Consider the following 113,547-nt stretch of genomic DNA (forward strand, 5'->3'; position numbering starts at 1 on the left):
TTTGCCGCCGTCGCCGACCAAAAGCCCACCGGGCCCGCCGTTTTGACCGGTTCCGGGTGCCCCGTCCGCGCCGTTGCCGATCAGTGGACGCCCCAGCAGCGCGTTGGTCGGGGCGTTGATCACGCCCAGCACGTCGCGCTCCAGGCTCTGCACCGGTGCCGCGTTGGCCGCCTCGGTGCCCGCATACGAACTGCCCGCGCCGTTGAGCGCCTGCACGAATTGCTGGTGAAAGGTCGCGGCCCGCGCGTTGAGGGACTGGTAGGCCTTCGCGTAGGTGGAAAACAGCGACGCGATCACCGCCGACACCTCGTCGCCGGCGGCGGGCAGCAGTGCGGTGGTTCCCACCGCGGCGACCGCATTAGCCTCGCCGAGTGTCGAGCCGATGCCGGACAGCTCCGAGGCGGCCGCTGTCACCAGCGCCGGTGCTGCGACCAGAAACGTCATGGTGCCACCCGCCTCTCGGCGTATTACGAGATCGGGCCGATGCTACTGAGCGTGGACAAAACGCCAAAGTCGCCGCGAGATAAGCGTTATTCAACCGTTACAAAGGGCGTATATCTCGATGACAAAACTCGCGCCCGCGTCTACCGCGTTGACACTTGCGAACTATCGGATCGCCATTCCGGCGAAGTAGCAGGCCAGCAGGCTCACCGCGATCAGTATCACCCAGGCGTCCGTCAGGCGGCCCAGCAAGGCGGGCGCCTGCCTGACTTCCATGAACTCGCGAAAGATGATGCGCACCTTGATGACTGCGATCACGATGACGCTCGACGTGACCACCGCGCTGGGCCCGGCCGAACCATCCGCCGAGTGGTCGATCACCAGGTAACCCAAGGTGAGCGACGCCAGCACCAGCCAAACAACCAACAGCCGCTTATTGAAAGTGATCACCCGTCACCTCACCACGTACAGCAGCGCGAAGATCAACACCCAGAGAAAGTCGACGGTGTGCCAATAGGTGGCGCACGTTTCGATGTTTTCCTGGACCTTCCGCTCCCGCCGGCCCTGGCTTCGAAGTTGGTAGACGATGACACCGAGCACCACGAAGCCGATCAGCAGGTGCACGAAATGGATCCCGGTCAGGAAGAAGTAGTAGGTGAAGAAGTCGTTGCTGGCCAAGCCGTTTCCCATGCGGACCAACCGGAACCATTCGAACACCTTGAAAAAGAGGAACACGGCGGCGAATGCGGCCGTGATGAACACGTCGCGCAGCGCCGCTCGGTATGCGCCGGCCCGTGACGACTGGACACACCGCGCCACCGACCAGGAACTCAGCAATAGGACCAACGTATTGAAGACCCCGATACGCAGGTCGAGCTGCGCCTGGGAGTGCAGGAAGAGCTCCGGGCTTCGGCTGCGGTAAAACAGGTAGAAGCCGAAATACCCTGTGAAGACGAGCGTTTCGAACAGGACGAAGGCCCACATGTCGGGCTGACCCGGGACGAACCGGGCGCGTGCGCTCTTCTCGGCCGCCTCGGTCATCACGCGGCCGCCGTTTTCCGGGCGAGCTCGGGCTTGAGTTCCGGTAGAGGCCCGGTACCGAAGTCCTCGCGCTGGATCATGCGAAACAACATGACGATGAAAGTGACTTGATAGAAGCCGAATACGACCATGTCCAGCCACCAGGCGATCTGACCATTCCATGCCAGCACGCCGCGCCGGAAGATCCAGCACGGCGCCACGACTACCTCGGTGAGCGCATTGCACAGGTTGAGGTAGCCGAACCACTTGGGGAACACCCGATTCTTGTCGAGCAGGATCGCGACCATCCAGATCAGCGAGCCGATCAGGAAAACCCCCATGGTTCCGTCGAAGGACAAGAAGGCAAAGTCGTAGAGCCAACCGAGAACTTCCGGGTCTCGCTCGGGTCGCAGCGTCCCCACGATCAGCGCGATGTTGAGCAGCAGCATGCCGGGAACCGCGCTGAGCGAGTAGATGATCAGATACGAATACGCGAACGCCGGGCTGACCGACATTCGCCGCATCGAGTACGCGATGAGGGCGTTGTTGATCGCGATCATGCCGCTGACGGCGAAGATCACGCCGAAGCCGACGGGTATCCCGAGGTGGCGTTCGTGAAACCAGTGCACCTGCGTCGCGAGGTCCCAGGTGGGCTGCGGCGGCGGCTGGACTTGGGCCACCACGAAGAACACCGGGAAGAACAGGTTGTAGAAGACGACGAGCACCCCCCAGGCCAGCCACAGTTCGCGCTTGGGGCCGCGCCGCAGGTGCCAACCCATCCGGCGATGCAGCGGGCCCGACGGCGCCGTGGCCGCGGACGCGGATGGAGTCATCATCGCCGCGCTCATGCGACGACGAGTTCTTCCCCGCCCCGGCGATATTCGGCACGCTCCCGATAAACGGCCTGGCCCAAAGCGACGCCCATCACGACGATCCATACCGCGATGGCAACGTTTTTCACCCAGAAGGACAGCAAGCCGTCCCACGCCAGCGGGCCCGTCAGGGCCACGCCGACGAACGCCGCGGGCACCAGCGCGGTCGCCACGATAAGGTTGAAGTGGGCCACCCAGCGCTTGAAGACCGGGCGCGGTTGATCGTCGAAATAGATTGCGAGGGCGAGAATCACGCTCTGCCCGATCAGGAAGGGCACCAGAATCGTGAAGGTTACCCACGCGAAGTCGTTGAGCAACTGGGTCAGCTCCGGGCTGCGTTCGGTACGGAAGGCGGCCAGCAGCCAGCAGACGTTCGCGACGAGGAAAAGCGTGGGGCCGCCGGCCACGCAGCCCAGCATCGCGTAGGAGAAGATCGGTGTCCGGTGCGCCATCCTGCGGATCTGCAAGACGATCAGGGCCAGGATCGGCACCAGGCACACGCCGAACCAGTTGAACACGATCATGCTGTAGCGGATCTCCGGCAGGTGGGCCGGATCGCGGTAGAACGCGGCCACCTGCTCCGCCGACATCGTGGGCGACATCGGCGGCGTGAAGCCCGGGAAGAGCAGGAACGCGCCGATCCAGATCAGCACCGTCGCGGGCAACGTCCACAACAGGATTAGCTCACCATCGGTGCGCCGCAACGCCTTTCGCCCAGGGTCGGCAGTGTGGTTGGCGCCGATGTCGGTCATCGGTGACTCCTTCCAGTGCGCCGGGTCCGTTGGCGCACGCGGCTAGTCAGGGAAACTAGCCGATCGGCTACCCGCGGTCAATAGCCGATCGGCTACGCTTCGGAGTGTGGTTTCCCCGCAGACCAGGAGCCGGTTTCGCTTCATCACGCGCAGTCCCGCGCAGACGCGCATCCTCGACGCCGCGCTGCAGCTGATCGCCGAGCACGGTGTCGGCGGAACCTCGCTGCAGATGATCGCCGACGCCATCGGGGTTACCAAGGCCGCTGTCTACCACCAGTTCAAGACCAAGGAGCAAATCGTCATCGCGCTCACGGAGCGCGAGCTCGGGGGTCTCGAGGAGGCGCTGGAGGCCGCGGAGGCGGATGACCACCGAAGCAGGGCGCGGGAGGCGCTGCTCGATCGGGTCATCGACGTCGCCATCGAACGACGCGGCGCCGCAAGCACCCTGCAGTTCGATCCCGTGGTCGTGCGGTTGCTGGGCGAGCACGAACCGTTCCAACAATTCATCCAGCGGCTCTACGGCGTGCTGCTCGACGACGCCGCCGAGGACGCGCGGGTCGCGGCCGCAATGCTGTCGGGCGCCATCGCGGTCGGGGTGGTGTCCCCCCTCGTGGCAGACATCGACGACGACGCCCTGCGCGCCCAGGTCGGGCGCATCACGCGCCGGCTGATCGACGCGGCGGACTGACGCCTGTTCCAGCAATTTTCCTGGTCCGGTGCCGGCGCGCTCGGGTACGGTTCTCCCATGAGCAAAGTCGCGCGTTTCGCTGCCGCAGCGGTCATGGCCACCACCGGCTTGGCACTGGTCGGCGTGGGCACCGCAGCCGGCGCTCACGCCGACAACCCGCCCTGGCCGTTCGTCGGATACCACTGGTGCCCGGGCCAGCCGTTCGACCCGGCATGGGGTCCCCAATGGGATCCAACGACGTGTCACGACGCGCATCACCGGGACCAGGACGGCACGATTCACAACGGCGATTACTGGGGGCCCAGCCCTTTCCAGGACTGGCCGGAGATTCCGAACACCCGGCCGTAAGGCCGGCCGCGAATCGGGCTCAGGTGTCGCCGCGCTCCCAAACCTGTGTTCCGTCATGCGCATTGCAGACCAGGAACAGGCCATCCGGGGCCTGTGCCACGTAGTACTCCGGGAAGTCGACGCAGGACGAGCCCTCGACCTTGACGCCGGCCATCGGCGGCGACCGGAACCAGCGTGGCTCGTACCGCCTCGGCGAGCCGCAGAACATCAGGCGTCCCGGCTGCGTGGCGAAAGACACGTAGTAGTCGGCGGTCCCGAACACGTAGTACGTGGTGTTGTCGCACGGCGCACCGAGCACTTGGTGCGGCATGATGCCGGGCGTGCAGTCCGGATAATCGCAATTGACCGGTCCGGCGCTTGCCGGCGGCGCCGCCAGGACCCCGAGGCCTTGCAAAAGGCCTAAGCATGCGGCGGCCGCTGCCACGATGAATCGCACGGGATCACTTTAAATTACTTGGCCCACCTCTGTGAATAGAATTCTCCGGGTCCGAGAAGATATGCAGCCAATTACGCTGTCGCCGCCGCCGGCGTGCCCGTCTGGCAGTGATAATGTGGCTCTCCTGTAGGCGCGGACGAGGAGGTGATCCAGTGCCTCGGCGCAAGCTTCCCGCTGGGGCCACCGACGCCGGCGATCGACTCCTGGCGGCCCCGTCGGCGCCACCGCCCCCGTCGGTAACAGAGGTCCCCGAAGCCGCGGAAGTCGCCGAGGCGGAAGCCCGTGCCGAGGCCGCGCGCGCCCGCGCAATGCGATTGCGTCAACAGCTCGAGGCCTCTCCGGACGATCACAACGCGCCGGGCGCCGAGGAGACCGAGTCGGCGCCGTCGCGCCTGGGGCGGCTGCGCCGCCCCAGCCGGAAGGCCATGGCCGCGGTCGCGGCGGTCGGGGTCGTCTGCGCCTCGCTGGCGGGCAGCGGGTACCTGGTGTGGCATCACCGCGGCGTCGAGCGGGAAAGGCAGCGCAGCGCGGAGTTCGCTGCGGCCGCCCGCAATGCCATCGTCACGATGATGACGATCGACGCGAGTAAGGCAAGAGAGGATCTGCAGCGCTTCGTCGACGACACGACCGGAACCTTCAAACTCAGCATCCTGATGGGCGGTGAGGATGCCGTCAAGGCGGTCGAGCAGTCCAAGGTGAACTCCACGGGCTCGGTCCAAGCCGCCGCCGTGCAGTCCATGAGCCAGGATTCCGCGGTCGTCCTGATCGCGGCGAAATCCGAGATCACCAAGCCCGGTGAGGCCAAGCCGGAATCGCGGTCGATGCGGATCGTCGTTACCATCCAACGCGACGCCGGGCAGCTGAAGATTTCGCGACTCGAGTTCGTCCCGTGACGCTCGACAGCGCACCGCCCACAGAGGCTCGGCAGCCGGCGCCTGCCCTCCGAGCCGGCGCGATCGGGCGCTGGACGCGTCGTTTCCTGGCACGGTGGCGTCCAATCCTGTTGACGCTCGTGCTGATTGCCGCCCTGGGCAACGCAGCCCGGATCTTCTACTTCGACTACCGCCCGGATTTGCGGACGGATCGCGCCGCGGCGCACCAGGTCATCCGGGCGGCAAGCGATGGCGCGGTGGCGTTGCTGTCCTATTCGCCGGAGACTCTTGAAAGCGATTTCGCCAATGCCAAATCCCGGCTCACCGAAGACTATCTGGCGTACTACCAACGGTTCGTCGACCAGGTCGTGGGTCCATCGGCGCAGCGCGGCCAAGTCACGACGACGGCCACCGTGGTCAAGGCCGCCGTGTCGGAACTGCACCCGAATTCGGCTGTAGTGCTTGTCTTCATCAAACAGAAGACCACGAGCAAGGCGAAGCCGGAACCGGTGGTGACGTCGAGCAGCCTGAAGGTAGAGATGGCAAAGGTAAAAGGATCGTGGCTAATCGATAAATTCGATGTCCTGTGAGCCCCCACCCAGGCATCGGCCTAAACCATTCCATGACATGCGGGGGCGGTGTTAGTCTGTGAATTCGATTCGCTTGGAATTGGCGGTATTTAGGGCGTCAAGGAGCACACGATGCGTCCGATAAATCTGGCGATAAGCGCAACCCTGGTGGCGGTCGGCGTGGGCGTGGCGCCGTCGGCGTGGGCCTATGACCCCTCCATCAACGGCAAGTACACCGCCACCGTGGTCGGCGACTGGGCCCGGACCAACGAGATTTTTCACCAGGAGCCGGTGGTCCGAAGCACCTGGACGATCACCACGTCGTGTTCCACGGCCTACCGGTGCGACGGTACGGTCGTCAGCGATCAGGGCTGGACCGCACCGATATTTATGAACGAGGGGTCCACCTGGTTCGTCAAACGCGACATTCCGAATTGGACGACCTGCCCCGACGGCACCTCATTCGTCGGTCACGACGTCATACATTTCTATCCCGCGAACCCGGAGACCGGTGAGAAAGTCCTCGGGTCGACGGTCCTGGCCGGGCGGGAACAGACGTCCGGGCCCAGCGGCGCCTGCGGCACCAACAAGCCGCTCTACATCGACCAGCCGTTCAGGCTGGACAAAATCGGCTGACCCGCCGCTTGTAACCTAAAGGCGCGCCACGTGTTTCACGTGGCGAACATGTCCTTCCACGTCTTCGGCGCCTTGGGCGTGGTCGGCGCGGCCAGATCCGCCTGGCGATAAACCTGGCCGTCCGGCGTCACGTAGGTGCCGTTGCGCGGGTTGTATTGGGCGATCGCCACCGACGGACCCGTCTGAGACCCACTGTGGCCGAACGCACTTGGCGCCGCCGACGGCCCCGCGGGCGGTGCGGCCGGCGGCNGGAACCGCGCCCGGGGGAAGCGGCGTTCCCTCCACCGGCCCGAAGATTCTCTCCCGGTTCCAGTTGACCCGGTCATCGGGCGGGATCCCCTGCGCGATGAGGTTGGGGTCCAGCGGGTATGTGCCGAAGACGTGCTGTCTCATCGCCAGCGGCTGAAAAGGCTTGTCGCTCTCGCAGATTTCGACGGTCGGGGCGCGTTTCCCGGGCTGCCCCATGCAGGGATAGTTGCGGGCACCGCGCACCGCGATCGGTGAATCCTGGGGCAGCTTGCAGTACAGCCCGTCCGGCGTGTCAATGGTGCGGGTGTCGGCCGCTGAACGCCACTGACTCGGCGGCAGGAAGCCGACCGTGCACGCGGGCGGGTCGCTGATGATGAGGTTGAAGGCGCCGGTGGCCAACCCCGTCGGGGACTTCGTGCCGATGAACGACTGGATCGCCGCGGTGAACGGCGGCAGCAAGACCAAGATCTGTTCGAGGGAAGCGTGATAGGTCACGCCGATCTGGCCGATCGTGGTGAGGTTCGCAAGCAGCACCGGCAGCGTCGGTTTGATCTGATCGAGCAGCCGCGACGCCTCGTCCAAGGCTCCCGGCCCCCGTTGCAGCAGAGTGCGGAACTGCGGGTCGTCTTTCGCCAGCTGCCCACTGAATCCGGCCAGGCTGCGCGCCCACGTTCGGATCGAATCGGCCGTCTGGGCCTGCGCGTCCAAGAACGGCCCGGTGTCTTCGGTCAGGCTCCGTGTCCGGTCGGCGACGCCGTTGAGGTCACCCGAGAGCCGTGACGAACTGTCGAACAGCGAGCCGAAATCGTAACCGGCGCCGTTGAACGCACTGAACGACTCGTCGAGCAATTGACCGAGCTTGCCCTTGGGAATGCTGTTGATCAGCTTGCTGGACTGGTCGAGCACGGGGCCGATCGGCTGGGGGATCGTCGCGTCGTTCATGGCGATCACCGAGCCGTCGTGGAGGTAGGGCGGGGAGTCGTTTCGGGGCCGCAGATCGACGTAGTACTCACCGACCGCGGAGATGCTCAGCACCTCGGCTTTCAGGTCCGCCGGAATCTTCGGTGAAGTATCAAGGGACAGAGTGGCTTTCGCGCCGTCAGGGGTCAGCCCCACGGCGGTCACCTTGCCGATCTGCACCCCGCGGTAGGTCACATTGGCAAAGCGGTACAGGCCACCGGTGGCGGGCAGTTTCAACGTGACGGTCATCTTGCCGATGCCGAGCAGGGTCGGCGCCTGGATGTACCACAACACCATGACGACCACACCGACGATCCCGACGATCGTGAAGATCGCCAACTGGATACGGACAAAACGGGTCAGCATCTACGAGCCCCCGTCCGTCGGCTGGCTCGTGGTCGGCGCCGCACCCGGCACCGGGGCGCCCTGATCGGCCGCTGGCGCCGGCGCGGGGCCGGGCAACGACGATGGCCCCTTCTGCGCATCGGGACCGAGCCACGTCAAGCCCGCGATCAACGGTGACACCGGCGGCGGCGCCGCGGGTGGCGGTGCGTCTCCCGACTGCGGGTTGACCGGCGCCGGCGCCGCCGACGGCGGCGGTCCCGGCAGCGGCCGCCCCCAGGGTGGCGGTGGCCCGAACGGTGCCGGTTCCCCAACTGGTCCGGGTTTGCTGAGCGCGCCCGGCGCCCCGGGCGGAGCACCGTATCTGTATTGCAGGTATTCGGGATCCCCGGGCCCGGGTACGGCCTCGGCGCCGATCCGTTCCCAGTGGGTGCCGCGCAGGATGCCCTTGCGCAGACCGGCGTTCGTCAAATCGATGATGAAATACCCGTTGAGATAGTCGCCCCGGATGTATCGGTCGATGATGCTCTGGGTCCACGGGAACGTCGGCGCCAACGCGATAGCGGCGTCGAGATCCGGCCCGATGTCGGCGAGCGCACCAAGTGCCGGCGCGAGATTCTTCAGGTTCCTCACCAAGTCATCCCCCGCGTCGTTGACGAGCCGGGTCGCGGTGTTGCTGAACGTCCCGAGCTTGTTCAGCGCGGTCGTGATGCGCGGGCGCTCCTTGACGAGGACGTCCAGCGCCGGCGGAATCTTGTACAGCGCCTGGGTGATCACGTCCCGTTGGGCCGCGAACGTGCCGGACAGGCGGTTCAGCGCCCGTATCGACGCGACGAGGTTGTCGCGCTGCTGATCGAGCGTGCCCACGAACCTGTCGAGCCGCTCGAGGAGATCGCGGACCGCGCCTTCGTTTCCGGACAGGGCGGCGTTGAAGTTGTGGATGATGTCGCCGAACTGGCCCAGCCCCCCCGCGTTGAGGACCACCGACAGCGACGACAGCGTCTGCTCGGTCGACGGATAGGTGGAGGACCGGTTCAGCGGGATGGTGGCACCCGGTTGCAGCCGTCCGATGCCCTGCTGGCCCAGCGGCGGATTCAGGGCCAGGTGCATGGACCCCAGCAGGCTGGTCTGCCCTACGCTCGCGACCGCGTTGGCGGGGATCACCGTGCCGGGTTTCACCGAGATTTCGACATCGGCGTGCCACCCGCGCACCGTCATCTTGCTGATGCTGCCGACGATGACGTCGTCGACCATCACCGGCGAATTCGGTTCCATCGTCACGACGTTGGCGAGCTCCACGTGGTAGGTGGTGGCGCCCGGACCTCTTCCCACCGCGCCGGGCAGCGGCAGTGAGTTGAGGCCGTTGAATGCGCATCCGCTCACGGCGAGCATGACGGCGCAGCCGATGCCGAGCAGGCGCCGTACCGCGATCCGGGCGGTCATGGTTGCGCTCCTTCACCCGGGAGCAGCATGTCCTGAAGGTTCGCCGGGGCGGCGGGCGGCGGCGAGGCCGGCGGTGGTGCGGCCGGCGGCGGTTCNACGACGTTTTGCGGGGCAAACGACGGGGCCAGGATCGGGTTGACCGGAATCGGCAGATAGTTGAAGTTGACGATGAAGTTCGGGTTGAACACTTTCAACGCCGGGCTCAGATACAGGCCGCACAGCTTGCCCGTCTCGACGGCGGTGACGTTCTCGATGGCCCCGATGCCCGCACACCAGGCGAACGTGGGGTTGGTGAAGTTCTGCAGGCCGACCCCGCCGCGGATGTTGCCCGTGTCCGGGTCGTAGGCGTTGTAGGCGTTCGCCAGCGCGGTCGGCGAGATGTGCAGCACGTTTTTCAACGCCATCTTCTGGTCGACGAGTATCTGCGTCAGGTCGGCCAACCGCGAGACCTGTTCGGAGGTCGCATCGCGACTGCCCGCGATGAACCGCTGCACCTCACCGACCGCGCTCGACAGGTCCGTCAGCGCCGCGTCCAAATCGGACTTGTTGTCGTCGAGCACGCTGGTCAGCGTGGCCAGCCGGTTGTCGAACTGCACGATCTGTACGTTGCTGTCGCGCAGGGCCCCGATGAAGGACTGCAGGTTCTTGATGATGTCGACGAGGTTGCCGCTGCCCTCGGCGAAGACCCGGGCCACCCCGGACAGTTGGGCCAGCGTCTGGCGCAGCTTCTCGCCGTTGCCGCCGCCCAACGCGTCGGCCGCGCTGTCGATGAACCGCGCGACCGACGGGGTGGACACCTTGCTGTTGGGTCCCAATTCCGTTGCCAGACGCATCAATTGGTCCTTGACCTGGTCCCATTCGACGGGCACCGCCGTCCGTTCGATCGGGATCACCGCGCCGTCGTGCATGGTGGGGCCGCTCGTCCGGTATGCCGGGGTGAGCTGCACGTAGCGCGCCGCCACCAGGTTTTGGGCGACGATCACCGCTTTGGCGTCCGCCGGAATGGGCACGTTGCGATCGACGTGCATCACCAGTTTCGCCCGGGTCCCCTCCGGCTGAATGGATGCGATGGTGCCGACCTTCATGCCGGACACCCGCACGTCGTCGCCCGGATAGATCGCGGTGGCGGTGGGGAAGTACGCGGTGATCGTCGTCGGGCGAAAGAAGGTGTTACGGATGGCGATCGCCGCGCCGACAACGACCAGCCCCGCCAGTACGATCGCCAGTCCCGCCTTGAGCTTGTTGCGCGGAATCGCCCCGAGGCCCATCATGGCCGCCCTCCCGGGTCCTGGTTGAACGGGAACGGGAAGAAGGCCCGCGGCCCGGCGGTGTCGGGTGGCTGACCCGGGGCGCCGTAGGCGCGGAACCCGAAGGCGTAGTCGAACAGCCACTGGAAGAATTCCAGCTGGAAGAGGTTGGGGATGAACGGGTTGTAGTAGTAGCCGCTCGAGACGGTCTCTCCCTGCGTCAGCTCGTACTTCGCCAGTCCCGGAAGCGCTTTGGCGAGATTGTCGCGGTTCTTTTCCAGGACCGCCGTCACGGAGTTCAGCTTCTCCAGCGACGGCGCCAGCTTCGCCTCGTTGTCGTGCACCACACCGGACAGCTGCCTGGCCACCGCGGACGTGCTGGCCAGCAGCCGCACGATCGCCTGCCGCCGCGCCACCAGCATCGACAACAAATCATTGGCGTTGAGGATCAGCGTGTTGAGCTGCTGGCTGCGCTGCCCGAGGACGCCGGTGACGTCGGCGGCTCCCTTGAGCAGCTGCCCGAGTGTCTGGTTGCGGGCGTTGAGTGTCTGGGAAAGCCGGCTGATCCCGTCGAACGCGGGACCCAATTGCGGCGCAACCTGATTCAGCGTCGCCGACAAGGTGTCAAGGGACTGGTTGAGTGACTCGGTGTTGGTTCCCTGCAGGTCGGTCGTCAGATCATTCACGGCCTCGGACAACGAGTACGGCGAGGACGTGCGCGACACCGGGATGACGGCCATCGGACGCAAGTTGCCGGTGCCCGCGGAGTCGACCGTGAGCACCCGCTGGCCCAACAGCGAACCGGTCTTGATGTGCGCAGTGCTGGCCGAGCCGAGCAGGACATTGCCCTTGGCGGTGAACGTCACCAGGACGTCGCCGTGCTGCAGCGACATGCCCGTCACGCTGCCGACCTTGATTCCCGAGATCGTCACGTCGTTGCCCAGCGCGAGCCCGCCGGCATCGGCAAACAGCGCCTGGTAACGGACCGTGGTGGCCCGCTGCACCAGCTGTTCGGGGTTCAGCCCGACGGCGATGACCAGCGCGATCAGGACGGCGCCGATGAATCCGGCCTTGATGAGGCCCGCTCCGCGGTACTTATTCATCGGGATCCTTCGGTTCCGCGCAACGCCCGGTGGTCTGGTGTTTGATGCCCACTTCCACCGTGCGGTACTGCAGATCGGAGACACGGAGCGCCAGTCCGCACAGGTAGTAGGGGAACCAGGCGCCGTACGAACCGAGCCTGAGCAGTTTGCGGTAGTTGTGCGGCAACTTCTGCAGCGAGGTGTCGAGGAGGTTCTTGTCCTTGTCCAGCAGCGGGGCCAGCCGATTCGTCTGGTCCACCGTCGCCGCCAGCGGCGGGCGGGCGCGGGTGAGCAGATCCGCGATCGAGGCGGTCCCGTTGTCCAGGGCGGATATCGCGGTGCCGATGGTGTCACGGTCCTGGTCGAATCCACTGACCAGTTTCTCCAGCCGGTCGATGGCGCCCGAGAACTTGGTGCCGTCCTTGTCGACGGTGGCCACCACGGTGTTGAGGTTGTCGATCAGTTCCTGCACCGTCTGGTTGTTGTCGGCCAAGGTGTTGGAAAACGACGACGACTTCGACAGCAGCGACTGCAGCGTTCCGCCCTCGCCCTGAAAGACCTGAATGAGCGCTGCGCTGAGGGCGTTGACGTCTTGCGGATTGAGGCCCTGGGTAACGGGTTTCAGCCCGCCGAGCAGCAGATCGATGTCGAGGGCCGGCGCGGTGCGATCGATCGGGATCTCCGCCCCGGCCGGCAGCACCTTGGTGGATCCGGGGCCGTCGACGAGCTCGAGGTAGCGATCACCGACGAGGTTCAGGTAGCGAACTTGGGCGCGCGTGCCGGTGGTGAGCACCACGCTGCGGTCCGCGTCGAACTTCACCACGACCTTCTTGTCGGCGCGCAGGCTGACGCTGTTGACCGTGCCCACCCGAATCCCGGCCACTCGCACCGTCTGTCCGGGCTTCAGCCGCGACACGTCGGTGAAGAGCGCCGAGTACCCGTTCGTCGCACCCGTCGTGTACTGCCCGAAGATGAAGAACAAGAACACGGTCAGCAGGACCATCACGGTGGCGAACGTGCCGAACTTGAGGATCATCCCGCGCGAGCCCGTCATCCGGGCATTCCAATCTGCATGGTGTTGCGAGGGGGCCCGTCGATCGGCCCGTACAGCAGCTGCTTGAGCGCATCGGAGTTGAGCAGCAGTTGCTGGTTGCCGTACTGCGTCGGATTGGAGCCGTTGTCGGTCACCACGAACGGCGGCGCGACATCGAAGGGCACCACCGGAAGATCCATGCACTGCGGACCGCCGGTCGCCGCGACCTTGGGCAGGTTGGACGGGTAGCGGTAGCGCTCGGCGCCGAGGCCGAGAACGACCGTCACCTTGACCATCGGCTCGGGCAGGTCCGGCGCGTGCAGGTTCCCCAGCGACCCGGCGATGCCGCAGTACAGCGCCTGGTGGTACTGGTTGAGCAGGTCGGTGGTCGGCGCCAGCAGATGCAGGTCGTCGGTCAGCGCCTGCCTGTTCCCGCCCACCACGTCATTGCCCATGTCCGCCAAGCCGATCGAGCTGATCAGGAACGCGTCCAGGTTCTGTTGCTCGTCGACGATCGACTTGCTGATCCGGACGGCATTGTCGGCCGTGGCGAGCAGGTGCGGCGCCGCGTCGGCGTAGGCGTCGCTCACCGCGGGCAGGGCCTCGAGGTCGTGACTCAGTGCCGGAAGGCTGGGCTCCTGGGTGGCCAGGAAGGAATCCAGGTCGCGCAGCATCTGGCCGATCTTGTGGCCGCGGCCGTTGACCGCCGACGCGATCGCACCGAGGGTCTCGTTGAGCTTGGCCGGATCGATCGTCGACAACAGCGACGTGAGTTGCTGGAATACCGTGTTGATTTCGACCGTGACGTGCTTGCCCTCGAGGACCTGGCCGGCGCGCAGCGGCTGCGCCGACGGCTCGGCGGGCGGCACCAGCTCAACGAACTTGGCGCCGAACACCGTCGTCGATGCGATATCGACGAGCACATTGGCCGGAATGAGGTGCATCTGCGACGGTTGCATCGCAAGGTGCAGGACGGCTTCGCCGTTCGGCCGCACATCGATCGAGGCGACCTTGCCCACCTCGACGCCGCGCATCTTCACCTTGGCGTCCGGGTTCATCACCAGGCCGGCGCGCGGCGAGACGACGGTGACGGGCACGCTCGTCGTGAAGGAGCCCTGGAAGAGGCCTACCGCGACAGCGAAGATCAGGCCGATCAGGACGATGGTCGCCAGCCCCGCCAGGGGCCGCGCGTAGGACTGCGCGCCGAAATGACGGCCGGGTGCCGCGGCGACAGGTCGTGCGGCACTGGTGGTTTCGGAACGATGGATCGGGCCAGGCCCGAGGTCACGCGTCATTGCCCTTTCACCACCCTCCCTAGCCCGACAGGTTGAAGTTGCCGTTGGTGCCGTAGATGGACAGCGAGACGAGCAGCGTCACCGACACGACCACGATCAACGAGGTTCGCACCGCGTTACCGGTCGCTACGCCGACACCGGCCGGTCCGCCCGAAGCAAAGTAGCCGAAATACGTGTGAATCAACAAGATCGTGATCGCCATCAGGACGGCTTGCAAAAACGACCACAACAAGTCGATCGGGTTGAGGAACGTCGAAAAGTAATGCTGATACAGCCCGCTCGATTGGCCGAACAAGACCACGGTCGTGAATTGGCTGGCGAAAAACGACAGGATGACGGCGATGGAATACAGCGGCGTGATCGCGATCATCCCGGCCGCGATCCTGGTGCTGACCAGATACGAAATCGGCCGGATGGCCATGGATTCCAGCGCGTCGATCTCTTCGTTGATTCGCATGGCACCCAGCTGCGCGGTCACGCCCGCGCCGAAAGTGGCCGCCAAGCCGATTCCCGCGACGATCGGCGCCGCGATGCGAACATTGATGAAGGCCGCCAAAAACCCGGTCAGCGCCTCGATGCCGATGTTGCCCAGCGAGCTATAGCCCTGAACCGCCAGGGTGCCGCCGGCGGCCAGCGTCAAGAAGCCGACGATGACCAGCGTGCCGCCGATCATCGCCAAAGTCCCCGCGCCCATGCTGATTTCGGCGATGAGCCGGATGACTTCCCGCCGGTAGTGGCGGACGGCGAAAGGGACCCCGGCCAGCGCTTGGCCGTAAAACAGCGTGTGATCGCCGATTCGGCTCAGGGTGGCCACCGGCTTGTCGAGTTGTCGCGTCAGGCGCGGATAGGTGGCGCGTAGCGTGATCACGGTCTGTCCTTACACCTCCTCAGTGGCCCTTGGTCGACATTCGGATGCCGATGGCGGTGACAACCACATTCACGACGAATAGCGACATGAACGCGTACACCACCGTTTCGTTGACCGCGTTGCCGACGGCCTTGGCGCCGCCGGACACCGTCAACCCCCGGTAGCACGCGACCAACCCGGCGATCAGGCCGAAAAGCGCCGCCTTGACGCACGAAATGACCACCTCGGGCACGCCGGTCAACAGCGTGATCCCCGCGGCGAAAGCACCCGGATTGACGTCTTGGACGAACACCGAAAAGACATAACCGCCCACGATGCCGATGATGACCACCAGGCTGTTGAGCAGCAGCGCCACCAGGCCCGCGGCCAGCATGCGCGGGGTCACCAGGCGCTGCACCGGGTTGATGCCCAGCACCTCCATGGCGTCGATCTCCTCGCGGATGGTCCGCGAACCCAGGTCCGCGCACATCGCCGTGGAACCCGCACCCGCCACGATCAACACCGTCACCAGAGGACCGACCTGGGTCACCGCCCCGAAAGCGGCACCGGCCCCGGACAAATCCGCGGCACCCAGCTCGCGCAACAAGATGTTGAGCGTGAAGCTGACCAGGACGGTGAACGGAATGGCCACCAGCAACGTCGGCGCCAGCGCGACGCGCGCGATGAACCACGACTGCTCCAAAAACTCACGCCACTGCCACGGCCGGCGGAACGCGAACTTGATGGCGTCCGCCGACATCGCGAACAACCCACCCACAGCCTCCATCGGCTTGGAACCCCGGCCGAGCGAAATGCCACCGGTCCATCGCTCCGGGCCGGCCCGCTTAATCGCCATCGAACCGAAGCCCTTCCCACTTTTTGAGACGGATGGTCTTGTTCCTCGTCGTCGAGTGCTGTAAATTCGGCTGAACCGGCGACCAAGAATACGGGCTGGCGACGGCGAAATGCTTAGCGGCCAGCCACATTCCGGCGTCTGCCTCCGACGCGGCAACCGCTACCATCCTCACGCCACACCTCCGTTCTGTCGCGTGAGTTGGCGCTCCAAAACGAGGGGCCCCTTGCCTTGAAGCGTCCGGCGATTATGACTCATGCCGCGTCCCGGTGGAATGAAAAATCTAAAACCGTTATCGGACAGCCCATCGGGTGAAAAGCGCCGTTCGGCTCAAACGTTTGACAAAGCTCCGGTCGCATAGCACTCAAGTGACTGCACCTGCCGTCTTGAGTTCGATGATGCGGTCCCAATCGAGCCCGATCTCCATCAGGATCTCGTCGGTCTGCTCGGCGAATCCGGGCGCCGGCCCGGTGTGTGGCGCCGCGACGTCGAACTGGACCGGGTTGGCGACCAGGTCGAGTTCGCCTGCGTGAACCAGGTACTCGTTCGCCCGGATTTGCGCGTCGTCGACCGCCTGCAAGGTGTCCTGCACTGGCGCCCACGGACCGGCCAGCGTGGCAAAGCGTTCGCTCCACTCGGCAAGAGTGCGGGTTGCGATCACCTTGGTCAAGATCTCGACCGCATCCGGGGTATTGGCCGCGATCGTCTCGACGGTGGCAAAGCGCGGATCGTCGGCCAGCTCGGGCAGGTCGACATGCCGGCACACGTCAGCCCAGAACTTGGTGGGCTGCATCATCACGAAGGAGATGTAGCGGCCGTCGGACGTGGTGTAGAGCCCCACCAACGGATTGTTCGGCGCGCCGTGCACGCCGGGCGGCGGTGCCTCCATCCGCTGGCCCAGATGCTTTGTCAACGCGACCGTATGTCCCATCGACCACAGGCCGCTGCCCAGCAGCGACACGTCGACGACCGACGGTTGACCCGTGCGTTCGCGCTTGAGCAACGCCGCGGCGATGCCACCGGCGAGGTTGGTGCCGGAGATGGTGTCGCCGTAGGCCGGTCCGGGCGGCGCGATCATGCCGGGCATCCCGGCGGGAGTGATGGTGGCGGCGGTGCCGGCCCGGCACCAGAACGCGGTCATGTCGTAGCCGCCCTTTTCCGACTCGGCGCCGCGCGGCCCGAGTGCGCTGCCGCGGGCGTAGACGATGTTCGGGTTGACCGTACGAATGTCATCGACGTCGATGCCGAACTTCTTCCGATGAGCGGGAAGGAAGCTCGTGAGGAACACATCGGACCGGCGGGCCAGCTCGTAGAGCACCTCCCTGCCCTCGGGCACCGACATGTCCAGTCCGATGCTGCGCTTGCCCCGATTGGCGTGTTCGATGTTGGGGTTCGGGTCGCCTTCGACGCGCAACATGCCGGTCTGCCGCAGTCCGCGCTGCGGGTCACCCGTCACGGCGTGCTCGACCTTGACGACGTCGGCTCCCCATTCGGCCAGCACCGCACCCGCCGACGGGACGAAGCCGTACATGGCAACTTCCAGGACGCGGATGCCCTCCAGCGGCCTCACGCCTGGGCCCCCGCGGCCGGAACGGCGGGGACAGCGATGGTCTTTCGCTCCAGGAATTCCTCGAGCCCGGCGACGCCCATCTCGCGGCCAATGCCGGACTGCTTGAAGCCCCCGAACGGGCTGTCGGCCCCGAAGTAGTTGCCGCCGTTGACCGAAAACGATCCGGCCCGGATCCGGCGTGCGACCGCCAGCGCCCGGTCCTGGTCGCGGCTGAACACCGCGCCGGCCAGCCCGTAGATCGAGTTGTTGGCGATGCGCACCGCGTCGTCGTCATCGTCGAATCCGATGACGACCAGCACCGGCCCGAAGACCTCCTCCTGGGCGATCTCGCTGTCGGGATCGACGTTGGTGAGCAACGTTGGCGCATAGAAGTAGCCGGGATCCAACCGTTGGCCGCCGGTGACCAGAGTTGCCCCCGCGGCGACCGCCCGCTGCACCATGCCGTCGACCTTGTCGCGCTGGCCCTCGTTGATCAGCGGCCCCATTAACGTCTTCGGATCGGCCGGGTCCCCGTGGCGCACCTTGGCGAAGTTCTGCGCGATCAGCTCCACGATCTCGTCGTGGTGCGACTTGGGCACCAGCAGCCGGGACGTCAGCGCACACCCCTGGCCCGCGTGGGTCACCATGCTGAAGGCGGCGAACAAGGCGGCGTTGGAGAAGTCGGCGTCGTCGAGCATGATCACGGCCGACTTGCCACCCAACTCCAGGAAGACGCGTTTGACGGTCTCGCTGGCGGCGGCCATGATCCGCCGGCCGACCGCGGTCGACCCCGTGAAGGTGACCACGTCGACGTCGCGGCTCGTGGTCAACGCGACCCCGACGGCGGCGTTCGACGAAGTGAGCACGTTCACCACGCCCGGTGGGATGTCGGTGTGGTTGGCGATCAACTCGCCGAGGGCCAGCGTGATGAGCGGGGTGTCGGGCGCGCCCTTGAGCACCACCGTGCAGCCGGCGGCGAGCGCCGGGGCCAGCTTGGCCAGCGCGAGCTGGTTCGGATAGTTGTAGGCGATGATCGCGCCCACCACCCCGGCGGCTTCCTTCTCCACCCACCGGTGATGGCGCATCCCCCGCGACTCGACCTCGCCGAGGTCTTCTGAGAACTGATAGGCGGGGAGGAGGTCGGCATAGAAACGCACGATCTTGATCGGGTCGTCGAGCTGGGCACCCTGGGTGAGCGCCCGGGTGGCGCCGACCTCGGCGATGGTCAACTCGCGAAGCTCCTCGGCGTGGGCGACCAGCGCCCGGTGCAACTGGTCGAGGCAGCGCGTCCGCAGCGCGACGTCGGTGGACCAGCTGGTGGTGTCGAAGGCACGCCGGGCCGCCGCGATCGCCGCTTCCGCCTGCTCGGCGCCGGCGTCCGGGGCGTGCCCGACGACGGCACCGGTGGCGGGGTTGATCGAGGGGAATGTCTGCTCGGTGGTCACGAGCCGGCCGTCGATCAGCAGCCGGCGGTCGGCCGGTGACTCGGGCGCGGCACCCGCCATGGTCACTGAGGTGGTCCCCAAGGCGGTCTCAGCCGTGTCCTGCACTGGCATCCCTACTTCCCTGTGCGTCCGATGTATGTGGTGACGGTCACGATAATTTGATTCTCGTCTCCGGCGAATCTTACATTCGGGTCTCGATAATTCAAGAAACTCTCAGGAATGGGCAAGGGCCGCTCACCAGCGGCGTTCTCGCTCAGGCGCTGCCGCAACCGGCCTCTCGGCGCAGGCCGTACCCGGTTTTGGACCTATGTTGCACGGCTGTCGGCGGCGAGAGTAAGGTTCTCATAATTGCGAGGGAGATTCTTTGTGACTGAGACGGCCACATTTGGAGTCGAGGCAAGCTTGGTGTCGGGAACGTGAAGACCGCCGTTGTCACCGGTGGCGGGTCCGGCATCGGTCAAGCGGTCGCGCAACGCCTGCGCGCCGACGGTCTTGACGTCGCCACGATCGACCTCAGACCGTCGGAAACCGATTTCGCTTTTACCGCCGACGTCACCGATCGATCGCAGGTGGATGCCGCGCTGGGCGCGATCCGCGCCCAACTCGGGCCGGTGACCGTTCTGGTCAACGCGGCGGGCCTCGATGGCTTCAAGCGCTTCGCCAACATCAGCTTCGAGGACTGGCGGCGCGTCATCGACGTCAACCTCAACGGCGTCTTCCACACGATTCAGGCGGTGCTGCCCGACATGGTCGAGGCCGGATGGGGGCGGATCGTCAACATCTCGTCGTCGAGCACGCATTCGGGCGCTCCCTACATGAGCCACTACGTGGCGGCCAAGTCCGCGGTCAACGGCCTGACCAAGTCGCTGGCACTCGAATACGGGCCCAGCGGCATCACCGTCAACGCCGTGCCGCCGGGATTCATCGACACCCCGATGCTGCGCGCCGCCGAACAAAACGGGTTCCTCGGCAACATCGAGGAGACCATCGCCCGGACCCCGGTGCGCCGGATGGGCAAGCCGGAAGACATCGCGGCGGCGTGTGCCTTCCTGATTTCCGAGGAGGCCGGCTACATCACCGGTCAGATATTGGGCGTCAACGGCGGCCGCAACACCTGAGCACCGGCACCAGAGGAGAGACAGTGGCAGACGGCGCACCAGGGCGCGTCAAGGGCAAGGTCGCCTTCGTCACCGGCGCGGCGCGCGGCCAGGGCCGCAGTCACGCCGTGCGGCTGGCCGAGGAAGGCGCCGACATCATCGCCGTCGACCTGTGCCGTGACATCGACACCATCGGTTACCCCATGGCCGCGCCGGAAGACCTCGACGAAACCGCGCGGCTCATCGAGAAAACCGGGCAAGCCGCCGTCATCGCCCAGGCCGACGTGCGCGATGCCGCGCAACTGCGCGCCGCGCTGGACGACGGAATCGGGCAGTTGGGCGGGCTCGACATCGTCGTCGCGCAAGCCGGCGTCGCCGGCATGAAGGGCGAGCCGCCGCTGCAGGCGTGGTGCGACGTCATCAACACCAACCTGATCGGCACCATCAACGCCATCCAGGTCGCGCTGCCACACTTGCGTGCCGGCGCCTCGATCATCGCCACCGGCTCCACCGCCGCGCTGATGGACACCGCCAAGAAGGACAACCCGGGCAACGACCCGGGCGGCATGGCCTACATCCACTCCAAGCGGGCGCTGTCGCACTACGTCCATGACCTGGCGACCGAGCTCGCCCCGCTGGGGATCCGTGCCAACGTCATCCATCCGACCAACACCAACACCCCGATGCTGCAGAGCGAGCCGATGTACCGCTCGTTCCGCCCGGACCTGGAACACCCGACGCGGGCGGACGCCGAGCCGGTTTTCGGCGTGCAGCAGGCGATGAAAGTCCCCTATGTCGAACCCGAGGACATCAGTAACGCGGTCTTGTGGCTGGCCTCCGAGGAGGCCAGGTATGTGACGGGCATGCAGTTGCGCGTCGACGCCGGCGGCTACCTCAAGTGGTACGACCACGACAATTGAAAACGCGACAACTTCAGCCAAAGAGAATTTCGAAGGAGACACCGTGAAGGTCTGGGTTGATCCGGAACGATGCCAGGGCCACACCCTCTGCTCGATGATCGCTCCGGATTCCTTCCAGCTCAGCGACATCGACGGCAGTTCGTCGCCGATCGACGAGGTGGTGCCGGCCGACAAGCAGGACCAGGTGCGCGAGGCCGCCCACTCCTGTCCGGAGCAGGCGATCATCATCACGGATGAAACGTAAAGGGAGACAGTGCCTTGAGTGTCGACGACAGCGTTGATGACAAAGTCAGCGACAGCGACCGTAAACGGAACCGGTATCACTTCGATCGGCACTCCGCGGAGTACCGCGCGCAGTTCAAGGACATCACCGAGGAAATGCACGCCCGGTGCCCGATGGCCTGGAGCGACACCTACGGCGGGCACTGGGTGGCGGCCGGCAGCCACGAGGTCTTCGAGCTCGCCCGCTGCCCGGCGGTCTCCAACGATCACGACGTCAACAACGAACGCCGCGGCTACAAGGGCATTTCGATCCCGACGGCCAGCCGCATCAACGGTATCCGGGGCGGCATCCTGGAGATGGACAACCCCGAACACAAAACCTACCGCTCCGTGCTCAACCCCTACCTGTCGCCGGCCGCGGTCAAGCGCTGGGAGCCGTTCATCGACGACGTGACGCGCGCCTGCCTCGACGAGAAGATCGAGGAAGGCCGCATCGACTTCGTCGACGACCTGGCGAACATCGTGCCGGCCGTGCTGACGCTGGCCATGATGGGCATCCCGCTGCGGAACTGGCGGATGTACAGCGAGCCAACGCATGCCGCGGTGTACACCCCGGAGCACTCCCCGGACATCCAACGGGTCACCGAGATGCACCGGCAGATGGGGATCGACCTGATCAACAACATGATCGAGATCCGCAACAATCCGCGGCCCGGCCTGGTCAATGCCCTGCTCGAGATGCGGATCGACGGTGAGCCCGCGCCCGATCTGGAAATCATCGGAAACCTCGGATTGATCATCGGTGGCGGCTTCGACACCACCACGGCGCTGACCGCCCATTCGCTGGAATGGCTTTCGGAGAACCCCGACCAACGCGAACTTCTCAGCAAGCAACGCGAAACGCTGCTCGACCCCGCGACCGAAGAGTTTCTCCGCTACTTCACCCCGGCGCCCGGGGATGGCAGGACCTTCTCCGATGACGTCGAGCTCGACGGTATCAAGTTCAAAGAGGGTGAGCGGCTCTGGATTTCATGGGCGATGGCCAACCGCGACCCCGCGGTGTTCCACGATCCCGACGAGATCGTCCTCGACCGCAAAGGCAACCGGCACTTCAGCTTTGGGCTCGGCCTGCACCGATGCGCCGGATCGAATGTGGCGCGCACCGTGTTCAAGTCCATGCTCACGGCGGTTCTTGACCGGATGCCCGATTACCGGTGTGACCCCGAGGGCACCGTGCACTACGAGACCATTGGCGTCATCCAGGGCATGCGTAAGCTGCCGGCCACCTTCACGCCCGGCAACAGGCTCGGCGCGGGCCTCGACGAGACGCTCGACAAACTGCAACGCGTCTGCGACGAGCAAGAACTGGCCAGGCCGATCACCGAGCGCAAAGAAGCCGCGGTGATCGATTAGCGATGGCCGGTGACCCGGTGAGTATTCGTCGCCGTCAAGCCTGCGGCGGCCGGCCGGTCATGGTTGGAAAACGATGTTGACCAATCCGTTTCTGCCGGTGGCGGTCGCGTCGAGCATGGTGCCGATGGCGACGGCGGAGTCGAGATTGCTGGCAGTGGTGGCGCTGGCGCCGGCAACGGCGGTACTGCCGGGGCCACCGGCGATGGCGGTGTCCCAAATGCCACCCCCGGCGATGGCGGTGCCGCCAGTGCCCATGGCCTGGGCGATGTCAAGTGTGCCGTTGACGGCGTAGGCGCTGGTGTACGGGCCCAGGGCGTTGGCGGTTTGAAGGGTGCCGCCCTGGGCATACGCCGCGCTGTTTGCACCGAGGGCGCTGGCCTGGTTGAGGATGCCCTGGTTGGCGACGGCCACGCTGTTGGTGCCGGTGGCGGTGGCGAGGTTGAAGTTGCTGGCTTCGGCGAGGCTGCTGGTGCCGAAGGCGAGTGCGTCAGAAAAACCGGTGGCCCTCGCGGCGCTATTGGCACCGAAGGCCATCGCAATGCCCCACGTGAGGGGATCCGAGCTGGCGGTCGCGCTGCCTAATTGGAGCAAGCTGAACCCGCCGACAGAGACGGCCACATTCGGAATGGGCAGAGCCTGCGCCAGGGTCAGCAAAGTCCCAGCATTGGCGGCCTCGGCGCTCGCGTAGGCCCCGGCACCCGCATTCAGTACCTGCACCATCTGGGAATGAAACGCCGCCGCCTGCGCGCTCAGCGCCTGAAAGTCGGTGCCGTGACTGGAAAACACCGACGCGAGGGCCGCCGACACCTCGTCCCCACCGGCGGCGACGACCCTGGTGATCGAGGCCGCGGCCGCGGCGTTGGCCTCGCTGAGCGACGAGCCGACGCCCGCCACGTCTGCCGCCGCTGCCGCCAACATCTCCGGTGCTGCGATCACATACGACATATTGACCTCCGACCCGAGTCTTCGCCAACACGAAAGCGTACCCACGCTGCCGCCCGACATTTCGGCGTTTCCGCGGCCCGCGGCGGCTTCGCGCAGCGCTGCCCCCCGTCGGGCTCCAAGAATCCTTGGAGGCTTCGTAGAGGCCGGCGTTTGACCCTTCTCTCAGCACGCGGATCGCCAGCCGCCGGGAGGAGGAATCACAATGCAGCTCCTGAGTAACCACATCTCGTTGATGCACGGCTGGGTGCCGCTGACGGTCGATGTCGCCACCGCAGTCGCGCTGGCGCTTGCCGTCGGGCGGCGATCGCGCCGTTGGCTTCTGTTGTGGCTGCCGCTGGCCGCCCTCGTGGGCGGCCTGGCGGCCACCGGGGCTTACTGCTACATCGGCGGTGTAGCAACCGAACCGGCGCCGCGCGCGCTGTACATCTGGATCGGGTGGGGCGGCGCGGCCGCGGCCGTCCTGATCCTGGGCTGGCGCGGCGCGCGTTGGTGGCGGCGGGGACTGTCGATCCTGGCCGTGCCGCTGTGTCTGCTGTGCTCGCTGCTGGTGCTCAACCAATGGGTCGGATACTTCCAGACGGTGCAGAGCGCGTGGGACCAGCTCACCTCCCGCCCGCTGCCCGGCCAGACCGACAAGGCCACCGTCGTCTCGATGGCGGCAAAGGGAGCCAGGCCGGCGCGCGGCAGCCTGGTGCCGGTGCAGATCCCGTCCGACGCCTCGCAATTCAGGCACCGGGAGGAACTCGTGTACCTGCCGCCGGCATGGTTCGCGAGCTACCCGCCGCCGCAGCTGCCGACGGTGATGATGATCGGTGGCATGCTCAGTTCGCCCGCCGACTGGGTGCGGGCCGGCAACGCGGTGGACACTGTCGACGCGTTCGCGGCCGCACATGGCGGCAGCGCGCCGGTGCTGGTGTTCGTGGATGCGGGCGGGTCGTTCGACAATGACACCGAATGCGTCAACGGAAGCCGTGGCAACGCGGCCGACCATCTGACGAAAGACGTTGTGCCCTATGTGGTGTCGAATTTCGGGGTCAGCCCCGATCCCGCCCATTGGGGCGTCGTGGGCTGGTCGATGGGCGGGACCTGCGCCGTGGGCCTGACCGTCATGCACCCGACCCTGTTCAGCGCCTTCGTCGACATCGAAGGTGACCTGACCCCCAACACGGGAACCAAGGCGCAAACCATCGCGAGCCTGTTCGGCGGCGACGCCGAGGCGTGGGCGGCGTTCGACCCGACCACGGTGATCAACCGCCACGGCCGCTACACCGGAGTGTCCGGTTGGTTCGCGATCTCGTCGGGTGGTTCGCCGACACCGAGCCCCGAAGTCACGACGGTCGACAGCGCCGCCATGGCCCTCGCCGGGCGCGGTGCCGCCGCCGACCCGGGCAACCAGGCCGCGGCCGCCGGTTCGCTGTGCGCGCTCGGCCGGGCGAACGGCATCGACTGCGCCGTGCTCGCCCACCCCGGCAAACACGACTGGCCGACCGCGGGGATGGTCTTCAGCACTGCGCTGCCCTGGCTGGCCGGCCGGCTGGGCACCCCGGACGTGTCGCGAATTGCATTGCCGGGCACGGAGTCTGCCCCCACGCACCCACACCACACGGAGGCGGTGGCTCACGGGCAGGGGTAGCGCGTTTCCCCCGCCGAGTGTGAAGCCGGCCGCGCACTCGGCGACGAGTGTGCGGCTGGCCGCACCCTCAAGGAAGAAAAATCAGCCGCGCGGTAGGCCGAGCACGCGCTGCGCGATGATGTTGCGCTGAATCTCCGAGGTGCCGCCGGCGATCGTCCCGGAAAAGCTTCGGGCGTAACGCTCGAACCAGCTCGCGAAGTAGTGGTCCAGGTTCATATGCGCATACGGTCCGGTCAAGCCCGGGTGAACGAGCCCCTCGGAGCCCGCCGACGTCAGCGCAAGCTCCATGCCACGCAGCTCGGCCTCGGACCCGAGCAGCTTGAGCACCGAGATCGCTGCCACGTCGTCTTCGCCGCGCGCGGCGCGGGCCAAGGCGACCGAACCCAGCAGGCGCAGCGCCTGCTTGTCCATGATGGTGCTGGCGTACTGGTCGCGCTCGACGTCGGTGCCGGGATGGAAGTCATCGATCATGTTGTCCAGGCGATCGGCGAAACCGAGCCACATCATCGTGCGTTCGTGCCCCAGCGACCCGTTGGCCACCCGCCAGCCCTGGTCGAGCTCACCGACCAGATTCTCCGCCGGTACCCGTACGTCGGTGAAGAACACCTCGTTGAAATCGAGATCGTCGGCACCGCAGATCGACGGGAACGGCCGGCGCACCAGCCCCGGGGTGTCGGTGGGGATGATCAGCGCGCTGATTCCCTTGTGCTTCGGCGCGTCCGGATTGGTCCGCACGAACGTCAACAAGACGTCGGCGTCGTGTGCCCCGGAGGTCCACACCTTCTGCCCGTTCACGACGAAGTGGTCGCCATCCAGCACCGCGCGGGTGCGCAGTGACGCCAGGTCCGAGCCCGCGCTGGGTTCGCTCATCCCGAGGGAAGCGGTGATTTCGGCCCTCAGGATCGGCACCGCCCAGCGCCGCTTCTGTTCGTCGCTGCCGAACGACAACAGCGAAGCCCCAACGATGTTCACGCCCTGCGGGTTGAAACTGTGGTAGATCCGGCGGCGGCTGAGCTCCTCGAGGTAGACAAACTGCTGAATGACCGACGCGTTGCGACCACCGAATTCCGGTGGCTGGCTCGGCAGCAGCCAGCCGTTGTCGAACAGCAGGCGCTGCCAGTCGCGCGCCCACCGCGGCATGTGGGAGACCGACCGGGGGCGCTCTTGCGTTTCGCTTGCGTCAGGCAGGTTTTCGTCGAGGAACGTCGCGAACTCCGACCGGAACGCCTCGACGTCGGGATCAAAAGTCAGCTGCACGGTACTCCTCGGCGATTCGCGCCCGATGTTCCGCGGCGCCGCCGAGCATGAGCTCGCCCGCCTTGGCGCGCTTGAGCGCGAACTGCAGGTTGTTCTCCCAGGTGAATCCCATCGCGCCGAAAAGCTGTAAGCCATGCCGGAATACGAGCGACTGGCACTCCCCCGCCGACGCCTTGGCCATGGCGGCGGTGAGCCGGCGCCGGGGATCGTCGGCCGCGATCGTCAGCGCGGCGAAGTAAGCCAACGCGCGGGCGCGCTCCACCGCGACGTGCATGTCGGCGGCCTTGTGCTGGACGGCCTGGAAGGAGCCGATCGGCACACCGAACTGGTGCCGGTTGCGGACGTGGTCGAGGACCATGTCGAGGATGCGTTGGCACGCCCCGACCATCGTGATCGCCATGCCCGTCAACGCGACGTGGCGCGCGCGCTCCGCGTCGACGGTAAGCCGGGCGCTGTCGGGCACGCGGACTTCACCGAACGACAGGTCGGCGACGTGAAGGACCGGGTCGAACACCGCCGAGCGGCGGGCCGAGACCTGGTTGGCCGCGACGACGAACACCCCGGCGTCGGTCACGACGGCCAGCCGGTCGACCCGGTCGCCGTCGAGGACGTGGCGTGCCGTGCCGTCCAGCACCCAGCCGTCGGAGTCCCGGTGCGCACAGACCCCGCCGTAGACGGCGGTGCCGGCCTCGTGCGGATCGAACCGATCCGCGGCCAACGGGGCGTACTGGCTCATAGTCGCCAGAAAGGGGGTCGGGTCGGTGGCGTGCCCCAACTCCTCGAGCACGATGGCCAATTCCACGGCGCCGGCCGGATCGTTCAGCTCGGTCCAGCCCTGGTCGACATACGACTTCCACAACGGGCTCGGGTCGACGCCGTCCTCCGCCACGCTGCGCACCAGCGACGGCGGGCACTGCTTGGCGACGACGTCGCGAACGGTCTTCTGCCACAGCCGCTGATCAGCATCGAACTCCAACAGCATCCGGGCCGCCTCCTGTCGTCACCGCCTTCGCGAGAATAACATTCTCCAACACGGAAGCGATAATCTCTAAAACCGGTTATCGGGTACCGGACGGCGCTCGATCGCGGCCACCAGCGCGTCGGCCGGCTCGCCCCAGCGGTCGAGGTTGACGAACTCGGCAAGCGGGCGGCGGCGCAGCGGCCCATGCGCACCCTTGGGCCACCCGACCACGATGTGGCCGGCGACCAACCAGCCCGGGGGGATGCCGATGGCTTCGCGCAACAGCTGCTCGCCGCCGTAGGAAGCCCAGCTGGTGAGGCACGCGCCCAGACCCTGAGCGCGCGCCGCGAGCAGGAAGTTCTGCATCGCGGGAAAGATCGACCCGCCCAGCAGCAGCTCGGACGCCGTCGGGTAGTGCTGCTGGGCGAACAACACGGAAGTGAACTCGCCCGCGCGATCGTGCAATTCGTAGGTCGCGCGGTAGGTGCGGGCGCGGCGGCCGTGGTCGCCATCGGCGGGCCGGCTCATCCCGTAGACGGGCTCGATCACCTCCAGGGCGTGGGCCGCCGCCTCGGCCACCGCGGCCCGCTGCTCGGGCGACCGCAGCACCACGAACCGCCAGCCCTGCGCGTTGGCGCCCGACGGGGCCCAGCGAGCCGCTTCGAGGCAGCGCCCCAGAGTCGCGTCGTCGACCGGCTCGTCGGTGAACCGCCGGATCGTCCGGGCGGTCGACATCACCTCCCAGACATCACTGGTTGCTCCGGTCATGTCTTCTCCCTTGCGGCTCCGTGCTGCTATACGAAGGTCATATCAGCAGAGCGCCCGAAGCCGTCAAAGGAGAGACCATTGGATCGCGAGACTTACCAACGAGGACTGGAAATCCGCTCCGCGGTGCTGGGTGACGAATATGTCAACCGGGCGCTGGCCACCGCGAACGACTTCACCAAGCCGCTGCAGGATCTCGTGACCGAATACTGCTGGGGCGCGGTGTGGGGGCGCGAGGGGCTGGCCCTGAAGACCCGCAGCATGCTCAACCTGGCCATGATCTCGGTCCTCAACCGGCCCAACGAATTGCGCACTCACGTCAAGGCAGCGCTGACCAACGGCGTCACGCGCGAAGAAATCCGCGAGATTTTCCTTCAGGTCGCGATCTACGCCGGCGTGCCCGCCGCCGTCGACAGCTTTCGCATCGCGGGTGAGGCGTTCGCCGAAGCGGACGAGCGCTAGGGCCCGCGATGCAGATCGGGTTCATCGGCTTGGGAAACATGGGTTTTCCCATGGCAGTTCGCCTCGTTCGGAACAACCACGACGTCGTCGCGTTCGACACGCGTAGCGACGCGCTCGATCGGATCGTGGCGCTCGGGGCGCGCGCCGCCGTGTCGGCGAAGGGCGTCGCCGATCGCGCCGAAACCGTCATGGCCAGCCTCCCGTCGCCGGCCGCGTCGCTCGAGGTGGCGACCGGTACCGACGGAGTGATCGAGGGCTCGCAGGTCAAGCGCTATGTCGACCTGTCGACCGTCGGAAGCCATGCGGCGACCCAGATCCATGGTCTGCTGGCCCAACGTGACATCGCGGCGATCGACAGCCCGGTCAGTGGCGGTGTCGGCGGGGCCCGGAACGGATCGCTCGCCCTGATGGTGTCCGGGCCCCGCGACGAATTCGACGCCGTGCGAACCGCACTCGAAACGCTCGGCACGCCGTTCTACATCGGCGACAAGCCCGGCTCGGCACAGACGATGAAGCTGGCCAACAACATGCTGGCGGCCAACGTTTTGGCCGCCACGGCGGAGGTCGTCGTGATGGGTGTCAAGGCCGGTCTGGACCCCGAGGTGATGATCGACGTGCTCAACGCCGGGTCGGGCGGGACGAGCGCCAGCCGCGACAAGTTCCCGCGGGCGATCCTCCCGCGGACCTTCGATTACGGGTTTGCCACCGGGCTCATGGTCAAGGATGTGCGGCTCTATCTCGACGAGGCGCGCGCGCTGGGTGTGCCGGCACAGATCGCCGCCACGATCGGCCGGCTCTGGGAGGCCGCCGCACGCGACGAAGGCCCGGACTCCGACTTCACGACGGTCATCAAGCCGCTGGAAAGGGCGGCCGGCGTGACCGTCGCCGGGCACGCCGGCTAGCCCGTCGATCCGGCCTCCGGCCCCGCTCCGAGACGCGAGAATGGTATTATCCACTTTCAAGAACGATACTTGCGAACAGGACCACGAAATCCCCTGCTAGCAGGAAAGACGATTAAACGAAGCGCTTACCGGAAACCCATTGATCGACCGTTGAAGAGAATGTTAGGTTATCTATCATATGACCCGCCTGGGCTCACTTTGGCTACCCGAGCCGAAGGATGGCTTCCATGATCGAACACTCTGACGGGACACGCACACCGCTGATCGACGCGAGCGTGCACATTTTCTTCCCGTCCAACAAGGCGCTGCGGAAGGTGCTGCGCGAGCCGTTCAAGAGTCGCGGCTTCCCCGATTACGAGATGGATTGGTACGGCGCTCCGGGCGGCGAGTACGCGCCGAACACCGAGGGTCCGGACGGTCAGTATCCCGGTTCCGATCCGGATTTCGTTGCCCACGAACTGTTTTCGAAGCGTGGCGTCGACGTGGCGGTCCTGCATCCGATGGCGCGCGGCATCATGCCGGACCGGCACCTGGGCAGCGCGCTGCACGCCGCACACAACGAGATGATGGTGGCGGACTGGCTGGAATCCACCGAGTTCGGCGAGCGGTTCCGGGGCACCATCCGGGTGAATCCCGACGACATCGCCGGCGCGCTGCGGGAAATCGAGAAGTGGCGGGGGCATCCGCGCGTCGTTCAGATCGGCGTGCCGCTGCAATCGCGCGAGCTCTACGGCAAACCGCAGTTCTGGCCGCTGTGGGAAGCCGCGGTCGACGCGGGCCTGCCGGTGGCCGCGCACATCGAGGTCGGCTCGGGCATCGCATTTGCGCCGACGCCGAACGGGAACACCCGTACCTACGAGCAGTACGTCAGCTTCATGGCGCTGAACTACGTCTATCACCTGATGAACATGATCGCCGAGGGCGTCTTCGAGCGCTTCGACGGCCTCAGGTTCGTCTGGGGCGACGGCGCGGGCGACTTCGTGACGCCGTTCATCTGGCGGATGGACACCTTCGGCCGGCCGCACCTGGAGCAGACGCCGTGGGCGCCGCGGATCCCCAGCGACTACCTGCCCGGTCACGTCTATTTCATTCAGGGCAGCCTCGACGGCCCCGGGGACACGGATTTCGCCGGCGAATGGTTCGGCTTCACCGGCAAGGACGACATGGTGATGTTCGGCTCCAGCTATCCGCATTGGCAGTGCGGTGATGCCACCAAACTTCCCACGGCATTATCGGCCGAGCAGCGCGAGAAGCTGTGCTGGCGCAACGCCGCAGGGCTGTATGGCATAGACATCCCCGCCGGGGTGGGCGCACAGTAGAAGTACGGCGTGAGACCGAGGAGTTTCAGATGACCTTGACCCATTCGCAGGAGCGGCTTCCCGCTGCCGAGCGCATAGCCGTCCGGTGCGTCGACTCGGATGTCCACCCGGCGCCCAAGCGCGGCGAGCTCGTCCCGTACATCCCCGAACCGTGGCGCAGCAAGTACTTCCTCACCCGCAACATCGGTGAGCAGATCTACTACGACGCGCCGGATTACGCGCACAGCTACGCGATGCGCGTGGACACGTTCCCACCCAACGGTGAGTTCCCGTGCAGCGACCCGGACATGGCATTCCGACAGCTGATCATGGAGGCGGGCTCCGACATCGCGATCCTGGAACCCGCCGCCTACCCGGCTCGCCTGCCCGAAGCGCAGCACGCGATGGCCTGCGCGCTGAACGACTGGCAGGCCAATCACTGGTTGGACAGCCACAACAACTGGCACGAGCGGTGGCGAGGTTCGATTTGCGCCGCCATCGAGGAGCCCGAAGCGTCCGCGCGCGAGATCGAGCGCTGGGCGGGGCACCCCTACATGGCGCAGATCCTGATCAAGGCCGAGCCACGTCCGTCTTGGGGCCACCCGAAGTACGACCCGATCTGGGCCGCCGCGACCAAGCACGACATCACCGTCAGCTGCCACCTGTCACGCAGCCATTTCGAGGAGCTGCCGATCCCGCCGGTGGGATTCCCCAGCTACAACCACGACTTCATGGTGACCTACTCGCTGCTGGCCGCCAACCAGGTGATGAGCCTGATCTTCGACGGCGTCTTCGATCGGTTCCCGACGCTGCGGATCGTGTTCGTCGAGCACGCGTTCAGCTGGATCCTGCCGCTGATGTGGCGCATGGATGCGATCTACGCAGCGCGCAAGTCATGGGTGGACATCAAGCGCAAGCCGTCGGAATACGTCAAGGACCACATCAAGTTCACCACGCAGCCGCTGGATTACCCCGAGGACAAGACCGAGCTGACCCGCGCCCTGGAATGGATGGAGTGCGACAAGATCCTGCTGTACTCCTCGGACTACCCACACTGGACGTTCGATGACCCGCGCTGGTTGGTCAAGCACCTTCCTAAGGCCGCGCGCGACGCGGTGATGTACAAGAACGGCATCGCGACCTATCACCTGCCCGAGACCGTTCCGGTCCTCGAGGGTCAGACCCGGGTGCTCTGAATTGACGTCTGAAAAGGAAGGGGCAACCGCGCGGCGCCCCGAGCCGCGTCTCGCCCAGGGCCGCGAGCACGTCGTTGCCACCGTGAACGAAATCCCGCCGGGCACACACAAACTCGTGCCGATCGGACGGCACGGCGTCGGCGTCTACAACGTCAACGGCAGCTTTTATGCCATCGCGAATTATTGCCCCCACCAAGGCGGTCCGCTGTGTTCGGGACGCGCCCGCGGGCGCACGATCGTCGACGAGACCGCTCCGGGCGACACGGTCATGGTGCGCGACCTCGAGTTCATCTATTGCCCCTGGCACCAATGGGGTTTCGAGCTGGCGACCGGTACGACCGCGGTCAAGCCCGAATGGAGCATCCGTACCTATCCGGTGCGCGTCGTCGGCAACGACGTTCTGGTGCAGGCCTAACTACAGGAGAATCGGGTGCCTTCAATCGAGATCAACGGGGGAAATGTCGTCTACGAAATCCTCGGAGACTCCGGCGATCTCATCGTCCTGACGCCGGGCGGCCGGTTCAGCAAGGAGATCGAGGGCCTGCGTCCGCTCGCCGACGCGCTCGCCGCGGGCGGCTATCGGGTGTTGCTGTGGGACCGGCCCAATTGCGGCGCCTCCGATGTGCAGTTCTACGGCCAGAGCGAGTCGCACATGCGGGCCGAGACGCTGCACAAGCTGGTGACCGGGCTGGGCTTCCAGCGCTGCATTCTTGCCGGCGGGTCCGGCGGCGCACGGGATTCCATGCTGACCACGATGCTCTACCCCGAGATGGTCACCAAGCTCGTGGTCTGGAACATCGTCGGTGGCATCTACGGCACCTTCGTGCTGGGCTCCTTCTACATCGTCCCCAGCATTCTCGCCGTGCGCGGCACCGGGATGGATGGCGTGGTGAGGGTGCAGGAGTGGCGCGATCGCATCGAGGAGAACCCGAACAACAAGCAGCGCTTCCTCGACTTCGATAAGGATGAGTTCCTCAAGGTGATGCTGCGCTGGCTCAACGCCTTCGTGTCCAAGCCGGGACAGACGATTCCGGGCGTCGAGGACGAGATGTTCGACCGGATAAAGGTGCCCACCTTGATCATTCGCGGCGGCGAGAACGACATGGATCACCCGAAGCGGACGTCGCTCGAGGTCAGTTGCCTGATCAAGGGATCGAAGCTCATCGACCCGCCGTGGCCCGAGGACGCCTGGGAGCGCGCGTCCGAGGACCGCGCGGCGGGTCGGGTGCAGCACTTCAACATGTTTGACACGTGGGTGCAGGCGGCGCCCGCGATACTCGAGTTCCTGGGATCGTAATGGTTCTACACGGTACGAATGTGAACCTCGCAGTTGAGCGACGCCTCCAAAGCCGTGTGAACCCGGCTTTCCGGGATGCGTTCGAGGTCCTTCTCGCGCAGCGTCACATACACGATATCGAAGCCGTCGTCGCCCGGGGTCCGCTCGATCGCACCGGTGAGCCCGAAGCCGGACAACACACCGTGCGCGTCATCGTCGGTTCCCCGGCTGATGAAGGTGACCACTCCCGGAACCGGTCCGGTGCCGAATATTTTGGTGCACAACTCAATTGCGGTGTTGCTGGCCGCGTCGCCGTCTTCGGCCGCAATCAGCAGTTCGACCTCGCGGCGGCCCGCGGGCATGGCCGCGAGGTCGTTCTGGACCACGCCGGCGCCCACCTCACCCGCGAGCTCGAGGAGCGCAGCCATGCCGTCGCGTAGCTGCGCGGCGGTGAACGCGCTTTCGGGATCAACGTTGACGCGCACCACCGCAGTTCGCATGCGCGCAAGCCTAACCAAGACGATGGCAGGCCAGCCGTGAACACCACCCAATCCACGACCATCATCACCGCCGCGCTGCCCGGGCTCGAACCGCGGCTGCTGGCCGAACAGCGCGAGGACCTCGCGGCGTATCGCCGATTCGGCGGATACCGGTCACTCGCCGACGCCGACGAGTTGCTGGGCGAGGTCGAATCCAGTGGGCTGGTCGGCCGCGGCGGTGCGGCCTTCCCCCTGGCGGTGAAGTTGCGCGCGGTGCGCGACAACGGGCGCATCACGGGTGGCACCGTCGTCGTCGCGAATGGCGAAGAGGGAGAACCTGCTTCGATCAAGGACCGGTGGTTGCTGCGCAACCGCCCGCACCTGGTCCTGGACGGGCTGCGGTTGGCCGCCGCCATCGTGGGCGCCCGCCGCGTCTACGTCTATGTGTCCGATCCGGAGTCGGCGCACAGCGTCGAAACCGCGCTCGGCGAGCTCGGGCCGGACGCCCTGGGGAACGTCGACGTCCGCACGTCGACGGTGCAGCCCGGATACGTGGCCGGCGAGGAGACCGCCGCGGTCCGCGCGATCAACGGCGGCCCGGCCAAACCGACGGACAAGCCGCCGCGCCCCTTCGAAGCGGGCGTCGACGAGCGGCCCACGTTGGTGAGCAATGTCGAGACCTTGGCCAACCTGCCCTACCTGCAGCGCCACGGTTCGGCGGCGTTCCGCGCCCAGGGCACCGCACTGTCGCCGGGGACCTTCCTGGCCACCATCACCGGGGCCGGCCGACCGCCGATGCTCTACGAGCTTCCGCACGGCTTGCCCTTTACCGAACTGCTTGCGCTGCACGGTGTTTCGCCTGATCGAGTACGGGGAGCCCTGATGGGCGGCTATTTCGCCGGGCTGCTCAACCGCTCCGTGCTGGAGACGACCCTGGACCACGAGACGATGCGGCGGCTCGGCAGCGGCCTGGGTTGCGGCGCGATCTCGGTGATCACCGACGACTGCCCCGTCGCGGTCGCGGCATCGGTGCTCGCGTACTTCGACCGCGAAAACGCGGGGCAATGCGGGTCCTGCTTCAACGGAACGGCGGCGATGGCCGCCGCCGCGGGTGCCCTCCGCGACGGCGCCGCGACGACCCAAGACGTCGAGCGGTTGCGCCGCTGGTCGGTGCTGCTGCGGGGACGGGGCGCTTGCGCGACGCTGGACCTGTCTCTTATACAACTCTNTGGGTGGCACCTGCCCCGACTGCACCCGCGGCGCATTCCGCGCCGACCGTCCCTACGAGGCGGAGGCGATGAGGCAAACATGAGAATCCGGCTGGACCGCACCGTGTGCGACGGCTTCGGCATCTGCGCCAAGTACGCGCCCGGATACTTTTCGCTGGACGACTGGGGCTACGCGTCCCTCGTCGGCGACGGCACCGTGGCGGAGTCGGATCGCGACGCGGTCATGCGCGCGCTGATGGATTGCCCGGTGCACGCCATCGCCGAGATCGGCGAGCGCATATCCGCTGCCCCTCAGTTACCGCTCACCGATGCCGAGGATCCTGCCGAGCACCTCAAGACCGAAGAGAACGAGGCGGAGTGGGGATTCACGCGTTGAGCCGTGCGGCTGCGATCCGTAGCGGCGTGGCCGGCGCGCGCCGAGAAGTGATAACGTAATTCTCCGATTTGTATAACGGGCGTACCCTGTTTTTCGGGCTTTTCGGACGAGCGGCCGACTTCCGGAGGTGACGTGTCAGCAGCACCCGGACGACCGCTGCCCCTGCTCACGCTGGACAACGAATTCTTCTGGACATCGGGAGCCGACGGCACACTGCGGTTTCAGGAATGCAAGGCCTGCGAATCGCTGATCCATCCGCCGGCGCCGGTGTGCCGGTATTGCCGCTCGCGGGACGTGGGCGTGCGGGCCGTCTCCGGACGGGCCACGCTGGCCGGGTTCACGGTCAACCATCGGTTCAGCCTGCCCGGGTTGCCGGCGCCCTACGTGGTTGCCCAGGTGGCGATCGCGGAAGACCCGCGGGTCCGGCTGACCACCAACATCGTTGAATGCGAGGCGGATCGGCTCGAGCTGGGTCAACAGGTGGAGGTCGTCTTCGAGCAGATCGAGGACGTCTGGCTGCCGTTGTTCCGGCCCCTCAACGACACCGCACCCGGCCGGCTGCCCACCGACGAGATCGAGCCCGAGCGCTTCGGGGAGCACGTCCGCCCCATGCTTGCGGCGGAGAAGTTCGAAGACAAGGTGGCGCTCACCGGAATCGGCATGTCACCGATCGGGCGGCGGCTGATGGAGCCGCCGCTGTCGCTGACGGTCCAGGCCTGCCAGGCGGCCATCGCCGACGCCGGGCTGACGCTCGCCGACATCGACGGCCTGTCCACCTACCCCGGCGCGATCAATGTCGGCGGCTTCGGCGAGGGCGGGGTGACCGCCCTGGAGGCGGCACTGGGAATCCGACCGACCTGGCACAACGGTGCCATGGAGACCTTCGGCCCGGGCGGTTCGGTGATCGCCGCCATGCTCGCCGTCGCCGGCGGCCTGGCCCGGCACGTGCTGTGCTTCCGAACGCTGTGGGAAGCCACCCACAACGAGCTGATGAAGCAGGGCAAGATCACGGCGCCCCATTTATCGGGTGGCCGCGCCCCTGGCTGGACATACCCGTTCGGCGCCACCTCGGCCGCACACACCCTGGCGATGAACGCGCAGCGGCACTTCCACCGTTACGGCACAACCAAAGAGACGCTCGGCTGGATCGCCCTGAACCAGCGCGCCAACGCGGAGCTCAATCCGACCGCGGTCTATCGGACCCCGATGACGATGGACGACTACCTGGGCGCGCGGCCCATCACCACGCCGTTCGGCCTCTACGACTGCGACGTCCCCTGCGACGGCGCGATCGCCGTCATCGTCTCCGCCGTCGACGCGGCGCGCGACTTGGCCAAGCCGCCCGTTTTGGTCGAGGCGGTGGGCACGCAGATCATCGAGCGAATCGACTGGGACCAAAGCACTCTCACCCACGAGCCGCAGGTGCTGGGCCAGGCCGCGCACGTGTGGACCCGCACGTCGCTGCGCCCCACCGACGTCGACGTCGCCGAACTGTACGACGGCTTCACCATGAACTGCCTGTCCTGGATCGAGGCGCTAGGCTTCTGCGGCATCGGCGAGGCCAAAGAGTTTCTCAACGGCGGCAAGAACATCGCCCGCGACGGCCTGCTGCCGCTCAACACCCACGGCGGCCAGCTGTCGCACGGCCGCACCCACGGCATGGGCCTGCTGCACGAGGCGGTCAGCCAGCTGCGCGGGGAGGCCGGCGACCGGCAGGTCACCGACGCCCGCGTCGGCGTGGTCAGCAGCGGCGGCCTCACCCCCAGCGGCGTCCTGTTGCTGCGGGCGGGCGCATGAGCGCCCCGCCCCGTCCGCGCCTCGTGATCGTCGACGGCGTGCCGATGTCGGCGCTGGTCGCCGAAGCACCCGAGCCCAAGGCCGTGATCGTGGCCATCCACGGCGGCGGCACCACCGCCATCTATTTCGACTGCCCGGGCCACCCGTCGTACTCGCTGTTACGGGCCGGCGCGGCAGCAGGATTCACCGTGGTGGCCCTCGACCGGCCCGGCTACGGCAGCTCGGCGCCCTATCCCGAGGCGATGGTCGAGGGCGAACAGCGCGTCGACCTCGCCTACGGGGCGATTTACCACATCCTCGGCGAACGACCAAGCGGCGCCGGATTGTTCGTGATGGGCCATTCGGGCGGGTGCGAGCTGACGATGCGGATGGCCGCCGACGAGCGCGGAGCCGATCTGCTGGGCGTCGAGCTCGCGGGCACGGGTCGGCACTACCACCCCGCCGCCCGCGAAATCCTGAAAACGGCGACCCGCGAACGCCGCCCGCCGGGCATGCGCGACCTGCTGTGGAGCCCGGCGGAGCTGTACCCGCCCGAGGTCCTCGGCGGCGCGACGGTTTCCCCGTCGGCGCCGGCCTACGAGGACCAGATGGTGTCCAAGTGGGCCCGTCAAACCTTCCCGGAGCTCGCGCCCGCCGTGCGCGTCCCGGTGCACTTCAGCATCGCCGAGCACGAAAAGGTCTGGCAGGCCGATGATTCCGCGGTAGCCGAGATCACCGCCCTGTTCTCCGGCGCGCCGCGGTTCACCGTACACCGGCAACCGGAGGCCGGCCACAACATCAGCCTGGGCCACACCGCCGCGGATTATCACGCGGAGGTTTTTTCGTTCGTCGACGAATGCGTGGCGGCCGGAGCGAAAGCGGTGGACACGCAAGACGATCTGGAGACCGGATGAGGGTCGGATTCATCGGGCTGGGCAGCCAGGGCGGCCCCATGGCGCGGCGGATCGTCGAGGCCGGCTACCAGACGACGCTGTGGGCACGCAGGGCCGCGACGCTCGAGCCGTTCGCCGACACCCCGGCGATCCTCGCCGCGTCGCCGGCCGACCTCGCCACGGCCAGCGACCTGGTCTGCCTGTGCGTGGTCGGCGACGCCGACATCGAGGAAATCACCTCCGGCGAGGGCGGGCTGCTGGCGGCGATGGAACCGGGCAGCGTCATCGTGGTGCACAGCACGGTGCATCCCAACACGTGCCGCGGGCTCGCGAAAAAGGCCGGCGCCCGGGGTGTTTCGGTCATCGACGCACCGGTCAGCGGCGGTGGTGGGGCGGCGTCGGAGGGCCGTCTGCTGGTGATGGTCGGCGGCGACGCCGACGTCGTCGAGCGCTGCCGTCCGGTGTTCGAAAGCTACGCCGATCCGGTCGTGCACCTCGGCGACCTGGGGTCCGGGCAAACCACCAAACTGCTCAACAACCTGCTTTTCACCGCCAACCTGGGCACGGCGGCCGCCGCCCTGTCGCTGGCCGACGCGCTGGGTGTCTCCCCCGATCGGTTCACCGAAGTCGTCTCTCGCGGCAGCGCAAACAGCTTCGCGCTCAACGTCCTTGGCGGGCTCGGCGGCCTGGAACGCCTGGCCGGTCTGGCGGGGACGCTGCTGCGGAAGGATGTCCGCTTGGTCGCCGAACTCGCCGAACGGGCCTCGGCCGACCCGGGCGCCGTGCTCAAGGCCGCCGACGCCACGCTGGCCTCGATGGGGCATCCACGATGAGGGACCGATGAAAGTCGGCTTCATCGGGGCGGGCCGGATGGGGCGCCCGATGGTGGCCCGCCTTGTCGAGGCCGGTCACGAGGTCCGGGTTGTGGGCCGGACGGACGAGCAGCGCCGCAAGCTCGAACAGCTGGGCGCCCGGCCGGTCGGCGACGTGGCCGAGGCCGGCGCGCGGGCCGACGTCGTGCTGGTCTGCGTCTTCACCGATGAACAGGTGCGGCAGGTCTGCCTGGACGGGCCCCTGCTGTCCACGATGCCTCCGGGATCGACGTTGGCGGTGCACACCACCGCAAGCCCGACAACGATCGCCGACATCGCCGCCCGGGCCGGCGATGTCGGCGTGGTCGATGCACCGGTCAGCGGCGGCCCGCACGACATCGCGGCCGGCGGGCTGACCCTGTTCGTGGGCGGTGCCGACGAGGCCGTGGCGCGGGCGCGAACGGTGCTGCGCTGCTACGGCGACCCGGTCCTGCACGTCGGGCCGCTCGGGACCGGCCAAAAGGTGAAGCTGGTCAACAACGCCCTGTTCGCCGGTCACATCGGGCTGCTCGCGGAGTCGATCCGGCTGGGCGAACGCCTCGGCGTGCCGGAGTCGACCCTGCTGGACGCGCTGCCTTTCGGCAGTGCCACCAGCCGGGTGCTGGACATCGTCGCGGCCGGGGGTTCGATCGCCTCGTTCGTCGAGGTAGCCGGCGAATTCGTCGGCAAGGACGTGGCCGTCGCGCGCGGCATCGCCGCGGAGCTGGGCGGCGATCTCGGTGCGCTCGACGCGGTCATCGGCGTCGTCGGCCCCCTGGCGAGTAATGCCCGGAGGGTCTGAGGAGGCGGCGTTTTGATCTTTCCCGTTCCACACGAAACCGCTACCGTTAGCGTTACAGTCAGGCAATCCGCTGTAACGGTTTCAGCCCGCCGATGAGGAGCACGCAGTGACCAAACCGAAGGTTGTCTTCGATCCGTACTCCGAGGACTACTTCAACAACCCGTTCGACATATACCGACGGATGCGCGAGGACGCGCCACTGTATTACGACGAGAAAGAGGACTTCTACGCGCTGACCCGCCACGAGGACGTCGCGGCCGCGTTCAAGGACTTCGAGACGTATTCCTCGGCGCGCGGCTGCGACCTCGCAATGGTGCGGCGGGGGATCTCCGCCGAGCAGAAGTCGATCATCTTCATGGACCCACCGGAGCACCGGCACATGCGCAGCCTGCTCAACAAGGCGTTCACCCCGCGGGCCATTCAATCGCAGCGCGAGACGGTCATCGAGGTGATCGACAAGTACCTGGGCGCGGCCAATCCCGACCATTTCGACGTCGTCCAGGACTTCTCCGGACCGTTCCCGGTGGAAGTCATCACCCGGATGGCCGGGGTGCCGGAGGAATACCGCCAGCAAGTGCGGCACTGGATCGACACCAGCCTGCATCACGAACCGGGACAGATCGAGATCAGCGAAGCCGGAATGCAGGCCAACATCGACACCGCGATGTACTACTTCGGCCTCATCCAGGAGCGCCGCGCGGACCCGCAGGAGGACATGATCAGCCGGCTGATCGCGGCCGAGATCCCCGGCGAGGACGGTCAGCCCCGCCAGCTCGACGACATCGAGATCACCGCCTTCGCCACCCTTTTGGGTGGGGCGGGCGCCGAGACCGTCACCAAGTTGCTCGGCAACGCGGCGGTCATCTTCGCCCGCCACCCCGACCAGTGGCAAAAGCTGCAGGACGACCGCGACAAGATCCCCGGTGCGGTGGAAGAGCTACTGCGCTACGAGGGGCCGGTCCAATACAACGTCCGCTACACCCTGAAGGAGGCACACGTCAGCGGGGGCGTGATTCCCGCGGGCAAGCCGGTGTTCCTCTGTGGCGCCGCGGCGAACCGCGATCCGGATGCCTTCACCGACGCCGAGACATTCAACATCGAGCGCGACCACACCGAAGCGCAACACCTCGGTCTCGGGTACGGGATTCACAGCTGCCTTGGCGCGGCGCTGGCCCGGATGGAAAGCACGATCGCGCTGGAGAGGCTGCTCGACTTCATGCCGCGCTACGAGGTGGACTGGGCCGGGTGCACGCGGGTGAACATGCAAAACGTCGCCGGCTGGAAGAATGTGCCGGTGAAGGTGCTTCGGTAGAGGGGGCCGCGATGAGGATCGAAGTCGATTGGGGTCTTTGCGAAAGCAACGGCGTCTGCATGGGCATCAACCCGGAGATATTCCACCTCGGCGACGACGACATGCTGACCGTCCTGAAACCGGAGGTCACACCGGAGACCGAGGCGGACGTCCGCGAGGCCGTGCGTCAGTGCCCCCGCCAGGCGATCTCCATCGTGGACTAACGATCACCCACTGGCCGAAGGCATTTCGAACCCGGCGAGGATGACCGCGTTGCAGTCGGCCGCCGCCTGGCGCAGCTTCGCCGCCTTTTGGTAAGCCTCGGACTCGTACCACGCCCGGGCCGCCTCCACCGATTCGAATTCCAGCACGACGGTCTGATCGCCGTGCCAGCTGCCCTCGATGACCTTGGGAGCGGTGTCCACCGCGAGGATGTTGACGCCACCCATCGCCGCTCCCGCTGCCTGACCGTAGGCCTTCATGCCCTCCGGATCCTTGATGGCCTCGGTGAGGATGACATAACCCTTTGCCACTACGTCTCCTTCGTCAGATCAGGTCTCGCTGATCGCCTGCTCGGGACAGCATTGGATGGCCTCCCGAGTGGCGGCCTCGAATTCAGTTGGGATATCGGCGCTTATCGCCTCCGCGTAACCGTCGTCGGTCAGGCTGAACACCTCCGGACAGAGCGTCACGCACACGCCGTGACCGCGACAGCGTTGGTCGTCGACCCAAACCCTCATGCCGGCGTGAACTCCAGGTGCAGTTCCGTCAGCCCGCGCAGGATGTAGGTCGGAACGTATTGGTAGCGGCGGTCGTTCGCGGGACCGTGCACGCCCTCGTTGATCCTGATGTCCGAGGTCCGGTCGAGGAGGCGCTCGATCGCCACCCGGGTTTCGGCGCGCGCCAGCGGTGCGCCGGGACAGCTGTGGATGCCGCGGCCGAACGAAATGTGCTGGCGGGCGTTCTTGCGGGCCGGGTCGAACGTGGTGGGATCGGTGAACCGGCGCGGATCCCGGTTGGCGGCCGCCTGCACCACCATCACCGTGGTGCCCGCGGGCAAGTCCACCCCGCCGACGTTGACGGGCACCCGATTCAACCGGAAGTCGCCTTTCACCGGGCTCTCGTGGCGCAGCGACTCTTCGATGAAGTTGGGGATCAGGCTGCGGTCCTTGCGCAGCTGCGCCTGGATGTCCGGGCGCTCCCCGATGGTCTGCAGCGCGGCACCGAGCAGCCGCACGGTGGTCTCCTGGCCGGCCGAGAAGACATTGCTGGCTACCCGGGCCACGTCTTCGACCTCGGGGATGGAGCCGTCGGGGTAGGTCGCGGCGGCCAAGCCGGTCAGCACGTCGTCGCGGGGCTCGCGCCGGCGGTCCCGAACGTAGTCGGAGAACAGGCCGTAGAGGAATTCCAGCGGGCTGTGCGCCAGCGTTTCCTTGCCGGTGCCCCCGACGCCGCCCCCGGAGTGCTGGCGGATGCCCTTGATGAACTTGTCGCGATCTTCCACGGGCACGCCCAGCAGGTCGGCGATGACCAGCAGCGTGAACGGGCCGGCGAAGCCCTTGATGAATTCGCCGCGCCCGGGCGCGAGGAACGTATCGAGCGCCTGGTCGGCGAGTGCCCACATGGCGTCCTCGTTCTCCTTGAGGCGCTTCGGGGTGATCAGCCGCATCAGCAGGGAGCGGTGGTTGGTGTGGGTCGGCGGATCGAGGGTGGGCAGCTGGTCGCTGAACGGCAGCTCGTCGCGATGCTGCTCGATCAGTTCGGTCACGTCGTCACCCTCGAGCGGGACCGGGAAGCCGGGGAACGGGCCGGTCACCGAGATGCAGGAGGACCACGTCTCCGCGTCGTTGAGCACCGCGCACGCCTCGTCCCAGCCGGTGATCATCGTGACGTCGTGATGGCTCTCCCGGGTGACGGGGCATTGCTCACGCAGCGCCTCGTAGTAGGGGTACGGGTCGTCGATGAGCTCGGTGCCGCGGAAGAAGTCCACCTCGGAGAATTCGTTCGCCATCTCCTGCTCCTTGAATCTCGTCTAGTGAGAACGTGCCTCTCGCAGATGAGTATTACATTTCCATACGGCCTGGTGGTCGTCAACGAGGGGTGCGCGCCCCCTCCGCGAAAGCGCGGGCTTGCTCGGCCTAGCCGGCGGGCACCAAGTCGGCGGCGACCGACGGGCATGCCAAAAGGCCGCTCCGAAAGGTTTCCAGGTAGCCGATCGACGCCTGCGCCGCGCCGTTCAAGGCGGCGGAGAGGGCCTGGTCCTTGAAGATCTTTGCGGCCATGCTCAGCCGGTGCTGAACCACGCCAACGCTCTCATCCAGCTCGGCCGGCCAGCTTTCCCCCCACAGCGTCACCTCCGTGACCCCGTGATCGAGGGCCTGCAATACGCCCTGCCGCACCCGCGAGTCGCATCCGAACAGGTCCGCCGCCGCCGCCAGTGCCTGGGGACGGGGCCGTGAGTCCACCGCCGCCAGGGCATCTTCGAGGTCGAGCGTCTGGGCGCCGACGATCTGCAGCGGCCGGATGTCGGAGTGGTCGGCCAGGTCGGTTAACAGCACGGTGACGTCCCAGCCCGCCATCGCCCGGTCGAAGAGCCAGCCGCCGGCGAACCGCACCACGTCGACGACGCTGGAGGCGACGACGTCGAGCCGGTACCTCATGTCGTCCCGCTCTTCGTCGGCGGCGCGAAGTCCCGTGCCAGCGCCTCCGCGTACTCCTTGAACGCGTCGGTCAGCGGTATCGAAGGATCGAGCAACCATATTGTTTCCATTCCGTGGACGAAGGCCAGAATTTCTACCGCCTTGACGGCGGGGTCGATGTCGGTGCGATACCGGCCGTCGGCCTGGCCGCTGCGGATGAGCTCGGCGACGATGTCGATCGCCTCGCGCTGCCTGGAGAGCATGCGGTCGTGCAGCGGGGCGTCGGGATCGATGTTTTCGATCAGCAGCACGGTGAACGTGCCCACCATGTCGGGCGCCCGCGTGAAGCGATCGGCGACGCGCGCGATCTCGACCAGCAGATCACCCTTCCGGTCGGCATGGGACTCGTCGTCGGCGTCACGGGCGTCGAGCACCGCGTGCAGCAACTGCTCCTTGGATTCGAAGTGATGGAGCAGGCCGGCCGGGGTGACCCCGGCGGCGCCGGCGATCTGGGCGAGGGTGGTATTGCGCCATCCGTTGCGGGTGAGCAGGCGCTGGGCGACGTCGAGGATCCGCTGCTTGCGGTCCTCGCCTTTGGCGAACAGCGTGTCGTACCGCCTAGCGACGGGCAAAAGGACCCCCTGGGCCAACGTGTACCGATCTTCGGCACCAACCTACTGAACACACAGTAGGTTGGTTTCCGTGTTGTGACAAGGGTCTCACGCGAGACCGTGGGCGCCGGGCGTTATGAGACCAGCTCGACCAGGGTGGCGTTGGCCGTGCCGCCGCCTTCGCACATCGTCTGCAGCCCGTATCGGATCCCGTTATCGCGCATGTGGTGGGCCATGCGCGTCATCAGCACCGCGCCGGACGCGCCCAGCGGGTGTCCCAGAGCGATGGCACCGCCCAGCGGATTCGTCCGGTCCGGGTCCGCACCCGTTTCCGCCAGCCAGGCCAGCGGGACCGGCGCAAACGCCTCGTTGACCTCGAAGACCCCCACGTCCGCGAGCGCGACGCCGGCCTTGGTCAGCACCTTCTCGGTCGCGGGAATCGGGCCGGTGAGCATCAGCACCGGGTCCGCCCCGGTGACGGCGCCCGCGCGGTAGCGCACCAGCGGCGTCAACCCCAGCTCGACCGCCATCTCCGATGTGGTCACGAGCAGCGCCGCCGCCCCGTCGGAGATCTGCGAGGAGTTGCCCGCGTGGATGACGCCGTCGTCGACGAACGCGGGCTTCAGGCCGGCCAGCTTCTCCACGGTGCTGCCGCGGCGCACGCCCTCGTCGGCCAGCACGGCCCCGTCATCGGTGAACACGGGAACGATCTGCTCGTCGAAGGCGCCGCTGTCTTGGGCCGCCGCCGCCCGCTCGTGGGACTGGGCCGAGTACTCGTCGAGCCGGCCACGGGAAAACCCCCATTTCTTCGCGATCATCTCCGCCGACAGGCCTTGGTTGAAGGAGAAATCGTCATAGCGTGCAAGGACTTTCGGACCGTAGGGCACGCCGGTGGCCCTTGCCGCACCGAGCGGAACGCGGCTCATCACCTCGACACCGCCGGCGACGACGACGTCCTGCTGACCCGACATCACCGCCTGGACGGCGAAGTCCAGTGCCTGCTGGCTGGAACCGCATGCCCGGTTGACCGTGGTTCCGGGGATGGTCTCCGGCCAGCCGGCCGCCAGGACCGCGTAGCGCCCGATGTTGCTGGATTGGTCGCCGACCTGGGACACGCATCCCCAGATCACGTCGTCCACGATCTCCGGGCCCACGCCGGCGCGTTCCAGCACCTCGTTGAGGACGACTGCCGACAGGTCGGCGGCGTGCATGCCGGACAACCCTCCGTTGCGCTTCCCTACCGCCGTCCGTACCGCCTCGACGATCACTGTCTCACGCATCTTCACTCCGTTTGTTCTCCATCAGATCTCGATAACGCCCACCGACCAGTAAACGACGGCTCGCGTCTCTCGGCGAAGGCGGCATAGGCGGCCGCCGCATCTGCCGTTGCGAAGTTGCCGACCTGGGCCCGGGCCTCGTTGGCCAGCGCGTCGCGCATGGTGCGGTCGGCGCCCTCGTTCAGCAGGGCCTTGGTGTGGGCGAGCGCGAACGGCGGACCGGCCGCGAGCCGGTCGGCGAGATCTCCGACAAACGCGTCGATCTCCGCGCCGGACACCACCCAGGTCACCAGGTCGAGGGCTTGTGCCTCGGCCGCATCGATCGTCTCGGCGAGCAGCGCGAGCCGCTTGGCCTGTTGCAGGCCAACAAGTTTCGGCAGCAGCCAGGAACCACCCAGGTCGATCGACAGGCCGCGCTTGGAAAAGATCTGACAGAACGTGGATTCCGGCGTCGCGACCACCAGATCGCAACCCAGCGCCAGGTTCCATCCCGCCCCGACCGCGACCCCGGTCACCTTGGCGACCGTCGGAACCGGGAGCTCATGCAAGGCCAGGGCCACGTCGGTCAGGCGCTGCAGCTTGTATTTCGGATGAATGTCCTCGGGCACCGAGATGTCGGCGCCGGAGCAGAAGCTCCCCCCGGCACCGGTGAGGACGAGCGCGCGCACGCCGCGGTCGCGACCGGCCTCGTCGAGGGCGTCCCGCAACGCCAGCCACAGCTGAGGGTCGATCGCGTTCTTGCGCAGCGGACGGTTCAGGGTCAGCGTGCGCACGCCGCCGCGATCCTCGGACAGCAGCACGCGTTCGTCGGGCTTACTCACTTCACCATGCCGCCGTTCACCGGCAGCGGCCTCCCGGTGCGGGTTCGGCCCGGCGCCGCAACGAAATTCGGGTGGTTGTGTTGGCCGCGGGCCCCGCTCACCAACGCCGATCGGCCGGTGCGCGCGAAGGGCGGATTGGTCATCAATAGCTCTTGGGCAGTTTCAAAACATTGGATCCCAGGAAATTCAGGATCATCTCCTGGCTGACCGGAGCGATCTTCATCAGCCGGGCCTCACGGAAGTAGCGCGTGATGTGGTACTCCTCGGCGTACCCCATGCCGCCGTGGGTCTGCAACGCGCGGTCCGCGGCGGTGAAACCCGCATCCGCGCACAGGTACTTGGCGGTATTGGCCTCACGGCCACAGGGTTTGCCGTTGTCATACAACCAGGTGGCCTTGCGCAGCATGAGTTCGGCGGCGTCGAGGCGGGCCAGTGAGTCGGCGAGCGGGAACTGCAGGCCCTGGTTCATGCCGATCGGCCGGCCGAAGACCTCCCGCTCGTTGCCGTACTTCACCGCCCTGTCCAGCGCCACCCGGCCGATGCCAAGGGCCTCGGCGGCGATCAGCATCCGCTCCGGGTTCAGGCCATCCAAGATGTACTGAAACCCCTTGCCCTCCTCGCCGATTCGGTCCTCGACCGGCACTTCCAGGTTGTCGATGAACAACTCGTTGGAGCTGACGGCGTTGCGGCCCATCTTGCGGATCGGGCGCACGTCGACGCGGCTGCGGTCCAGATCGGTGATGAACAGCGTCATCCCGTCGGTCTTCTTGGTGACTTCCTCGTAGCTCTGGGTGCGGGTGAGCAGCAGGATCTTGTCGGACTCCATGGCTTTGGAGATCCACACCTTGCGGCCGTTGACGATGTAGCGATCGCCGTCGCGTTTGGCGAAGGTGGTGATGCGCGAGGTGTCGAGCCCGGCGCCGGGTTCGGTCACGCCGAAGCAGACGTGCACTTCGCCCGTCGCAACCTTGGGCAGCGTGCGGGCCTTGAGCTCGTCGGAACCGTGCACCACCACGGGCTGCATGCCGAAGATGGACAGGTGGATCGAGCTGGCGGCGTTCATGGCGCCACCGGATTTCGCCACCTCCTCGAGCAGGATGGTGGCCTCGGTGATGCCGAGGCCGTGGCCGCCGTATTCGGTGGGGATCGTCATGCCCAGCCAGCCGCCGTCGGCGATGGCCTTGTAGAACTCGGCGGGAAACTCGTGCGCCTGGTCCTTTTCCATCCAGTACTGGTCGTCGAATTTCCCGGCCAATTCGGCGACCGACCGGCGGATCAGCTCCTGGTCATCGGTCAGCTCGAAGTTCATTCCTGCGCCGGGCACGGCTAGGTCTCCTTCAATCGGTTACAGGCACCGGCGCACAAGCTAGTCCGAGGGTGCGGTCAGTCCGTGTTGCCGGTAAGGGCTTTCGCGTTGGCCGCGAAATCCGCGAACGACGAGCCGCCTCGGGAGTCCTTTTCGTGGCCCTGCGCCCTGATGGACACGTCGTGCCCCTCGGCGGCCTTGCGAAGGGCGCCGACCGTCGCCTGTTCGCGTGAAATGTGGGTGAACGGGTCGAACGAGTACCAGCGCATGGCATTCTCGTGGGTCATCTTGTTGATTTCGTCGTCGGGAACGTCGTTGAGGGACAACACGTCCCACAGTTCCTCGGGCGCACCCGGCCACATCGAGTCGCTGTGCGGATAGTCGGCCTCCCAGGCGATGTTCTCGATGCCGATCATGTTGCGCAGCGCGACGCCCACCTTGTCGCTGATGAAGCACGTCAGGAAGTGCTCGCGGAAGACGTCGCTGGGCAGCTTGCCGCCGAAGTTCTGGTGGGTCCACGCGGAGTGCATTTCGAATGTGCGGTCGGCCCGCTCGAGGAAGTAGGGGATCCACCCGGTGCCGCCCTCGGACAGGGCGATCTTCAGGTCGGGGTACTCCTTGATCGGCCGCGACCACAGCAGGTCCGCGGCGGCCTGCACGATGTTCATCGGCTGCAGCGTGATCATCACGTCCATGGGCGCGTCGGGCGCCGTGATCGCGAGCCGGCCCGACGAGCCGATGTGCACGTTCATCACGGTGTTGGTGTCGCACAACGCCTTCCACAGCGGGTTCCAGTACGCGTCGTGGAAGCTGGGGTAGCCCATCGCGGCCGGGTTCTCGGTGAAGGTCAGCGCGTGCACGCCCTTCTTCGACACCCGGCGCACTTCGGCTGCGCACGCCTCGGCATCCCAGATCACCGGGATGGCCATCGGGATGAACCGCGCGGGGTACGCCCCGCACCACTCGTCGATGTGCCAGTCGTTGTAGGCCTGCACCAGCGAGATCGAGAAGTCGTGGTCCTCGGTGGCGAACAGCCGCCCGGCGAAACCGGGGAACGACGGAAAGCAGATCGAGGCCAGGATGCCGCCGGCGTTCATGTCCTTGACCCGCTCGTCCACGTTGTAACAACCCGGCCGGATCTCGTCGAGCCCGGTTGGCTCGATGCCGTACTCCTCCTTGGGCCGGCCGGCGACCGCGTTGAGCGCCACGTTCGGGATCACGGTGTCGCGGAATTTCCACATGTCGGAGCCGTCGGGGTTGTGCACCAGCCGGGGCGCGTCGTCGATGTACTTCTTCGACAGGTGGTTCTTGAACATGTCGGGCGGCTCGACGGTGTGGTCGTCGACGCTGATCAGGATCATGTCTTCTTTGTTCATGGCCAGTCCTCTCCAAGTCCGATCCAGCTGAGCGATTCGGACGCGCCGCTCCCGCACAGCATCGGCGAATCATCGCCGGGCGCCAAGATCACTATTTGAAAACTATCTTCTCGTGCAGCGAGAATCAACATCCAGCGACCCCGCGCGCGAACCGCCCGCGCCTGACCAGCGGCTACGCGATCAGGCCGGTTGCGCCCCCGAAGCGACGAAGGGACAACAGAAATGCCGCGCCAGCGCGACCCCCGCGTTCCCGCAGCAGGCCCGGGACCGGCAGCGCCGCGCTCGGGGCCGCGCGGGCGCGCGTCCGGTCCACATCTTCGCGGCCGGCATTGACCAGCCGACCGAATCATGCAACTCTGTTAGTTAGAAATGAGAATCTGATTCTCTTTGACCGAGAGTTGCGTGCGAGGACGCCGAGAGGAGACCGCGGATGCGCCTGCAGCCGCTGCCTGCCGATCAATGGGACGATGCCGTCGAGCAGGCACTGTCGGGCATGCTGCCACCGGAACGGCGCAATCCCCGGGACGCCGGCACGCTCATGTCGACGCTCGCGCGTCACCCGAAACTGGCCCGGGCCTACCTGCGGTTCGGCGGGTACCTGCTGCTCGGTTCCTCCCTCCCGCCGCGCGTGCGCGAGCAGGCGATCCTGCGAGTCGCCCACCGGCGTGACTGCGCCTACGAGTGGTCACACCACGTGGACATCGCGAAGGAAGCGGGGTTGAGCGACGCCGAGATCGCCGCCGCGCGAACCGGCGAAGCCGACGACGAGTTCGCGCGCGCCGTATTCACCGCCGTCGACGAGCTCGACGAGAAGTCGAATATCTCGGATCAGACGTGGACCGCCCTGTGCGAACGGCTCGACGAACACCAGCGGATGGACCTGGTCTTCACCGTCGGCGGCTACATCGCGCTCGCGATGGCCATCAACGCTTTCGGCGTACAGCCCGAGAACGAGAAAGGTTAGAGCCTTGCCCCACTTCCCCAAGCCGGCGGCCGGCAGCTGGACAGAGAACTACCCCGAATTGGGGACCGCGCCCGTCGATTACACCGATTCGATCGACCCGGCATTCTTCGAGGCCGAGCGCGAGGCGATCTTCAAGAAGACCTGGCTCAACGTCGGTCGGGTCGAGCGGCTGCCGCGCACCGGCAGTTACTTCACCAAGGAGCTGCCCTCGGCGGGCAAGGGCATGTCGGTGATCGTCGTCAAGACCAAGGAGGGGGCGGTCAAGGCGTACCACAACGTCTGCCGCCACCGCGGAAACAAGTTGGTGTGGAACGACTTTCCGCAAGAGGAGACCGCGGGCACCTGCCGGCAGTTCACCTGTAAGTACCACGCGTGGCGCTACAGCCTCGACGGCGACCTCACCTTCGTCCAGCAGGAGGACGAGTTCTTCGGCCTCGACAAGAGCCAGTACGGCCTGGTGCCCGTGCGCTGCGAAGTGTGGGAAGGATTCATCTTCATCAACTTCGACGACAACGCGGCGCCGCTCACCGACTACCTCGGGCCGCTGGCCAAGAGCATCGAGGGCTATCCCTTCGGGGAGATGACGGAGACCTACTCCTACCGGGCCGAGGTCGGCAGCAACTGGAAGCTGTTCATCGACGCGTTCATCGAGTTCTACCACGCGCCGATCCTGCACCAGGGGCAGTACACCAAGGAGGAGGCCGCCAAGATCCAGAAGTATGGCTACGAGGCGCTGCACTACGAACTGGCCGGCCCGCACAGCCTGCAATCGACGTGGGGCGGTCAGGCGCCGCCCCCCGACATGTCCATGGTCAAGCCGTTGGACCAGGTGTTGCGCAGCGGTTTGTTCGGTCCGTGGGACAAGCCGGAGATCATTGAGAACCTCGAATTGCCGCCGGGTGTCAACGTCAAGCGGGTGCCGCAGTGGGGCATCGACTCGTGGCTGTTCTACCCGAACTTCATGCTGCTGATCTGGGAGCCGGGCTGGTATTTGACCTACCACTACTGGCCGACCGCCGTCGACAAGCACACCTTCGAATGCACGCTGTATTTCGTTCCGCCGCGCAACGCGCGGGAACGCCTGGCCCAGGAGTTGGCGGCCGTGACGTTCAAGGAGTACGCGCTGCAGGACGCCAACACGCTGGAGGCCACCCAGACCATGATCGGCACCAGGGTCGTCAACAGGTTCCTGTTGTGCGATCAGGAAGTCCTGATCCGCCATCTACACAAGACAACCGGTGACTATGTGGCTAGTTGGGCGAAGGAGTACCAGGGCAATGGCAAAATTACCGTCTGAATTCGCCGACCTGGAGCCCTATTTGGAGTGGGACCTGGCCACCGAACCCGAGCGCTACGCCAAGCGGCTGGCGTCTACCATGACCGAGATGCAGGCGTTCTACGATGCGGCATTCCCCCGCCTCAACGACGCCATCGCCTACTGCGACAAGTTCCCGCTGGACGACCTGCCCGAGGACGCCCGCACGCTCATGCACATCATGCAGTCGCTCGTCATGGTCTCGTTCCCGATAGAGGCGTGGAAGCAGCCGCGCGTACCCGACAGCGGCGCCGCGTGGGTGGAACTGATCAGGGAACCGGTGATCTGACATTGTTGCTGACGCTCAAGGCCGCCGGGCTGCTCGACGTCGACACCGGCGAGATCGTTCGGCCCGGCGTCCTGCACATCGACGGCGACCGCATCATCGGAATCGGCGACGGTGACGGCGGCGGCCCGCAGGGCGACCTGATCGACCTCGGCGACCAAATCCTGCTGCCCGGGCTGATGGACATGGAGGTCAACCTCCTGATGGGCGGGCGCGGGGAGAAACCCGGCCTGTCCCAGGTGCAGGATGACCCCCCGACGCGGGTGCTGCGTGCGGTCGGCAACGCCCGCCGCACGTTGCGCGCCGGGTTCACGACGGTGCGCAACCTCGGGCTCTTCGTCAAGACCGGTGGCTATCTGCTCGACGTGGCGCTGGCCAAGGCGATCGACGCGGGCTGGATCGACGGGCCGCGGGTGGTACCGGCCGGTCACGCCATCACCCCGACCGGCGGGCACCTGGATCCGACGATGTTCGCCGCGTTTGCGCCGCACGTGCTGGACCTCACGGTCGAGGAGGGCATCGCCAACGGGATCGACGAGATCCGCAAGGCGGTGCGCTACCAGATCAAGCATGGCGCCGAGCTGATCAAGGTCTGCTGCTCGGGTGGCGTGATGTCCCTGACGGGACCTCCTGGCGCCCAACACTATTCGGATGAAGAATTGCGCGCCATCGTCGACGAGGCACACCGGCGCGGGCTGCGCGTCGCCGCGCACACGCACGGAGCCGACGCGGTCAAGCACGCGGTCGCCGCCGGCATCGACTGCATCGAGCACGGCTTTCTGATCGACGACGATGCCATCGCGCAGCTCGTGGAACACGGCACCTTCCTGGTCAGCACGCGGCGGCTGGCCGACGGCGACGCGATGGACGTCTCACACGCCCCGCCGGAGCTACAGGCCAAGGCGGCAGAGATGTTTCCGAAGGCGCGCACCTCGATACTGGCCGCCTACCAGGCGGGCGTGAAGATCGCGGTGGGCACCGACGCCCCCGCGATTCCGCATGGCCGCAACGCCGACGAGCTGGTCACCCTGGTGGATTGGGGCCTGCCACCGCTGGCGGTGCTACGGGCCGCCACGGTGACCGCCGCCGAGCTGATCAATGCCACTGACCGGGGACGGCTCGCGCCGGGCCAGCTCGCCGACATCATCGCGGTTCCGGGAAACCCCTTGGAAGACATACGGGTTACCCAGAACGTCAGTTTCGTCATGAAAGGCGGCAAGGTCTATGTCGACAAGTCAACCAACCAGAACTGACGACCTGGTCGAGATTCAGCAGCTGCTCGCCCGCTACGCGGTCACCATCACCCAGGAAGACATCGACGGCCTCGTTGCCGTCTTCACTCCCGATGGCACCTACAGCGCCTTCGGTGACACTTACCGGCTGGACAGGTTTCCCGAGCTGGTGGCCGCGGCCCCAAAGGGCTTGTTCCTCACCGGAACTGCGTTGGTCGAAAATATCGACGGCGACTCCGCGAGCGGCACCCAGCCGCTGTGCTTCATCGACCACGCCACCCATGACATGCGGATCGGCTATTACCGCGACACCTACGTCCGCACCGCCGACGGGTGGCGGCTGAAGACCCGGGCCATGACGTTCATCCGGCGCAGCGGCGCGCACGACTCCGGGCGCCCGCACGCGGTCGGCCGCCCGCAGCCCTGAAAGCCGAGCCGTGAACGTCGAGGAGTTCCGGGCGGCCCTGCGCGCGTGGCTCGATGAGAACGACCTGACCCCCGGGCCCGACCACTCGCTGCAGGGCCATATGCAGCAATTCGCCCGGGTGAGTCGGGCGCTGTATGACGCCGACTGGATGCGCTACAGCTGGCCGAAAGAAGTCGGTGGGCTGGGCGGGCCCGCCGTGCTGCGTGCGATCGTCGGCGAAGAGGTCGTCGGTCGGCGGCTCGCCGAACCGGGTCCGTACTCGATGCTCGAGGTGCTCGCGCCCACGATGATCGACTACGCACCGGCCGGACTCGCCGCCCAGATGGTGCCCCGGCTGCTGAGCGGTCGCGAGCACTGGTGTCAGGGCTTCTCCGAGCCGGGGTCCGGCAGCGACCTAGCCTCGCTGACCACCCGCGCCACGCCCGACGGCGACAACTGGATCATCAACGGGCAGAAGGTCTGGACCAGCTTCGCGCAGTTCTCGACACGCTGCGTCCTGCTCACCCGCACCGCGCCGGGCCACGACGGAATCACGGCGTTCTTCGTCGACCTGGACACCCCGGGCATCACGATTCGTCCGCTGCGCACCATGCACGGCGTCGACGAGTTCTGCGAGGTGTACTACGACGACGTGGTGGTCCCGGCGGCCCGGATGCTGGGGCGGCCGGGCGACGGCTGGCGACTGGCGATGGACCTGCTGCCCTATGAGCGTTCCACCTGCTTCTGGCAGCGAATCGCCTACCTGTACTCACGATTCGATGAACTCATCACCGAAGCTTCGGCGGCCGGGGACCCGGACGAATCCGCGCTCGGCGCGGCCTATCTCGCACTCCACACCGTGCGCTGCCGGTCCCGCGACACCCAGCACCGGCTGGGTGACGGTGCGCGGCTCGGGGCCGACACCTCCATCGACAAGGTGCTGCTGGCCACCGCCGAACAACGGCTCTACGACACCGTCCACGACCTCCTGCCCGCGACGCTGGAACTCGACGACACACCGTGGCGCGCGGAGTACCTGTACTCGCGCGCGGCCACCATCTACGGCGGAACCGCCGAGATCCAGCGCAACATCATCGCCCGTCGGCTGCTCGACCTCGGGAAGGAGTGAATCGTGGATCCCGAGGCGCTGCGCATGCTGGCCGATTCCCTGCGCACCACCATGACCGCCGCGAGCGGGACCAAGCTCGACGCGGCGTTGTCCGACGTCGGCTGGCGCGAGATGCTCGATGAAATACCCGGCATTGCAATACCTTTGGTGTTCCGGCTGCTTGGCGAGACCGGCGCGCACGCCCCCGTCCTCAACGACGTCGTGCTGAGCGCGGCCGGGTCGGCGGCCGGCGGCACCGTGGCGCTGCCGTTTGCCGGCGGCTCCTGGGTGCTGTGGGATCGCGGCGACGATTCCGGTTCGGCGATCGACGGCGAGCTGCCGATACACCGCGTGGCGCAAGGGGATCCGATGCCGCAGGCCGCGCTGGCCGCCGGCCGGCGCGCGGTTGGCTGGTGGCTGATCGGAACCAGCCGGGCGATGCTGTCCCTGGCGCGCCGGCACGCCCTGGACCGCGTTCAATTCGGCCGGCACATCAGCTCCTTTCAGGCGATCCGGCACCGGCTGGCCGAGACGCTCGTCGCGATCGAAGGCGCCGAGGCGACCCTGGCCGCCGCCGCACCGCCGGACGACCCGGACGGGTTGGCCGCCCTGTTGGCCAAGGCCGCGGCCGGTCAGGCCGCGCTGACCGCCGCGCGCCATTGCCAGCAGGTGCTGGGCGGCATCGGTTTCACCGCCGAGCACCCGCTGCACCGCCACGTCAAGCGGTCGCTGCTCCTCGACGCGCTGCTGGGCAGCGGCCGGGAGTTGACCCGTGAGGCCGGAACGATGCTGCGAGCCAAAGGCTTTGCGCCCCGGCTGGCCCAGCTGTAACGGCCGGCCGCGTTCCTGCGCGTACACTCGTCTGGCAACCACGAGGATGGGACGCGATGAGTCAGCCCGATGCACCCCAAAACGAGGTCGGCGTTGCTTCGCTGCTCGTGGGCCTCGTTGCGCTCCTCACCTGCTGGCTGCTCATCGGGGTGCCCTTCGGCATAGCCGCGGTGATAACCGGCGACGTCGCCCGCAGGAGAGTGCAGCGCGGCGAGGCGAACAACCCGCGAATCGCCCTCGCGGGCATCGTATTAGGGGCGGTGTCGATCGCCGCCGGACTCGTCGCGATCGGTTACTACGCCTGGTCGGACGCCCGCTAGTTGCGCGGCAGGCCGAGCACCCGTTCGGCGATGATGTTCCGCTGGATCTCGGACGTGCCACCGGCGATGGTCGCGGCAAAGCTGCGCGCGTACCGGTCGAACCAGCTGCGGTAGTGGCTGTCGAGGTTCAGCGGGGCGAACGGCGCGGTGATCGCGTGGTACACGAGCCCGTCGGCGCCGGCGGCGCCCAGCGCGTCCTCGGAGGCGCGTTGCAGGGCCTCGGAGCCGAGCAGCTTGAGCACCGACTGCGCGGGCACGTCCTCCTCCCCGCGGGCCGCGCGCGCCAGGGCCGCCGACCCCAACAGCCGCAGCGCATAGGAATCCATCACCAGGGTCGCGTAGCGGTCGCGCTCAAGCGATCCCGACGGAGTGAAATCGACGGTCAGCTCGCGCAATAGGTCGACGTAGCCCATCCACAGCATGACCCGTTCGTGGCCGAGCGAACCGGTCGCCACGCGCCAGCCCCCGTTGAGTTCGCCCACCAGGTTCTCGGCCGGCACCCGCGCGTCGGTGAAAAACACCTCGTTGAAGTCGATTTCGTCGTCGGCGCACATCGACGCGAAGGGGCGGCGCACCACACCCGGGGTGTCGGTGGGAATCATCAACGCGCTGATGCCCTTGTGTTTCGGCTTGTCCGGATCGGTGCGCACGAACGCCAACAACACGTCGGCGTCGTGCGCGCCCGACGTCCACACCTTCTGCCCATTGACCACGAAGTGATCTCCGTCCAGCACCGCCCGTGTCTTCAACGACGCCAGGTCCGAGCCCGCGCCGGGCTCGCTCATCCCCAGCGACGCGGTGATCTCGGCCCGCAGAATCGGCACCGCCCATCGCCGCTGCTGCTCCTCGGTGCCGAACGTCAACAACGACGCCGCGATGATGCCCACGCCCTGCGGATTGAAGCTTTGATAGATACGCCGGCGCCCCAATTCCTCCAGGTACACATATTGCTGCAACAGCGTGGCGTTGCGACCCCCCAATTCGGGTGGATTGCCGGGCAGCAGCCAGCCGCTGTCGAAGAGCAGCCGTTGCCAGCGCCGGGCCCATTCCGGGATGTGGGAACTCGAGCGCGGACGCTCGACCGCCTCGGCCTCCGAGGGGAGGTGTGCGTCCAGAAAGGCCACGAACTCGGCGCGAAACGCCTCCACGTCGGCGTCAAAGGTCAGCTGCACTGGACTCCTCGAATGGCGGTTTCCGGATTCTCCGGGACGGCGCGTTATGCTCCCCGCGATTGCGCTTCCATACACGCGTCTAAGAGAATAGTATTCTCGTCGTGAGAAAGTTACAATCTCCGACACGGCGTCCATAGGGGGTCGAGCGCACCGATGGCACGGCGTTCTCCGGTAGAGTCCAACCATGTTCTCCCCACGCGGCAATCACCTGAGCCGACCGTGACGAGTCCAAGCGAAGAGCCCGCCTGGAAGCAGCGCGCCGTCGAAAGATCCATCAAAACCGCGAAACTGCGGGCGGCGCAGCGCGTTCAGCGTTTCCTCGACGCGGCGCAGGCCATCATCATCGAGAAGGGCAGCACCGACTTCACCGTCCAGGAGGTCGTCGACCGGTCCCGCCAGTCGTTGCGGAGCTTCTACCTGCAGTTCGACGGCAAACACGAGCTGCTGCTCGCGCTGTTCGAAGACGCGCTGAGCCGTTCGGCCGACCAGATCCGGGCGGCCACCGAGAGCCAGACCGATCCGCTGGAGCGCCTGAAGGTCGCCATCGAGCTGTTGTACGAGGCGTCACGCCCCGACCCGACGGCCAAGCGGCCGCTGTTCACCGACTTTGCGCCCCGCTTGTTGGTCACGCATCCGGCCGAGGTCAAGGTCGCCCACGCCCCGCTGCTGGCGTTGCTCACCGAGCTCATGGAGGCGGCCTCCGACGCCGGCAAGCTGCGCGCGGGCGTCAACCCCCGGCGCATCGCCGCCATGGCCATGCAGACCGTCATGTTCATCGCGCAATCCAGCGGCGGCTCCGACGACGCGACGATCCACCCCATCACCGCCGATGAGGTATGGGATTTCTGCTCACGCGGATTCGTCGGCTGACCCTTAAGGGCCCGTTCGGCATGGAAAACCTGAGCAAATAGCGCACGCCGTTTGCCTCCTGAGAATCGGATTCTCTAATATATAGAACCAGACCTAGCTGAAACGGATTCGTCGTTGACACCCGTTGGCGGGTGATGACAGAGTCACATGCGGCACGATCCGCGATTCCGGGGGGGAACGCGGTTCCGGCGAGAGGGATTGACCACCCGTGACACTCAGCGCGCCCAGCGAAATCCACTTCGATCCATACGACGTCGGGCTGAACGCCGACCCCTACCCGATGTTTCGGCGGCTGCGGGAGGAGGCGCCGCTGTACTACAACGAGCAGCACGACTTCTTCGCGCTGGGCCGGTTCGACGACGTGGACCGCGGGCTGGTCGACTACCAGACCTTCAGCTCGGCCAAGGGCGCGATCCTCGAGCTGATCAAGGCGAACATCGACATTCCGCCAGGGGTGATCTTGTTCGAGGATCCGCCGATCCACGACGTCCACCGCAAGCTGCTGTCCCGGATGTTCACCCCGCGCAAGATCAACGACCTCGAGCCGAAGATCCGCGAATTCTGCGCTCGCAGTTTGGATCCGCTGGTCGGCACGGACCGGTTCGACTTCGTCGCCGACCTCGGGGCGCAGATGCCGATGCGGGTGATCGGCATGTTGCTGGGCATTCCCGAGGAGTACCAGGAAGCCGCGCGGGATCGCGCCAACGCGAACCTGCGCACCGAAGCGGGCAAGCCGATGGATGCGACGGCCGACCACATGATGAACGGCGAATTCTTCGGCCAGTTCATCGACTGGCGGGCCGAGCACCCCTCCGACGACATCATGACCGAACTGCTGCACGCCGAGTTCGAGGACGAGACGGGGACCGTGCGCCGACTCACCCGCGAGGAACTTCTCATCTACATCAGCGTGGTCTCCGGCGCCGGCAACGAGACCACCACCCGGCTGATCGGCTGGGCCGGCAAGGTCCTCGCCGAACACCCCGAGCAACGGCGCGCGCTGGTCGCCGACCGGTCGCTGATCCCCGCGGCGATCGAGGAGTTGCTGCGGTTCGAACCGCCGGCGCCGCACGTCGCCCGGTACGTCACCCGCGACGTCGAGTACTACGGCCAACGTGTACCCGCGGGCAGCGTCATGATGATGCTCGTGGGCGCGGCCAACCGTGATCACCGCCAATTCCCGCCCGACGGTGACGTTTTCGACATTCGCCGCGAACCGCGCCAACACCTGACGTTCAGTGTCGGCACCCATTACTGCCTCGGCTCGGCGCTGGCCCGACTCGAGGGCCGCATCGCGCTCGAAGAGATCTTGAAGCGCTTTCCCGACTGGGACGTCGACCTTGACGCGGCCAAGCTGTCCCCGACTTCCACCGTGCGGGGATGGGAGACCATGCCGGCCGTTCTCGGCTGAGCTGTAAAAGGAAATGAGGTAGGAGCCAATGACTGGACGCGTTGAAGGCAAAGTCGCTTTCATCACCGGGGCGGCGCGCGGTCAGGGCCGCAGCCACGCGGTGCGGTTGGCGCAAGAGGGCGCCGACATCATCGCCGTCGACATCTGCAAACCGATCCGCGACGGCCTCCCGGACACGGCGATTCCCGCGTCGACACCCGAGGATCTGGCGGAGACGGCCGACCTCGTCAAGGGCCATAATCGCCGAATCGTCACGGCGGAAGTCGACGTGCGCGACTACGACGCGCTGAAGGCCGCCGTCGACAGCGGCGTGGAGCAGCTGGGCCGGCTCGACATCATCGTGGCCAACGCGGGCATCGGCAATGGCGGTGAAACGCTGGACAAGACCAGCGAAGAGGACTGGACGGAGATGATCGACGTCAACCTGTCCGGGGTGTGGAAATCGGTGAAAGCCGGTGTCCCGCACATCCTTGCCGGCGGCCGCGGCGGGTCGATCATCTTGACAAGCTCGGTTGGCGGGCTCAAGGCCTACCCGCACACCGGCCACTACGTCGCCGCCAAACACGGCGTCGTCGGCCTGATGCGGGCGTTCGGGGTTGAATTGGGGCAGCACATGATTCGCGTCAACTCCGTGCATCCCACCCACGTGAGCACCGCGATGATCATGAACGAGGGGACCTGGCGGATGTTCCGGCCGGATCTGGAGAACCCGGGTCCCGACGACATGGCGCCGATCTGTCAGCTGTTCCACACGCTGCCGGTCCCGTGGGTCGAGCCGGTGGACATCAGCAACGCGGTGCTGTTCTTCGCCTCCGACGAGTCCCGCTACGTCACCGGGGTGACCCTGCCCATCGACGCGGGTAGCTGCCTGAAATAGGGTGCCGTCGTATGGACGGATTCGAAGGACGCGCCGCGGTGGTCACCGGTGGGGCGAGCGGCATCGGGTTGGCCACCGCCACCGAGTTTGCCCGCCGCGGGGCGCGGCTGGTGCTCGCCGACGTCGACCAGCCCGCGCTGGAACGGGCCGTGGAGCACCTGCGCGCCGAGGGCTTTGACGCGCACGGGGTGATGTGCGACGTGCGGCATCTCGAGGAGGTGGTTCACCTCGCGGACGAGGCCTTTCGCCTCCTCGGCGGGGTGGACGTGCTATTCAGCAACGCCGGGATCGTCGTCGCGGGCGAGATTTCGGCAATGACACACGACGACTGGCGCTGGGTGATCGACATCGACCTGTGGGGCTCGATCCATGCCGTCGAGGCCTTCCTGCCGAGGATGCTGGAGCAGGGCACCGGGGGCCATATCGCGTTCACCGCGTCGTTCGCCGGACTGGTGCCCAACGCGGGCCTGGGTGCGTACGGCGTTGCCAAGTACGGCGTCGTGGCCCTGGCGGAGACGCTGTCCCGCGAGGTCAAGGACAACGGCATCGGCGTATCGGTGCTGTGCCCGATGGTCGTGGAGACCAAGCTGGTCTCGAACTCGGAACGAATCCGCGGCGCCGACTACGGGCTGGCGTCGGCGCCCGACGTGACGGGCTCGCTCGGCCCGCTGCCGGCGCAGGACGAGGGCGTGAGTGTCGACGACGTCGCCAGGCTGACGGCGGACGCGATCGTGGCCAACCGGCTCTACGTCCTACCGCACGAGGCGGCCCGGCGCTCGATCAAGCGCAGGTTCGAGCGCATTGACGGCACGTTCGACGAGCAAGCCGCCGAGGGCTGGAAGCACTAGCGGCTGGCCGCGGAGCGCACCGGAATGAACAGCGCCGCCACCGCCAGCACGGCCAGGGGCTTCGGTGCAGTAGTGCGTTCATGCCCTCTAGACTCCGCGGCGCTCACAGATGTGACACCGCGACCACCGTCGGTCACATCGCGGGCGCCTGCCCTATGACGCCATCGGCTTCCAGGCCCGCGATCTCCGAGTCGGTCAGACCCAGCTGGGTCAGCAATTCGCGATTGTGCTCGCCGAGCAGTGGCGCGTGCCGGGTGTGGAAAGAGCCGGGTCCGTCGGAGAACCTCATCGGCACGGTGCTCAGCCGCGCCGGACCGCTGACCGGGTGATCGACCTCCTCGAAGAAGTGTCGAAACGCCAGCTGTTCCAATTCCGTTTGGCGATGCGGCTGCATGACCTTGGCCACCGGCACGCCGGCCTCCCAGAGGGTGGTGACGATCTCGTCGCGGCCGCGGGGACCACACCACGTGGCCAGGTGTTCATCGATCAGATCGTGGTGTGCCGCCCGGCCGGCCGCGGTGGCCAGCTTCGGATCGGCCGCCCACGAGGGCGACCCAAGCGCCTTGCCCAGGCGTGCCCACTGGTCGTCGGTCGCCACCGCGATGGCGACCCAGCTGTCGGGGCGGCCGAACTCGTCGATATCCGCGCTGCGGTAAAGGTTTTGCGGCGCCGCCGTCGGTCCCCGGTTGCCCGCCCGTTCCGGCAGCGCGCCGTAGGCGGAGTACTCGATGACCTGCTCGGCAGAGATGCTGAGCGCGGCGTCCACCATCGCCGCTTCCACCAGCACGCCCTGGCCGGTGCGGCGACGGTGCTCCAGCGCCAGCAGCAATGCGTTGAGCGCATGCATACCGGCGTTGGGATCGCCGATCGAATACGGGTCGTACGGCGTGCGGTCGGGATAGCCGGTCATCCAGCTCACGCCCGCCGCGGCCTCGATGACATAGGCGAACGCCGGGTTGTCGCGCCACGGGCCGTCCAGGCCGAATCCGGGCATCCGCAACAGGACCGTGTCGGACCTGATCGCTTGAATCGCAGGGAAGTCCAGCCCCACCTGGTCCAGCACCCGGGGTGTGAAGTTCTCCGCGACCACGTCGCACGTCGCGATGAGCCGGCGGAGCAGCTCCCGGCCGCGCGGACTCTGCAGGTCCAGCGTCAGCCCCTTCTTGTTGGTGTTCAGCGCCGCGAAGATCGGTGACTTCTCCCACCACTGGGCTTCGGTGATCGGTAGGCCCGCGATCAGGCGGGTGCCGTCGGGGCGGCGGGCGGATTCCAGGTGGATGACTTCGGCGCCGAGCATGGCCAGGAAGTGGGTGGCGCACGGGCCGGCCCAAAACGTTGTCATGTCCAACACGCGAAGCCCGCTCAGCGGCAGTCGGTTTGGGCGTTCTTCCGAAGTCCTCGGCGCCGGCCGGGTGGCGGCGCCGGCGGTCCGGTAGCGCGAGGTGTGCTCCCCCAGCCGCGGCGCGGGGCCCGGCGGACGCAGCCGGGGGGGCCCGACGCGGTACGGATGCCCGGGCTGCTGAAATCCGTCGCGCGGGTTGCGCACGAACGATCCGCGTTCGCGGAAGTGGTCGAGCGTTGCGATGTTGGCGCCGTTGGCAACCGGCGCGTTGGGGATTCGGAACGCCGTCGCGAGCTCCCGGATATCGTCAACCGTGTTGCTCTCGACCCACGCGTAGATCTCATCGGCGTGGATGTTGGCCTGCTCGGTGATCGTCAGCGGCGATTCCTCATCGATCCACTCGGGGTGCCCCACCATCGCGCAGAGGTCGAACCACTGTTGGGCGGTGCCACAGCCGAGGTCCACCAGCCCGTCTTTGGCGCGGGCCACACCCGGCACGGTGAGCCGTCTCTGGTCGCGCCACGGGCGTCCGAGCATTTCAAAGTAGGTGACGGGATAGTAGGTCAGGCAAAGGATCTGCGTCTCCAGCATCGACAGGTCCAGCAGTTGTCCCCGGCCGCCGCCGGTCCGGCCGTACCGCGCTGCCAGCAGGGCGGCACTGGCGCAGACCCCGGCCAGGTATTCCCCCACCTGCCCGCCGACGAATACCGGCGCGAAGTCGGGCTCCCCACGTCCGAGTCCGATGATTCCCCCGGACCAGGCCTGCAGCGTGAACTCGGTGGCCGCCCGGTGCCGCCAGGGGCCCTCGAGCCCGAAGGGCGTGATCGACACGACGGTGAGGTGCGGATGGCGGTCGTGGATGGCGGGCGGCGTGAAGTCCGGGCTTTCGGCCAGTCCCGAACCACCGGACCACACCACCGCCTCCGCGGCGGCCAGCAGCCCGTGGACCAGGGCGACGTCGTCGCCGACATCGGGATCGGCGACGACGCTGTGCTTGGATCCGGCAAGGAAGCTGAACAACGCGCCGTCCTCGCCGGGCCGGATGGCGGCACCCGAGGCCGACCAGAGACGCAACGGATCGCCTTCTGGCGGCTCAACTTTGACGACGTCGGCACCGCCGTCGGCCAGCAACTTCGTGCAGTAGGCGCCCGCTATCCCGGTGGACAGGTCGACCACGGTATAACCGGCCAGCGGGAATTCGGGGAGTGGTTGCGCCACTAGTACTTTCTCTTCCCCTTGGAGTCCTTCTTGCCGCGCCCCTTCTTGCTGAGACGCCATTCCGGCGGGAACTTGTCGTCGTTGTCCTTGACCGCGTCGCCCAGTCCGCGTTGGATCGCGTCGTCGAGCGTGAAGTCGCCGTCGGCGTCCCGCTGGGCTTTGCCGCCCACCGACTCGAAGAAGCCGCTGAGCATGCTGCCCAGGTATTCACCCTGAAACTGCTTCATGATTTCGAAGAAGACCTTCTGCATGAACACGGTGTCGGTGGGTCTGTTACGCGCGCACGCCAGTGCGTACTTCTGCACCTCGGCCTCGAGCTGGTCCCGGGAGACAACCTTGTTGAGAAAGTTGCAGTCGTACATCTCGGCGGCGGTGAAAGCCCTTCCGGTGAATACCATTTCCTGAAATTTCCGGATGCCCATGGTCTGCGCCCACCACCACATGCGGGGTCCCCAGCCGAAATACCGGAAGGAGGGATGGCCGAAAAGAGCGTCGTCGCTGGCGATCACCAAGTCGGCGTCGGCCGCCTGATAGAAGTGCCAGCCGTAGCAGTAGCCCTTGACCTCGAGGATGCTGATCTTCTTGAAGTCCTGCAGCCCGCGGATGCCGGAGTTCGGGTTGGCATACCACTGCCCCAGGGTGGCGCCGCGCCGAAACGAGCCGTCCGGCGGAAAGTTGACTTCGTCTCCGCCGATTCGGTACTCGGCAAGCCGTGGTCCCTGGTCCACCGAATCCTGCACCCGCATTTCCTCGGTCAGATCGGCACCGGAGCCCAGGTCGTCACCTTCGCCGCGGACCACCAGCACCTTGACGTCGTCGTCGATGCCGGCGCGGTGCAGCAGGTCGGCATAGCGCAGCCGCGCAGCGATCGTCGGCGCGTTCAGGTGGCTGGGCCGGTCGAAGGTGATCGTGGCGATGCGGGTCTCGGCATCCTTCTCGTACCGGATGACCTTCTCGTCGTCTGGTTCGGAGGGCACGCTATGCCTGCGAGACATAAACCGCTGCGAGGGATTTCGGCGTGTCGTCGCAAAGGTTGACGTGTCGCGGCATTATCCCTGCCAATGCGGGCTCGACGTCAGCACTTCGGGTCCGTCGGCGGTGATCAACACGGCCTCGCGTCCGAACACCGCACCGACTCCTTGCTGCCAGACATAGCCGGTCACGGCCAGCACCATTCCCGGCTCCAGTCGATCGTCGGCCGCGGTGCGGGGCAGGTGCTGGGACACCACCGGCGGGTCGAAGCCCATGCCCAGGCCCCGGGCCACCGGCATCGGGGGCGCCGCCTCGCCCGCGGCTTCGTAGGCGGCCAGCAGTTCGCCGGCCGCCGCGCCGGGCTGGCATGCCGCTAACAGCCTGGCGCACAGGTTGTCCCACCGGCCGTACAAGGCGGGCGCACCCCCGACACCGCCCGCGGGCCATGTCCGGCCGACCTCACCCATGTAGCCCCCGGCGAGCACGCCGGCCGAGAGCGCCACCAGGTCACCGTCTTGAACGCGCCCGTTGCGGTTGTCACCGTTGACTCGCCGCCACGGGTGATCCGGCGAGGTAATCCAGGCGAATTCTTGATTGGACGGCGTACTCACACCGCCGGCCGCCATCGCCTCCAGCATGACGCCGGCCAGCGTTTGTTCGCGCACGCCCGGCTGCAGCTCGGCCACCGAAGCGGCCAGGCCGGATTCGGCCATCGCGATCGCCTCCCGCAGCGCCGCCACCTCCTCGGCCGTCTTGATCCGCCGGGCGGCACGCATGGCGAGCTCCCCGTCGACCAGCTCGGCGTTGGGGAAGGCGGTGGGCAGCAGCTGCGCGAAAGCCGGTGAGAGGGCGTCGGTTCCGACACGGCGCGCGGAGGCCGCCCCGTCGATGCGCCGCAGCGCGGACATGGTGTTCACCGGGTTCCACGAGATGCCGTAGAGGTTTTCGTGCGGGATGTCCTCGGGAACGCCTTCGTCCCAGGTGCTGAGCAGGTGGATCGCGCCGGTTTCGCGCACCAGCACGCAGGACGGGCCGAACGGCCGGGTTCCGGCGACCCACAGCTGCGGGGCGCCGGTCACGTAACGGATGTTGGCCTGGCGGCCGAGGACCAGGACATCGAGGTCGTGTACCGCCATCTGCTCGAGCGCCCGCCTGCGGCGCCCCGAGCGCAGCGCCCGGTCGTCGGGGCAAACTTCAACGGACATGAGAGCCATAGGGGGCGTACGGGTAGTCGGTCAATCGAGTCGTGCCTTTCTCGGTAATCACCACGACCTCCTCGCTGCGGTAGCCACCGGTGCCGTCTTCCCATACCACCGGCTCCAGCACCAGCACCATGCCCTGCTGCAGGACGAAGTTGTCGTCGAACTCCTGTCCGAGATCCGTTCCGATCATGGGCATCTCGGCCGCATTGACGCCGATGCCGTGGCCGAGATAGAAGTGCGGCAGCCAGGGCCGGCTGCCGCCATTGGCAGCAATGGCGGCGCGGCCGAGATCACCGGCGGTAGCGCCGGCGCGGGCCACGCCCTCGACGGCGGTCATGATCTCCTGCCACTCGTCGAACTGCGCCCGCTGGCGCGGGGACGGGTCGCGGCCGACCAGCCACGTGCGCCCGAAGTCCGAGCAGTAGCCGTGGTAGGTGATGCTGACGTCGGTCCACAGCACGTCGCCTTCGGCCAGTTCGCGCTCGGTGCTCAACAGCGGCAGGGCCAGATCGCCGTGCGTGGTCCACACCCCTTCCGCCTTGCTGGGGGGCATCACCTGCCAGATCGGTTCCAGCATGCTGGCCATGGCGCCCAACTCGAAGGCCCGCCGCAGAAAGCTGGCCGACAGGTCGATCTGGCGGACGCCGGGAGCCAGCGCCTTGTGCACGTCAACCATCGCCTCGTCGGTGATCCGAACCGCGGTGCGGATGCAGGCCAGTTCGTCCGGGGTCTTGACGACCTTGGCGGCGCTGACGACGGCGGACGCATCGGCGGGAGCGCCGTTGGGGAACAGCGACTTCGCGGCACGCGACATGGCACCGGTGCACTCGTCCACCGCGATCACGGCCCCGGCCGGTATCAGGTCGGCCAATTGTCGGGCGAAATCGGCCACGCCTTCGTCGAATTCGAGGTAGACCGGCCCGTGCAGGTGGTCGGCGGGCAGCTCCGATTCGTGCGCGACGCCTGCACGAAACGGCAGGAACAGATGCGGCCACTCGTCGCCGGCGACCACCACGGCCACGGGCCGCTCGACGTAGGACATTCCGGCGTCGCCCAGCGGCCAACTCGTCCCGGTGGCGTAGACCACCGCGCTGTTGCCCAGCAGGATCAGCGCGTCGACGCCGCGTTCGGCCATCGCCGCCCGCAGACGAGTTCCGGTCTCGCGGCGCATCCGCGTCAGGTCGGGTATTTCGGGGATCGCCAGCCCGCCCGCCGGCGCGAAAGCTGTCACTACAGCCCCAGGAATTTGGTCACGTTGCCGCTGACGATGCGTGCCGCATTCTCCGGCCCGACGGCGTCGACGACGGCGGCCAACGACTTTTCGGAATAACCGTAGGTGCTTTCGTTGTGCGGGTAGTCGCTGGACCACATCACCTTGTCCACACCGATCTTGTCGATCAACTGCAGACCCAGGGGGTCGACCATGAACGACGCGCTCATGTGAGTGTCCCAGTAGTAGCGCACGTCGTGCTCCAAAGGGCGGTTGAACATGTGCTGATAGGACGCGACCAGGTGCTCAGCGTCTTGCAGCGCCCACGGCACCCAGGAGATGCCGCCCTCGAACCAGCCGAGGCGCAGCGCCGGGTGCCGGTCGAGGATGCCGCCGAAGATGTACTTGGCGAACGTTTCCCGGAATCCGTCGATGTTGATCATCATGCCGACGACCACGCTGTTGAACTCGGTCGGGCTCTTCGGCGGCGTCTCCCCGATGTGGTGGGTGATCGGAAGGCCGGCGGCTTCGATCTCGTCCCAGACCGCGGTCATAGACGTGCTCGAGTAGTCGATCGGGTTGCCGTCGTCGTCCTTGCCGGGGTTCAGCGGCAGCAGGAACGTCTTGAGCCCCAACGACTTCAGTTCTTCCAGCGTGCGCCGGGCGCCCTGCGGATCCCACCAGTTGATCAGTCCGGCGCCGTAGAAGTGACCGTCCGAGCGCTCCTGAAGCTCCGCGATGTACTCGTTGTAGATGCGGAATGCGAGTTCACGAAGCTTCTTGTCCGGGTAGTGGAACAGCGCCAGCACCGCGTTGGGGAACGCCAGTTCCTTGTCGACGCCATCCTCGCGCAGCTCCTGGATGCGGGCCTCGATGTTGGTGCTGGCGGCCCCGGGCAGGTCGTCGTACTGCATCAGCACCGCGCTGAAGTCACCCGGCAGGAACGACTGGCCCTTGCGCCCCACCTGATAGGCGCCGTCCTCGTACCAGATCCGCGGCGCCTTTTCCTTGAGCTCCTCGGGGAAGCGCTCGTAGAAGATGTCGGCGGCCAGGGAGATGTGGTTGTCGGCGGAGAAAACCACCGTCCCGTCCGGCAGCCCCACGTTGCTGCCGACGGCATGCCCGCGGCGATCCTTCGGTGCGCCAAAGCCTCCCGGCGGGTAAAGCGAAACGGTGCCTGTTTGAGTCGTCATCATTGACCCTCCATTCGGGATCGGCATTTTCGACAGTAATCGGCGAGACAAAGAAAAGAACTCACCACGTCACCGGCAATTCGTAGACGCCGTAGGCAAGCCGGTCGTGTTTGAACGGCACCTCCTCGAACGGGATGCCCAGTTCCAGCGTCGGAACCCGGCGGAATAGCGTGCGGTAGACGATTTGCAGCTCCGCGCGGGCAAGCTGCTGCCCGACACACTGGTGCCGCCCGTAGCCGAACGCCACATTGCGATCCGCACCCGAGCGGTGCAGGTAGAGCCGATCCGGTTCGGTGAACACACGCGAATCCCAGTTCGCCGGGGCCAGGTCGATGATGATTCCCTCGCCGGCACGGATGACCTCGCCGGCGATGGTGATGTCTTCGAGGGCCACGCGGCGCTGGCCGTTCTGGATGATGCTGAGGTAGCGCAACAGTTCCTCGACCGCGTTCGCGACGATCTTGGGGTCCTCGGCGTCGCGGATGACGGCCAACTGGTTCCGATTCTGCAGCAGCGCAAGGACTCCCAGCCCGATCATGTTCGAGGTGGTCTCGTGGCCGGCGATCAGCAGACCGGTGCCCAGCTGCGCGGCCTCTTTGACGCTGAGTTCGCCGGCTTTGACCCGCTCGGCCAGGTCGGACACCGCGTCTTCGGCCGGGTTTTCCATCTTGGCCTCGACCAGCTGGGCGAGGTATTTGTGGAGGCTCATCGCGCCCTTGACGGTGTCCTCCCCAGTCGCGTAGCGCGCGAGCCCGACGTTGGCGTGGTGCTGGAACATGTCGGCGTCTTCGTACGGCACGCCCAGCAGCTGGCTGATCACCAGCGAGGGGACCGGCAGGGCCAGCGCGGTGACGAGGTCGGCGGGCTGCGGCCCGGCGAGCATCGCGTCGATGTGGTCGTCGGTGAGCTGCTGGATGGTCGGCCGCAACCCTTCCACCCGCTTGAACGTGAAGGGCTTCGACAACATCCGCCTGAACCGGGTGTGTTCCTCGCCGTCGGAAGTGAACACGGATCGCGGGCGCTTGTGCACGGTGGACAACATGCCCTCGTTCCAGTGCGGAAACCCCGGCGTGCGGTCGTCGACGCTGACCCGCGAATCGGAGAACAGCTCGCGCACCTGGTCGTAGCCCGTGATGAGCCACGGCGTGCTGCCGTCCCAGATCCGAACCCTGCTCAGCGGCCTGGCTTCGGCGAGCGCCATGACGTCCGGCGGCGGGGCGAACGGGCAGCGCGCATCCCGCGCCATCGGATAGTCCGGGATCCGCGGACCCGCTTCGGTCTTGGTGCTCGTCAGTGTGTCCGACATTTCATTCCTCGACGTGAATGGCCAGTGCGGGGCACGCCGCGGCAGCGCGTCGTGCGCCGTCGGCCTGCTCGGGCGTTGGATGGGGATTGAGCAAGACGACCACGCCGTCGTCGTCACGCTGGTCGAATACCTCCGGCGCGTTCAAGACGCAGTTACCCGATGACGCGCAAATGCCCTGGTCGACGGTGACTTTCATCTGCGGACCCCTAGTCGTCCGGTGTCACGGGCGCCAGCCACAGGCCCACGATCGCGTCGATGAGGCCGGATGCCGCTGCGCGCCAGGATGATTGGTGCATCGATGAACCCGTCGCCAGCGCGCGTTCACGGTCGGCGCAGGTGTGCATCAACAGGTTGCGGGCCATGATGTTGCGTTCGAATCGCACCTCGGCCGGCAGGTTGGGCAGGCAACCGTTGACCCCGTCGACGACCTGAACCAGCGACGGGGAGCTGAGCGCCCCCTTGACGATGATGTTGTAGTAGGCCGGGTCGGTCATCGCCTGCGCGGCGAAACGCGCGTACCAGGTGGGGTTCCCGAGCTGCTCGAGGTGGTCGGTGAGCGGGCGCACCAGGCAGGCCACCCACGCCCGCATGTCGGCCGAGCGACCCGATTCCAGCACCTCGGCCACCATGCGTTCGCGAAGCTGCTCGACCGGACCGCGGTGCTTCTGCTCGATGGCGCGCACTAGGTCGGCCTTGGTGCCGAAGTGGTATCCGACCGCGGCGTTGTTGCCCTGTCCGGCGGCCTCGCTGACCTGCCGGTTCGACACCGCGAACATGCCGTGCTCGGCGTACAGCCGCTCGGCCGCCACCAGGATCGCCTCCTGAGTGGAACTCGCCCGCTCGGTGCGAACGGTCCTGCCTGCCGTGGTCATGCCGCTAGTCAACCTCGTCCACCACTTTAAGTCAAGCGCTTGATTTAACTCTATGTCGTCTAACGTGACGCTGCCGTGACGCTGGGGTCCGGGCGTGACGGCACCGTCACGCTCGAGCGGCGCCTGTCACCCCTCGCGCTTCTTGGATCGGATCGCCTTGCCCGCCACGGTGCCCCCGTCGACCGGCAGCACGGTGCCCGTGACGTAGCGCGACCGGTCGCTGGCGAAGTACAGCGCCGCCTCGGCGATGTCCTCGGCGGTGCCCTCGCGCTTCAGCGGCCGGTCGGCGCGCATCGTCTCGCGGATGCCTGCCTCGAACCGCTCGAGCTGCTCGGCATCCATGTTCATGGCCGACGTCTTCAACAGCGGCGTAGGTATGTTGCCCGGCGCGATGGCGTTCACCCGAATCTCGTAGTGCGCCAACTCGATCGCCGCCGACTTGGTGAACTGGATGACCGCCGCTTTGGACGCGCGGTAGGTCATCACGCCGCCGCCGGCCTGGATGCCGCCGATCGAGGTCATGTTGATGATCGAGCCCCCGCCGTGGGCGGCCATGTGCCGGGCGGCATCTCGGGTGCCCGCCATCACGCCCAGGACGTTGACCGCCATGATGCGGTGGAAATCGGCCAGATCGTCCTCGATGAATCGGCCGTGCATGGTGCCCGAGACCCCGGCGTTGTTGACCATCACGTGCAGACCGCCGAACTTGTCGACGGCCGCGGCCACCAGGGCCCCGACCTGTTCCGGGTCGGAGACGTCCGTGCGCACGAAGAAGGTGTCGGGCCCCAGCGCGGCCGCGAGCGCCTCACCCTTGTCGGTTTCCACATCGGCGATGACGACCCGCGCACCCTCGGCCGCAAACTTCTCCACCGTGCCGCGCCCGATCCCCGATGCCCCCCCGGTGACGATGGCCACCTTGCCCGCCAGATCGTTGACCACACGACGAGTTAATCGGCGGTGGCCGCGTTAAGTCAAGCAATTGATTTAAGCCGCCCGCGACCTGCGTCTATATCAATTCACTTTCTACCGACTTCAAGGGTTCGCGCAGAAGTGGAATGCTGGGTTCACCAGTCATCGGCTACTTCGGGAGGGCTAAATCATGAAGATACTGGTTATCGGCGGTACCGGGCTCATCGGCTCGCAGGTCATCGCCGATCTGACCGCGTTGGGACACGAGGCAATCTCGGCCTCCCCTCACTCGGGCGTCGACTCGGTGACCGGCGAGGGTCTCGGGGAAGCGGTGGCGGGCGTGCACAAGGTGGTGGATGTGTCCAACTCGCCGTCCTTCGACGACGACCCGGTGATGCACTTCTTCACCGCGTCGACCAAGAACCTTCTCGCCGCCGAGCGCGCGGCCGGTGTGCAGCACCACGTCGCCCTCTCGATCGTGGGCGCCGACCGCGCCCCGGACAGCGGCTACATGCGGGCCAAGGTTGCCCAGGAGAAGCTGATCGAGGAATCGGGTAACCCGTATTCCATCGTGCGAGCGACCCAGTTCTTCGAATTCGTCAATGCCATCGCCGATTCGGCAACCGACGGCGACACCATCCGCCTGCCGGTCGGGGCGTTCCAGCCGATCGCCGCCAAGGATGTCGCCACCGCCGTCGCCGGCGCGACGATCAGCGATCCGACCAACGGCATGACCAACATCGCCGGCCCCGAGAAGCGCGGGATGGACGACTTCATCCGGACCGCCCTTGCCGCATCCGGCGACCCACGTCAGGTGGTGGGCGACCCCGAGGCCCGCTATTTCGGTACCAAACTCGACGAGCACACCATCGTTCCCCTCGACAGCGAAGACCCCACGATCTACCCCACCCGCTTCAGCGACTGGGCCGCCGCTCGACAGACCAGTGACGCGCGCTAGCGGGCAGGCGGGGCACTGATGCCTCGGGTTGCATTGATCACCGGGGCCAGCCGGGGGATCGGCGCGGCGACGGCGCGGGTCCTTGCCGAACGCGGGTTTCGGGTGGTGGTCAACTACCACTCCAGCGCGCCGGAGGCCGAGGAGGTGGTCGCCGGCATCACGTCGTCCGGCGGTGAGGCCGTGGCGATCAAGGCCGACGTCACGGTGGCGGTTGACGTCTCCGCCATGGTCGACGAAACAGCGCAGCGCTGGGGCGCAGTGGACGTGCTGGTGCACAACGCGTTGATCCCGTTCGTCGTCACCTCCTTCGCCGACCTCACCTGGGAACAGCTGGGCGGCAAGGTGGACGCGGAGCTGCATGCCGCCTACATGCTGACGAAGGCCGTTGTGCCGGAAATGGTTTCCCGTGGTTATGGCCGGCTGATCTATCTGAGCACCGGGCTGTCCCGACGGCCGCGTGACGGGATGATCGCGCTCGGCACGGCGAAGGCGGCCCTAGACCAGTTCGTTCGGTACGTTGCGCTCGAGCTGGCACCGCATGGGGTCACCGCCAACCTTGTCGCACCGGCCACCGTCGGCGGAACGACGGTGACCGGCCAGCTCACGCCGGATCGGGTGCGTGCGCTGGGAGAGGCCGCTCCGATGGGACGGCTGGTGACGCCGGACGAGGTCGCCCACACCATAGCGTTCTTGGCAAGCGAGGACTCCGGTTTCACCACCGGGCACTATCTGCCGGTCAACGGCGGCATCGCGATGGACTGAACGCGACATGCACACGATCGACCTGGCCTACGTCGGGCGCGGCATACACGAGGAACTGATCGCCTACATCGCCGATCAGGAGGGCTACTTCCAAGACGAGGGCGTCCACGTCGCGGTACGGGACGGAATCGCCTGGGATACAGAGCGTCTGCGCTCCTGCGCGACGATCGGCCTCGGCCGGAGCGTGCTATCGCGCCTGACCCACGGCATCGAGTGGACGGTGCTGAGCGTGAACACCCACCGCCCGCTGTTCTGGTTCCTCGGCGGCCCGGGGGTGTCCGCCATGGCGGAGCTTCGCGGACGCCGGCTCGCGGTACACGCGGGGCACACCGCCCCGGGGTGCTTCGCGCGGATCGTGCTGCGCCGGCACGGCCTTGACCCCGACCGCGACCTCGAGTGTGTGGCGCGGGCTCCTGGTGACTACCAGATGGATCTGCGGAGGCTGCGCGATGGCTCGATCGATGCCGCGTACGTCGGCAGCACCATGGCACCCGAGCAGGTCGCCGAGGAGGAAGGGTTCCACGTGCTGGCCTGGGTGGGGGATCATTTGCAGATCCCCACCGTCGGGGTGGCCGTGGATGCGACCCGCCTTCAGGTCGACAGCCCGGCGGTGCAGGCGGTGGTGCGGGCGAACCAACGCGCGCTGCGGACGATGGCCGAAAGACCCGATCTCGCCGTCGATTACGTGGCATCGTTTCTGGATCGGCTGACGCGCGACGAGGCGCAACGCCACTACGAGCGCTACGTCGGTCCGTGCTACACCGCCGACGGCCGGGTGGACCTCGATATCGCCCAACGTGGGCTCGACGCCGTCGCGGCCGAACTCGGTGTCCCCTCGGCACCGGCCGACCAGATCTACCAGCACGCCCGCTAACTCTTGCGTTCCGGCCAACCGCCGAGCACGGTATAAGGCGCCGGGGGCGGGTCGACGCAAGACGAGGAGCGCGCAATGCCGGTGCTGCCCACAGGCGGGGTCACCTTCGACGGGGCGCTGTTGACTAGGCGCGGTTTCCTGGCCGCCGGTGTCGCCGGCGGGCTGGCGCTGGCGGGCTGCAGCCAATCCAACTCCCAGGCATCGGGCACCGCCGCGCAAATGGCCGCGGCCATCGCCGCCGCCGAAAAGGCGCGGCCGCACAGCGGGCGCACCGTGACCGCCAGCCTGTCGCCCCAGCAAGCCCAGGTCGATCTCGGCGGGCCGGTCGCCCGTACCTTCGCCTACGGCAACAACATCCCCGGACCGCTGATCCGGGCCAAGGTCGGTGACGAGCTGGTCGTCACCGTCTCGAACCGGCTGGACCATCCGACCTCGGTGCATTGGCACGGCATCGCGCTGCGCAACGACATGGACGGCGCCGCACCCGCGACCCCGAACATCGCGGCCGGCCAGGACTTCACTTACCGCTTCTCCGTGCCGAATCCGGGCACCTACTGGGGCCATCCGCACACCGGCCTGGACGCCGACATGGGGCTTTATCTGCCGGTCATCGTCGACGACCCGAGCGAAGGCGACTACGACGCCGAATGGATTGTCGTCCTTGACGATTGGACAGATGGCATAGGAAAGAGCCCGCAGCAGCTATACAACGAGCTCGCCGGTACGAACAAGCCGAGCCGCTCGAACGTGCCGACGACGACGTCGACGACACCCACGACGCCGGCCGGCCCAACAACGTCGGAGACGCCGACGTCCGGGATGCCGGAGATGCCTGGCATGTCCGACAACGACGGCAGTAAGAGCGATCTGCTCGGCGGCGACGCGGGGGACATCGACTACCCCTGCTACCTGATCAACGGCCGGATCCCGGCGGCGCCCACGACGTTCAACGCGAAGCCGGGTCAGCGCATCAGGATCCGATTCATCAATACGGGCTCCGACACCGCTTTTCGCGTCGCGCTGGCCGGGCATTCGATGACGGTCACCCATACCGATGGATTTCCCGTGGTGCCCACCCAGGTCGACGCCCTGCTGATCGGCATGGCAGAACGTTACGACGTCATTGTGACCGCGGCCGACGGGGTCTTTCCGCTCGTCGCGCTCGCGGAAGGAAAGAACGACCTGGCGCGCGCACTGCTGTCGACCGGAACCGGCAGCCCACCCGACCCTGGGTTCCAACCTCCCGAACTCGGCAAGCGGGTGGGCACCATCGGAATGTTCACGGCCACAACGCCGGTCAACCTGGGCCGGCCCCAGCCCGACCTGAACCTCCCCGTCGTGCTGGGCGGCAATATGATGCAATACGACTGGATCATCAACGGGCGGCCGTACAGCAACACCGACCCGCTGCACGTCCGAGAGGGCGAGCGGCCCACCATCACGTTCGACAACCCCACCATGATGTACCACCCAATTCACCTACACGGGCACACTTTCCAGCTGATCAACGCCGACGGCAGCCCGGGCGCCCGCAAGGACACCGTGATCGTACTGCCCCGGCAGAAGATCCTCGCCGTGCTGGTCGCCGACAATCCGGGCTTGTGGCAGTTGCACTGTCACAACACCTATCACCAGGATGCCGGCATGCAGACCCGGCTGGACTACACGTTCTGACCACAGGCCGAGGCGAAAAAGTCCAGCAGCAACTCGTTGACCGCCGATGGCCGCTCGATCTGCGGGCAGTGACCCGCACGGGGAATCACGGCCGAGCGGCCGCCCTTCACCTGCTTCGCGATCTGCTCGGCCCAGCCCGACGGGAGGAGCTTGTCGCCTTCCCCCGCGACAACAAGCGTCGGCACGCCGATGCGCGCGTAGTCGCGCGCGCTCGACGGGGTCGAAGACGGTGCGGCGTCAGGGCGACGAAATCGCGCCGCCGCCACCGCCTCCCACGCGCCGGGCGCGGTACTCGACTCGTACCGGCGGCGGACGTAGTCCTCGTCGGCCGGGTAGCCGGGATCGTAGAACAACGCCTCCACGATGCGGCGCATCGCCGGCAGCGTCGCGTCGTACTGCTGCAGCGCGTCGAAATGCCGGTTCTGCTGGATCTCCCCACCCCCGCAGATCGCTACCAGGCTGCGGATCGGCAACCGTGGGCGCTCGGAGGTGGCGTCGGTGAGCAGGTTGATGGCGCCCATCGAGTTGCCGACGAAGTGGGCCGAGTCGATGCCCAGCAGCTCACAGAACCGCGCGACATGGCGGATTCGCATGCCGCGGCCGTCGACGAAGTCGATCACCTTGGCCGACTGGCCGAACCCCAGCTGGTCGGGCGCCAGCACCCGGTAGTGCGCGGCGAGCGCGGCGATGTTGCGTTCCCACCCGAGTTCGGCGCTGCCGCCGAACTCGCCGCCGTGCAGCAGGACCACCGGGTCGCCTTCGCCGGCCTCCAGATAGCTGGTGGCCAGTCCATCGACCAGCGTCGTCCTGCGATGAACCTCCATCACTTGATCGCGATCGGGTTCACCGGGGAGCCCACGGCGCCAACGACTCTCAGCGGGGGCGCGACAAGCTGGAATTCGTACACCCCGTCCGCGGCGCAGTCGGCCGCCAGGGCACCGAGGTCCCAGTACTCGCCGAACATCAGCCCCATGTCCCGCAGGCACAGCAGATGGAGCGGGAAGGTTATCCCGTCGACGCCGGACACCAGGTCTTCGACTTGGAGGTTGTCGGCCGCGACCGCCGCCACCTCGTGATCGTGCAGCCACGAGGCGCAGCGCCAGTCCAGGCCCGAATAGCCCTCCGTCTTGTTGCCGGTCTCGAGGAACTTCGTCCACCAACCGGTGTGGATCAACACGATGTCGCCCCGCCCGACCGTCACCCCTTGTGCGCGCACGACGTCGTCCAGTTCCTCGGGCGTGATCGGGTTACCGGCTTCCAGGAAGACCTCCGCGCCGCGATGGCGAACGAGGTCCAGCAGGACACCGCGCGAGGTGATGCCCTTGCCGTCGACTTTGTCGATGCCGCAGTGGAAGGCTCCCATGCTGGTCACCGAATCCGCCGGGAAACCGTTGTAGAGCTGGTCGTCGTAGTAGACGTGCGACAGCGCGTCCCATTGGCTGGCCGCCTGCAACGGCATGATGATCATGTCGTCGTTGAAGCGGAACGGATTGTCGGCGGTCATGTATCCACTTAGCTGCTTCGCCAATGGGTTTCGCGCCCAATCCGGCCCGTACTTGGCCAGCGTGTGCACGTCGCCGCCGTCCACGGTCATGACGTGCACCGGGTTGTGCCGAAACTCGAAGGCGCCCTGCGGGCCCGACGCACCGAAGTCCACGCCGAGTGAAAACACCTTGCCATGGCGCACCAGGCCGGCGGCCTGGGCGACCTTGTCGGCGGTGATGAAGTTCAGCGTGCCCAGCTCGTCGTCGGCCCCCCAGCGCCCCCAGTTGCAGACGTCACGGGCGGCCCGCCGGAAATCGGCTACGCTGGCCACGGCGCTCCCTCCTCGAGCTCACGGGCGATCGCCGCGCCCACGTTTCCGCCGTCGACCCACAACACCTGGCCCGAGATATAGCTGGCCGCACGGCTATTCAGAAACAGTAAAACCGAGGCCTGTTCGTCCGGCCCGGAAACACGACCCAAGGGTTTGGGAATGTCGTCGAGGAAGCCCTGCCCGTAGGCGGTGCGCAGCTGATCGAGGATCGGGGTTTCGGTGACCCCGGGGCCGGTGCAGTTGATTCGGATGCCCCGGGCGCCGAGCGGCGCGGCCTTTCGCATGGTGTACAGAATGATCGCCTCTTTGGACAATTGGTAGCCACCACCGGGCAGCGCATCGGGGTGGGCCTGACACCATTCGATCCCTTGCCGCATATCCGCGGTATTGAGCAGCGGCGCCACCGCCCGCAAATGGTCCCGGTATCCCGCGGCCGCGAGCGAGGAGACGCTGACGATCGACGACCCCGCGGGCATCTTCTCGACCAGCGCCTCGGTGATGTGCCGCAGCCCGAGGAAGTTGATGGTGACCACCAGCGGGGGGTTGCCGATCCCGGACGAGACGCCGGCCACGTTGAACAGCGCGTCGACCGGCCCGTCGATGGACGCCACCGCGCGATCGATCGAATCCGGGTCGGCGAGGTCGATCTCGTGAAACCCGTTGAGCTCGAAGGAGGGCCGCCGCTTATCCAGTCCGACAACGTCGCCGCCAAGTTCGCTGAGCTGCCGCGCCACGTGCTCACCGATGCCCGAAGCGCATCCGGTCACCACGGCGCGGCGGCCGTCATAGCGCCACAGCTCGTCGAGTCGTCCCACCACTGGTCCTAAATCGGGAGGTTTCCCGGTCTCAGTTGCCCTGCTCTTTTTGTTCCTTGAGGCGCTGCGCCGCCTGGACCCGTCCCTCGTTGATCTCCGCCATCGCCTCGGGGATCTCGCTGGCGGTGAACTTGTCGCGGCCGGTGGGCAGTCCACCGAACGCGTAGGTCTCATCGAATTGCGGGGCGGTCGAGACCGGCCGGCGCGCCTCGACCTTCTCGATGACCGGCGCCAGCCGCTTGGCCTTGTCGGCGACCGCCTTCGCGTCGCGCTCGATGAACTCCGGCAGCACCTCTTTGCCCATCAGCTCGATGGATTCCATCGTGCCCTCGTGGCTACGCGGATTGAGGAGCAGGATGATCTCGTCGACGCCGCTTTCCTCGTAGCCCCGCAGGAATTCGCGCACCGTGGCCGGTGATCCGATGGCGCCACGGCCCGGACCGTAGGCCAGCGTAGGGTCCTTCTCGACCTCCTCGAGGTAGCGCTTCCACACGCCGGTCCGGCCCGGGCTATGCATCCCGGTCAGGTAGTAGTGCATGATCCCGAAGGAGAAGAACCCGCCGCCCTGCCCGAGACGCTCGAGCGCCTGCTCGTCGGTCTTGGCGACCATCATCGACAGGTCGCCGCCGATGGCCAGGATGTTCGGGTTGATCCGCGGCGTGACGGGCACACCGCTCTCCTCGAACTCCTTGTAGTAGCCGTTGACCCGCTCGGTGAGCGGCCCCGGACCCGTGTAGGCGAAACTGAGCGCGCCGATGCACTTTTGGGCCGCCATCTGTACGCTCGCCGGCCGCGTGCACGCGACCCAGACCGGTGGATGGGGTTTTTGCATCGGCTTGGGGATGACGTTGCGGGGCGGCATCTGGATTTGCTCGCCTTTGAAACCGGTGAACGGCTCCTCGATCATGCAGCGGATCGCCACCTCGAGGGACTCCTCCCACTGCGCGCGCTTGTCGGCGGGATCGACGTCGAATCCGCCCAATTCGCCGACGGAGGAGCCTTCCCCGGTGCCGAATTCGACCCGCCCGTTCGACAGCAGATCGATGGTGGCGATGCGTTCGGCCACTCGGGCGGGGTGATTGACCGCGGGCAGCAGGTGCATGATGCCGAACCCCAGCCGGATGTTCTTAGTCCGCTGGCTGGCCGCGGCCAGGAAGATCTCCGGCGCGGTGGAGTGGCAGTACTCCTCGAGGAAGTGATGCTCGGTGAGCCAGACCGTGGAGAACCCGGCCTTGTCGGCCGCCTCGACCTCGTCGAGGCAATCCTGCAGCAGGACCCGCTCGTCGTCGGGTGCCCAGGGTCGCGGCAGGGCGAATTCGTAGAACAGTGAGATCTTCATTTGCTACCTCCTATGAGAACTACAGGGTCTGCTTTGCGGCATGGGCTGCAACGTGTTTCGCTGCGACGAAGCCGAAGGTCATGGCCGGGCCGATGGTCGCCCCCGCGCCGGCGTAGCTGCGACCCATGACCGGCGCCGCGGTGTTACCCACCGCGTACAGTCCCAGCACCACCGTGTCGTCGTCACGCAGCACTCGGGCGTACTCGTCGGTGCGCAGGCCACCCGAGGTGCCGAGATCACCGAGGACGATGCGGAACGCGTAATACGGCGGACCGCCCAATGGGTACAGGTTGGGGTTCGGCAAGGTGGGGTCACCGTAGTAGTTGTCGTACACGCTGTCCCCGCGGTGGAAATCGTCGTCGTGACCCTTGTGCGCGAGTTCGTTGAAACGGCCGGCGGTCTCGGCAAGCTGCCGCGCCGGAACGCCGATCTTGGCCGCCATCTCGTCCCAGCTCGTCGCCGCCTTGACCACGCCCGACTCCAGCCACGCCCGCGGGACCTTGCGCCCGGTCGGAACCGGCGCCCCCGGGATCTTCGGTATCGGTAGGTGGCCGCCGACCACGTAGCGATTCCACGACCTGTGATCGGTGATGAGCCAGCAGGGGATGTGGGTGACCCCGGATTTCTGGCCATCGATCATGGCGTGACCGAAGTCCATGTAGGGCGCCGCCTCGTTGATGAAGCGCTTGCCCTCGCCGTTGACGATGAACTGCGCCGGCATCATCCGTTCGTTGAGCATGAACTGCATGCGGCCATCGGGCCACTGGATAGCCGGGAACCACCACGCCTCGTCGAGTAACTCCGTTGCGGCGCCGATCTTTTGGCCAGCTCGGATGCCGTCGCCCATCGCGGCGGGGTTGCCGAAACTCCAGTCCTGGTCGAGCACCGGCAGCTGCTCTTTGCGCCAGGCGAGGTCGTGGTCGAAACCTCCCGACGCCAGGATGACCCCTTGGCGCGCCCCGACGCTGCGCGTCCTGCCCTCCCTGATTACCACCGCGCCCGTCACCGATCCGTCGGCGTCGGTGAGCAACTCCGCCATCGGCGTCTCGAGCCACAGCGGGATGCCGCGTTCTCTCATGGCCAGCCGGAGCCGGGCCGCCAGCGACTGTCCGATCGCCGCCATCCGTTCGCCGAAGACCCTGGCCCGGACCATCCGCGCGATCAGCTTCAGCAGGACGCCTTTGCCGGCCCACGACTGCCTGATCCGGTAGAACGTCCGCAATTCCTTGGGCCCCAACCAGATTCCCTTCGGCGCGAGCGCCAGGGGCTGGAGCAGCTTCTGCTCGTCGACGCCCAGCTTCCGCAGGTCGATGGGCGGCACGTTGATGGTGCTGCCCAACTCCGAGCCGCCGGGCAGCTCCGGGTAGTAGTCGGCGTAGCCGGGCTTCCAGACGAACTCGAACCACCCCGAGAGGTTTTCGAGGAATTCCAGCATTTGTGGCGCGGACTGGACGTACTGCCGTATCCGCGCCTCGCTGACCAGTCCGTCGGTGATCTGCAGCAGATACTTGACGACCTCTTCGGGTGACGGGTTATAGCCCTCCCTGCGCTGCGCGGGCGCGCCGGGCACCCAGATGCCGCCTCCCGAAAGGGCAGTGGAGCCACCGAAATACGGCGATTTCTCCACCACCAACGCGTCCAGCCCGGCGGCCTGGGCTGTCAACGCGGCCGCCATGCCCCCACCGCCGGATCCGACGATGAGCACGTCGACCACCTGATCGAATCCGTTCGCGGTCGAAGGGACAGCGTTCATTTCGGCACCGCTGTTCGGATGGCGAAGCCGGCGATCAGTTCGGCGGCCGGTTTGTAGTAGCGGACGATGGTCTGGTAGGGCCCGGCCGTCTGAAGCGCCGCGAAAGCCGCCACCCAAGTTCTGATTTCGTGTGCCGAGGAGCCGCCCTCGTAGGTGACGAACGAGTTCGACCACTGGTCGAGATCGGCGAGGTTTCCATCGTCGATGATTTCGAGCAAGCGGTGGTCCCACGCCGGGTTCAGTGGCTGCAGGTCACTTTGGCCTCCGGCGAAGGTTTTGGCCGCCTCGATCACGGCTGCCTGCCGGGCTTGCCGCTGTTCGGAGGTCATCGGCCGGCCGTCCACGATCCGCTCGAGCACCGCCGGGGGCGCGGTCGCGAGTGTCGGCACCGGCGGGCTGTGGGAAAGCCCACCGGAGCCCAGCACCAAGACCCGCTTGTCCAGCGTGGCCAGGTAGGCGCCGACGGCGCCACCCAGCGCGCGGCAGCGCTGCAACGGCCCCAGTGGCACCGCGATGGCGTTGACGAAGATCGGGATCACCGGGCGCACGGTCGCATCGCCGAACAGCTTCTCCAGCGGCTGCACGGTGCCGTGGTCGACGTCCATCCCGGCCGAAACCGCGATGTCGACGCCGGCGTCGAGGATGGCCTTCGCACAATCGGCCGCCAGGTCCTCGGGAATGTCAAGTGGGCCGGCGTGGGTGCCGTAATCGCCAACTCCATTGGCGCGCATCCCGATACAGAACGGCGGCATTACCTTGTAGAAGAACCCGTTGTAATGGTCCGGGGAGAAGATGACGACGAGTTCGGGATCGTAATCTTCGACGAATTCGCGCGCCTGCGCGATTGCGCCTTCGATGTCGTCAAGCAGGTCCCGCGACGGCCCCGGAAGATTCAGGAGCGGGCTGTGCGACATACAGCACAGAGCCAGTGTCACTGTGGAGATCACCCCCTCCCGGCGTGAGGGTCAGGGTGTCCAGCAGCGAGGCGCTCAGCTCGGGGGCGAGCTGAGCGATGCAGGCGCCGGCGATGCACCGATCGGGGCGCAGGAACAGCACCGATTCCTGATGGGCGTCGAACCAGGATTTGACCGCGCCACCGCGATCACCGACCACCACGACATCGGGATCGTCGTGGCCCGTCCAGTGCAGCTGGGTCACGGGCCGCAGCGCAACGAAGCGCGCGCCCGCGGCTTTCCACGTCGCGAACGCCGCGTCGCCGAGGATCTTGCGCGGGTTGTTGTTCCAGCACAGCACGGCGAACCAATCGCCCAGCACGTCGTCCAACAGCACGTCCTGCTCGGTGCGGGTATCCACCCGGGGCTGGACGAAGAGCGTGCCCACCGGAGATTCGGCGCGGCGCGGAGAGGAGTGCACGACTGCGCCCTGCTCGTAGCGGGGCATCGGCTTGAACCGCATCTCCAGCACATAACGCTTGAGGGAGGGCACAATTGACGCCGACCGCACGAGGAGGTCCCGGGCGGTGGCGATCCTGCGGTCGGTCGGCGAAATCACCCGGCCCACCATCGTGGAAAGGTCGATCATCGCCCGCGCGTGCTTGCGGCGCTCGATGTCGTAGGTGTCCAACAACCGGTCGTCGGCGCGCCCGGTCACCACCGCCGCCAGCTTCCAGCCCAGGTTGGCCGCATCCCGGATCCCGCTGTTGTAGCCCTGCCCTTGCCATACCGGCATCAGGTGAGCCGCGTCGCCCGCCAACAGCAGCCGGCCACTGCGGAACGCTCCGGCGATCCGCGAGTGATGGGTGTAGACGCGCCGCCGGATCACGTCGACCCGGTCGGGGTGCGGCACCATCCGCGCCAGCATCCGCGTCAGAAACGCCGGATCCTCGGCCTGTTCATCGGTCTCGTCGGCGTGAATCATGAACTCGAACCGGCGAATTCCGTGCGCGATCGAGATCGAGGCGTACGGCCGTTCCGGGTCGGCGCCGACCTCGCTGTTCGGGTGGCCCAGCGGGTCGTTGGCGATGTCGACGACCAGCCACCGCGTCGACGACGTCGTCCCGTCGAAGGACACCCCCATCATCCGGCGGGTCGTGCTGCGCCCGCCGTCGCATCCGACGACATAGCGCGCGCACACGCTCGCGGTATCGCCATCGGTGCCGCATTCGACACGCACCGCGTCGTCGGTTTGTACGCACGAGGTCATCGGGCGGTTCCACCGCACCTCGACGTTGTCGAATCTGTCCAGGCCACGCAGCAATTCGGCGTCGACGAGGGGCTGCACGAAGCCGTTGCGCTTCGGCCAGCCGAAACGCGCATCGGGCGGGGCCATTTCGGCCAGCACGCGGCGCTTGCCGTCGACGAACCGCAAGATCTGGTTGGGCACGGTGTGCGGCAGGATCCGGTCGACCAGCCCGATCGACTGGAAGGTGCGCAACGCCTCGTCGTCCAGCCCCACCCCGCGGGGATAGTCGATCAGGCTGTCGCGTTCGTCGACGACGAGCGTCCGGACACCCTGCAGGCCAAGGATGTTCGCCAGGGTGAGGCCCACCGGCCCGGCGCCGACGACCACGACGTCGACGTCGGTTTCTGGTGTCCTTTGCCCCTTGACGCCCATCACCGTCCCAGCAGGAAATCGAGATGCAGGCGATTGAAGGTCTTGGCGTCCTCGTACTGCGGCCAGTGGCCGCAGCCGGGCATCACCTCGAAGCGCGCACCGGGGATCATCGAGGCGATGCGGCGACCCTCGGTCACGTCGGCGGTCGGGTCGTCGCTCGTCCACAGCACCAGCGTCGGGGCGATGATGGCGCCGTATTCGTCCGGCCCCAGCAGGTTGCGTTCGCGAATCTCGGGATCCTGCAACGCCATAATGTCGCGCATGGCCTCGACGAACCCCTGCTGGCGGTACACGCGTTGGCGGCTGGCGACCAGATCGTCGTAGTCCTTGGACTTGTCGGCCATCAGCCATTTGATCCGAGCCTGCACCGTCTCCCAGGTAGGGTTCTCGGCGGCGGCCATGGACAGCGTGATGATCCGCTGCATCACGACCGGATCGGCCTGGGACCCGCCGGCGGTGTTGAGGACGAGCCGGTCGACGACGTCGGGATGGTCGACTGCGGCGCGGGCGGCCACCCAGCCCCCGAGCGATTCGCCGCTCACGCATGCGCGATCGACGCCGATGGTGCGCAGCACGGCCATCAGGTGCTCGACGTAGTGGCGAACCTCCAGCGGATGGCCGGGCTTGTCGGTGTAGCCGTGGCCGAGCATGTCGATCGACCAGGTCCAGAAGTGCTCGCCGTGCGCCGCCAGGTTGCGCACGTAGGCCTCAGCGTGGCCGCCCGATCCGTGCAACAGCATCAGCACGGGCTTGCCGGGATCGCCGGCACGCAGATACCGAGTGCGCACTCCCCCCGCCTCGAGGTAGCCCTGCTCAAACGCAACGCCCTGCAGATCGCTCCAGACGCTCTCGAACTCCGCCACGGTCTTCCTCTGGCCTCCAAACGGTGGAAATCTGCTTCTCGATTTCGGCTGAGCCGGTGTGCTAATATCGCACACTGATGTGCGATATATATAGAGCTTGGCTCTCGCGCCCAGGTCTGTCAAGGCCATGACGGGTTCTGGGGCGGGTTCGCAGACGCTGGCCCGGGGACTCACCGCGCTGCAAATGGTGGCCGACGCCCCCAGCGGGTTGACCGTGCAACAGCTCGCCGACCAGGTCGGTGTGCACCGCACCATCGCCTACCGATTGCTTTCGACACTGGCCCAATTCCGGTTGGTGGCCAAGGGAGAAGACGGGCGCTATCGTCCCGGGGCCGGGCTCGCCGTGCTCGGCGCGTCGTTCGACCGCAACGTGCGGCAACTGAGCCTGCCGACGCTGCGCGCCCTGGCCGACGAACTCGGCACCACCGTGTCGCTGCTCATCGCCGAGGGCGACCAGCAGGTGGCGATCGCGGTGATCGTGCCCAGCCATGTCGCCTACCAACTTTCCTTCCACGAGGGCAGCCGGTATCCGCTCGACCGCGGCGCGGCCGGCATCGCCTTGCTCGCGAGCATGCCGCCCCGTCCCGGGGAACGAGAGCTCGTCGCGCGCACCCGCGAACGCGGCTGGGTGATGACGCACGGGGAGATCGAACCGAACACCTACGGCCTGGCCGTGGCGGTCCGCCGCCACGCGCCGTCCCCGCCCACCTGCATCAACCTCATCTCCCACCGGGAAGACGTCGTGCTGCGCGGCAGGGACGCGGTCGTCAAGGCCGCAAAGCAGTTGTCCGAGCTACTGAGTTAGCCACCGAGCTGAAGGGATCGCAGTCGATGTCTTGGGACCATGAAGTCGACGTCGTCGTGCTGGGCAGCGGCGCCGCCGCGCTCACGGCGGCACTGGCCGCGGCGGTCGCCGGCGCCTCGGTGGAGGTCTTCGAGAAGGCCCCGACCGTCGGTGGGACCACCGCAGTGTCGGGCGGCATCGCCTGGATCCCGGCCCACAACCGTTCTCCCGACGGGGAATTGACGGCAGCGGACGCCCTGCGCTACCTACGCGCGCAGTCCCTCGGTTCGATGGACGACGACCTCGTCGAGACCTTCGTGCGCACCGGCGCGGCGATGCTCGAGTTTGTCGAGGCCCACAGCGGCGTGCGCTTCGAGATCGCGACCGGCTTCCCCGACTACCAGCCGGAGCTGCCGGGGGGGCGCCCGACCGGGGGCCGGTCGCAGAGTCCGGTTCCCTTCGACCTCACCGAGGTGGGCGAATGGGCCACGCGGATCACCTCGTTTCCGGCCGACTGGTCCAACGTCGGCTTCGACGCCGAGACCCGAGCCCGGCTGCATGCGGCGATCGACGAACGAACGAGCCATCTGTGCGTGGCCGGCACCGCCCTGATCGCGGGCCTGCTCAAGGGCCTGCTGGACGCCGGCGTGACACCGCGGGTGAACGCCCGCGCCGAAGAACTCATCGCCGAGGCCGGGGAAATCACCGGGGTACGGGTCGAACTGTCGGGCAAGAGCATGAGCGTGCGGGCCCGCCGCGGCGTCATCCTCGGCACCGGCGGTTTCGAATGGGATCCAGCTCTGGCGCAAGCGTTTCTGCGCGGTCCCATGCACGGCGCGGTCTCCCCGCCCTACAACACCGGTGACGGCCTGCGCATGGCGATGGCACACGGCGCGGACCTGGCCAACATGGGCGAAGCGTGGTGGGTGCCGATCGTGCAGATTCCCGGCGACACCATCGAAGGCAAGCCTCGCAGCCGCAGCGTCCGCCTGGAACGGACACGTCCGCGGAGCATCATCGTCAACTCCGCCGGCAGGCGCTTCGTCAACGAGGCATGCGATTACAACTCGATGGCCGGCGCCTTCCAGTACCTGGACCCTCGCGGCGGCTACGTCAACGACCGCGCCTGGATGGTGTTCGACTCGGTTCACCTGCAGCGCTACGGTTTTCTTGGCGTCGAGCCCGGACAGGCAGCCCCGGAATGGTTCTGCGAGTCGGCCGACCTGGCCGAGTTGGCCGCCAAGACCGGCATCGACGCCGACGGCCTCGCCCGCACCGTTGCGCAGTGGAACCGCCAGGTGGCCGCCGGCGCCGACCCCGACTTCGGGCGCGGTTCCAGCGCCTACGACGGCTACTGGGGCGACGACACCGCCACCACCCTGGCCGGGAAGACGCTCGGCCCGATCGACACCGCACCCTTCTACGCGGTGCCCGTATGCATCGGCTCCATGGGCACCAAGGGCGGACCGCGCACCGACCCCGACGGCCGCGTCCTGCACGTCAGCGGGGAGCCGATACCGGGCCTGTTCGCCGCGGGCAACGCGATGGCCGGCGTGACCGGACAGGCCTATGGCGGCGCCGGTGGAACGATCGGCCCGGCAATGGTTTTCGGCTACCGCGCGGGCCATGCGGCCGCCACCGGAAAGTCGGTCGATCTAGACTAATTGGATGGCGTCGCTCCTGTGGGACCAGCACACCTGCCTGCCGCTGCAGACGGACACCGACGTCGACCCCCTGACCCGCTACCGGCGGCCCGCGGGGGCACTCGTGTCGGTCAATGCGGGGTATTCGCCGCACACCCTCGACGACGCGATCGCCCTGCTGCGGCATTATCGTTCGGCGGTGGATGCCCACCCGCGGCTGGAGTTGGCTGGCAGCCTCGACGAGGTCGACGCGATCACCCGCCGCGGCCGCATCGCCGTGGTGTTCGACCTCGAGGACTCCGGTCCCCTCGACGGCGATCTCGACAACCTGGCCACCCTCGCCGCGCTCGGCGTGCGCACCATGCTGCCCACCTATAACCACGCCAACCGCGCGGGCGGCGGTTGCCTGGACGCCGCCGACGGCGGCCTCACCGCATGGGGCCGTTCGCTGGTCGGCGAAATGAACCGAGTGGGCGTCGTTCCCGACGGATCGCACTGCAGCGCCCGCACCGGGCTCGACATGTGCGAAATCTCCATTGGCCCAGTCATTTACAGCCATTCCTGCATGCGTGCGGTCTGGGATCACCCGCGCAACATCACCGACGACCAGGCCCGGGCCTGCGCCGCGACCGGCGGCGTCATCGGGATCACCGGCGTCGGCATCTTCCTGGGACCCAACACGCCAACCCTCGATGCGATGGCGCGCCACCTGGAGTACGCCGTCGAGCTCGTCGGCATCGACCACGTCGGTGTCAGCACCGACTTCTCGTTTGATTTTGCGGATTTTCACGACGAGGTCGTCCGCAACCCGCACCTGTTCGATGACAGCTACACCCGCTGGGGACCGATTCAGTGGATGCCGCCCGAGGCCTTCCTGGGCCTCGAGCAGCACCTGCGCGGTCGCGGGTGGGCCGCCCCCGACATCGAAGCCGTCCTCGCCGGGAACTTTCGCCGAGTCGCCCAACACGCCTGGCCCGCCTGATCAATCAGCACCTGGCTTTCACCGCCCGGGCGCTGCGAGGCGATACAGCGTTCACCGTTGCACCTCGCCGACGAAACGTGGCTTGGTAGGAAGTGGCACTGGACGCGTCCCACCGGCAGGTCATGAGAATCGTGAGAACGCTGGCGGAGCCGGTTCAACCTCCGTCATCCTGAATCGATGGATGCCTATGACCGGATCGGCATTGGCTATTGCACGACGCGCCGGCCCGACCCACGAATCGCGGCCCAGATTCACGCCGCACTCTCCACGATGCGCACCGTAGTTGACGTGGGGGCTGGCGCCGGTTCCTACGAACCGGCTCAGACGGTCGCCGCTATCGAGCCCAGCATGGTGATGATCGCCCAGCGACCTGCCGTATCTGCGCCATGTGTACAGGCCGTCGCGGAGGCTTTGCCGTTGCGCGACAAGTGTGTGGACGCGACGATGGCCATTTTGACCGTGCACCACTGGAGCGATGTCGCCGCCGGGATCGACCAACTACGCCGAGTGACCCGCCATCGGATTGTCATCCTGACTTGGGACCAATCGGTAACCCGCAACTTCTGGTTGCTGCGCGATTACTTGCCCGCCGCCGCGCGAATCAGCGACGAGTTGTGGGTGCCGATCGACCAGCTCGTCGAGCTGTTGGGAGGCGCTCAGATACAGACAGTGCCGGTGCCACACGATTGCACCGACGGGTTCGGCGCCGCCTACTGGCGACGCCCGGACGCCTACCTCGATCCCACCGTCCGCGCGGGCATGTCCATGCTGGCTTACGCGGATGACGCCGCCCTCGCCGAGGGCCTAGGCCGCCTTGCGGTCGACCTGCGCTCCCGTCGATGGCATCAACGATATCCACACCTCCTTGACCAGCAGCTGCTTGACGCCGGTTACCGCCTACTTATCAGCGATCAGCGGTGAGAACGTGGGCCGCATTTCCGGGTGCGGAAAACTTATGGGCTGCCGTCGAGTTGGCCAGATGCCTAGCTGAAGGCGCTGGTGATGGCTTCCATATCGAAGTAGTCGCGCCACGCGGCGATCCGATCGTCCCGCACCTCGAAAACGCCCATTACCGGCAAGGGGACGGTTTGGCCATCCTTGCGGCGCATCACGTCGGTGCGCTCGTTCATCACCAGTGTGCCGTCGCTGATCTGCCGGTGCACGTTGAAGTCGATACCGTCGAATGCGGCGACGAACCCCGCGATGAAGTCTCTTATCGCCTGTCGACCGTGTAACGGCGGCATCGGGATGTTGTGGTAGACAGCGTCTTCGGTGAAATAGCCGGTCAGCTCGTCGGGGTCGGGCGAGGCCCACCGCGCGCAGAATTCGGTAACCAGGTCATCGGCCGAACGTGTCATATTTTCATGCAACACAGTGATACGCGGTAAATCAAGACCGGGAGCGGGTGACCGGAGTGGCGTCATTCAGGCTCAGGCGTGGGCGACAACAGCTTCTCGGCGGCGGTATAGGCGTCGTCGTGGCCGTCGACCACCGCCTCGGCGAGCCGGTCAAGGCCCGGCCGCGTCCGCAGTAGCGTTTGCGCCAGCGAAAGCATCTGCGCACGGGCCCGCGCCACCCGGCGCTCTCGGCTGTCGGCGCGGTGGTGCTCGTCGATGGCAGCCACCAGATCCGCGACGCCGTCCCCTCGGGCGGCGACGAGGCTCACGATCGGGGCTCTGGTTTCGGCGCGCAGATCCCGCACCGTCTGCTCGGCGCCCTCACGGTCGGCCTTGTTGACCGCCACGATGTCGGCGACTTCCAGCACGCCGGCCTTGGCGGCCTGCACGGCGTCTCCCGCCCCCGGATTGAGGATCACGACGGTCGGGTCGGCGACGGCGGCGATCTCGATCTCCGACTGTCCCACGCCGACTGTTTCCAGCAGCACCACATCGTAGCCGATCGCGCCCAGCAGCCGGATGGCCGCCGGAACCGCAGCGGCCAGACCTCCAACGTGACCGCGGGTGGCAACAGAGCGGATCAGGACGTCAGAGTCGTTGATGTGGGCGGTCATTCGGATTCGGTCACCCAGCAGCGCGCCGCCGCTGAACGGCGACGACGGGTCAACGGCCAGCACGGCCACCCGGTTGCCACGCCCGCGGTAGGCGCCGACCAGGGCCCCGATCGTCGTCGACTTACCCGCGCCGGGCGGTCCGGTGACGCCGATGACGCGGACCGCCGACGGTTCGAGAATCGCCAGCACCTCGTCGCGACGATCGCCTTCGACCAGGCTGAGCAACCGTCCCGCCGCGCGCGGAGATCCGTTGCGCGCACCCGCGATCAGGTCGGCGATCGTCATTTGCGCATTATGGCGCAGCGACCTCAATGACGGTCGCCGAACCCATCCCGCCGCCGGCGCACATGGCCGCGACGCCTATTCCGCCGCCGCGGCGGCGCAATTCGTGCAACAGGGTGACCAGCATCCTGGCCCCGGTAGCCGCCACCGGGTGCCCCAGCGAACAGCCACTGCCACTCACGTTGACCTTGTCGGGGTCCAGGCCGAGCAGCTTGATGGTGGCCACACACATGGCCGCGAAGGCCTCGTTGATTTCGAACAGGTCCACGTCCGACACCGAAAGCCCGGCGCGGGCAAGCGCTTTCGGTATGGCCTCCACCGGTGCCAGGCCGGTGACGGCGGGGTCCACGCCGACCGACGCCCAGGACCGCACGGTGGCCAGCGCGGGAAAGCCCAGCGCGTCGCTCGCAATGATCAACGCCGCCGCACCGTCGTTGGCGCCGCACGCGTTGCCGGCGGTGATGGAGAAGCCCTCGATTTCCGGGTGCAGCGGCTTGAGCGCGGCGAGCTTTTCCAGGGTGGTGTCGCGCCGCGGGTGCTCGTCGACCGAGAACAGCCCGTGCGGCGTCTCGATGGGAACGATCTCCTCCTTGAAGCGGCCCTCATCGATGGCGGCGATCGCGTTGCGGTGCGACCGCAGCGCCCAGGCGTCCATCTCCTGGCGGCTCACGCCCGCCTTAACCGCGGCGTTCCAGCCCACGGTGATCGACATGTCCATGTTCGGGGCGTCGGGGCGGTCGGGGTGGGTCGGCGGGAACCAGTCGACCCACTCGCCGTCCACCTGGATGCGCGATCGCGGCGACGTCGAGGCCGAGTTCACCCCGCCGGCGACGACCAGCTGGTCCATTCCCGCGCGCACGCTCGCGGCGGCGCTCTGCACCGCGGCCTGACCGGCCGCGCAGTGCCGATTGTTGGCCAGACCCCGCACGTGGGGCAGACCCGCCGTGATCGCCGCGTGGCGGGCGACAACGCCGCCGCCGTACAGGCCTTCGCCCAGGATCACGTCGTCGACCTGCGCCGGGTCCAGATCCTTGACCGCCTCGCCGACCACATGGTGTGCGAGGTCGAATGCGCTGGTGTCACGCAGCGTGCCCTTGCGGGCGGTGCCAATGGGCGTGCGAAGGGCGGACACGATGACGGCTTCGGGCACGGGCTTCTCCAGTTCGAACGAGCCAATTTCACGCATGCGCGAGAACCCTATTCTCGCATTTCGAGAGTGCGAGTTGCAAACATGGCCGCCTCGCCAGCAGACGCAGAATCGCACATCATGGCGCCGAAACGTGCGATTCTGCCTCTGCTCGCCAATCAATCAGGAGGCACAGTCGGCAATGGAGGGGACAACGGCGGTCCCGGGCGGCAGCGTCTGGTTCAAGCGGGTGGGCGGGGGTGCAGGCCTTCCCCTACTCGTGGTTCATGGCGGACCGGGCTTGCCGCACGACTACTTGCGCTCGCTCGAACGGTTGGCCGACGAGCGCGAAGTCATCTTCTGGGACCAGCTCGGGTGCGGACGGTCGAGGCGGCCGTCCAATGCCCAGCTTTGGACGATGGAACGCGCGGTGGCCGAAATGGACGCGGTGGTCAAGGCGCTCGGCCTGGACCGCTTCCATGTCTTCGGTAATTCCTGGGGCGGAATGCTGGCGCAGCAGTACGCGCTCGACGTGGCGTCCGATGCCGCCAGCCTGACCATCTCGAACAGCATCGCGTCGATACCCGAATTCTCGAACATGGTGGCGCGCTTGAAATCCGAGTTGAACCCGGCGACCCAGGCGGCCATCGACCGCCACGAAGCGGCCGGCACGACGTACTCGGCCGAATACCAGGCCGCCATCCGCACTTGGAACGAAACCTACCTCTGCCGCGTGCGTCCCTGGCCCAGGGAACTCGAGGAAGCGTTCAGGAACATGGGAACCGACGTCTTCGAGACGATGTTCGGCCCGAGCGACTTTCATATCGTCGGGACCGTCCGCGACTGGGATGTGTTCGATCGGCTACCCGAGATCGCCTTGCCGACAATGGTTCTCGCGGGCCGGTTCGACGAGTGCGTGCCGGAGCACGCATGGGAAATGCACCAACGGATTCCCGGGTCAAGGTTTGAGTTGTTCGAGGAAAGCGCGCACATGCCGTTCATCGAGGAGCCCGACAAGTTCGATGCGGTGATGCGCGACTTCCTGCGGCTACACGACTGATCAGTTCTTGCCCTCGTTCAGCTTGGTGACGATCGTCCGAAAGTCCTCGGTCATGAACGACTGGTGCTCCGCCGAAAGCGCATAGTCCAGGCTGGCGAGAACCGCGCGCTCCAAATGGATGTTGAGCACCCGCTTGGTGCTCTCGACGGCCTGTTGGGGCAGCTCCAAGATCTTTTTGGCGCAGGCGATCGCCTCCGCGACGGGGTCCGCGGCCACGTGGTTGGCCAGCCCGAGTTCAACGGCGCGCTGCGCTTTGATGCGCGTGCCGGTCAGCGCGTACTCCTTGGCCAGCAGCAGGCTGATGTGCAGCGGCCAGGTCAGCGGTCCGCCGTCGGCGGCCACCAACCCCACCTGCACGTGCGGGTCGGCCAGGAAGGCGTCCTCGGCGATGTAGACGATGTCGCTCAGCGCGACCAGGCTGCAGCCAAGCCCGACGGCCGGCCCATTGACCGCCGCCACCACGGGAATTCGGCAGCGTGCCATGCCGAGCACGATCTCGCGCCCGTCCCGGATGGTCTTGGCGCGCAGGTCGGCGTCGGCCGACAACTCCTTGAGGTAGGCGAAGTCGCCGCCGGCCGAAAACGCCTTGCCGGCCCCGGTGATCACCGCGGCGCGGGCCGTGGCATCGTCGGTCAAACGCTGCCACAGCCTGGCAAGCCCCACGTGCAGGTTGTCGTTGACCGCGTTCAGGTCGTCCGGCCGGTTCAGCGTGATGATCCGAAGCGCCCCGTCGGCACGGACGTCGATTTCGGCTGGCATGTCGTACATTCAGACTCCCAATCCCAGGATGCGCGAAGCAATGATGTTCTTTTGTATCTGCGATGTCCCGCCCATCACGCTCTGCGCGCGACTGTACAAGTAGGCGCTGAACAGGTCCGGATCGCGGGTCCCCGCCACCGCCAGCGCGGCGTGCCCGACGGATTGCTCGACCCAGGTCATCAGCAACTTGTCGAGCGAGCCTTCCGGGCCGTGCGAGACCCCGTCCAGCTGCTCGGACAGCCGGCGCCTTACGTGATGCGTCAGCATCTCCGACTCGACCGCCGCCCAGGCGAGCTCCTCGGGCACCGGACCGGCGTTACGCGCGAACAGGTTTCGGACCAGCTTGCCGTATCGGGCCGCGTACCCGAGCGTAGCGGGTTCGCGCTCATGCCCGACGACGGTCATGGCGACCGCCCAGCCTTCACCGGGCGCACCGACCATCCGGTCCGCGGGCACCGTGGCGCCGTCGAAGAATACCTGGCCGAATTCGTTGGTGACCCCGTTCATCATGCGCAATGGCCGCTGTTGCACGCCAGGCTGTTTCATGTTGAGCACGAACGCCGACAGGCCACGGTGGCGCTTGGCCGCGGGATCGGTGCGCGCCAACAACAGACACCAATCCGCGACGTCGGAGTAGCTCGTCCAAATCTTGTGTCCATGCACCACATAGGTGTCGCCTTCGAGCGTGGCGGTTGTGGTCAGCGAGGCCAGATCGGAGCCGGCGCCGGGCTCGCTGAAACCCTGGCACCACCGCTCGGTGCCGTTGATGATGCCGGGCAGGAAGCGTTTGCGCAGCTCATCACTCCCGTGCCGGCCGATGCCGTACACCAGATAGCCCACGCTCGGACGTGGCGGGGCGCCGGCGAGGACCAGCTCCTCGTCGACGATGACGTCGTACACCGGCGCGAGCTCCCGGCCGCCGTAGTCGCGCGGCCACGACAGGCCGAAGAAGCCGTTGTCGTAGAGGGCCCGATGCCAGTCGGCCATGCGCTCCCAGTACTCGTCGCCGGAGCCGGAATATTGCTTGGCGTGCAACGCAAGCCAGGCGCGCAGCCGCTCGCGGAAGGCGGCCTCGTCCGGCGAGTCACGAAAGTCCAAAGTCGATCTCCTTCAGCGTCACGGGCCAGAGTTCGGTCGATGTCAGCGCGCGGCGCAGGTAGACGTGGATCAGGCACTCCCAGGTGTTGCCGATACCGCCGTGCACCTGCACGGCGGTCTCGCACACCGTGCGGGTGGCTCGGGCGCAATAGACCTTGGCGATCTGAGCGGCCCGGATCGCTTCGGACGGTGCGAGTTCGTCCACCCCCCACGCGGCATGGCGTAACACGCTCACCGAACCCTCGATCAGCGCAAGGCTTTCGGCGAGCAGGTGCGCGACGGCCTGATACGACCCGATCGTCTTGCCGTACTGTTCGCGGATCTTCGCGTAATCGCAGGCGACGGCGTGCGCGCCCCGCGCGATACCGACCAGGTCCGCCGACGTGGCGACGAGCGCGAGAGCCCGCCATCGTCCGCCGGCCTCGGGCGTCACCTCGCCGACGGCCGCGGGGGCCCCCACCAGCTCCGCCTCGATGCGCGTCAGGTCGGCATCGGTGCGGGTCGGTTCGAGGTCCGCCGCCAGAACGCCGGTGCCGGAGAGCAGCAGGGCGCGCCGGGCGCCGCGAGCGTCGATTGCCCGGCCGTCGACCGCGACGGTCGCTCCCGCGCCGTCCGCGCCGATGTGCCGGGCCAGGTCGTCGGCCAGCGCCGGCCCGAGGAACGGCGCGTCGACCAGTCGCCGCCCGAATTCCTCCGCGACGACGGCGACCTCGACGCCGGAGGCGCCGTCGGAACGCAGCGACCGCCACCCGGTGGCCTCAATCTGCTTGTCCAGCCGCGCGATTCGGCCCTCGTCATCGAGATCCTGCACCGCCCCGAGCCCGAGGTCGTCGGCCAGCTTGGCGGCGGCGTCGCGCAGTTGCCGCTGTTCAGACGTCAGACGTACATCCATAGGTCTCCTTCAATGCGCGGCGCAGCACCTTGCCCGAGGGCAGACGCGGGATATCGTCCACGAACACGACGCGGCTCAGGCGCTTGTACGAAGCCAGCCTCTCGCCCACCCGGGCGGTCAGCTCGGCCGCGTCGACGTGCCGGCGCGCTGCCACCGCCGCAACGATCGCCTCGCCGTTGATCCCGTCGGGAACGCCAAACACCGCACAGTCCTTGACCGCCGGATGACCGTGCAGCACCCTCTCGATCTCGGCGGGCGCCACCTGGAAGCCGCGCACCTTGATCATCTCTTTGAGGCGGTCGGTGATCCGCAGCCAACCGTCGTCGTCCAGCCAGCCGACATCCCCGGTGCGATACCAGCCGTCGCAGATGGCCTCGGCGGTTGCCCCGGCGGGCAGGTAGCCGGCCATCAGCGACAACGACCGGCCCTGGATCTCGCCCACCTCCCCGGGGCCGACGGGCCGGCCGGTGTCCAGCGAGACCACCCGCACGTCCACCCCGGGCACGGGACGCCCGACCGAGTCAAGCCGGGCTTCCTGCAATGGATTACACGCGATGACGGGCAATTCCGTGGTGCCGTAGGCGGGGACCCAACCGACCCCCGTGCGGCGGGTCACGGTCTCCGCGACGCTCGGACTAACCGGCGTCGCCCCCCACATGATGAAGCGCAGCGAGGACAGGTCGTAGGACTCGAGATCGGGATGCGACGCGATGGCGAGCGCGATCGGCGCGACCGCCATCTCGACCGTGATGCGGTCCTGCTCGATGTGCCGCAGCATCCGGTCGACATCGAATCGCGGGTGCAGCCGCATCCAGGCGCCCGTTCGCAGCGCGGTGAGGATGTTGAGCAGTCCGAGGATGTGGGACGGCGGCGTGGCGACTTGAATCCGGTCCCGCCGGGTCAGCTGGAGGGCCGCGCGCCAGTGCCCGACGGCCTCATCCAAGGCGGCGTGGGTGTGCCGCACCGCCTTCGGCAGACCGGTGGTGCCGGAACTGAACACCAGCACCGCGTCGGCCCGGGGCGGCAGCGACCCGGCCACCGGCTCCCCGGGAGGGATCGGTTCGTCGAGGTGCAGCATGGGCATCAGGCCGGCCAGGACCGGATGGTCGCCGACGGCGTGCGTCGGCTCGGTGAGCCCCAGCGCGTGGTCGACCTCGGCGCGCTTCCACGCGGGGCTGATCAGGACGGCCGTGGCGCCGAGCCGCCAGATCGCCAGCAGGACGGCGACGAACTCGGGCCGGTTCGACGCCATGACCGCGACCCGCCGACCGGCGGTGACGCCGCTTTTGGTCAGCGTCGCGGCCAGGCCGGCGGCCAACGCGTCGAGCTCGGGCAGGCCGAATCGCCGTTCCTCGAACACGAGCGCCGGTGGCTCGCTCACGCCCAATTCCTTCCAGCAGTTCAACCGTCTTGAGAAGACCCTATCGCTCTGTGAGAATAGTATTCTCTATACTGAAGAATGCAAGTACGGGAGGGGGCGGTCATGGTGACGGTCACCACGATCATCGAGGAGACTTTCCGGTTGGCAGATCCCGCATCCAAGAATGGCGCCGAGGTCGGCACGGTGACGATCCACCTCGACCGGAGGAAGGTGACGGTGCCGCGGGTCCCCGGCGAGACGCTGTTGGAGAGCGCGCGGCGGGCCGGCCTCGAACCGCCCTTCAGCTGCGAGGCCGGCAATTGCGGCACGTGCATGGCCCGGCTTGAGGAAGGCCACGCGACCATGCGGGTCAACGACGCTCTCGACGAGGACGAAGTGGCCGAGGGCTACATTTTGACGTGCCAGGGCGTGCCCGACACCTCGGTCACGGTGCGCTACGAGTAGCAGTCACTGAGAGGCGGCGACAATGGCCAAGGGGATCATGCTCGTGGAAAGTGTGCCCAGTTCGCCCGATCGCGAAGACGAGTACAACACCTGGTACGACGAAATACACATACCGGAACTGCTAAAGCTCGACGGTATCGTCGCGGCGCGGCGGCTTCGCCCGGTCGCCGGCAACGGGCCGTATGTCGCCATCTACGAACTCGAGGGCGACGACCTGCAGGCCATCCTGGACAACATGATCGCCAACGCCGGCCAGCTGCACATGTCCGATGCCCTGCAACTGGATCCCGCACCCGTCCCGCGACTGCTCGAGACGACCATCGAGTGTGGTCGCTAGCAGCCGGGCAGTGCGGCGAGCGTGGCGGCCAACCGTTCGAGTTGCCTTATACCAGAGGTGAACTCGCTGCCGATCGGCAGCAACAGCGTGACATGATCGGCGCCTGCGGTCAGCTGCTCGCCCACTTGAGCGGCGATGGCCGTCGGGTCGATCGGGTCACCCTCCATGGACACGCCGACAACCAAGAGCTTGTCCGGTCCCAGCGTCTGCCGGGCGTGTGCCGTGAACGCGGCGGGCAACATGGCCGGCAATGCCCCGTCGGCGATATCACCAGCCAGCTCAAGCATTTTCGGTCCGTTCGCGGCGATGATCCTCGGATAGGGCGCGTCGGGCGCCGGCGGCCAGGTGGGGCTGTCCATCCGATTCACGTATTCGCGCATGGTGGCCAACGGTCTACCGAATTCTTGGCCGACGCTCGCGGCCTGCTCCGGGTAACCCACCCCCAGACCGAGCACGAACCGGCCCGGGTAGGCCTGGGCCAGTTGGGCGGCCGCGGCGTGCATGGTCTGCGCCGGCCGCGCCCAGATGTTGGCGATGCACGTGCCGAAAGCCATACTCCCGGTGGCGGACAGCAGCGTGGCCAGTTGCACCAGCGCGTCCTTGCCAATGACCTCGTTCGTCCAGACTGCGCGGCATCCGGCGCCTTCCAGCCGGCGGGCGGCCTCGCGCAGTGAATCGGCGGGCGGATTGCTGGTGAATGAGACCGGTAGGCACACGCCAACAGGTCCCAACGCGTTACGGGCCGCATCGATTACCGGGCTAGCCACGGCGCCGCTCATTCGCCGAAGTAATGGCCGGCATCGAGATCTTCTAGTAGGCCGGGCCGTTCGGGCTTCCAGTCCAGCGTTTTTTGCGTCAGCGCGCTGGACGTCGGGTTGTCCAGAGAGGCGAATAGGGCGAGGAACCCAAAGTGGCCGGCTTGTTCGGCGGGAATGCTGACCGCCGGCACGCCCAGGTGGCGGGCGATGACCCCGGCGATGTCACGGAACGGCACCCCTTCGTCGGCCACCCCGTGCAAACGCGTTCCGGCGGGCGCCTTTTCGAGGGCCAACCGATACAGGTGCGCGGCATCGAGGGTGTGCAGACCGGGCCAGCGGTTGGAGCCGTCGCCGATGTAGGCCGATACCCGGGTGTCGCGGGCCGTCTTGATCAGGTGGTGGGCGAAACCGTGGTGATCCAGGTTGCTGTGCACCAGAGGTGATAGCCGGATGACCGAGGAACGCACCCCGCGCTCGGCGAGAGCGATTACCGCGTTCTCGGAGTCGATCCGTGGTCCTGCGGGCAAGGTGTCGTCTTCGGTCGCAAGGCGCCCCGGCGCGGCGAAGGCGAGCAAGAGGGTTCCCGACGTGCTCACAAACGGCTTGTCGGTGCCGACGAGCGCCTCCCCCAGGGCCTCCACGGCGCGCAGATCGGCCTGGGCGGCTCCCGCAAAGTCGTCGAAGTCGTGTTTGAAGGCGAGGTGGATGACGCCGTCGGCCGCCGCGGCGGCGTCCCGCAGGCCGTCGAGGTCGTCGAGATCGCCTATGTGCGGCGTGGCACCGAGGGCGATCAGCGCCGCGGCCCGCTCGTCGGAGCGGGCCAGCCCGGTGACTCGATGGCCGGCTTCGAGGAGTTCGGTGACGACGGCAGAACCGATGTGACCGGTCGCGCCGGTGACAAAGACGTGCATGGTGAAAGTCCCTTCTGTTCCCTCAGGTCGATGCCGTCAAGTCAATGACGGGCCGCCGGGGCTGTCCAAGACCTCTTTCATATAGCGCGATGCGATTTCGGTATCGCAGCACTAAAACCGCGCTATTGGCGGACGGCACCACGAGCGGGGCGGCTACACTGGGCGCATGACGGACCCGGTATCTCCGGTCGTGGACCTCGACCTACGGCTGGTCGGCTACTTCGTTGTGGTGGCCGAGCATCGTCACTTCGGCCGCGCGGCCGCGGCGCTGCGCGTCGCGCAGCCGTCCCTGAGCCGCCAAATCCGCCGGCTGGAGCAGCAGCTGGGCGCCCGATTGTTCGACCGCACGCCGCAGGGCACCGGGCTCACCGAGGCGGGCGAGGTGTTCCTTCCGAGGGCCAAGGCGCTGCTGCGCTCGGCGGTCCAAGCCACGGCGCAGGTCCGGGCCGCCGCCCAGCCGAGCCGCATCACCATTGGCTATACGACGGGAATGATCGTCACGCCGGCGGTGCGCGAACTGCGTCGCGAGCAACCCGAAGCGAATGTTCAAGTGACACACCTGGATTGGGATAAGGCCCGGGATGCGCTGCTCGACCATCGGGTGGATGCGGTCGTGACCCGGCTGCCGTTCCCCACCGACCAGCTGCACGTGACCGTCCTCTATGACGAGCCGCGGGTGCTGGCGATACCGGTCGACCATCGCCTGGCGGGCCGGGAATCGGTGACGCTCGACGACATCGCCGATGAACCGATGCCGCGGGTGCGGCACTCCGATCCGGCCTGGAGCGCCTTCTGGCGCGTCGACCCTCGTCCCGATGGGCGCCGCGCGCCCGACGGGCCGGTCATCGACGCGCTCGAGGACAAGTTCGAACTGATCGCCTCCGGTCAGGCGGTGGCGATCACGGCCGGCTTTCACGGCAACAGCTTGCGGCCGGACATCACGACCGTGCCGCTGGAGGGCGTGGAACCCAGCCACGTCGTACTGGCGACCCGCGCCGGGGACCGCAGCCGTCTGGTGGCGGCCTTCCGCAAACACGCCGAAGCGCACCTGACTCCGCCCTTGCCTCGACGTGCGGCGGGGATTCAGCCCTCGGGCAGCTCCGGCGGCGGCCGGTAGTCGGGCTCATAGCCGGAGACACGGATCGGGCTCCCGACGAGTCGGAAATCGCCCGCCGTCACAACGACTTCCGGCGTCGCCTTGAGCGCCTCGGGCAGCGTCCTGACGGCCGCGGCCGGAACGCCGAGGGGACGTAATCGCCGTTCCCAGCCGGCGGCGGTGTCGGTCGCCAGCATCGCCGTGACGACCGCCAGTACCTCGTCGCGGCGGGCAACCCGCTCGGCCATGGTGTCGAAACCGCCGATACCCGCCTCGGTGGCGAAGGATTTCCAGAAACCATCATGCGTGATGAACAGCGCCAGGTACCCGTTGGAGGTCGGGAAGAGCTGCGCCGGAACGTAATACGAATGCGCCCCGTTGGGCCGACGCTGTGGCTCGACGCCATCGTTGAGGTAGGCCGACGCGTGGTAGTTGAGTTGCGAGAGCATCACGTCGCGCAGCGACACCTCCACTTGCCCACCCGTGCCCGAGATGACTTTGGCCAACAGGCCCAGCGCCGCGCACATTCCGGTGGAGTTGTCGGCCGAGGAATACCCGGGCAGCGTCGGCGGGCCGTCCGGGTCGCCGGTCAAGGCGGCGGTGCCGACGCCGGCTTGCACCACGTAATCGAAGGCCGGATCGTCGCCGCCGTACAGGCCGAAGCCGGTGATGGCCACGCAGACGATCCGCTCGTTGTGCCGTCGCAGCGCCTCGTAGGTCAGACCCAGCCGGCGGATGGCCGACGGCTTCAGGTTCACCAGCAGCGCGTGGGACTCGGCGACCAGTTCACCCAACCGATGCTGTCCCAGATCGGTGTTCAGGTCCAACGTGATGCTGGACTTGTTGCGGTTGAGGCTGGCGAAGTACGCGGCGCCGACGCTGCGCGAGATCTCGCCGCCGGCGGGCTCGATCTTGGTGACCTCGGCGCCGAGATCGGCCAGCAGCATGGTGGCGTACGGACCCGCCAGCATCGTGCCGACCTCGAGGATGCGTATCCCCGCGAGCGGCCCGGTGTTGCTCGGAGTCAACGCAATTCCGCCGCGAGCGAGGCGATCATTTCGCGGGTGCGGCGCTTGGAGGCGACCAGCTCGTCGCGGTTGTCGCCGATGGGCAGCAGCCGCACCGACAGGTCGGTCACACCGGCGTCGGCGAAGCGGCGCATCCGGGCCAGGATGGCCCCCTCGTCGCCGGCCGCACACAGATCGCCGACATCGCGGGCGTCGCCGCGTTCCAGCAGGCGCTGATAGTTGGGTGACACCTCGGCCTCGCCCAGGATGCGGTTGGCCCGCTGTCTGGCCTCGTCGACCTGCGCCGGCGCACACAGGCATACGGGGATGCCCGCGACGATCCGTGGCGCGGGGCGGCCGGCGTCCGCGGCGGCTTTGGTGATCTTCGGCGCGATGTGGTCGCCGATCGCGCGCTCGTCGGCCATCCACAACACGGTGCCGTCGGCGAGTTCACCGGCAAGCTGCAACATCACCGGGCCCAGCGCGGCGACCAGCACCGGCATCGGGGTATCGGCCCCGATCGCCAACGGATTGTGCACCGAAAACGAATCATTTTCGACTTCAACCGGTCCCGGCCCGGCAATGGCGGCGTTGAGCACCTGCAGGTAGTCACGGGTGTAGGCCGCCGGCTTCTCATACGGCAGGCCGAGCATGTCGCGGATGATCCAATGGTGCGACGGGCCGACGCCCAGCGCCAATCGTCCACCGGCCACCGCATGCGTCGAGAGCGCTTGGCGGGCAAGGGCGATCGGATGCTGGGCCTGCAGCGGCACCACCGCGGTGCCGAGTTCGATGCGCGAGCTGTGCGCGGCCATCAGCGACACCATGGTCAGGCAGTCGAAGTCGTTGGGTACCTGCGGCATCCACGCGGTGTCCAGACCCGCGGACTCGGCCCATTCGATATCGGAGGCCAGCTTGCTCACCTTGCGGGCCATGTCGCCACGCTCGGCGCCGATCATCACTCCGACACGCACGGTGTTTCCTTCTGCTCGGGGTCCGGGGTGCCGGTCAATGCGCGGATTTCGCGCACCAGGTCGTCCAGCGGTGTTCCGGTGGGAAACACGGCGGCGGCTCCGGCGGACAACAGCTTGGGTACGTCGGCGTGCGGAATGGTTCCGCCGACGACGACGGCGATGTCGGCGGCATCGGCGGCCCGCAACGCCTCGATGGTGCGGGCGGTGAGCGTCAGGTGCGCGCCGGACAGGATGCTCAGCCCGACGACCGCCACGTCTTCCTGCACCGCGATCGATGCGATGTCCTCGATGCGCTGCCGGATACCGGTGTAGATCACCTCGAAGCCGGCATCGCGCAGGGTGCGCGCCACGATCTTGGCGCCGCGGTCGTGTCCGTCAAGGCCGGGCTTGGCCACCAGAATCCGCACCGCCATCTAGAACACCACCGGTTGCTGGAATTCGCCCCACACCCCTTTGAGCGCGGCAACCATCTCACCGACCGTGCAGTACGCGTTGGCGCAGTCGACCAACTTGTGCATCAGGTTGTCGGTTCCTTCGGCGGCCCGGGACAGTTCCGCGAGCGTGGATTTCACGGCGCCCGAATCCCTTTCGGCTTTCACCTTGGAGAGCCGCTTCAGCTGCAGGTCGCGGCCCTCGGCGTCGAGCTCGTAGGTGACGACATCGGGCTCGGGCTCTTCGGAGACGAATCGGTTGACCCCGACGACGGGGCGGGTGCCCGCCTCGATGTCCTGATGCACCCGGAAGGCTTCGTCGGCGATCAGACCCTGCAGGTACCCGTCCTCGATCGCGCTGACCATGCCGCCGTGGCGTTCGAGGTCGTCCATGATCTCGATGATGCGGGCCTCGGTGGCGTCGGTGAGCGCCTCGACGAAATAGGAGCCCCCCAGCGGGTCGGCGACGCTGGCGACACCGGTTTCGTAGGCCAGGATCTGCTGGGTGCGCAGCGCCAGCGTGGTGGATTCCTCGGTGGGCAGCGCGAACGGTTCGTCCCAGGCCGCGGTGAACATCGACTGGACGCCGCCGAGCACCGCCGCCATCGCCTCGTAGGCCACCCGCACCAGGTTGTTCTGCGCCTGCGGGGCATACAGGGAGGCGCCGCCACACACGCAGCCGAAGCGGAACATCGACGCCTTGTCCGTCGTCGCGCCGTAGCGTTCCCGCACGATCGTCGCCCAACGGCGCCGTCCCGCACGGTATTTGGCGACCTCCTCGAAGAAGTCGCCGTGGGTATAGAAGAAGAACGAGATCTGCGGCGCGAATTGGTCGATGGTCATCCGGCCGCGTTGCACGACGGTGTCGCAATAGGTGACGCCGTCGGCCAGGGTGAACGCCATCTCTTGCACCGCGTTGGCACCCGCGTCGCGGAAGTGCGCCCCGGCCACCGAGATGGCGTTGAATCTCGGAACCTCGGCCGCGCAGAACTCGATGGTGTCGGCGATCAGCCGCAGCGACGGCTCGGGGGGCCAGATCCAGGTCCCGCGCGAGGCGTACTCCTTGAGGATGTCGTTCTGGATGGTGCCGGTGAGCTTGGCCCGCGGGATGCCCTTTCGCTCGGCGGCGGCGACGTAGAAGGCCAGCAGGATCGCAGCCGTCCCGTTGATCGTCATGCTGGTGCTGAGCTTGTCCAGCGGGATGCCGTCGAACAGGATCTCGAAGTCGGCCAGGGTGTCGACCGCGACGCCGACCCGGCCGACCTCCTCGCCGAACTCCGGATCGTCGGAGTCATACCCGCACTGGGTGGGCAGGTCGAGCGCCACCGACAGCCCCGTCCCGCCCTGGTCCAACAGGTATCGGTAGCGGCGGTTGGACTCCTCGGCGGTGCCGAAACCGGAGTACTGGCGGAAGGTCCACAGCTTGCCCCGATAGCCGGACGCAAAGTTGCCCCGGGTGAAGGGGAACTCCCCGGGCGGCGACGGTTCGGCGGTCCTGTCCGCCGGCCCGTACACGGGCTGCAGCGGGATGCCCGACGGTGTCTGAGCAGCGTTATCCATCGATGAATAACGTACTTGCAAAAAAAGAGAATGCCAATACCACGGTGTTGACCTGGGACGTTGCCTTTCTCATCTACGCTCGGCAGAGGATTTCGCCGTGTGGAATCGACAGCCAACCGTCCCGCGCCGCGGCCCAGGACCGCCACGCCGCCGCGACCTCCTCGAGCTGGGCGACAGTGGCCAGGGCCGAGGCCAGCAGGTCGCGACCCACGCTGGAGTGCAGGATCCGGTCGGCCCACATCCCGCCCCACCAGTCGCGGGTTTGGGGCGTCGCGTAGCACCAGACGCTGCCCGTCGGTGTGATGTCCTCGAACCCGGCCGCCAGCGCCCACGACAGCAGCCGCCGGCCCGCGTCCGGTTCGCCGCCGTTGGCGCGGTGCGCCTTTCCGTAGAGATCGAGCCACAAATCCAGCCCCGGGATCCGCGGAAACCAGATGAAACCGCCGTAGTCGGCGTCGCGCGCGGCGACGATGCCGCCCGGCCGGCATACGCGCCGCATCTCCCGCAGCGCCCGCACCGGATCGGCCACGTGCTGCAGCACCTGATGCGCGTGGACGACATCGAACGAGTCGTCGGGGAATTCGAGGCGATGCACGTCAGCGGTTTGGAACGTGACGTTGGACAGCCGGCGCCGCTCGATCTCGGCGCGCGCCACGTCGAGGACGTCGGCGGACTGGTCGACGGCCAGCACGGTTCCGGCCGCCACCCGCTCGGCGAGGTCGGCGGTGATCGTCCCGGGGCCGCAACCGATGTCCAGCACCGACGAACCCGGCTTCAGGTGGGGCAGCAGATAGGCCGCGGAGTCCTCCGCGGTGCGCCGCTGGTGGCTGCGCAGCACCGACTCGTGATGCCCGTGCGTGTACTTGGCCGGCCGTGCGTTCATGTCCGGAAGCCTACCGCCAGATTCATATTATGGAACCGCGGTCTCACATAGTGAGATAGCCTTAGTCCACCGGGACGTTGAGGATCGGGCGGTCGACACCGGCGCCCGGGCCGTCGAAATGCCACCACTCCCCGGAGTACGGCGCCAGCCCGCCGTACCTCATGGCGTCCCGCAGCCGGGCGCGGTTCGCCTGGGCATCGGCGCTGACGCCCTGCGTGGCGTATGCCGTTGCGCGCGAGGAGAAATCGTCGAAGTCGGTACCCATGTCGGCCAGGCACAGCCCGTCGGCATGACGCTCCGCCGGGCACTGCTCCTGCACGTTGGTGAACGTCACGTCCACCGAACGCCCGGACTCATGGCTGTGCGCGTACTGACCGGGGCGGGCCACCCAGGCGGGGTTCGGGACCGCGTTGAACAACTCGACCTGGACCTCGTGCGGCCGGTAGCAGTCCCAGAACACCAGCAGGTGACCCTGTGGGCGCAGCGCCGTCGCGGCCGCCGCCAGCCCCGGACCCATGGATTGATGCACCAGGCATCGGGCGTCGGACGGATACAGCTGCGTGTGGGTGAAATTGTTCGTCGTCGCGTAGCGCAGGTCGATGATCGCGTCGGGCACCACCGTGCGCACATCGATGAATCCGGCCGCGCGCGCCGCATCGCTGACGGGCGGCACGTCGGGACCGGCCCGCGCGGTGGCGGCGCCGCCGAGCGCTATCAGTTCAGTGGCCACCACGAGTGAAAGCAACCGCCTCGTCCCGAGCATGGAGCAATTGTCGCCGCCCGGCGCGTCGGATCCCGCTCAATCCGGGGCGATGTCGCCGTCGACGTAGCGCTGCAGGTTGGGCCCGATCGCCGCGACGACCTCGTCGTCGGACATCGACGCGATGGGCTCGATCTTCCAGACGTAACGCAACAACGCGAAGCCGATCAGCTGGCTGGAGATCAGGCCGCTGCGACGCAGCCGCTCGTCCTCGTCATCGCCCAGCGTGGATTCGCCGATCAACCCGCGCTCCACGATCAGTCGCAGCTTGTCCCGGGTTTTGGTCTCATGGGCCGCGGTCAGCACCACCGCCCGCAGCACGGATCCCACGTCTTCGTCCGCCCAGATCTCCAGGACGTTGCGGATCAGTCGCTCGCCCAGTTCCGCCTTGGGCGTGGCCCACGTCTCGGTGACCGAATCGAGCCATTTCTGCGGCGGTGCGGTGGCGGCGTCGAGCAAGCCCTCCTTGGAGCCGAAGTAGTGGTAGATCAACGCCGGGTCGACGTCCGCGGCGCGGGCGACGGCCCGAATCGCGGTGCCGGCCCAGCCGTGTTCGGCGAATTCGTCGCGGGCCGCGGACAGGATGCGCGCCGCCAGCACGCCCCGCTCGTCGCGCGGGCCCGGGCTGCTGGAACGCTTCGGCACCGTTTCACCATAGCGTGAAGTTTCATCTTGCGTTGAAACTAGTTTCAACGTAGCGTGAAACTATGGCAAGAACCGTGACGGCGCTCAACGGCCCGCAGACCACCGGGCGGCAATACCGCAACCTCAGCGAGCCCCGATATGCGAAGCGCAGCGACATCAACACCGCGATCGCCGTGCGGGACGGCACAAGGCTTTTGGCCGACATCCATCGGCCCGACGCCGACGGCCGGTTCCCGGCGCTGCTCGCCGCCTCCCCCTACCCGCGGCAGATACAGGACTTGGGTGCCCCCGCCGGATTCGTCGAGGCGGGCGTCACCGACTTCTGGGTGCCGCGGGGCTACTCGCACGTCATCGCCAACCTGCGCGGGACCTGCGGCTCGGGCGGCACCTTCACCTTGTTCGACGCTCAGGAACGCCGCGACGTGTACGACCTCGTCGAGTGGGTCGCGGCGCAACCCTGGTGCGACGGCAACGTCGGCATGATCGGCATCAGCTACTTCGCGATGACCCAGCTCGAGGCGGCCGTCGAGCGCCCGCCCCACCTCAAGGCGATCTTCCCGCTGGCCGTGACCGCGGACCTGTACGACGGCGCAAACCATCACGGCCTGCTGAGCTCGTCTTTCGTGACGCCGTTCCTGGCCATGACGGGCCTGACCGCCGAGCGCAGCGACAGGCTGTGGCGCAGCAAGCCGGTCGGCCTGGCCCGGCGGGCGCTGAAAAGCCCACGCGTGCATAAGAAGTTCGAGACCGCCAACGGCGAGACGGCGGTGACCATGCTGCGCCAAATGCTCAGGCTGCCGCACAACCCGCACCCGTGGGACGAACTCTGGCAAGAAGCGGTCGTCAAGCACCCGACCCGCGACGAGTGGTGGGAGGCGCGAAACCTGTTGCCGCTGCTCAAGGAAATCGACATTCCCGTGTACCTCGGCTGCGACTGGGAGAACGTGCCGCTGCACCTGCCCTCTACGTTCGCCACGTGGAAAGGGTTGTCCGACAACGCCTGCGTGCGGATGGGCATGCTGGGCAAGTTCGGGCTGACGTGGCCCTGGGAAAGCATGCACACCGAGGCGCTGGCCTGGTACGACCGTTGGCTCAAGGGCCGCGACACCGGCATCACCGAGGGGCCACCGATCCGGTACTTCCTGCCCGGCGCCGAGCAGTGGCGTACCGCCGACTCGTGGCCGCCGTCGCACGCACCGCATCGCGAACTCGCCCTGCGCGCCGACGGCACCCTGAGCGAGGACGAGGGCGAGCCGGGCGGTCGCGAATTCATGGTCCTCGGCTCTGGCCTGGGGCGCGTCAAACCCAGCAGGATCGACCCGCCGTCGGCACTGACCTGGACCGGCGCACCGCTCACCGAGGACCTCGACGTCGCCGGCGACATCGAACTACGGCTGGTCGCTGCGGCGACTGCGCTCGACACCGCGTGGATGGCGACGCTGCAGGACGTGGCGCCCGACGGCACCACCACCAATGTGACCGCTGGCTGGTTGCGCGCCAGCCTGCGCGAGGTCGACGAGGCGGCCAGCCGACCCGGTGCGCCGGTGTTGCCGTGCCGCAACGCGCGGGGCCTGCCCCTGGGCGAGGACGTCGTGTATCGAATCCCCTTGGTCCCCAACGCTCGACGGTTCGGGGTCGGCCACCGCATTCGCCTGATACTCACCAGCGACGACCAGGATCCCGCGGCGCCGGCGATCATGAGCTTTCGGCACGCGGGCGTCGGGACCAGCAGCCTCAACACGGTTCGCTCGTCATCGCGGCTGTTGATCCCGGTGCTCGACTAGCCGACGACGGGTGAAAGGCCTTGCGGCCGAGGACTTGCCCGACGAACGTCTTGCCTGAACGCCCGCCCCGCCCCCCGGACCGCCTTATGCTGGCGCGGGAGGGAGGGACCGATGACGTACGTGCAGGCGCAGCCGCGGGTGATGGCGACAGCGGCCGCGGATGTCGCGGCGATTGGTTCGACGATCCACCAGGCGACGACCGACGTGGCGGGCCGGACAACCGCTGTGGCGGCGGCCGCCGCCGACGAAATATCCGCCGCGCTGGCGAGACTGTTCAGCGCGTACGGCCAGGAGTGGCGGGCGCTGATCGGGCGGGCGGCGGCGCTCCACGCTGAGTTCGCCCGGGCGCTGGCCGCGGCCGGTGNTACGTCATGCCGAACTTCCCCGTCGGCCTCGTCCAAGCCCTTGCGATGCCGGCGGGAGAATATCCGGATAGCGGCATCAAAGACCTGATGCAGAACATATCGATAGCCCGCGGCGTCACGGCCCTGAATAACGCGATCCAACAGCAACTTGCCGCCGGAAATACCGTTAACGTCCTGGGCTACTCGCAGGGCGCCAACATCGCCGCGCTCGAGATGCAGCTATTGGATCCCGGCGGCACACCGAGCAATCTACCGATAAATTTTGTGCTGCTTGGCAACTCGATGAACCCTAACGGGGGCTGGGACGCGCGCTTCCCGGGTCTTAGCTTGCCGACGCTGGGCTTTTCGACCCTCGGCCCGATGCCGACCAATGACTTCGTCACCAAGGTTTACACCCTGGAATACGACGGCTGGGCCGACTTCCCGCGATACCCGATCGACATCTTCTCCGACCTCAATGCCCTGGCGGGCATGGTGACGGTGCACACGGGCTATGACACTCTGACGTCGACGCAGATCAATTCGGCGATTGTGTTGCCGACACAGGGCCCCACCCGGACCACCTTCTACATGATTCCCAGCCAAAACCTGCCGCTGCTGGATCCGGTGCGGTTGATCCCCTACATCGGGAACCCGGTCGCGGATTTGGTGCAACCCGTTTTGACGCCTCTCGTCAACTGGGGCTACGGCGACCCGAATTTCGGCTGGTCCACCGGACCGGCCAATGTGACTACCCCGTTCGGATTCTTGCCGCCGCTGAGCGACACCACCGCGCTGGGGCCCGCCCTGGTGGGCGGGACCAACCAGGGAATCGGCGCCGCGATCGCCGACTTCCACGCCGAGGGACCACCGCAGCTGCCGTCGCTGCAGGGCATAACGCAGGCGCTGACCTCACTGTCGTGGGGGTCCGGCACACCGGCCCTGCCCGCCGGGCCGCCTACGATCACCGACCTTCTCTCGGGCCTGGAAGCGGCGAACACCCAGATCGTCGACGCCGCGACGACGGCGTTCTCGACCGCCTACTCGACGCTGCTGCCGACGGCAGATATCACGACGGCCGCCCTCGCCTCCCTGCCGTCCTATGACGTCAACCTGTTCCTGAACGGGATCACGCAAATGGTCAACGGCCAGCCCCTCGATGGGCTCATCAACGCGTTTGGCTACCCGGTCGCCGCCGATGTCGGATTGCTCCCGATGCTCGGCGGTTTGGAAGTTGCAGTCCTCGGGGAGGCGGGTTACTCGATCCTGACCGGTACGCCGTACGGGAGCTTCTGATCGTTCTCGCGGTGGCCCGGGGCGGGATCAACGAACGGGCGACAAGCTGCCACACAGCACCGGGACTTACTTGAACCTGTCGTGGCTTCTGCCGCGTGCACGATTCACGGGATGTGACGTCATCTCCGTAACGACGGATCGGCCTTGCCCACGAGGAGATTCCTGTGCGGCCGCCACCAGAATGTCGAGTGAGTGCGCGATCCCGGTCGCCAGATCGTCGACCGCCGGCACGTTGTCGGGGCACGCACACACGCTCACATCCAGATCGTCACCGCGGGAGGTCAGCGCGATGTTCAACCCACTTTCCTCGGCCAGTGGCACCACGGTATGCATGCCGACGACCTTGACGCCGGCACAGTACGCCGGCACCGGCTCAACGGCAGTCGAGGAGACACTGCCGTGGCAGATCGGCTTGAGTTGACGCCGCAAGCCCGATCGAGCGTAGAGCTGCGCACCCACGTGAGCTACCGCCGGCGGGATGAGCGAGGCCACCGTCTCCGAATCAATCATGGGACGATTTTCATTGCTGCGTGCCCGAATTGCGTTCAGCCTTTCGGTGGCGGTATGGAGGTTGGCGAGGACCTGCACAGGGTCGTCGAGGTGCACCGGGATGCGAAGCCGCCCGACCGTCAACGCCCTGCCGATCGGGGGGGATTCCGTGGCCGGCAACTCGAATGGCATCCGCATCAGCAGCGGACCCTCGGGCACCTTGTCGTGTCGCTGCAGCCAGGCGCGCAAAGACAGCGCGCACGCGGCCAGAACAACATTGGTGATGCTGCCCCCGAACGCATCGCTGACCGTCTTCACGTCTGCCAGCGGGATCGCGGCGAATGCCACCGCGCGCCGCTTGGTCAGCGGCTCGTTGAACACTGTGCGTGGCACCGGCCCGCTCATCGACGCTGCCGACGGGGTCATCGGTCTTCGTTCGCGCGTGCGGAGCAGCCGGCTGCTGACGCCCTGCAGCACACCGGACACCGTGTCGGCGATCAGCCACATGCCGGTGACGTGGTTCTCGACGAGCTCGGTCACCACGTCGGCAACGAGTTCGCGGCCGGAAGGAGCCGGGCCAAGGCTCGGCTCGATCGGCAGGTTGTTTGCCGGGTCGGCGTGCGGCCGGGCAGTCAGCAGCCGCGGCCATAAGGACGCGGCCCCTGCCGCCCCGTCATTCAATGCGGGCGACATCCTCACCGCCAGCGCCCACCGCCCGCCCGCCAGACCGTTGATGCTCCACGCTTCCCACAGCCGGTTACGGCGATCCCGTCCGCCGGTGCTCAAATCCGCGATGAGACCGGCCAATTCGCGCCGACCGCCGGGAGCGCGCACCGTTGCGCAATGAATTTGCGGAGCGGGATCGTAGTCCTCAATCTCGGCCCACAGGGGCTGCCCCACCCCCAGCGGCTTGGTGACCAACCGGCTGCGAAAGCGCGCCAGCTGCGGCAGCGACGCGGCTAGGAGTTGGTGTAGCCGCTGGTGGCTGAGCCGATCGGACGCGTCGAGGACGACCAGCGTGACCGTGTGCGCGGGCATCTTCGAGCTCTGTGTGTGCAGCGACAGCGCATCGATGCCCGACAACCGCATAACCATCAGAGCACCATCCCCTCTGCAACGAAACCTTTTGCGCCACAACGCTTAACCAACACGCGCCCACGCGATGCCAACTGAATCACGTTCAGCGAGCCCGTCTTGGACAGCTACCTCTGCAATTCGATGAGTCGCGCGGCGCGTTCGACCACTGCGTGCGCGGCGACGCTGGACGACGAGGCGGCGCACGTGGCGGAGGGACCAAACGACCGTGGCGACTGACGACCTAGTGACGGTCCGGTGGGGCGCTGCGATACGGGAAAGACGCAGGGAGAAACTGCCGCGGGGTCGCGGGCCGATCTCGACGCTTCGGCTGTTTTGCTCTGCCCCGCGAATCCCAGCGCTCCCGCGCGGCGTCCCACCCCCGGGCTGTCGCGTGCGTATCCTCGCGTCATCGCGACGCTCCCGTCTTGACCGCGATACCGGCCAGATCAATCGAATCGGCGACCACCAAGGACGATACGAACTGAATGCCGCCGATGCTTTGCCACCCTACTCCGATCGGGTGGGTTAAGACACGGACCGTCAAACCGCGCCGGGGGCACGACCATGAGGCGGACCACGCAACGAGTCCCGGCTCAATCGGCGGCCATGCTGCGTTTGTACACACAGTGACGATTCGACGGCGGCCGGCCTGGTGCTGACTGCTTAACACCACAGTTGCGCACCAACGGCCATCTAGCGGCAGACCATCTCGAACGCAACCTGCTCAGTCCGCCGCTGTCATTCAGCGTAGGCGAAATGGAGTGGAGATAGAAGATTCGAAGACGGACCCGCGACGGGACCTCGCAGGGCGACACGCCCGTCCGCGACGACGCCGGCGCTCGCCTGGCGGATCCGCAACGATTGGCGCAGTATCTCGTTATGAGACGTGAAGTGGGCGCCGAGATCGAAGTTGAAATCACCGCGCCCACGACGCTGGAATTTCAGATTGCCGTGGCCCCGCATCCAGGCACCGAGGTCTTCGAATCGCTGCGCTTTGTCTTGAACGGAGAGCCCGTCCGGCCCTTGGAGATCAGTGGTGTGCATGGCAACCGCATCCACAAGTTCGACGCGGGGGTGGGCACACTGAAAGCCGACTATGCGGCGACGATCGTCGGTCAGACCGATCCCGCACCGGTGACCGAATACGACCTGTCGATGTATCTGCGACCCAGCCGCTACGCCGAGGCCGATAAGTTCTACGGTTTCGCCGCAACCGAATTCGGCACCTTCGGTGATTCGGCGACGCTGCTGGAAAACGTGAGCTCATGGGTGGGCACCAGGCTGAACTACGTGCCCGGCTCAAGCGATCCGATCGACGGGGCGGTGGACACCTTGCTCTCCGGCGCAGGTGTGTGCCGCGACTACGCGCACCTGGTGGTGGCCCTGCTGCGGGCCGTCAACGTCCCGGCCCGCCTGGTGTCGGTGTACGCGCCCGGTGTGTACCCGATGGACTTCCACGCGGTGGCCGAGGCTTTTGTCGACGGGCAATGGCGGGTGGTCGATGCGACGCTGCTGGCGCCGCGGCAAACCCTGGTGCGCATAGCCACCGGTCGTGACGCCTCCGACACCGCGTTCCTCGACAATCACAAAGGCGCGATCACGCTGAATCAGCTGGTCGTTACCGCCGTCCTGGACGGCGACTTGCCGGTGGACTCGATCGACCACCTGGTATCCATCCGCTGAGCCCGCCGCCCGATCGGGCCGCAGCGGCAACCACCTGGCGACCAATCGCCCGGCACGGCCCCGTGTAGTGTGGGAGGCATTGGCGATACCCCGTGCCTGACTGTTCAAAGCCATGTCGTCGCCGATTCGAATGATTTGACCGATCTCACGGTCAAGACGGGAGCGTCGCGATGACGCCGAAAGATGACCATATGGACACCGGGAACCGGCATGCCCCGCCGGCGCACACACCGCGCTTGAGGCTGAAAGCCAAGGCGCCCCAGAGCGGGTACGTCGACGGCGCATGGTGGCCGCACAGTGACGACCTCACGGCGGAGCTGCCAGACCTGCTGGCGGTGCTGTCGGTCCGGCTGGGACGGATCGGCCGCGTGCTCTACAACATGAACGATTGGGCAACGGCACCAGCAAAATTCGCGACCGGCGGGCGAACGGTACGGCTCGACGGATATCACCGTCAGCCGGTGAACACCGTCGAAGTGCTCGGGCTCAACCGCAACAAGATCGTCCTATTGGTTATTTCCCCGCATGCCGACCCAGAGCAGGCACACGCCATCATGATGACAGCGGCCGGGCCGACCAACACCTCGACCGTCGAGAGCCTGCTTACGACCGGCACAGCTGAAACAGAAACCCGCGTCTAAGCGGGCGGCCCCAAAACCACCGGGAATCAACAGATTCCGTTCTGCATCGACGTCGCGCCAGTCC

116 protein-coding genes and 3 pseudogenes are annotated in these 113,547 nt (G+C 67.0%); 53 read left to right on the plus strand and 66 right to left on the minus strand.

Annotation, left to right across the window (positions count from 1 at the left end; translation table 11 throughout):
- The 5 genes from BN4348_RS50470 to BN4348_RS50490 form a co-directional block, all read right to left on the minus strand.
- A partial coding sequence (locus tag BN4348_RS50470) for a PE family protein (RefSeq protein WP_142308821.1) occupies positions 1–444 on the minus strand: 444 nt, incomplete at its 3' end.
- Positions 445–606: 162 nt separating this feature from the next.
- Positions 607–888, minus strand: a complete 282-nt coding sequence (locus BN4348_RS50475) for a cytochrome C oxidase subunit IV family protein (protein WP_066916062.1) — start codon at positions 886–888, stop codon at positions 607–609.
- Between the two features lie 6 nt (positions 889–894).
- Positions 895–1,482 carry a cytochrome c oxidase subunit 3 family protein gene (locus tag BN4348_RS50480; RefSeq protein WP_066915680.1) on the minus strand — a complete coding sequence of 196 codons (588 nt, stop codon included), beginning with the start codon at positions 1,480–1,482 and terminating at the stop codon, positions 895–897.
- Positions 1,482–2,294 carry a hypothetical protein gene (locus BN4348_RS50485; RefSeq protein ID WP_372513950.1) on the minus strand — a complete coding sequence of 271 codons (813 nt, stop codon included), beginning with the start codon at positions 2,292–2,294 and terminating at the stop codon, positions 1,482–1,484. The genes BN4348_RS50480 and BN4348_RS50485 overlap by 1 nt, the downstream gene beginning before the upstream one ends.
- A gap of 11 nt (positions 2,295–2,305) precedes the next feature.
- Positions 2,306–3,085: a hypothetical protein gene (locus BN4348_RS50490; protein WP_066915682.1), complete on the minus strand. Its 780-nt coding sequence runs from the start codon at positions 3,083–3,085 to the stop codon at positions 2,306–2,308.
- A 106-nt stretch (positions 3,086–3,191) separates the two neighbouring features.
- On the opposite strand from BN4348_RS50490, the gene BN4348_RS50495 reads away from it, so the two are divergent.
- A complete protein-coding gene (locus BN4348_RS50495; protein WP_066915684.1) occupies positions 3,192–3,773 on the plus strand; it encodes a TetR/AcrR family transcriptional regulator in 582 nt (193 codons plus the stop codon).
- A 57-nt stretch (positions 3,774–3,830) separates the two neighbouring features.
- Positions 3,831–4,121, plus strand: coding sequence for a hypothetical protein (locus BN4348_RS50500; RefSeq protein ID WP_066915686.1), 291 nt, complete (start codon positions 3,831–3,833; stop codon positions 4,119–4,121).
- Positions 4,122–4,140: 19 nt separating this feature from the next.
- On the opposite strand, the gene BN4348_RS50505 is transcribed toward BN4348_RS50500, so the two are convergent.
- The gene (locus tag BN4348_RS50505; RefSeq protein ID WP_066915689.1) at positions 4,141–4,557 is read right to left on the minus strand and encodes a hypothetical protein; all 417 of its coding nucleotides are present in this window, start codon (positions 4,555–4,557) and stop codon (positions 4,141–4,143) included.
- A gap of 152 nt (positions 4,558–4,709) precedes the next feature.
- On the opposite strand from BN4348_RS50505, the gene BN4348_RS50510 reads away from it, so the two are divergent.
- From BN4348_RS50510 to BN4348_RS50520, 3 genes are all read left to right on the plus strand, one after another.
- Positions 4,710–5,450, plus strand: a complete 741-nt coding sequence (locus BN4348_RS50510) for a hypothetical protein (RefSeq protein ID WP_142308742.1) — start codon at positions 4,710–4,712, stop codon at positions 5,448–5,450.
- Positions 5,447–6,019: a twin-arginine translocation pathway signal gene (locus tag BN4348_RS50515; RefSeq protein ID WP_066915694.1), complete on the plus strand. Its 573-nt coding sequence runs from the start codon at positions 5,447–5,449 to the stop codon at positions 6,017–6,019. The genes BN4348_RS50510 and BN4348_RS50515 overlap by 4 nt, the downstream gene beginning before the upstream one ends.
- A 111-nt stretch (positions 6,020–6,130) precedes the next feature.
- Positions 6,131–6,634 carry an Rv2253/PknI dimerization domain-containing protein gene (locus tag BN4348_RS50520; protein ID WP_066915696.1) on the plus strand — a complete coding sequence of 168 codons (504 nt, stop codon included), beginning with the start codon at positions 6,131–6,133 and terminating at the stop codon, positions 6,632–6,634.
- 35 nt (positions 6,635–6,669) lie between these two features.
- Here the strand turns inward: BN4348_RS50520 and BN4348_RS50525 are convergent.
- From BN4348_RS50525 to BN4348_RS50570, 10 genes and pseudogenes are all read right to left on the minus strand, one after another.
- Positions 6,670–8,209, minus strand: a pseudogene (locus BN4348_RS50525) (MCE family protein).
- A complete protein-coding gene (locus BN4348_RS50530; RefSeq protein WP_066915698.1) occupies positions 8,210–9,628 on the minus strand; it encodes an MCE family protein in 1,419 nt (472 codons plus the stop codon).
- Positions 9,625–10,899, minus strand: a complete 1,275-nt coding sequence (locus tag BN4348_RS50535) for an MCE family protein (protein WP_066915700.1) — start codon at positions 10,897–10,899, stop codon at positions 9,625–9,627. Before BN4348_RS50535 ends, BN4348_RS50530 begins: the two co-directional genes overlap by 4 nt.
- Positions 10,896–11,978, minus strand: a complete 1,083-nt coding sequence (locus BN4348_RS50540) for an MCE family protein (protein ID WP_066915702.1) — start codon at positions 11,976–11,978, stop codon at positions 10,896–10,898. Before BN4348_RS50540 ends, BN4348_RS50535 begins: the two co-directional genes overlap by 4 nt.
- Positions 11,971–13,011 carry an MCE family protein gene (locus tag BN4348_RS50545; protein ID WP_066915706.1) on the minus strand — a complete coding sequence of 347 codons (1,041 nt, stop codon included), beginning with the start codon at positions 13,009–13,011 and terminating at the stop codon, positions 11,971–11,973. Before BN4348_RS50545 ends, BN4348_RS50540 begins: the two co-directional genes overlap by 8 nt.
- Positions 13,008–14,285 carry an MCE family protein gene (locus BN4348_RS50550; protein ID WP_066915708.1) on the minus strand — a complete coding sequence of 426 codons (1,278 nt, stop codon included), beginning with the start codon at positions 14,283–14,285 and terminating at the stop codon, positions 13,008–13,010. The genes BN4348_RS50545 and BN4348_RS50550 overlap by 4 nt, the downstream gene beginning before the upstream one ends.
- Before the next feature lie 19 nt (positions 14,286–14,304).
- A complete protein-coding gene (locus BN4348_RS50555) occupies positions 14,305–15,150 on the minus strand; it encodes an MlaE family ABC transporter permease (protein ID WP_066916066.1) in 846 nt (281 codons plus the stop codon).
- 22 nt (positions 15,151–15,172) lie between these two features.
- Positions 15,173–15,988: an MlaE family ABC transporter permease gene (locus tag BN4348_RS50560; RefSeq protein ID WP_066915710.1), complete on the minus strand. Its 816-nt coding sequence runs from the start codon at positions 15,986–15,988 to the stop codon at positions 15,173–15,175.
- Between the two features lie 361 nt (positions 15,989–16,349).
- Positions 16,350–17,555: a CaiB/BaiF CoA transferase family protein gene (locus BN4348_RS50565; protein WP_066915712.1), complete on the minus strand. Its 1,206-nt coding sequence runs from the start codon at positions 17,553–17,555 to the stop codon at positions 16,350–16,352.
- Positions 17,552–19,090, minus strand: a complete 1,539-nt coding sequence (locus tag BN4348_RS50570) for an aldehyde dehydrogenase family protein (protein WP_066915714.1) — start codon at positions 19,088–19,090, stop codon at positions 17,552–17,554. Before BN4348_RS50570 ends, BN4348_RS50565 begins: the two co-directional genes overlap by 4 nt.
- Positions 19,091–19,395: 305 nt before the next feature.
- On the opposite strand from BN4348_RS50570, the gene BN4348_RS50575 reads away from it, so the two are divergent.
- The 4 genes from BN4348_RS50575 to BN4348_RS50590 all read left to right on the plus strand — a co-directional run bounded on the left by BN4348_RS50575 (position 19,396) and on the right by BN4348_RS50590 (position 22,631).
- On the plus strand, positions 19,396–20,097 hold the full coding sequence (locus BN4348_RS50575) for an SDR family NAD(P)-dependent oxidoreductase (protein ID WP_066915716.1): 702 nt from the start codon (positions 19,396–19,398) through the stop codon (positions 20,095–20,097).
- 23 nt (positions 20,098–20,120) lie between these two features.
- The gene (locus BN4348_RS50580; RefSeq protein ID WP_066915718.1) at positions 20,121–20,996 is read left to right on the plus strand and encodes a mycofactocin-coupled SDR family oxidoreductase; all 876 of its coding nucleotides are present in this window, start codon (positions 20,121–20,123) and stop codon (positions 20,994–20,996) included.
- A 43-nt stretch (positions 20,997–21,039) separates the two neighbouring features.
- On the plus strand, positions 21,040–21,240 hold the full coding sequence (locus BN4348_RS50585) for a ferredoxin (RefSeq protein ID WP_066915720.1): 201 nt from the start codon (positions 21,040–21,042) through the stop codon (positions 21,238–21,240).
- Between the two features lie 134 nt (positions 21,241–21,374).
- Positions 21,375–22,631, plus strand: coding sequence for a cytochrome P450 (locus tag BN4348_RS50590; protein ID WP_372514115.1), 1,257 nt, complete (start codon positions 21,375–21,377; stop codon positions 22,629–22,631).
- Between the two features lie 57 nt (positions 22,632–22,688).
- On the opposite strand, the gene BN4348_RS62930 is transcribed toward BN4348_RS50590, so the two are convergent.
- Positions 22,689–23,636, minus strand: coding sequence for a PE family protein (locus BN4348_RS62930; RefSeq protein WP_372514111.1), 948 nt, complete (start codon positions 23,634–23,636; stop codon positions 22,689–22,691).
- A gap of 142 nt (positions 23,637–23,778) precedes the next feature.
- Here BN4348_RS62930 and BN4348_RS50600 point away from each other — a divergent pair, with 142 nt between their 5' ends.
- Positions 23,779–25,209, plus strand: a complete 1,431-nt coding sequence (locus BN4348_RS50600) for an alpha/beta hydrolase (RefSeq protein ID WP_066915726.1) — start codon at positions 23,779–23,781, stop codon at positions 25,207–25,209.
- An 81-nt stretch (positions 25,210–25,290) separates the two neighbouring features.
- Here the strand turns inward: BN4348_RS50600 and BN4348_RS50605 are convergent, their stop codons facing one another.
- The 3 genes from BN4348_RS50605 to BN4348_RS50615 all read right to left on the minus strand — a co-directional run bounded on the left by BN4348_RS50605 (position 25,291) and on the right by BN4348_RS50615 (position 28,195).
- Positions 25,291–26,466: an acyl-CoA dehydrogenase family protein gene (locus BN4348_RS50605; RefSeq protein ID WP_066915728.1), complete on the minus strand. Its 1,176-nt coding sequence runs from the start codon at positions 26,464–26,466 to the stop codon at positions 25,291–25,293.
- Positions 26,450–27,448 (minus strand): acyl-CoA dehydrogenase family protein, encoded by a 999-nt coding sequence (locus tag BN4348_RS50610; protein WP_066915730.1) that lies wholly within the window; start codon positions 27,446–27,448, stop codon positions 26,450–26,452. The genes BN4348_RS50605 and BN4348_RS50610 overlap by 17 nt, the downstream gene beginning before the upstream one ends.
- Positions 27,449–27,514: 66 nt before the next feature.
- Complete coding sequence (locus tag BN4348_RS50615; RefSeq protein ID WP_066915732.1) at positions 27,515–28,195, minus strand: nitroreductase family protein; 681 nt, start codon at positions 28,193–28,195, stop codon at positions 27,515–27,517.
- 78 nt (positions 28,196–28,273) lie between these two features.
- Between BN4348_RS50615 and BN4348_RS50620 the strand changes: the two genes are divergently transcribed.
- The 6 genes from BN4348_RS50620 (at position 28,274) to BN4348_RS50645 (ending at position 33,347) form a co-directional block, all read left to right on the plus strand.
- The gene (locus BN4348_RS50620) at positions 28,274–28,654 is read left to right on the plus strand and encodes a carboxymuconolactone decarboxylase family protein (RefSeq protein WP_066915734.1); all 381 of its coding nucleotides are present in this window, start codon (positions 28,274–28,276) and stop codon (positions 28,652–28,654) included.
- Between the two features lie 8 nt (positions 28,655–28,662).
- Positions 28,663–29,556 (plus strand): NAD(P)-dependent oxidoreductase, encoded by an 894-nt coding sequence (locus tag BN4348_RS50625; protein WP_066915736.1) that lies wholly within the window; start codon positions 28,663–28,665, stop codon positions 29,554–29,556.
- A 227-nt stretch (positions 29,557–29,783) separates the two neighbouring features.
- Positions 29,784–30,875: an amidohydrolase family protein gene (locus BN4348_RS50630; RefSeq protein ID WP_066915738.1), complete on the plus strand. Its 1,092-nt coding sequence runs from the start codon at positions 29,784–29,786 to the stop codon at positions 30,873–30,875.
- Positions 30,876–30,904: 29 nt separating this feature from the next.
- Positions 30,905–32,050 carry an amidohydrolase family protein gene (locus tag BN4348_RS50635; protein WP_066915741.1) on the plus strand — a complete coding sequence of 382 codons (1,146 nt, stop codon included), beginning with the start codon at positions 30,905–30,907 and terminating at the stop codon, positions 32,048–32,050.
- A 1-nt stretch (position 32,051) separates the two neighbouring features.
- Positions 32,052–32,465, plus strand: coding sequence for a Rieske (2Fe-2S) protein (locus tag BN4348_RS50640; protein ID WP_066915745.1), 414 nt, complete (start codon positions 32,052–32,054; stop codon positions 32,463–32,465).
- A gap of 15 nt (positions 32,466–32,480) precedes the next feature.
- Entirely contained in the window at positions 32,481–33,347 is an 867-nt protein-coding gene (locus BN4348_RS50645; protein ID WP_066915747.1) for an alpha/beta fold hydrolase, read from the plus strand.
- A gap of 5 nt (positions 33,348–33,352) precedes the next feature.
- On the opposite strand, the gene BN4348_RS50650 is transcribed toward BN4348_RS50645, so the two are convergent.
- Positions 33,353–33,826, minus strand: a complete 474-nt coding sequence (locus BN4348_RS50650; RefSeq protein WP_066915749.1) for a hypothetical protein — start codon at positions 33,824–33,826, stop codon at positions 33,353–33,355.
- Between the two features lie 36 nt (positions 33,827–33,862).
- Between BN4348_RS50650 and BN4348_RS50655 the strand changes: the two are divergent.
- The 8 genes and pseudogenes from BN4348_RS50655 to BN4348_RS50690 all read left to right on the plus strand — a co-directional run bounded on the left by BN4348_RS50655 (position 33,863) and on the right by BN4348_RS50690 (position 41,247).
- Positions 33,863–35,117: pseudogene (locus tag BN4348_RS50655) on the plus strand (NADH-ubiquinone oxidoreductase-F iron-sulfur binding region domain-containing protein).
- Positions 35,114–35,410 (plus strand): ferredoxin, encoded by a 297-nt coding sequence (locus tag BN4348_RS50660; RefSeq protein WP_066915752.1) that lies wholly within the window; start codon positions 35,114–35,116, stop codon positions 35,408–35,410. Before BN4348_RS50655 ends, BN4348_RS50660 begins: the two are co-directional and overlap by 4 nt.
- Positions 35,411–35,542: 132 nt before the next feature.
- Positions 35,543–37,207: a thiolase C-terminal domain-containing protein gene (locus BN4348_RS50665; RefSeq protein WP_066915753.1), complete on the plus strand. Its 1,665-nt coding sequence runs from the start codon at positions 35,543–35,545 to the stop codon at positions 37,205–37,207.
- A complete protein-coding gene (locus BN4348_RS50670) occupies positions 37,204–38,100 on the plus strand; it encodes an alpha/beta hydrolase (RefSeq protein ID WP_066915755.1) in 897 nt (298 codons plus the stop codon). The genes BN4348_RS50665 and BN4348_RS50670 overlap by 4 nt, the downstream gene beginning before the upstream one ends.
- A complete protein-coding gene (locus BN4348_RS50675; RefSeq protein ID WP_066915757.1) occupies positions 38,097–38,912 on the plus strand; it encodes an NAD(P)-dependent oxidoreductase in 816 nt (271 codons plus the stop codon). The genes BN4348_RS50670 and BN4348_RS50675 overlap by 4 nt, the downstream gene beginning before the upstream one ends.
- Positions 38,913–38,919: 7 nt before the next feature.
- Positions 38,920–39,732, plus strand: coding sequence for an NAD(P)-dependent oxidoreductase (locus BN4348_RS50680; protein ID WP_084454438.1), 813 nt, complete (start codon positions 38,920–38,922; stop codon positions 39,730–39,732).
- Positions 39,733–39,838: 106 nt separating this feature from the next.
- On the plus strand, positions 39,839–41,044 hold the full coding sequence (locus tag BN4348_RS50685) for a cytochrome P450 (RefSeq protein ID WP_066915759.1): 1,206 nt from the start codon (positions 39,839–39,841) through the stop codon (positions 41,042–41,044).
- 11 nt (positions 41,045–41,055) lie between these two features.
- A complete protein-coding gene (locus tag BN4348_RS50690) occupies positions 41,056–41,247 on the plus strand; it encodes a ferredoxin (protein WP_066915761.1) in 192 nt (63 codons plus the stop codon).
- 3 nt (positions 41,248–41,250) lie between these two features.
- On the opposite strand, the gene BN4348_RS50695 is transcribed toward BN4348_RS50690, so the two are convergent.
- From BN4348_RS50695 to BN4348_RS50735, 10 genes are all read right to left on the minus strand, one after another.
- Positions 41,251–41,505 carry a DUF1330 domain-containing protein gene (locus tag BN4348_RS50695; RefSeq protein WP_235852926.1) on the minus strand — a complete coding sequence of 85 codons (255 nt, stop codon included), beginning with the start codon at positions 41,503–41,505 and terminating at the stop codon, positions 41,251–41,253.
- 69 nt (positions 41,506–41,574) lie between these two features.
- On the minus strand, positions 41,575–41,763 hold the full coding sequence (locus BN4348_RS50700; protein ID WP_066915765.1) for a ferredoxin: 189 nt from the start codon (positions 41,761–41,763) through the stop codon (positions 41,575–41,577).
- Positions 41,760–43,034, minus strand: a complete 1,275-nt coding sequence (locus tag BN4348_RS50705) for a cytochrome P450 (protein ID WP_066915767.1) — start codon at positions 43,032–43,034, stop codon at positions 41,760–41,762. Before BN4348_RS50705 ends, BN4348_RS50700 begins: the two co-directional genes overlap by 4 nt.
- 127 nt (positions 43,035–43,161) lie before the next feature.
- Positions 43,162–43,683: a hypothetical protein gene (locus tag BN4348_RS50710; protein ID WP_066915769.1), complete on the minus strand. Its 522-nt coding sequence runs from the start codon at positions 43,681–43,683 to the stop codon at positions 43,162–43,164.
- The gene (locus BN4348_RS50715; RefSeq protein ID WP_066915771.1) at positions 43,680–44,294 is read right to left on the minus strand and encodes a TetR/AcrR family transcriptional regulator; all 615 of its coding nucleotides are present in this window, start codon (positions 44,292–44,294) and stop codon (positions 43,680–43,682) included. Before BN4348_RS50715 ends, BN4348_RS50710 begins: the two co-directional genes overlap by 4 nt.
- A gap of 113 nt (positions 44,295–44,407) precedes the next feature.
- Entirely contained in the window at positions 44,408–45,553 is a 1,146-nt protein-coding gene (locus BN4348_RS50720; protein WP_066915773.1) for a thiolase family protein, read from the minus strand.
- Positions 45,554–45,555: 2 nt separating this feature from the next.
- Positions 45,556–46,371, minus strand: a complete 816-nt coding sequence (locus tag BN4348_RS50725) for an enoyl-CoA hydratase/isomerase family protein (protein WP_066915775.1) — start codon at positions 46,369–46,371, stop codon at positions 45,556–45,558.
- The gene (locus BN4348_RS60150) at positions 46,368–46,514 is read right to left on the minus strand and encodes a hypothetical protein (protein ID WP_160040543.1); all 147 of its coding nucleotides are present in this window, start codon (positions 46,512–46,514) and stop codon (positions 46,368–46,370) included. Before BN4348_RS60150 ends, BN4348_RS50725 begins: the two co-directional genes overlap by 4 nt.
- Positions 46,514–47,680 (minus strand): acyl-CoA dehydrogenase family protein, encoded by a 1,167-nt coding sequence (locus BN4348_RS50730; RefSeq protein ID WP_066915777.1) that lies wholly within the window; start codon positions 47,678–47,680, stop codon positions 46,514–46,516. Before BN4348_RS50730 ends, BN4348_RS60150 begins: the two co-directional genes overlap by 1 nt.
- A gap of 74 nt (positions 47,681–47,754) precedes the next feature.
- Positions 47,755–49,053: an amidohydrolase family protein gene (locus tag BN4348_RS50735; protein ID WP_066915779.1), complete on the minus strand. Its 1,299-nt coding sequence runs from the start codon at positions 49,051–49,053 to the stop codon at positions 47,755–47,757.
- A 430-nt stretch (positions 49,054–49,483) separates the two neighbouring features.
- Here BN4348_RS50735 and BN4348_RS50740 point away from each other — a divergent pair, with 430 nt between their 5' ends.
- The 8 genes from BN4348_RS50740 to BN4348_RS50775 are packed head-to-tail and all read left to right on the plus strand — an operon-like array spanning position 49,484 to position 55,515.
- Positions 49,484–50,017 (plus strand): carboxymuconolactone decarboxylase family protein, encoded by a 534-nt coding sequence (locus BN4348_RS50740; protein ID WP_066915781.1) that lies wholly within the window; start codon positions 49,484–49,486, stop codon positions 50,015–50,017.
- Between the two features lie 4 nt (positions 50,018–50,021).
- Positions 50,022–51,314 (plus strand): aromatic ring-hydroxylating oxygenase subunit alpha, encoded by a 1,293-nt coding sequence (locus tag BN4348_RS50745; RefSeq protein WP_066915783.1) that lies wholly within the window; start codon positions 50,022–50,024, stop codon positions 51,312–51,314.
- Positions 51,295–51,621: a hypothetical protein gene (locus tag BN4348_RS50750; RefSeq protein WP_066915785.1), complete on the plus strand. Its 327-nt coding sequence runs from the start codon at positions 51,295–51,297 to the stop codon at positions 51,619–51,621. Before BN4348_RS50745 ends, BN4348_RS50750 begins: the two co-directional genes overlap by 20 nt.
- Positions 51,622–51,626: 5 nt before the next feature.
- Positions 51,627–52,871, plus strand: a complete 1,245-nt coding sequence (locus BN4348_RS50755) for a metal-dependent hydrolase family protein (protein WP_066916070.1) — start codon at positions 51,627–51,629, stop codon at positions 52,869–52,871.
- Complete coding sequence (locus tag BN4348_RS50760) at positions 52,843–53,277, plus strand: nuclear transport factor 2 family protein (RefSeq protein WP_066915787.1); 435 nt, start codon at positions 52,843–52,845, stop codon at positions 53,275–53,277. The genes BN4348_RS50755 and BN4348_RS50760 overlap by 29 nt, the downstream gene beginning before the upstream one ends.
- Positions 53,278–53,287: 10 nt before the next feature.
- Positions 53,288–54,385, plus strand: a complete 1,098-nt coding sequence (locus BN4348_RS50765; protein WP_066915789.1) for an acyl-CoA dehydrogenase family protein — start codon at positions 53,288–53,290, stop codon at positions 54,383–54,385.
- A gap of 24 nt (positions 54,386–54,409) precedes the next feature.
- Entirely contained in the window at positions 54,410–55,195 is a 786-nt protein-coding gene (locus tag BN4348_RS50770) for an acyl-CoA dehydrogenase family protein (protein ID WP_066916072.1), read from the plus strand.
- Positions 55,196–55,251: 56 nt separating this feature from the next.
- Positions 55,252–55,515 carry a DUF4190 domain-containing protein gene (locus BN4348_RS50775; RefSeq protein WP_066915791.1) on the plus strand — a complete coding sequence of 88 codons (264 nt, stop codon included), beginning with the start codon at positions 55,252–55,254 and terminating at the stop codon, positions 55,513–55,515.
- On the opposite strand, the gene BN4348_RS50780 is transcribed toward BN4348_RS50775, so the two are convergent.
- Positions 55,512–56,687 (minus strand): acyl-CoA dehydrogenase family protein, encoded by a 1,176-nt coding sequence (locus BN4348_RS50780; protein WP_066915793.1) that lies wholly within the window; start codon positions 56,685–56,687, stop codon positions 55,512–55,514. The two genes, BN4348_RS50775 and BN4348_RS50780, sit on opposite strands and share 4 nt — an antisense overlap.
- 219 nt (positions 56,688–56,906) lie before the next feature.
- On the opposite strand from BN4348_RS50780, the gene BN4348_RS50785 reads away from it, so the two are divergent.
- The 4 genes from BN4348_RS50785 (at position 56,907) to BN4348_RS50800 (ending at position 60,693) form a co-directional block, all read left to right on the plus strand.
- Complete coding sequence (locus BN4348_RS50785; RefSeq protein WP_066915795.1) at positions 56,907–57,557, plus strand: TetR/AcrR family transcriptional regulator; 651 nt, start codon at positions 56,907–56,909, stop codon at positions 57,555–57,557.
- A gap of 208 nt (positions 57,558–57,765) precedes the next feature.
- Entirely contained in the window at positions 57,766–58,968 is a 1,203-nt protein-coding gene (locus BN4348_RS50790) for a cytochrome P450 (protein ID WP_066915797.1), read from the plus strand.
- Between the two features lie 28 nt (positions 58,969–58,996).
- Positions 58,997–59,845, plus strand: coding sequence for a mycofactocin-coupled SDR family oxidoreductase (locus tag BN4348_RS50795; protein ID WP_066915799.1), 849 nt, complete (start codon positions 58,997–58,999; stop codon positions 59,843–59,845).
- A gap of 11 nt (positions 59,846–59,856) precedes the next feature.
- A complete protein-coding gene (locus BN4348_RS50800) occupies positions 59,857–60,693 on the plus strand; it encodes an SDR family NAD(P)-dependent oxidoreductase (protein WP_066915801.1) in 837 nt (278 codons plus the stop codon).
- A gap of 133 nt (positions 60,694–60,826) precedes the next feature.
- On the opposite strand, the gene BN4348_RS50805 is transcribed toward BN4348_RS50800, so the two are convergent.
- The 9 genes from BN4348_RS50805 to BN4348_RS50845 all read right to left on the minus strand — a co-directional run bounded on the left by BN4348_RS50805 (position 60,827) and on the right by BN4348_RS50845 (position 70,947).
- Positions 60,827–63,253, minus strand: a complete 2,427-nt coding sequence (locus BN4348_RS50805; RefSeq protein ID WP_407937908.1) for a CaiB/BaiF CoA-transferase family protein — start codon at positions 63,251–63,253, stop codon at positions 60,827–60,829.
- Positions 63,253–64,248 carry an enoyl-CoA hydratase/isomerase family protein gene (locus tag BN4348_RS50810; protein WP_066915803.1) on the minus strand — a complete coding sequence of 332 codons (996 nt, stop codon included), beginning with the start codon at positions 64,246–64,248 and terminating at the stop codon, positions 63,253–63,255. Before BN4348_RS50810 ends, BN4348_RS50805 begins: the two co-directional genes overlap by 1 nt.
- A 54-nt stretch (positions 64,249–64,302) precedes the next feature.
- The gene (locus tag BN4348_RS50815; RefSeq protein ID WP_066915805.1) at positions 64,303–65,430 is read right to left on the minus strand and encodes a M24 family metallopeptidase; all 1,128 of its coding nucleotides are present in this window, start codon (positions 65,428–65,430) and stop codon (positions 64,303–64,305) included.
- Positions 65,420–66,598 carry a M24 family metallopeptidase gene (locus BN4348_RS50820; protein ID WP_211145817.1) on the minus strand — a complete coding sequence of 393 codons (1,179 nt, stop codon included), beginning with the start codon at positions 66,596–66,598 and terminating at the stop codon, positions 65,420–65,422. The genes BN4348_RS50815 and BN4348_RS50820 overlap by 11 nt, the downstream gene beginning before the upstream one ends.
- Before the next feature lie 59 nt (positions 66,599–66,657).
- Complete coding sequence (locus BN4348_RS50825; protein WP_211145818.1) at positions 66,658–67,719, minus strand: amidohydrolase family protein; 1,062 nt, start codon at positions 67,717–67,719, stop codon at positions 66,658–66,660.
- 172 nt (positions 67,720–67,891) lie between these two features.
- Complete coding sequence (locus tag BN4348_RS50830; protein WP_066915809.1) at positions 67,892–69,136, minus strand: cytochrome P450; 1,245 nt, start codon at positions 69,134–69,136, stop codon at positions 67,892–67,894.
- A gap of 1 nt (position 69,137) precedes the next feature.
- On the minus strand, positions 69,138–69,332 hold the full coding sequence (locus BN4348_RS50835; RefSeq protein ID WP_066915810.1) for a ferredoxin: 195 nt from the start codon (positions 69,330–69,332) through the stop codon (positions 69,138–69,140).
- 10 nt (positions 69,333–69,342) lie between these two features.
- Positions 69,343–70,008 carry a TetR/AcrR family transcriptional regulator gene (locus BN4348_RS50840; protein WP_066915812.1) on the minus strand — a complete coding sequence of 222 codons (666 nt, stop codon included), beginning with the start codon at positions 70,006–70,008 and terminating at the stop codon, positions 69,343–69,345.
- Positions 70,009–70,134: 126 nt separating this feature from the next.
- Positions 70,135–70,947: an SDR family NAD(P)-dependent oxidoreductase gene (locus BN4348_RS50845; RefSeq protein WP_066915814.1), complete on the minus strand. Its 813-nt coding sequence runs from the start codon at positions 70,945–70,947 to the stop codon at positions 70,135–70,137.
- A gap of 160 nt (positions 70,948–71,107) precedes the next feature.
- Between BN4348_RS50845 and BN4348_RS50850 the strand changes: the two genes are divergently transcribed.
- The 4 genes from BN4348_RS50850 to BN4348_RS50865 all read left to right on the plus strand — a co-directional run bounded on the left by BN4348_RS50850 (position 71,108) and on the right by BN4348_RS50865 (position 75,185).
- Positions 71,108–71,875 (plus strand): SDR family oxidoreductase, encoded by a 768-nt coding sequence (locus BN4348_RS50850; RefSeq protein ID WP_066915816.1) that lies wholly within the window; start codon positions 71,108–71,110, stop codon positions 71,873–71,875.
- Between the two features lie 18 nt (positions 71,876–71,893).
- Positions 71,894–72,637, plus strand: a complete 744-nt coding sequence (locus tag BN4348_RS50855) for an SDR family NAD(P)-dependent oxidoreductase (protein WP_066915818.1) — start codon at positions 71,894–71,896, stop codon at positions 72,635–72,637.
- A gap of 7 nt (positions 72,638–72,644) precedes the next feature.
- Positions 72,645–73,511, plus strand: coding sequence for an ABC transporter substrate-binding protein (locus tag BN4348_RS50860; RefSeq protein ID WP_066915820.1), 867 nt, complete (start codon positions 72,645–72,647; stop codon positions 73,509–73,511).
- A gap of 75 nt (positions 73,512–73,586) precedes the next feature.
- Positions 73,587–75,185, plus strand: a complete 1,599-nt coding sequence (locus BN4348_RS50865) for a multicopper oxidase family protein (RefSeq protein ID WP_066915822.1) — start codon at positions 73,587–73,589, stop codon at positions 75,183–75,185.
- Here the strand turns inward: BN4348_RS50865 and BN4348_RS50870 are convergent.
- From BN4348_RS50870 to BN4348_RS50905, 8 genes and pseudogenes are all read right to left on the minus strand, one after another.
- On the minus strand, positions 75,173–76,009 hold the full coding sequence (locus tag BN4348_RS50870) for an alpha/beta fold hydrolase (protein ID WP_066915824.1): 837 nt from the start codon (positions 76,007–76,009) through the stop codon (positions 75,173–75,175). The genes BN4348_RS50865 and BN4348_RS50870 overlap by 13 nt on opposite strands.
- Positions 76,009–77,001 carry a cyclase family protein gene (locus BN4348_RS50875; RefSeq protein WP_066915826.1) on the minus strand — a complete coding sequence of 331 codons (993 nt, stop codon included), beginning with the start codon at positions 76,999–77,001 and terminating at the stop codon, positions 76,009–76,011. The genes BN4348_RS50870 and BN4348_RS50875 overlap by 1 nt, the downstream gene beginning before the upstream one ends.
- A complete protein-coding gene (locus BN4348_RS50880) occupies positions 76,989–77,816 on the minus strand; it encodes a coniferyl-alcohol dehydrogenase (RefSeq protein ID WP_066916078.1) in 828 nt (275 codons plus the stop codon). Before BN4348_RS50880 ends, BN4348_RS50875 begins: the two co-directional genes overlap by 13 nt.
- Positions 77,817–77,847: 31 nt before the next feature.
- Positions 77,848–79,155: an LLM class flavin-dependent oxidoreductase gene (locus tag BN4348_RS50885; RefSeq protein WP_066915828.1), complete on the minus strand. Its 1,308-nt coding sequence runs from the start codon at positions 79,153–79,155 to the stop codon at positions 77,848–77,850.
- A 3-nt stretch (positions 79,156–79,158) separates the two neighbouring features.
- Positions 79,159–80,908 (minus strand): annotated as a pseudogene (locus tag BN4348_RS50890) (FAD-binding protein).
- Positions 80,905–81,822, minus strand: coding sequence for a 3-carboxyethylcatechol 2,3-dioxygenase (locus BN4348_RS50895; RefSeq protein WP_066915832.1), 918 nt, complete (start codon positions 81,820–81,822; stop codon positions 80,905–80,907). The pseudogene BN4348_RS50890 and the gene BN4348_RS50895 overlap by 4 nt, the downstream one beginning before the upstream one ends.
- Positions 81,770–83,482, minus strand: a complete 1,713-nt coding sequence (locus BN4348_RS50900; RefSeq protein WP_066915834.1) for a bifunctional 3-(3-hydroxy-phenyl)propionate/3-hydroxycinnamic acid hydroxylase — start codon at positions 83,480–83,482, stop codon at positions 81,770–81,772. Before BN4348_RS50900 ends, BN4348_RS50895 begins: the two co-directional genes overlap by 53 nt.
- Complete coding sequence (locus tag BN4348_RS50905; RefSeq protein ID WP_066915836.1) at positions 83,482–84,345, minus strand: alpha/beta fold hydrolase; 864 nt, start codon at positions 84,343–84,345, stop codon at positions 83,482–83,484. Before BN4348_RS50905 ends, BN4348_RS50900 begins: the two co-directional genes overlap by 1 nt.
- Positions 84,346–84,472: 127 nt before the next feature.
- On the opposite strand from BN4348_RS50905, the gene BN4348_RS50910 reads away from it, so the two are divergent.
- The 4 genes from BN4348_RS50910 to BN4348_RS50925 all read left to right on the plus strand — a co-directional run bounded on the left by BN4348_RS50910 (position 84,473) and on the right by BN4348_RS50925 (position 88,675).
- Positions 84,473–85,150 carry an IclR family transcriptional regulator gene (locus BN4348_RS50910; RefSeq protein WP_066915838.1) on the plus strand — a complete coding sequence of 226 codons (678 nt, stop codon included), beginning with the start codon at positions 84,473–84,475 and terminating at the stop codon, positions 85,148–85,150.
- 26 nt (positions 85,151–85,176) lie between these two features.
- Positions 85,177–86,793, plus strand: coding sequence for an FAD-dependent oxidoreductase (locus BN4348_RS50915; protein WP_066915840.1), 1,617 nt, complete (start codon positions 85,177–85,179; stop codon positions 86,791–86,793).
- A gap of 4 nt (positions 86,794–86,797) precedes the next feature.
- On the plus strand, positions 86,798–87,754 hold the full coding sequence (locus BN4348_RS50920; RefSeq protein WP_066915842.1) for a dipeptidase: 957 nt from the start codon (positions 86,798–86,800) through the stop codon (positions 87,752–87,754).
- A 177-nt stretch (positions 87,755–87,931) separates the two neighbouring features.
- On the plus strand, positions 87,932–88,675 hold the full coding sequence (locus BN4348_RS50925; RefSeq protein ID WP_066915844.1) for a class I SAM-dependent methyltransferase: 744 nt from the start codon (positions 87,932–87,934) through the stop codon (positions 88,673–88,675).
- A gap of 62 nt (positions 88,676–88,737) precedes the next feature.
- Here the strand turns inward: BN4348_RS50925 and BN4348_RS50930 are convergent, their stop codons facing one another.
- The 3 genes from BN4348_RS50930 to BN4348_RS50940 all read right to left on the minus strand — a co-directional run bounded on the left by BN4348_RS50930 (position 88,738) and on the right by BN4348_RS50940 (position 91,197).
- Entirely contained in the window at positions 88,738–89,112 is a 375-nt protein-coding gene (locus tag BN4348_RS50930) for a nuclear transport factor 2 family protein (RefSeq protein ID WP_066915846.1), read from the minus strand.
- 62 nt (positions 89,113–89,174) lie between these two features.
- Positions 89,175–90,050, minus strand: a complete 876-nt coding sequence (locus tag BN4348_RS50935) for an ArgK/MeaB family GTPase (protein WP_066915848.1) — start codon at positions 90,048–90,050, stop codon at positions 89,175–89,177.
- 7 nt (positions 90,051–90,057) lie between these two features.
- Complete coding sequence (locus BN4348_RS50940) at positions 90,058–91,197, minus strand: thiolase family protein (protein WP_066916080.1); 1,140 nt, start codon at positions 91,195–91,197, stop codon at positions 90,058–90,060.
- 178 nt (positions 91,198–91,375) lie between these two features.
- Between BN4348_RS50940 and BN4348_RS50945 the strand changes: the two genes are divergently transcribed.
- Entirely contained in the window at positions 91,376–92,233 is an 858-nt protein-coding gene (locus BN4348_RS50945) for a proline iminopeptidase-family hydrolase (protein ID WP_066915850.1), read from the plus strand.
- Here BN4348_RS50945 and BN4348_RS50950 read toward each other — a convergent pair whose 3' ends face one another.
- Genes BN4348_RS50950 through BN4348_RS50965 form a run of 4 tightly spaced genes read right to left on the minus strand, consistent with a single transcriptional unit; the run spans position 92,234 to position 96,363 of the window.
- Entirely contained in the window at positions 92,234–93,001 is a 768-nt protein-coding gene (locus BN4348_RS50950; protein WP_066915852.1) for an enoyl-CoA hydratase/isomerase family protein, read from the minus strand.
- Positions 93,002–94,090, minus strand: coding sequence for an acyl-CoA dehydrogenase family protein (locus BN4348_RS50955; protein ID WP_066915854.1), 1,089 nt, complete (start codon positions 94,088–94,090; stop codon positions 93,002–93,004). It lies immediately after the preceding gene.
- Positions 94,077–94,982: an acyl-CoA dehydrogenase family protein gene (locus BN4348_RS50960; RefSeq protein WP_066915856.1), complete on the minus strand. Its 906-nt coding sequence runs from the start codon at positions 94,980–94,982 to the stop codon at positions 94,077–94,079. Before BN4348_RS50960 ends, BN4348_RS50955 begins: the two co-directional genes overlap by 14 nt.
- The gene (locus BN4348_RS50965) at positions 94,960–96,363 is read right to left on the minus strand and encodes a class I adenylate-forming enzyme family protein (RefSeq protein WP_066915858.1); all 1,404 of its coding nucleotides are present in this window, start codon (positions 96,361–96,363) and stop codon (positions 94,960–94,962) included. Before BN4348_RS50965 ends, BN4348_RS50960 begins: the two co-directional genes overlap by 23 nt.
- Positions 96,364–96,468: 105 nt before the next feature.
- Between BN4348_RS50965 and BN4348_RS50970 the strand changes: the two genes are divergently transcribed.
- Both BN4348_RS50970 and BN4348_RS50975 read left to right on the plus strand, forming a co-directional pair.
- On the plus strand, positions 96,469–96,807 hold the full coding sequence (locus tag BN4348_RS50970) for a 2Fe-2S iron-sulfur cluster-binding protein (protein ID WP_066916082.1): 339 nt from the start codon (positions 96,469–96,471) through the stop codon (positions 96,805–96,807).
- A 22-nt stretch (positions 96,808–96,829) separates the two neighbouring features.
- Positions 96,830–97,144: a DUF4286 family protein gene (locus BN4348_RS50975; RefSeq protein ID WP_066915860.1), complete on the plus strand. Its 315-nt coding sequence runs from the start codon at positions 96,830–96,832 to the stop codon at positions 97,142–97,144.
- Here BN4348_RS50975 and BN4348_RS50980 read toward each other — a convergent pair.
- Positions 97,141–97,923 (minus strand): LLM class flavin-dependent oxidoreductase, encoded by a 783-nt coding sequence (locus tag BN4348_RS50980; RefSeq protein ID WP_066915862.1) that lies wholly within the window; start codon positions 97,921–97,923, stop codon positions 97,141–97,143. The genes BN4348_RS50975 and BN4348_RS50980 overlap by 4 nt on opposite strands.
- The gene (locus BN4348_RS50985; RefSeq protein ID WP_066915864.1) at positions 97,920–98,813 is read right to left on the minus strand and encodes an SDR family oxidoreductase; all 894 of its coding nucleotides are present in this window, start codon (positions 98,811–98,813) and stop codon (positions 97,920–97,922) included. The genes BN4348_RS50980 and BN4348_RS50985 overlap by 4 nt, the downstream gene beginning before the upstream one ends.
- A 166-nt stretch (positions 98,814–98,979) precedes the next feature.
- Here BN4348_RS50985 and BN4348_RS50990 point away from each other — a divergent pair, with 166 nt between their 5' ends.
- Complete coding sequence (locus tag BN4348_RS50990; RefSeq protein ID WP_066915866.1) at positions 98,980–99,930, plus strand: LysR family transcriptional regulator; 951 nt, start codon at positions 98,980–98,982, stop codon at positions 99,928–99,930.
- On the opposite strand, the gene BN4348_RS50995 is transcribed toward BN4348_RS50990, so the two are convergent.
- From BN4348_RS50995 to BN4348_RS51025, 7 genes are all read right to left on the minus strand, one after another.
- On the minus strand, positions 99,897–100,937 hold the full coding sequence (locus BN4348_RS50995; RefSeq protein ID WP_066915868.1) for a CaiB/BaiF CoA transferase family protein: 1,041 nt from the start codon (positions 100,935–100,937) through the stop codon (positions 99,897–99,899). The two genes, BN4348_RS50990 and BN4348_RS50995, sit on opposite strands and share 34 nt — an antisense overlap.
- Positions 100,934–101,890, minus strand: coding sequence for an LLM class F420-dependent oxidoreductase (locus BN4348_RS51000; protein WP_066915870.1), 957 nt, complete (start codon positions 101,888–101,890; stop codon positions 100,934–100,936). Before BN4348_RS51000 ends, BN4348_RS50995 begins: the two co-directional genes overlap by 4 nt.
- A complete protein-coding gene (locus tag BN4348_RS51005) occupies positions 101,875–102,303 on the minus strand; it encodes a cobalamin-dependent protein (protein WP_066915872.1) in 429 nt (142 codons plus the stop codon). The genes BN4348_RS51000 and BN4348_RS51005 overlap by 16 nt, the downstream gene beginning before the upstream one ends.
- A complete protein-coding gene (locus BN4348_RS51010; protein WP_066915874.1) occupies positions 102,304–103,881 on the minus strand; it encodes a methylmalonyl-CoA mutase family protein in 1,578 nt (525 codons plus the stop codon).
- Between the two features lie 73 nt (positions 103,882–103,954).
- Entirely contained in the window at positions 103,955–104,764 is an 810-nt protein-coding gene (locus BN4348_RS51015) for a methyltransferase domain-containing protein (protein ID WP_066915876.1), read from the minus strand.
- A 61-nt stretch (positions 104,765–104,825) separates the two neighbouring features.
- A complete protein-coding gene (locus BN4348_RS51020) occupies positions 104,826–105,527 on the minus strand; it encodes a M15 family metallopeptidase (protein ID WP_066915878.1) in 702 nt (233 codons plus the stop codon).
- A 36-nt stretch (positions 105,528–105,563) separates the two neighbouring features.
- A complete protein-coding gene (locus tag BN4348_RS51025) occupies positions 105,564–106,169 on the minus strand; it encodes a TetR/AcrR family transcriptional regulator (protein ID WP_066915880.1) in 606 nt (201 codons plus the stop codon).
- A gap of 62 nt (positions 106,170–106,231) precedes the next feature.
- On the opposite strand from BN4348_RS51025, the gene BN4348_RS51030 reads away from it, so the two are divergent.
- From BN4348_RS51030 to BN4348_RS51035, 3 genes are all read left to right on the plus strand, one after another.
- On the plus strand, positions 106,232–107,953 hold the full coding sequence (locus BN4348_RS51030) for a CocE/NonD family hydrolase (protein ID WP_066915882.1): 1,722 nt from the start codon (positions 106,232–106,234) through the stop codon (positions 107,951–107,953).
- Between the two features lie 141 nt (positions 107,954–108,094).
- A complete protein-coding gene (locus tag BN4348_RS61810; protein ID WP_456238211.1) occupies positions 108,095–108,406 on the plus strand; it encodes a PE family protein in 312 nt (103 codons plus the stop codon).
- The gene (locus BN4348_RS51035) at positions 108,406–109,593 is read left to right on the plus strand and encodes a PE-PPE domain-containing protein (protein WP_066915886.1); all 1,188 of its coding nucleotides are present in this window, start codon (positions 108,406–108,408) and stop codon (positions 109,591–109,593) included. Before BN4348_RS61810 ends, BN4348_RS51035 begins: the two co-directional genes overlap by 1 nt.
- A 66-nt stretch (positions 109,594–109,659) precedes the next feature.
- Here the strand turns inward: BN4348_RS51035 and BN4348_RS51040 are convergent, their stop codons facing one another.
- Positions 109,660–111,177 carry a wax ester/triacylglycerol synthase domain-containing protein gene (locus BN4348_RS51040; RefSeq protein WP_066915888.1) on the minus strand — a complete coding sequence of 506 codons (1,518 nt, stop codon included), beginning with the start codon at positions 111,175–111,177 and terminating at the stop codon, positions 109,660–109,662.
- Positions 111,178–112,038: 861 nt separating this feature from the next.
- Between BN4348_RS51040 and BN4348_RS51045 the strand changes: the two genes are divergently transcribed.
- Together BN4348_RS51045 and BN4348_RS51050 are read left to right on the plus strand one after the other, a co-directional pair.
- A complete protein-coding gene (locus BN4348_RS51045) occupies positions 112,039–112,842 on the plus strand; it encodes a transglutaminase-like domain-containing protein (protein ID WP_211145752.1) in 804 nt (267 codons plus the stop codon).
- A 170-nt stretch (positions 112,843–113,012) separates the two neighbouring features.
- Positions 113,013–113,483, plus strand: a complete 471-nt coding sequence (locus tag BN4348_RS51050; protein WP_066915892.1) for a DUF5994 family protein — start codon at positions 113,013–113,015, stop codon at positions 113,481–113,483.
- Positions 113,484–113,547: the final 64 nt, after the last annotated feature.

Source organism: Mycobacterium interjectum (genome assembly GCF_900078675.2).
Classification (GTDB): domain Bacteria; phylum Actinomycetota; class Actinomycetes; order Mycobacteriales; family Mycobacteriaceae; genus Mycobacterium; species Mycobacterium interjectum.

Bases quoted from the DNA above. Each gene is read 5' to 3' on its own strand.
- BN4348_RS50760 (WP_066915787.1), top strand. From the start codon at position 52,843: ATGTCGACAAGTCAACCAACCAGAACTGACGACCTGGTCGAGATTCAG.
- BN4348_RS50625 (WP_066915736.1), top strand. From the start codon at position 28,663: ATGCAGATCGGGTTCATCGGCTTGGGAAACATGGGTTTTCCCATGGCA.
- BN4348_RS50870 (WP_066915824.1), bottom strand. From the start codon at position 76,009: ATGGAGGTTCATCGCAGGACGACGCTGGTCGATGGACTGGCCACCAGC.
- BN4348_RS50930 (WP_066915846.1), bottom strand. From the start codon at position 89,112: ATGACACGTTCGGCCGATGACCTGGTTACCGAATTCTGCGCGCGGTGG.
- BN4348_RS50925 (WP_066915844.1), top strand. From the start codon at position 87,932: ATGGATGCCTATGACCGGATCGGCATTGGCTATTGCACGACGCGCCGG.
- BN4348_RS50990 (WP_066915866.1), top strand. From the start codon at position 98,980: ATGACGGACCCGGTATCTCCGGTCGTGGACCTCGACCTACGGCTGGTC.
- BN4348_RS50865 (WP_066915822.1), top strand. From the start codon at position 73,587: ATGCCGGTGCTGCCCACAGGCGGGGTCACCTTCGACGGGGCGCTGTTG.
- BN4348_RS50550 (WP_066915708.1), bottom strand. From the start codon at position 14,285: ATGACGCGTGACCTCGGGCCTGGCCCGATCCATCGTTCCGAAACCACC.
- BN4348_RS50840 (WP_066915812.1), bottom strand. From the start codon at position 70,008: ATGACCACGGCAGGCAGGACCGTTCGCACCGAGCGGGCGAGTTCCACT.
- BN4348_RS50735 (WP_066915779.1), bottom strand. From the start codon at position 49,053: ATGAACAAAGAAGACATGATCCTGATCAGCGTCGACGACCACACCGTC.
- BN4348_RS50920 (WP_066915842.1), top strand. From the start codon at position 86,798: ATGGCGTCGCTCCTGTGGGACCAGCACACCTGCCTGCCGCTGCAGACG.
- BN4348_RS50615 (WP_066915732.1), bottom strand. From the start codon at position 28,195: ATGACCGGAGCAACCAGTGATGTCTGGGAGGTGATGTCGACCGCCCGG.
- BN4348_RS50810 (WP_066915803.1), bottom strand. From the start codon at position 64,248: ATGTCTCGCAGGCATAGCGTGCCCTCCGAACCAGACGACGAGAAGGTC.
- BN4348_RS50775 (WP_066915791.1), top strand. From the start codon at position 55,252: ATGAGTCAGCCCGATGCACCCCAAAACGAGGTCGGCGTTGCTTCGCTG.
- BN4348_RS50975 (WP_066915860.1), top strand. From the start codon at position 96,830: ATGGCCAAGGGGATCATGCTCGTGGAAAGTGTGCCCAGTTCGCCCGAT.
- BN4348_RS50950 (WP_066915852.1), bottom strand. From the start codon at position 93,001: ATGTACGACATGCCAGCCGAAATCGACGTCCGTGCCGACGGGGCGCTT.
- BN4348_RS50770 (WP_066916072.1), top strand. From the start codon at position 54,410: ATGCTGGCCGATTCCCTGCGCACCACCATGACCGCCGCGAGCGGGACC.
- BN4348_RS50800 (WP_066915801.1), top strand. From the start codon at position 59,857: ATGGACGGATTCGAAGGACGCGCCGCGGTGGTCACCGGTGGGGCGAGC.
- BN4348_RS50835 (WP_066915810.1), bottom strand. From the start codon at position 69,332: ATGAAAGTCACCGTCGACCAGGGCATTTGCGCGTCATCGGGTAACTGC.
- BN4348_RS50630 (WP_066915738.1), top strand. From the start codon at position 29,784: ATGATCGAACACTCTGACGGGACACGCACACCGCTGATCGACGCGAGC.
- BN4348_RS60150 (WP_160040543.1), bottom strand. From the start codon at position 46,514: ATGACCAATCCGCCCTTCGCGCGCACCGGCCGATCGGCGTTGGTGAGC.
- BN4348_RS51045 (WP_211145752.1), top strand. From the start codon at position 112,039: ATGAGACGTGAAGTGGGCGCCGAGATCGAAGTTGAAATCACCGCGCCC.
- BN4348_RS50520 (WP_066915696.1), top strand. From the start codon at position 6,131: ATGCGTCCGATAAATCTGGCGATAAGCGCAACCCTGGTGGCGGTCGGC.
- BN4348_RS50650 (WP_066915749.1), bottom strand. From the start codon at position 33,826: ATGCGAACTGCGGTGGTGCGCGTCAACGTTGATCCCGAAAGCGCGTTC.
- BN4348_RS50720 (WP_066915773.1), bottom strand. From the start codon at position 45,553: ATGCGTGAGACAGTGATCGTCGAGGCGGTACGGACGGCGGTAGGGAAG.
- BN4348_RS50795 (WP_066915799.1), top strand. From the start codon at position 58,997: ATGACTGGACGCGTTGAAGGCAAAGTCGCTTTCATCACCGGGGCGGCG.
- BN4348_RS50710 (WP_066915769.1), bottom strand. From the start codon at position 43,683: ATGAGGTACCGGCTCGACGTCGTCGCCTCCAGCGTCGTCGACGTGGTG.
- BN4348_RS51005 (WP_066915872.1), bottom strand. From the start codon at position 102,303: ATGGCGGTGCGGATTCTGGTGGCCAAGCCCGGCCTTGACGGACACGAC.
- BN4348_RS50915 (WP_066915840.1), top strand. From the start codon at position 85,177: ATGTCTTGGGACCATGAAGTCGACGTCGTCGTGCTGGGCAGCGGCGCC.
- BN4348_RS50530 (WP_066915698.1), bottom strand. From the start codon at position 9,628: ATGACCGCCCGGATCGCGGTACGGCGCCTGCTCGGCATCGGCTGCGCC.
- BN4348_RS50740 (WP_066915781.1), top strand. From the start codon at position 49,484: ATGCGCCTGCAGCCGCTGCCTGCCGATCAATGGGACGATGCCGTCGAG.
- BN4348_RS50860 (WP_066915820.1), top strand. From the start codon at position 72,645: ATGCACACGATCGACCTGGCCTACGTCGGGCGCGGCATACACGAGGAA.
- BN4348_RS50985 (WP_066915864.1), bottom strand. From the start codon at position 98,813: ATGCACGTCTTTGTCACCGGCGCGACCGGTCACATCGGTTCTGCCGTC.
- BN4348_RS50695 (WP_235852926.1), bottom strand. From the start codon at position 41,505: ATGAAGGCCTACGGTCAGGCAGCGGGAGCGGCGATGGGTGGCGTCAAC.
- BN4348_RS50675 (WP_066915757.1), top strand. From the start codon at position 38,097: ATGAGGGTCGGATTCATCGGGCTGGGCAGCCAGGGCGGCCCCATGGCG.
- BN4348_RS50480 (WP_066915680.1), bottom strand. From the start codon at position 1,482: ATGACCGAGGCGGCCGAGAAGAGCGCACGCGCCCGGTTCGTCCCGGGT.
- BN4348_RS50830 (WP_066915809.1), bottom strand. From the start codon at position 69,136: ATGTCGGACACACTGACGAGCACCAAGACCGAAGCGGGTCCGCGGATC.
- BN4348_RS50895 (WP_066915832.1), bottom strand. From the start codon at position 81,822: ATGTCGCACAGCCCGCTCCTGAATCTTCCGGGGCCGTCGCGGGACCTG.
- BN4348_RS50705 (WP_066915767.1), bottom strand. From the start codon at position 43,034: ATGGCGAACGAATTCTCCGAGGTGGACTTCTTCCGCGGCACCGAGCTC.
- BN4348_RS51030 (WP_066915882.1), top strand. From the start codon at position 106,232: ATGGCAAGAACCGTGACGGCGCTCAACGGCCCGCAGACCACCGGGCGG.
- BN4348_RS50590 (WP_372514115.1), top strand. From the start codon at position 21,375: ATGCACGCCCGGTGCCCGATGGCCTGGAGCGACACCTACGGCGGGCAC.
- BN4348_RS50560 (WP_066915710.1), bottom strand. From the start codon at position 15,988: ATGGCGATTAAGCGGGCCGGCCCGGAGCGATGGACCGGTGGCATTTCG.
- BN4348_RS51040 (WP_066915888.1), bottom strand. From the start codon at position 111,177: ATGGTTATGCGGTTGTCGGGCATCGATGCGCTGTCGCTGCACACACAG.
- BN4348_RS51020 (WP_066915878.1), bottom strand. From the start codon at position 105,527: ATGCTCGGGACGAGGCGGTTGCTTTCACTCGTGGTGGCCACTGAACTG.
- BN4348_RS50900 (WP_066915834.1), bottom strand. From the start codon at position 83,482: ATGGGCGTCAAGGGGCAAAGGACACCAGAAACCGACGTCGACGTCGTG.
- BN4348_RS50910 (WP_066915838.1), top strand. From the start codon at position 84,473: ATGACGGGTTCTGGGGCGGGTTCGCAGACGCTGGCCCGGGGACTCACC.
- BN4348_RS50945 (WP_066915850.1), top strand. From the start codon at position 91,376: ATGGAGGGGACAACGGCGGTCCCGGGCGGCAGCGTCTGGTTCAAGCGG.
- BN4348_RS50750 (WP_066915785.1), top strand. From the start codon at position 51,295: ATGGCAAAATTACCGTCTGAATTCGCCGACCTGGAGCCCTATTTGGAG.
- BN4348_RS50700 (WP_066915765.1), bottom strand. From the start codon at position 41,763: ATGAGGGTTTGGGTCGACGACCAACGCTGTCGCGGTCACGGCGTGTGC.
- BN4348_RS50855 (WP_066915818.1), top strand. From the start codon at position 71,894: ATGCCTCGGGTTGCATTGATCACCGGGGCCAGCCGGGGGATCGGCGCG.
- BN4348_RS50980 (WP_066915862.1), bottom strand. From the start codon at position 97,923: ATGAGCGGCGCCGTGGCTAGCCCGGTAATCGATGCGGCCCGTAACGCG.
- BN4348_RS50540 (WP_066915702.1), bottom strand. From the start codon at position 11,978: ATGAATAAGTACCGCGGAGCGGGCCTCATCAAGGCCGGATTCATCGGC.
- BN4348_RS50960 (WP_066915856.1), bottom strand. From the start codon at position 94,982: ATGGATGTACGTCTGACGTCTGAACAGCGGCAACTGCGCGACGCCGCC.
- BN4348_RS50885 (WP_066915828.1), bottom strand. From the start codon at position 79,155: ATGAAGATCTCACTGTTCTACGAATTCGCCCTGCCGCGACCCTGGGCA.
- BN4348_RS50635 (WP_066915741.1), top strand. From the start codon at position 30,905: ATGACCTTGACCCATTCGCAGGAGCGGCTTCCCGCTGCCGAGCGCATA.
- BN4348_RS50570 (WP_066915714.1), bottom strand. From the start codon at position 19,090: ATGCCAGTGCAGGACACGGCTGAGACCGCCTTGGGGACCACCTCAGTG.
- BN4348_RS51035 (WP_066915886.1), top strand. From the start codon at position 108,406: ATGCAGAACATATCGATAGCCCGCGGCGTCACGGCCCTGAATAACGCG.
- BN4348_RS50600 (WP_066915726.1), top strand. From the start codon at position 23,779: ATGCAGCTCCTGAGTAACCACATCTCGTTGATGCACGGCTGGGTGCCG.
- BN4348_RS50850 (WP_066915816.1), top strand. From the start codon at position 71,108: ATGAAGATACTGGTTATCGGCGGTACCGGGCTCATCGGCTCGCAGGTC.
- BN4348_RS50610 (WP_066915730.1), bottom strand. From the start codon at position 27,448: ATGCTGTTGGAGTTCGATGCTGATCAGCGGCTGTGGCAGAAGACCGTT.
- BN4348_RS50485 (WP_372513950.1), bottom strand. From the start codon at position 2,294: ATGACTCCATCCGCGTCCGCGGCCACGGCGCCGTCGGGCCCGCTGCAT.
- BN4348_RS50730 (WP_066915777.1), bottom strand. From the start codon at position 47,680: ATGAACTTCGAGCTGACCGATGACCAGGAGCTGATCCGCCGGTCGGTC.
- BN4348_RS50680 (WP_084454438.1), top strand. From the start codon at position 38,920: ATGAAAGTCGGCTTCATCGGGGCGGGCCGGATGGGGCGCCCGATGGTG.
- BN4348_RS50815 (WP_066915805.1), bottom strand. From the start codon at position 65,430: ATGTCCGTTGAAGTTTGCCCCGACGACCGGGCGCTGCGCTCGGGGCGC.
- BN4348_RS51050 (WP_066915892.1), top strand. From the start codon at position 113,013: ATGACGCCGAAAGATGACCATATGGACACCGGGAACCGGCATGCCCCG.
- BN4348_RS50670 (WP_066915755.1), top strand. From the start codon at position 37,204: ATGAGCGCCCCGCCCCGTCCGCGCCTCGTGATCGTCGACGGCGTGCCG.
- BN4348_RS51015 (WP_066915876.1), bottom strand. From the start codon at position 104,764: ATGAACGCACGGCCGGCCAAGTACACGCACGGGCATCACGAGTCGGTG.
- BN4348_RS50500 (WP_066915686.1), top strand. From the start codon at position 3,831: ATGAGCAAAGTCGCGCGTTTCGCTGCCGCAGCGGTCATGGCCACCACC.
- BN4348_RS50490 (WP_066915682.1), bottom strand. From the start codon at position 3,085: ATGACCGACATCGGCGCCAACCACACTGCCGACCCTGGGCGAAAGGCG.
- BN4348_RS50660 (WP_066915752.1), top strand. From the start codon at position 35,114: ATGAGAATCCGGCTGGACCGCACCGTGTGCGACGGCTTCGGCATCTGC.
- BN4348_RS62930 (WP_372514111.1), bottom strand. From the start codon at position 23,636: ATGTCGGGCGGCAGCGTGGGTACGCTTTCGTGTTGGCGAAGACTCGGG.
- BN4348_RS50690 (WP_066915761.1), top strand. From the start codon at position 41,056: ATGAGGATCGAAGTCGATTGGGGTCTTTGCGAAAGCAACGGCGTCTGC.
- BN4348_RS50820 (WP_211145817.1), bottom strand. From the start codon at position 66,598: ATGCGCCGCGAGACCGGAACTCGTCTGCGGGCGGCGATGGCCGAACGC.
- BN4348_RS50545 (WP_066915706.1), bottom strand. From the start codon at position 13,011: ATGACGGGCTCGCGCGGGATGATCCTCAAGTTCGGCACGTTCGCCACC.
- BN4348_RS51010 (WP_066915874.1), bottom strand. From the start codon at position 103,881: ATGGATAACGCTGCTCAGACACCGTCGGGCATCCCGCTGCAGCCCGTG.
- BN4348_RS50935 (WP_066915848.1), bottom strand. From the start codon at position 90,050: ATGACGATCGCCGACCTGATCGCGGGTGCGCGCAACGGATCTCCGCGC.